Raw genomic sequence first — 115,343 nt, 5'->3', positions numbered from 1 at the left:
GCGACTACGTGGTGTGCACCATTCCGTTCACGGTGCTCCGGAGGATGCAGTTGTCCGGCTTCGACCCGGACAAGCTGGATATCGTCCACCAGACGAAATACTGGGCCGCGACGAAGGTCGCCTTCCACTGCCGCGAAGCCTTCTGGGAGAAGGACGGGATCAGCGGGGGCGCGTCCTTCACCGGCGGGCACGTGCGGCAGACCTACTACCCGCCCACCGAAGGCGATCCGGAACACGGCGCGGTGCTGCTCGCGAGCTACGCCATCGGGCCGGACGCCGACGCGCTCAGCCGGCTGGGCGAGGCGGAGCGCAACGCGGTCGTCACCAGGGAACTGAGCGCGATGCACCCCGAGTTACGCCGGCCGGGCATGGTCCTGGGCGTGGCGGGCCGGGACTGGGGCGCGCGCCGGTGGTCCTGGGGGGCGGCCACGGTCCGCTGGGGCCAGGAGGCCGCCCTGCGCGAGGCGGAGCGGCGGGAGGCGGCCCGGCGGCAGAAGGGGCTGTTCTTCGCCGGTGAGCACTGCTCGTCGAAGCCCGCCTGGATCGAGGGCGCGATCGAGTCGGCGATCGACGCCGCGCACGAGATCGAGTGGTACGAGCCGCGGGCCCACCGCGTCTTCGCCGGCACCCGGCGGAGCCCCTCGCGGGAGTCGGCATGAGCGTCTTCGACCTGCCCCGGCTGCACTTCGGCGGGACGGCGACGACGCACCTGCCGACCGGCGCGCGCAGCGGCCTCGTCGATCTGGCGACCAACACGGCGCTCACCGACGACGGACAGCCCTTTCCCGCGCACCGCCCGCCCGGCGAGTACCACGACCATCTGGACCGGCTGGGGCCGCGGTTCGACAGCTCGGGCCGCCCGGCGGCCGACGGACCCTTCAGCGCGGCCAAGGGCGAGGACTTCGCCGGCAACGGGCACTTCTCCGTCGACGCGCGGATCACCGGCGTCGAGGTCCGTGCGGGCGATGTCGACACCGCCGACCCGGTGGTCGGCCGCGGTGTCGACATGTGGGGGCACTACAACGAGTATCTGGCCACCACGGTCAACCGGGCCCGCGTCTTCGACGTCGACCCGTCGTCCGACTGGACCACGACGCTCATGGTCGGGCAGTTCTGCTTCGGGCGGGACGGCCGCTCCCACGACGTCGGGTACATGGCCACCGGAGGCGTCCGCGGCTTCCATCCCCCACGGTGGCACAACGCCCGCCACGTCCGGGACGTCGGCGATCACTGGCTGGCGGAGCGGCTGCGCCGGTCCGTGGTGCACCAGTTCGCCGTGACCGAGCAGGACGAACTGACCTGGCTCGACGAAGCGGCCGTCTCGCCGGCCGTACGGCATCTGCGGGCCGCGGCCGCCGCCGAGGGGGCCGGCGGCCTGGTGGTGCAGTTCGCGCTGAGCCATCTGTCCGCTCCGCTCGCGCCCGACCGGCCTGGCCGGTGGCGGTTGCGCGGGACGATCGCACCGTGGCGCCCGCACGAGCCGCGTACCTATCCGGCGGGCCGGCTGCTCGTCCCGGAGCGCCACCCGCCCGGCCGGGCCCCCGGTGAGCTGCACAACCTCACCGTCGAGCTGACGGACGAGCACGTCACCCTCAACATGATCACTGCGGTGCCCACCCGTGCCCCAAAGGCAGCCCCCGGGGCCGCGGCCGGCCCGCCCGCCCCGGTCGACATCGGCGATCTCGAACTGCGCACGGCGGACAGCGACCGGCTGGTGGCCCGGGTGCCCCGGCAGGCGTACCTCGGGGAGAAATTCGCCCTGGCCGGCGGTTTGGTGACAGTCCCCATCGAGCTGCCGGCGCACGCCGCGGCCGACGAGGCGCTGCGCCTGGTGGGCGCCGGCCCGGACGGCCCGGTGGTGCACCTGCGCGAAAAGGAGATCAACGTCCAGGCCGACGACGCGAGCCTCTTCCTGGAGCATCCACGGGACCCGGACGACGCGGACCAGGACGTCGACGTACTCGTGCGCTCCTTCGTGCGGGGCCGCCCGGCCGCCGTCGCCGGAATCCACGTACGGCAGTTCTTCAACCCCCGGGCCCTCCCGCGCGACCCGGCCGCCCGCTCCCCCGAGGCACGGTGTTCCGATGTCGGCATCGTCCACCTGCGCGCGGGACGGCAGGACGGCTCCGGCCCGTGGTCCGACACCTGCCTCCTGGACACCGACCAGGCGGGCCTCGGGTGGTTCACTCTACGGGGCGCGGCGGCCGGCACCGCCCGCGTCCTGCTGTCCGCCGGCGCCGACGACCTGCCGTGCGACGTGGACCGGCCCGGCTCGGCGGCCCTCGGCCACGACCACGACGACGCGCTCGGCTACTGGCCCGGCGCCGGCTACCTGTCGGTGCGGGTGCTGCCCGACGACTGGCGGCTGGCCGGCATCCGCCAGGACGAGGTGACCTTCGACCTGGTCTACACGGAGGTCTTCGCGTTCTACGAGCACCTGTACTCCTTCATGAAGGCGGAGGTCTTCAGCCTGGCGGACCGGTGCAAGGTGGAGACATACGCGAAGCTGATCTGGCAGATGTGCGACCCGCGCAACAAGGTGAAGACGTACTACATGCCGCCTACGCGGGACCTGTCCGAGCCGAAGGCACAGCTCCTGCTGACGTTCCTGCGGGCCCAGCAGGCGCCGGACGAGGTCCTGCTGACGGAGCCCGCGACCGGCCGCGCGAGCGGGAAGATCACCACCCGCGGCCGCCTCGTCGAGGTGCTGCGCGACGCCGCCACGATCGAACTGGCCGTCATGCTCCAGTACCTGTACGCGGCCTATTCGGTGCCCACCCACGGTGCCGGCCTGGAGTACGTGCGGCGGGGCACGTGGACACCCGAGCAGCTCCGGCTCGCCTGCGGCGACGGCGGGGAGACCCTAGACGAGGGCATCCGCAGCATGCTGCTGAACATCGCCCGCGAGGAGATGATCCACTTTCTCCTCGTCAACAACATCCTCACCGCGGTGGGCGAGCCGTTCCACGTGCCCCGGCTCGACTTCGGCACCGTCAACCACGAGCTGCCGGTACCGCTGGACTTCTCCCTGGAGAGGCTGGGGCCCGGCAGCGTCGAACGGTTCGTGCAGATCGAACGGCCGGAAGATCTCGTCTACGACGTACGGCGGGGCGACACACCGGCGGCCCCCGCGCCCCACGACGACCGGCACCCCTACGCCTCGCTGAGCGAGCTGTACACGGACATCCGCGAGGGCCTGCACCGCGTCCCGGACCTCTTCCTGGTGGAGAAGGGCAGGGGCGGCGGGGAACACCACCTCTTCCTGCGGAAGTCGGTCAACCGGCACCACCCCGACTACCAGCTCGAAGTCGACGACCTGTCCAGCGCGTTGTTCGCGATCGACGTCATCACCGAGCAGGGAGAGGGCGGGGTGCTGGACGCGCGGACCGCCGAGCACTCGCACTACGCCTCGTTCCTGCGGATCTCCGACCTGCTCTGCGGGGCGCCGGCCACCCGGGCCCGCCCGGGCGGCGAACGGTGGAACCCCGCCTACCCCGTCGTACGGAACCCGACCCTCGGCCAGGGGAACGCGGCCATGGAGACGGTCACCGACCCGGACGCCCGATCGGTCATGGGGCTGTTCAACCGTTCCTACTTCATGGCGCTCCAGCTCATGGTCCAGCACTTCGGTGAGTGCCCGGACGCGAGCCTGCGCCGCTCCGACCTGATGAACGCGGCGATCGACATGATGACGGGGCTGATGCGCCCGCTGGCGGAACTGCTGGTGACCCTGCCGTCGGGACGGCGGGGCCGGACCGCCGGGCCGTCGTTCGAGCTGTCCGAGCAGCCCGCGCCGGTGTCCCGCCCGGACGTGGCCAGACGCGGCATCGCGCTGCGCCTCGACCATCTCGCGGTGGCCTGCGGCAAGCACCCCCTGGTGCCCGCCCGGGTGGGTGAGATGAGCGCGTTCTGGGCCGACCACTTCCGGCCGCCGGGCCGCCAGGCGTCCCCGGCGGGCCCGTACGGAGCGGCGACGCCACACTCATGAGCGAAGGAGACCGCATGCCATCCGCGACGCTGCCGCGGTTCGACCTCAAGGGCTGGGACGGGGCGGACATCGCCCACCCGTACCCGGTGTACCGGCGCTACCGGGAGGCCGCGCCGGTCCACCGCGGGGCACCGGGCGCGGGCGCGCCGGACACCTTCTACGTCTTCTCCTACGACGAGGTCGTCCAGGTGCTGTCGGACCGGTGGTTCGGCCGGGACGCGCGCGTGGCGTCCGGCGACCCCGGCGCGGCGCCCGTCCCGGTCCCCGCCGAGTACCGGGCCCTGCGGACCGTCGTGGAGAACTGGCTGGTGTTCCTGGATCCGCCGCGCCACACCGAACTGCGCTCCCTGCTCGGTACGGAGTTCTCCCCTTCGATCGTCACCGGTCTGCGGCCCCGCATCACGCTGATCGCACACGAGCTGCTGGAACAGCTCGAACGGCACCAGGAGGCCGACCTCGTCGAGGGCTTCGCGGCGCCGTTTCCCATCCTCGTCATCTGCGAACTGCTCGGCATTCCGCAGGACCACCACGGCTGGCTGCGCGCCAACGCGCTGGCCCTCCAGGAGGCCGGCAGTACCCGCTCGCGCAACGGCACCGGCGGCTACGCACGGGCCGAGGCAGCCGCCGGCGCGTTGACCCGTTACTTCCGGCAGGAGGTGACCCGGCGGCACGGGGACGACCACGGCGACCTGCTCACGCTCCTGGTCCGCGCCCGGGACGGCGGTGCGCCGCTGAACGTGGACGGGATCGTGGGGACCTGCGTCCACCTGCTCACCGCCGGACACGAGACCACCACCAACTTCCTGGCGAAGGCAGTGCTGGCGCTGCGGGCTCACCCCGAGGTCCTCGACGCGCTGCGCGCCGCTCCCGAGCTGACGCCGGGGGCGGTCGAGGAGCTGATGCGCTACGACCCTCCGGTGCAGGCGGTGACGCGATGGGCCTACCGGGACACCCGCCTCGGTGAGTACGAGGTGCCGCGCGGCAGCCGAGTCGTCGCCCTGCTCGGCTCGGCGAACCGGGACCCCGCGCGCTTTTCGCGCCCCGACGTCCTGGACGTGCGCCGCCCCGCCGACCGGCACCTGGGCTTCGGACTGGGCATCCACTACTGCCTCGGGGCGACGCTGGCCCGCGCGGAGGCCGAAATCGGTCTCCGGACGCTGCTGGACGGCATGTCCGGGCTGGGCCGCGGCAGTCAACAGGTCGAGTACGCCGACGACATGGTCTTCCACGGGCCGACACGGCTGGTGCTCGGCAGATCCGACCTGCCGTGCCCCGCGGCGCCCCACCGACACCGCGCGAAGGAAAGGCACTCATGACACAACAGCCCGGCACCAGCCCCGACTCCGTCGGCCAGGCGTACGACGTGTTCGCCGACGCCGGGGCCACGACCGCCCTGGGCGGCAACATCCACGTCGGCTACTGGGACGACGACCCCGGCCTCCCGATCACCGAGGCCACCGACCGCCTCACCGACCTCGTCGCCGCCCGCCTCGACCTCCGGCCGGACCAGCGGCTGCTCGACGTGGGCTGCGGCAACGGCCTCCCGGCCCTGCGTATCGCGGGCGCGCACGACGTCCGCGTGACCGGCATCACCGTCAGCCACCAGCAGCTCGCCCAGGCGGACAAGGAGGCGGACGGCTCCGACGCGCGCGACCGGGTCTCCTTCCGGTTCGCGGACGCCGTGGACCTGCCCTTCGACGACGGTTGTTTCGACGGGGCCTGGGCGATCGAATCGCTGCTGCACATCACCGACCAGACCGCCGCCCTGGCGGAGATCCGCCGCGTCGTCCGCTCCGGCGGGCGTCTGGTCGTCACCGACCTGTGTCAGCGGCAGCCGTTCACCGGCGAGGACCGGACCGTGCTGGACGGCATGCTGGACGTGTACGAGATCGCCGGGATCAACACGCCCGACGAGCACCGCGCGCGCCTGGCCGAAGCGGGCTGGCAACTGCTGGAGCTCACGGACATCGGCGAACAGGTCCGCGCCAGTTACGGGCACGCCGCGGCCGCCTTCCGGACCATCGCCGCCTCCCTCGAAGCCCCGGCGGCGAAGCAGATCAGCGCGGCAGCCGACCTGATGGACGCCTTCGGCAAGCACCTGCACGCGGGCTATGTCCTGATCACCGCGCAGCGGACCTGACCCCACGGGCGTGGCCGGCCGGGCGAACACCGTTCCGCTCTCGCCCCCGCAGACAGGGAGTACTTCGATGTCGTCTTGCCTCGGCCCACCGCCTGCCGCCCCCGTCGCCGTACGTCCGCGCAAGGACCGTTCGCTGGCCGGCCGTCTCGCCCTGTCGGCAGCGGCCCGCCGCGGGGTGCGGTCGCGGACCGAGGACGTGCACGCCTGGCTGGCGGAGCGCCGCCGGGCCCATGTCTTCCGCGTGGATCGCATCCCGTTCGCGGAGCTGGGCGAGTGGCGGTTCGAGCCCGGTACCGGGGATCTCGTGCACCGCAGCGGGCGGTTCTTCACCGTCGAGGGCCTGCATGTGGAGGAACACGACGGGCCCTACGGCGACGGCCCCCGCCGGGAGTGGCAGCAGCCCGTCATCAGGCAGCCGGAGGTGGGCATCCTGGGCATTCTGGCCAAGGAGTTCGACGGGGTGCTGCACTTCCTGATGCAGGCCAAGATGGAGCCGGGAAACCCCAACCTGCTCCAGCTCTCGCCGACCGTGCAGGCCACCCGCAGCAACTACACCAGGGCCCACCGGGGCGCGGACGTGCGGCTGATCGACCACTTCGTGCGGCCCGACCGCGACCGGATCATCGTGGACGTGCTCCAGTCGGAACAAGGCTCGTGGTTCTTCCGCAAGTCCAACCGCAACATGATCGTCGAGACGGCCGGCGAGGTCCCCGCGACGGACGACTTCCGCTGGCTCACCCTCGGCCAGATCGCCGAACTCCTGCACGAGGACGACATGGTCAACATGAACGCCAGAACCGTGCTGTCCTGCGTGCCGTACCAGGACACATCGCCCGGCGCGCTGCTCTCCGACGCCCAGCTCCTGTCGTGGTTCACCGGCGAGCGCTCCCGCCGCGACGTGCGGACCCGCCGCGTACCGCTGGCCTCCGTGCGCGGCTGGAAGCACGGTGTCGAGGCGATCGAGCACGAGGACGGCCGCTACTTCAAGGTCGTCGCGGTCTCCGTACGGGCCGGCAGCCGCGAAGTGGTCCGCTGGGACCAGCCGTTGATCGAACCCGTCGGCACGGGGGTGACCGCGTTCCTCGTGCGCGAGATCGACGGGGTGCCGCACGTGCTGGTGCAGGCCCGGGCCGAGGGCGGCTTCCTGGACACGGTCGAGCTGGCGCCCACCGTCCAGTGCACGCCAGGCAACCATGCCCACCTGCCGGAGGCGGACCGCCCGCCCTTCCTCGACGCTGTCCTGAACGCACCCGAGGCGCGGATCCGTTACCAGGCCGTCCACTCCGAGGAGGGCGGGCGCTTCTTGAACGCCCGGAGCCGGTACCTCGTCGTCGACGCCGAGGGGACCGGGGCCGCGCTCGACCCGCCTGCTGGCTTCGTCTGGGCCACCCCCGCCCAGCTCAGGGCCCTCACCCGGCACGGGCACTACCTCAACGTGGAGGCCCGCACGCTCCTGGCCTGCCTCAACGCCATGGCGATACGGACCCGGGGAGAGGTGTGACATGGCACGCACACCTGCAGCCGCCGAACCGCTGATCACCGTGCTCGGCGCCTCGGGCTTCGTGGGATCGGCCGTCCTGCGCGCACTGGCGCAGCGCCCGGTCCGCCTGCGGGCGGTGGCGCGCAGGCCGAGCGCGATTCCCCCGGGCCCGGCCGGGACCACCGCCGTCACCGCCGACCTCACCGACCGGGCTGCGCTCGCCGAGGCCGTCGCGGGCTCGGACGCGGTGGTGCATCTGCTCCTGGCGGACGGCGGATGGCGGGCGGCCGAGACCGAGCCGGAGGCCGAGCGCGTGAACGTGGGCGTGATGCGGGACCTCCTGGACGTCCTGCGGCCGGCCGCGGGCGTCGGGGCGCCCCCGCTGGTGGTGTACGCGGGCGCCGCCTCGCAGGTCGGCGTGCCGCCGCGGGAACCGCTCGACGGCAGTGAACCCGACCATCCCGAAACCGCCTACGACCGGCAGAAACTGACGGCGGAGCACCTCCTGCTCAAGGCCACGGCCGAGGGCCGGGCGCGCGGCATCAGCCTGCGTCTGCCCACGGTGTTCGGTGAGGGAGCGGCGCCCGGTACCGGCGACCGCGGTGTCGTGTCCGCCATGGTGCGGCGGGCGCTCACGGGCCTGCCGCTCACCATGTGGCACGACGGCACGGTGCGGCGCGACCTGGTCCACGTCAGCGATGTCGCGGCGGCGTTCGCGGCGGCCCTCGACCATCCGGACGCCCTGGTGGGCGGCCACTGGCTGATCGGCGCCGGCCGGGGCGACGCGCTCGGCGACGTCTTCCGGCTCATCGCCCGGACCGTGTCCGACCACACGGGGCGGCAGCCGGTCGCCGTGGAGTCCGTCGAACCGCCGGCCCACGCCCCCGTGACGGACTTCCGCAGCGTGACCATCGACTCCTCCCCGTTCCGGGCGGCCACCGGCTGGTGCCCCCGGACCTCGCTTCCCGAGGGGCTGCGGCGCACCGTCACCGCTCTGGCCGGGCAGGAGAGCGAGGCCCGGTGACGACACGCACCTCTGATGGACGACACCCACCGCAGGCGTGCGGCCGCAGCACGGCCGTCCGCCGCAGTCCTGGAAAGGCTGGCACATGACCACGCGTGTTTGGGATTACCTGGCGGAGTACGAGGACGAGCGTCCGGACATCCTCGACGCCGTAGCGACGGTCTTCGGCTCGGGGCAGCTCGTGCTGGGCGCGAGCGTGCGCGGCTTCGAGGCGGAATTCGCCGCCTATCACGGGGCGGCCCACTGCGTCGGTGTCGACAACGGGACGAACGCGATCAAGCTCGGGCTGCAGGCGCTGGGCGTCGGCCCGGGCGACGAGGTGATCACGGTGTCTAACACCGCGGCACCGACCGTGGTCGCCATCGACGGCACGGGCGCCACCCCCGTCTTCGTCGACGTGCGCGAGGACGACTTCCTCATGGACACCGGCCAGGTGGCAGCGGCCATCACCGAACGCACGCGGTGCCTCCTGCCGGTACACCTGTACGGACAGTGCGTGGACATGGCCCCCTTGAAGGAGCTGGCCGCCCGGCACGGGCTGGCCATCCTGGAGGACTGCGCCCAGGCCCACGGCGCCCGGCAGGGCGGCACGCCGGCCGGCACGACCGGTGACGCGGCCGCCTTCTCCTTCTACCCGACCAAGGTCCTCGGCGCGTACGGCGACGGCGGCGCGACCCTCACCTCGGACGCGACCGTGGCGGAACGGCTGCGGCGGCTGCGGTACTACGGCATGGAGGACCGCTACTACACCCTGGAGACGCCCGCCCACAACAGCCGCCTGGACGAGGTGCAGGCCGAGATCCTGCGGCGCAAACTCAAGCGGCTCGACACCTACATCGCCGGCCGCCGGGCCGTCGCGCAGCGCTACGCCGATGCTCTCGCCGACACCGGTCTCGTGCTCCCGCACACCGTCCCCGGAAACGAGCACGTGTACTACGTGTACGTGGTGCGCCACCCCCGGCGTGACGACATCATCGAGCGCCTCAAGGCGTACGACATCCACCTCAACATCAGCTATCCGTGGCCGGTGCACACCATGACCGGGTTCGCGCACCTCGGGTACGCCCCGGGGTCCCTGCCCGTCACCGAGGCGCTGGCCGGCGAGATCTTCTCGCTGCCGATGTACCCCTCGCTGCCGCGCGACCTCCAGGACAAGGTCATCCACGCCGTGCGCGAGGTGCTGGCGACGCTGTGAGACCCGCCGACCGCCAGTCCGCCGAGCCGTTCACCCAGCCACGGGAGCAGACATGAAAGCACGCGAACTCACCGTCGAGGGAGCACTGGAGTTCACCCCCCGCGTCTTTCCCGACGAACGGGGCCTGTTCTTCTCGCCGTTCCAGGAGGAGGCGTTCGCCGAGGCGCACGGCGGTCCGCTCTTCCGCGTCGCGCAGACCAACCACAGCGTCTCCCGGCGCGGCGTGGTGCGCGGCATCCACTACACCGTGACACCGCCCGGCACCGCGAAGTACGTCTACTGCGCGCGCGGCGCGGCCCTGGACATCGTGGTCGACATCCGGGTCGGCTCGCCCACGTACGGCCGGTGGGACTCGGTGCTGATGGACCAGCAGGACCACCGGACCACCTATTTCCCGGTGGGGGTGGGCCACGCGTTCGTGGCGCTGGAGGACGACACCGTCATGTCGTACATGCTCTCCGGGAGCTACGTACCGGAGAACGAACTCGCCCTGTCCGTCCTGGACCCGGCGCTCGGGCTGCCCGTCCCCCAGGACACCGAGCCGATCCTGTCCGAACGGGACGGCGCGGCGATCACGCTCGCCGAGGCCCGGGAACAGGGCCTGCTGCCGGACTACGGCCGGTGCCAGGAGATCGAGAAAGGCTGGTCACCGGAGGCCGCGGACGCCTGACGGCCCGGCCCGACCGGCGCCCCCGAGAGACCCATATCCCCCGGCCTGCCCGGGCGCGCATGGGCTGAACGGTGTTCCGCCCACCCGGCCGGACCGAACCGGCGGCGCGCACCCACGTGAACGAGCGGGTTTTCGTCCGCACCGCTGCTCCGCGGCCCGCGCGGCCCGATGCTCAGGGCTACGGCGGCCGGGCCGGGCCCGCCGCCACCCCGCACCGACCGCGAGGGGTCCACCTCCCACCGGCCCACCGCACACCCTGCCCGTACCAGTCCCCCGCACCACGCTCCGCACCCGTCGAACCGAAAGGCCGTTGCCATGACCGACCCCGCCCAGACGCTGCCCGTGCCGGGAGCCGTCGGCAAGCTCTACGACCGGCTGACGCTGAACGCCATGAACGACGGCACCTTCAACACCAACGTCCACATCGGCTACTGGGACACGCCGGACTCCGAGGCCTCGATCGAGGCGGCGATGGACCGGCTCACCGACGTGTTCATCGAACGGCTGAAGGTGGACGGCTCGTCCCACGTCCTCGACCTGGGCTGCGGCGTGGGAGGCCCCGGCCTGCGGGTCGTGGCGCACACCGGCGCGCGGGTCACCGGCATCAGCATCAGCGAGGAGCAGATCAAGGCCGCCAACCGGCTGGCGGCCGAGGCCGGGGCCGCCGACCGGGCCGTGTTCCGGCACGCCGACGCGATGAAGCTGGACTTCCCCGACGGGACGTTCGACGCCGTGATGGCCCTGGAGTCGCTCTGCCACATGCCGGACCGGCAGCAGGTGCTCACCGAGGTGTGCCGGGTCCTGCGACCCGGCGGCCGGCTCGTCCTGACCGATGTGTTCGAACGCTTCCCGCGCAAGGAGGTGCGGCACCCGGGCATCGACAAGTTCTGCAGCGGCCTGATGTCGACCACGGCGGACATCGACGACTACGTCGCACTGCTCCACCGTTCCGGCCTGCGGCTGCGCGAGATCCTCGACGTCACCGAGCAGACCACGCTGCGCCTCGCCGAAGAGATCGCGAAGCTGTCGGCCGTGGAGGACCGCCCCGCAGCCCTCGACGAGAGCAACTTCTTCACCGACGCCGCCTTCCGGCCGTCCGACCTGGCGGGCGTCGACGACTTCGGCTGTCTGCTGGCCACCGCGGAACGCCCGTAGCCGATGACCGTCCCGGGAGGATGCCCCGCGCGCCCTCCCGGTTCCACCGACGGCCGGACCGGCCCACGAAGAAAGGCAAGGACGACATGATGCATTCCGGTGAGCGGACCGACGTGCTGATCGTGGGCGGCGGCCCGGTCGGGATGGCGCTGGCCCTGGACCTGAGGTACCGCGGGATCGACTGCGTGCTCGCGGACGCCGGTGACGGAGAGGTCCGGCACCCCAAGGTCAGCACGATCGGTCCGCGTTCGATGGAGCTGTTCCGCCGCTGGGGCGTCGCGGACGCCGTCCGCGGCGCCGGGTGGCCGGCCGATCACCCCCTGGACATCGCCTGGGTCACCCGGGTCGGCGGTCACGAGATCTACCGGTACCGTCGGGGCACCGCCGGAAACCGCCCGGCCTTCGCGCACACCCCCGAGCCCGACCAGATCTGCCCGGCGCACTGGCTCAACCCGGTGCTGACGCGGGCCGTGGGCGTCCACCCGGACGGTCCGCTGCGGCTCCGTACCACCGTCGACCGCGTGCTGCGCACCGACGACCACGTCGACGCCACCCTCACCGACCACGCCACCGGCACGACCGGCACCGTACGGGCGCGGTTCCTGGTCGCCTGCGACGGCGCCGCCTCCCCCGTCCGGCAGTCCTGCGGCATCGACGCGCCGGCCCGCCACCGTACACAGATCTTCCGCAACATCCTCTTCCGCGCGCCCGGGCTGAAGGAGCGGCTCGGCGACCGCGCCGCGCTCGTCCACTTCCTCATGCTCTCGTCCACGCTGCGCTTCCCCCTGCGCTCGCTGAACGGCAACGACCTGTACAACCTGGTCGTGGGCGTGGACGACGGCGCCGCCGGTCGGGTCGACGCGCTGTCGCTGATCGGCGACGCCCTCGCCGTCGACACCCCGGTGGAGCTGCTGAGCGACGGTGAGTGGCACCTCACCCACCGCGTCGCCGACCGGTACCGGGCCGGACGCGTCTTCCTCGCCGGCGACGCCGCGCACACCCTCTCGCCCTCCGGCGGCTTCGGGCTCAACACCGGCATCGGCGACGCCGCCGACCTGGGCTGGAAACTCGCCGCCGCGCTGAACGGCTGGGCCGGGCAGCAGTTGCTCGACACGTACGAGACCGAGCGCAGGCCGATCGCCGTGCAGAGCCTGGAGGAGGCCAACCTCAACCTGGAGCGCACCCTGCGCAGGCGGCTGCCGCCCGAGGTCCACCTGGACGGGCCCGAGGGTGAGCGGGCCCGTGCAGAGATGGCGCAGCGGCTGGCGAGCAGCGGCGTGGAGCGGGAGTTCGACGCCCCCGAGATCCACTTCGGGCTGCGTTACCGCTCCCCCGTCATCATCGAGGACCCCGACGTACCGGTGCGTCAGGGCAAGCCGGACGCCGGCTGGCGCCCGGGCAGCGAGCCGGGCTACCGCGCCGCGCACGCGTGGTGGGACGCGGACACTTCCACCCTCGACCTGTTCGGGCGCGGATTCGTCCTGCTGTGCTTCGCCGAGCACCCCGGGGTGGAGGGGACCGAGCGCGCGTTCGCCGAGCGAGGCGTGCCGCTGACCGTACGGACCGCGGGCGACGGGGAGATCGCCAAGCTCTACGAACGGCCCTTCGTGCTGGTCCGCCCGGACGGCTGTGTGGCATGGCGCGGTGACGAGCTGCCCCCAAACCCGGAATCCCTCGTCGATACGGTACGAGGCGCCGGGGCCGCGCACGGACACCGGTGAACGGGCACGACGGCCGAGCAGGAAACGCGGCGGACCACGCCGGAGCGAACAGCCTGCCGTCTTCCGGCCGCCGCAAAGGGAGCCGCTGCGGCAATGACCGGTCACTGGCCCCGCACTCGGCGCATCGCGGCTGGCCCGTTCGGTTCAAGGGCCGGGGTCGGCCCGAGTCAAGGCAAAAGATGGCCTCGTACGGGTATGCGCCCGGCCTCTCCGGGCTCGGATTGGCGCGTGAAACGACCACGAGACACTGCGGGCTGCCTACGCTTCGGGAGGGACGAGCAACGGATGTCCTCACAAGTGTGACTGAGCGTTTCAGTCGGCCCCTGAGTGTTGTACTTGGCCCGGCTGAGCATGATGGTTGGCCCAGGCCGTTTCCTCGTTACTCCACAGCGCGGCCGATGAGTCTGCTGCTCCCGGTCGGTCAAGCTCGCGGCACCCCACGTAAGGACACCGCCATGTCGGAGCTTCTTGTCGACTTCATCACCTCCCTCGACGGCCATGCATCGGGAAAGGGGTGGCCCGGCTTCTGGGGCCTGGAGGGCCCGGAGTACCTCGCATGGCTCGGCGAGCTGCCCGAGGCCACCTACCTGATGGGAGCGAACACCTACCGCCAGATGTCGGGCTTCGCCGCGGGCGAGGTCCCGCACGGCCAAGACGAGTTCAGGCCCGAAGAAGAGGCGTCCGTCGACGAGCTCACGCAAGCGCCCAAGGTGGTGTTCTCCTCCTCCCTCAAGGAGCCACTGACGTGGGCCAACTCCACGCTCGTCCGCGACGATGCCGTCGAGGCGGTCCGCGCCATGAAGTCGAGTGGCTCGGGGCTCCTCATCACGATCGGCAGCCTCAGCCTGTGCCGGTCCCTGCTACGAGCCGGACTCGTCGACCGCTTCCGGGTCGTGATGTTCCCGGTGATCACCGGGGCCACGGGCGAAGAACGCATCTACGACGGCTACCCGGACGTTGCCCTCGAGATGACCGAACACCGCACCTTCGACGGCCGCATCCAACTGGTCGAGTACAAGCCCCGCGTGCTCGAGCACCCGCCGCTCGGCGCCCCTGCGTGACGTCGCCCCGTCCGCCGGTCCGGACGACACCAGGCCGGCGCCGACGCGCGCGGAGCAAGACCTCAGTAGGGGGCGAACGGCCAACGTCAGGGCGCCCGGCCCACCTGGACCGTCGCAGGTGAGCCCACGTACGCCCTCCCAGGCCTCAGTCCCCGCAAAGATCCGTCTTCCGGATATGGATGCGCCGCCGGACGCTTCCTGGGCAGAGCCTCGCGAGCTGAGAATGATCCGGTTGACGTGCCCCTCTACGACGCCCGAGTTCCAGGGCAGGGTGAGACCGGCGATGACAGCGTCGCGGTCGATGCCGGCGGCAGCGGTGCGAGCCGGGGTCAGGCCGTCAGCAGGGCGGAGATGACCAGCCACAGGGGGATGAGCATCAAGAGGACGGAGAGCACGCCGAAGAAGGTCAGCACGATGCCGCGTACGGTGAGTCCCTTGTCGCGCAGGCCCCGGACGCGCGTCGGAGCCAGCGGGTCGTAGGTCACGTCCACCGGTCCGCTGCCGCCCTTGTGTGCGTGGCCGGCGGTCTGGGTGACGACCAGGCGCTGGCCCTCCAGCGTTTGGAACTCGTACACGGGGTGCCACTCTCCCGAGTCCTCCCCGATGCGGCGCCACTTGTAGTCCCGGATCCGGCCGGCAACGGTGATGCCGCGCCGTCGCAGGATCAAGGCGTCGCGCACCACTTCGGTCCAGCCGAAGTACAGCATCAGCCAGCCCGCGGGACCGTAGGCCATGGTGAAGCCCACCAGGCCGCCGACCCCGGCTTTAGCGCCCTCCTCCACGGCTACGGCGGCGAACGCGAGGTACGGCACGACACCCAGGCCGATCTTCGCGCCCGCCGACAGACGCGGCAGACGCCAACGGCGGCGGCCGGCGTCCTCTCTCACCACGCGGCTCGGACTCTGCCCCGAGGCCGGCGGACGCGCCAGAGCGGTCCGCACCTGCCGCACGAAGGCATCGGCGGCGGTGGCGTTGCGGGTGATCAGCGTGAAAGCGCCGTCCTGGACGGCTTCATCGCCGGACAGCTCCAGAAGGACGCGTCCTCCCGCGTACGCGACGCGGTCGATCGCAGCCAGCGGCACCGTCCACGTGGTGCGGCCGCGCACCACCCGCACCGCATACGCCTCCAGCCGGAAGACGACGCCTCGCCCCCGCAGCACCACTTCCGGTATCGACCCCATGCCCAAGATCATAAATGTCGGCAGACAAGGGGTGTACCTCTCCGTGCAGGGCAAACACGCCCAACACGGTGTGCAGCCGGCATCACGCCCGCGCCCGAACCTGGCGGCGGCGTGCTGCTCGCAGCGCCACTGCGGCCCCGGCTTTCACCGACGCTCCGCGCCTGCCCTCACCCGCCGGAAGGGCCGAGCCACCAGTTCTCCGCGCCCTGTTGGTAGGTCGCCGTTGATGCCCCAGGGCTGTTTCGATCAGGTGCTTTGGACGCGGAGGGTGCCTTGGGCGGTGATGGCGGCCGGACCGGCCAAGGCCAGGGTGCCGTCGGCCGCGACAGGCCCCGGACGCGGCGGCGAAAAAGGCATGCCGCCCTCTGGCCGCGATCTTGACCGGAGCTCTGCACCCGCGCCCGGATCGAACACCCTGAACTCCGTGCTCAGCAGCCGCGCGACCTGCAATTTCATGACGCGCGTCGCTCAGTGTCCGGAAACCGCGCTGAGCGTTCGGCATCACATGCTGGCCATTCGCACCCGGATCGGTTACTGAAGCGTGCCCAGTCTGTCACTCTCGTACCGCACGGATGGCCCTACAAGAAGGGATCTGCGATGCAGTCGATCATCCGGTTAGCGTCCCGAGCCACCGTCTTGGCAACCGCCTTCGGAGCCGCCGTCGCCCTCGCCAGCGGGCCGGCCGCAGCCTCGCCCGGCCTCAAGGGCTGGTCGCCTCAGTGCGACTGGGGAAAGGCCTGCATCCGCCTCGCATCGGACGCAGGGCGATGGTGGAACATGAACAACTGCGGCTACAACCCCATCAACGACCGCTACTCCTGGGGCAAGGCCCACGGCAACTCCTTCACCGTCACCTACGTCAACGGCACGTGGGACCGGGTCGAGGCATGGACCGAACGACCGCTGGACGGCAACAACACGGTCATCAAGGTGGACGTGCACTGCTGAAGCCGAAAAGCGAGCAGGACGAAACTCACCACGGCGGCGGGGCCCGCGTTCTCGCCCCGGCACCAGGGTCACCGCCCTGACCCTTCCCGGGCCGCTGCCGGCGGCGGCCCGGCACAGCCGCTTCCTTCCAACCCGGCGGCGACCTGAGCTGCTCGTCAGGTGCCGACGCAGTTTCCGTGCATACCCAGTTGGCAGCGTAGGTGCCCCGCGCCTGTGACGCCGCGGCCTGCTTTTCCTCCCCGCGGCGGCGCGCGCCGGAGCTGGTGGCCGTTCGGCCGCCGGCGCTGAACCTCACGCTGTCGCCAAAGCTCTCCGCCCGCCCGAGATCACCCAGAGGTGCTGTGCCGGTCCAGCCAGAAGGTGATGCTGTAGGGGGACGGATTCGCTCACCGCGACCGTTCCCCGAACGGGAACCGCTGCGGCTGCTGTGGCTCGAGGGAAAGAAGGCGGTTACCGTACTCTGCCCGCGTGGACGGTAGGAAAGAGTTGAAGAGTCTTCCCGACTGGCGGGTGCTCGTCGTCGGGGGCGCGTCGGGGATGGGGAAGACCGGTGTCGGGCGGGCTATGGCACGACGGTACGACGTCCCCGTCGTGGAGGTCGACGACATCGTGGAGGCCCTCCTTGCGGTGACACTGCCCGAGCACCTGCCCGAGGTCCACTTCTGGCGCACCCACCCGCAGGCCGCCCTACAGGCGCCCGAGTCGGTGGCCGAGCGGCAGATCGCGATCGCCGAGGCACTGGCACCGGCGATCGAGGCGGTGGTGGCCAACCATGTGGGCACCGACACCCCGGTGATCCTGGAAGGAGACTACGTCCTGCCCAGACCGGCGACGCCCAAAGGTCCGGTCCGGTCCGTCTTCCTCCACGAGGACGACGAGGAGCAGGTGACGGCCAACTACCTGCGCCGGGAGCCGGAGGCCGGACCACAGCGCCATCGCGCACGCGTCAGCGTGCTGTACGGCCGGTGGCTCGCCGCACAGGCACGGGCGGCCGACGTGCCGGTCCTCGCTCCACGCCCGTGGGAGGACCTGGCCAGCCGTGTCGCCGAGACGGTGGAGGATGCCTGAAACCGTGGCGTCAACACGAACCACCGCTCCCAAGAGCCCTCCAAAGAGCCGGGCCCTGGGCCGCCCAGTCAAGCTGGCCCTGCCGTCCCTTGCGTGAGGGTCAGTGCGGATCAGCGGAGACGTCCCGAGCGAAATCCCCGATGGCGTTGTGCTGATCGGTACGGGTCTTCGACCACGCGGTGAAACTCTTCGGCTTGGGCATGTCCGCATACTTCCGCCGCCGCGTCGGAACAAACCCAATGAGGTGCGGCGCATCCTTTGGCGCTCGCTCCGCTCGCGTGTCGGCCGTCGCCGGGGCTTCCGGCGCGGTCCGGGGCACGGGTGCGGCACCCGGGGGCAGGATGCGCACCGTGCCGGTGCCGGTCGTGCTGTTCGCCGTGGCGATGATCCGCGCGGTGATCAGGCGCGGCTCAGTGGCGTAGCCGGGGCCCGGGCGCAGGTCCAGTTGCCCGGTTCCCGGGTGGAACGCGACGGCTGTGACGTGGTGGGGCAGTTACGGGGCGGCGATGTCCGGCCAGCGGTCCAGGACGCTGCCGTCGGCGGCCGGGAGCTCCCAGGCCCGGTCGGCCATCAGCCCGGCCGGTACGGCGGCGAGCCTGTAGGGTTCCCGCCCGTCGCGCTTCTTCGGGCGGCCGGCGGCGAGCTTGTGCAGCGTCGCCGGCTCGTCGGCGTCGATCCGTGGCCTGTGTGTCTCCCGTGGCCAAGGGGGCGGCGCCGAGGTCGCCACGGGCGACGATGCGGGCGCGCTGTCGTTCGGTTGTCTCGCCGAGGCCGGCCGGCCTCTCGGCCGCGTGTTGTCCAGCAACAACGCATACCTGTCGGCACCAGCACGTAGTAGCGTCGTCAGCTCATTGCGCCCCCGTCTCCAACGAACCCTTCAGGCGGAAATGTCGGAATCCTCGGAAGTCAGTAAAATCCCGCACCCCACCGGATGAAACCGCTGGTCGCGCCCTGTGGTCCCCGCGACGCAGGGGTGGTCCCTGCACGCCATGGCCGCGTCCGACGTCCGGCAGGGTGGTCCCGGGGACCAGGTGCCCGCCCGGCCTTTTCAACCGCCCCGCGGAAAACACTCCACGAAGTACACGGCGTGCTGGCTGGGCATCTCCACCCGGGCCCAGGATTCGTCCGTGAAGCCGATTTCGTAGGTGTCCGCGTCGATGTCCGTACGATGCCGGATCCACGCCACCTGGGAGGCGGGCGTGCTCCAGCCCGCCTCGACCGCGCCGAGTTCGCCGCGGCGGCGGCCGCGCTGCACATAGGTGACGTGCAGGTGGCGATCGGTGAGCTGGAGTACGGGCAGCGCGTCGGTGGTCGGTACGCGGGGCCACAGGGCGGTGGCCAGTTGGCCCGCCAGGCTTCCCCAGCCGCCCTTCAAAGGCTTGCCCTTCTTGCGTCGGGCGCCGAAGAGATCGGGGATCGGCTGGATGATGGCGTCGACCAGCCAGAAGACTCGTTTGGCGCCCTCCCAGCGGTCACCCGGCAGGCGGCGGCCCGCAAGGACGCGGGGGCGATTCCACCGGCGCGGCTTGGGCAGCCGGTGCCCGGGGAAGGCCACTTCGTTCTGTACGAGCCGCTCGTCGCCCGGCAGCGCTTCGCCGGCCCGCTCCCTGGCTTCCTTGTACGGGACCCGGCCCAGCGCGACACGCAGACTCATCCGAACACCTCGCGCACGGGCTTGGCCGCCCGCGGAGCCGCCTCGGCCAGCCGCTCGTCGAAGCTCTTGGGGTCGGGGCGGTCGGCGTACTGCTTCTGCTGCTCCGTGGGCGGTGGCGGTTTGCCCGCGTCCTGGTGCTCCACGTCCCACCGGTGGCCGCCGACGTCGACCCACTTGAGTCCGGTCGCGTCATGGAGCGCGGCCTCCCCCTTGTCGGCCCACTGGCCGACCTTCTCGCCGACGTCCACACCGGTGTGGTGCTCGATGACGCTGTCGGCGAGCGGCGCCGCGTCGATGACGGCCCCGGCGGCCTTGGCTCCCGCGGCCCGCTTGACGACCTGCTTGACCCCCCTGTTGATCTTCTTGCGGGCGTTCTTGTTGCGCCACAGCGCCTTGGCCTTGATCCGTGCCCTCCGCAGCTTCTGGAGGGCACGCATCCGGTCGGCGAGGTCCTTGAGCTTGTCCGCCAGCTTGGCGGTGATCCGTACGGCCTTCAAAGCCCGGTGCGTGGCCCCCGCGGCCCCGATCAGCGGGCCGATGGCCGCGCCGACGCCGGCGGTGAGGATCGCGACGATCGCCGCCGTCGCGGCAGCCACCAGCAGTGCCTCGACGATCTCGGTGATCAGCTCGATCATCGTTTCCTCGGCCTCGGTGCAGGCCTCTGCCGCCATCTCCAGGAGTTCGGCGACCGTGATCATGTCCTCGGCCTCGCCCTTCAGGGCCTGCTCGAACTCGGTCATGGTCGTGCCGAAGGCGGTGGACGCCTCCCCCGTCCAGGACGCCTGCAGCGTCCGGCGCTCGGCCTGGAGGTCGTCCACGACGCCCTGCATCTCGGAGGCGGCGGTCCGCCACTCGCGGGCGGTGGCGATCAGCTTCTCGTTGTCGCCGCTGACCTTCTCCAGGTACTCGTCGAGTCCGAGACTCTTGACGGCGCCGCGGATCGTGGAGTCGAGCGCGCCCGCCAGCGGGTTGCTCCAGTCGACGTCGAACCCGATACGTTCCAGTGCCTGGCTCACGCCTGACCACCGCCCATGAGCCGGACCTGGTCGTCCTCGTTGGTGTCGTAGCCGTCGGCCGCCAGCCGTATGCCGTCGGCGATGGCCCTCAGGGACTCCTTGACGTCATGGAGATCGCTGACGGCTTCCTCGGACTGCTTGTCGTAGTCCGCCTTGAGGCTCTCGGACTCGGAGAGCATCCCGAACACCCCGCTGGACAGTTCCAGACCGCGGGCCCGGTTACGGATCTTCTCGACCCGACCCGCCGCCTCGTCCACCGCGTTGGCATACCGGCGCAGAGCTGCGCTCTCGACGTCGTAGCCGTTACCCATTCGGCCCTCCTGTTACCCCGTTGTCCGCATAGGGACGCATTGTGATCACTTGGCTCCCCATATGCGAATTACTGCCATCTCCATTCCAAGTCTTTGCGGAAATGGGATGGTTGATCGCGCGAGATCACTGTAGCCACAGTCGACGAGCGACGTCGCACGGGTGTGCCTGCACCGGGCATGTCGACTCCGAGTACGCCGATACGGGTTGCCGACTCCCGGGGCGCGACCCTCGCGCCCATCAACCGGCAGACCGTGCGGTCTGGAACCACCGGATCGACTCGGCGCAGAACAGAACCCGTGCCGAAGAACCTTTTCGGGTCGGGGACGGTCGGCGTGAGGTGATGGCCAGGCCGGTCTCGTTCAGGCAGCCGTCGACGAGGCTGGGGCGTCGCTGGATATGAGCGAGTCCGCGGCGGAGGGTGCGTTCGAGGTGTTCGGGGCGTTCGGGGTCGGTGAAGGCGCGGCGGAGGGCATCGGGGAGCCTCCAGCACCCGCGCCGCGTCGGCGGCGATATCGGCCGGCGTCTCGGTTCCGAAGGGCATCTTGTAACCAGGAGCACTCGCCGTGCCGGTCATGGCGGTCATCCATCCTTCGTCCTCCACCCAGTCCTCGTCGGCTCCGCCGGGCCTGCCGTTGGGGAGCCAGCCGAGGTGGAACCGGCCATCACGGGAGGTGATGTGGACACCGGCACGGTCGTCCACGACGTGCGTGAACTCGGCGTGTGCGAACTGGTCCTGCACCCGCATCGGCTGGCCGGGGACCGAGCCTCCAGGGGCGGAGCCGAAGGCTCGGCGGTCGTGGCGAGTCCAGGTTGCAGGCCATCCACTTCCACGGTGTCACCACTCTGACCAGGGGTTTCGAGGAAGGTCGGCTACGTTGACACGCCCTGCGGCTTTCCACCGGTCCTTTGGCGATCTTTCCTGTCTGCTCCCGGCGAACTGTCCGTCACCATCGAACCGGGTCGTGCCGCATCCGGCATGCCCAGAACCACGAAACGAACGAGGGCCGACGGCAAGCCGTCGGCCCTCTGGTCAGCGCTCCCCAGCGCAGCACGCCCTGGAGATCATCAGCCGCCGAGAGTCCCCATGCACGTCATGCACCGGCTCGTCGCCCGCAGCCGCGCGTTCCCCCCAGAGGCGATGACTGGGCTGCTTTCGCTGATACGGCTCCACTCTCCGGGGGGCGGGTCGAGGATCCAACCCCACTTCGGAGGCTGCACCTCGTCTTCTGTCATGTGATCGCAGGCGCCTGGAACGTGCGCCTTACCATTCTGTTTGATCAAGATGGCGTTGCCGGGGAACCGCCGCCACTCCTGTCGAACACGCCTGTCCTCCGAGTGCGCCTGGGGCACGCTGCCATCAGGAGGACAGGCACAACCCATGCCGATGATGTTGTCGCATCGCTCGCAGCGCACCTCTTTCATGTGAACAAGTGTCCCACCTGAGAGCACCCCTGCTCGACCGGGTTGGTTGGCAAAGCGGCTGGCTTCGCTGACAACAGACGACTGTGGCAGCAGAGTTCCCGACTCGTCTCGGGCCGCCCGCTCCGCGAGGCCGAAACACCCGGCAGGGGGTCACCCACCCACTCAGTACGGGCCCGGCGCCGGACGTCTTCCATGCACTGATGAGCAGCCTCCGAGAACTTCGGGGCCACTGCGCGCTGGCGGTCATGACGCCGTTCGGTACGACGGACGTGAATGTGACCTCGCGGGACATGCGACGGACGGTTGCCGCCAACTCGGTCGTCGCGTCCGTCTTCGACACCGTCATGGTCGCCTGCCTGATCACCGCCCCGGACAGCGGCTGACCGCGGCCCGTCGGCGTGTCATGCGCGGTGTTCGCCGGTCTGTAGCCGCCACAGCGAGGCATAGAGTCCGTCGTGGGCGACCAGCTCGTCATGGGTGCCCTCTTCCGCCAGCACGCCGTCCTTTTCGAGTACGTAGATCTGATCCGCGTGGCGGATGGTGGACAGCCGGTGCGCGATGATCAGCACGGTCCGGTCTTCGCTGAATTCCTGGAGATTGCGTTGGACGGCCGCCTCGGTCTCGTTGTCGACGGCGGAGGTCGCCTCGTCGAGAATGACGATCCGCGGATCCTTGAGGAAGGTGCGGGCCAGCGCGATGCGTTGCTTCTGTCCGCCGGAGAGCGCGGCTCCCCGCTCGCCGATCACCGCGTCGTAGCGCGCGGGCAGTTCTGCGACGAAGCTGTCCGCCTCGGCCAGTCCCGCCGCCCGGGTCACGTCGGTGGGGTGAACCCCGGTACGCCCGTAACCGATGTTCTCGCCGATCGACCCGTCGAAGAGGAAGACGTCCTGGGCGACGAATCCGATGGCGCTGCGCAGGTCGTGCAGATGCAGCTCACGCGTGTCCTGGCCGTCGAGCAGGACACGGCCGGCCTGCGGGTCCTCGAAGCGCATGAGGAGTTTGGCGATGGTGGTCTTTCCGGCTCCCGTGGCGCCGACGATGCCGGTGGTCCGGCCGGCCGCGATGCGCAGTGACAGGTCGCGCAGGACCGGCGCACGTCCCGGATAGGCGAAGGTGACCCGGTCGAGGAGCACTTCGCCTTTCAGCTGACGCAGGTCCAGCCGCCGGCCCTCTCGATCCGTCTCGACGGGCAGGTTCCGCAGGTGCTCGACGCGGTCGAGGGCGCTCAGGGCCCGGTGGTAGTGCTCGACGGTGCTGCCCAGCCGGGTCAGTTTCCAGATGGCCAGCTGCGGAAGGCCGATGAGCGGGCTGACCGCCTCGGCCGACAGCGCACCGGCGAGAACCTCACGTCCACCCAGCAACAGGGTCCCCACCATCGAGGTGGCCGTGCACAGGTACACGGCCTGGGCGTGCCGCAGGGATCTCCGTGTCGCGTAGTGGCTGGTACGGCGGTACCGATCGCTCAGTTCCTTGACCCGGTCGGCCTCGAACTCCTCGGTACAGAAGCTCTTGACCGTGGCGCTCGCCTCCAGGTTGTTGATGACCTGGCAGGTGAGCCGGGCCCGGCTCTCCGTGACCGCCACGTAGTCGGCGGCGGAGCGCTTGCGGTGCCGGAAGGACAGCCAGATGACGAACGGGACCGGCAGAAAGGCGATCCAGGCGATCTGCGGGGCGAGCAGCAAATAGGCGGGCACCATGACCAGGAAGCAGATAACCAGTTGCAGGAATTCGTGCGGAGCCGACGTGACGAAGTCGCCGATTCCGTGGAGGTCGTCGGTGAGGACACCCGCCACGCGGGTCGTTCGCTCACCTTCCAGGTGCCGCATCTCCATGCGCTGAACGTGCGGGTACAACACGGCCCGCCAGTCATGCTGCACGTCCTGGCCGAGCTGGTGCCACGTGACCTCCGTGCCGTACGACAGGCCCGTGGTGGCGACGCGGAACAGGACGGCCACCGCGGCCAGAACCCACAGCTGCGCGGTGGCACCGGGCAGCCCGAGGCGGGACAGCGTGGCGCTCTCCCCCAGAGCGAGCATCAAGAGGAACCAGCCGATGAAGAGGACCTGCAGCGTCTCGCCGAGCTGGCTGAGCACGGACAGCAGTGCGGCGCGGAAGAATCGGGGCTGGTGGCGTCCGACGATGCGCAGCACAGGGTGCCGGCTGGGGACGGCCGAGGCGGTGTCCGGCGAGGGGCGCCGAGGTGGTTCACCGGTCCGGTCGGGCCGGCGCCGGGCGCCGCCGAAGACGGTCGCCGTGGTCGTGGCGACCGCGCCGAACCGCACCAGAGCCCTACGCAGCAACCCGATTCCGCCGGAGCCGACGGCCACGGTCGCACCGGCGAACCTCGACGCCGCGACGCCGCAGAGCAGCCCCGCGATCCGGGGGTGGCGCCGAAGGACGGCGGTGCCCCAGCACTCGCGTCCGGCCAGGACCAGCCGCAATCGCCATTCTTCTTTGCATTTCCGCGTTTTCATTGCTTCGGGTACAGAGGACGGCATCACACCATCACCGGAAGGAAGGCAGAACGGGCAACATGTTTTCATCCCTCTCTCGGCGGTGGGCCGACGAGACGAGCCGCGCTGCTTCAGTCCCTCCCCCGACAGCCGCCGCACGAAAGAGCGCAGGGGGGGCACGGGGAGAGGAGCCGGAAAGGGCGGGTGATTCGGGTGGCGGCGTCTCGGATGCGAGTGGAGGCGTCTCGGAGACGCGGCAAGTGACCAAGTCATCACCGACGCCCCGCCTCGCGGGCATTTCGGACGGTCAGTGTCCAGCCTGTCACGAATGACTGATGCCAGACTATCCAGAATCACAGGGGTTGGCCATGAATACGAGGACCAGTCACTCGCAGGGATGAACACTCATTCTGACACCCGCCGACAGTGATCTCGCGTACGGACGCGGCACCCCGACGGCCTGTCACGTCGCCAGGTGTGCGACAAGGCGCCCTCCGGAAGCATTCGCGTCAACGAATACGAGGGCAGTACACGATCAGGCATTACCGTCCGGGTCCGCCCGGTATCCGCGCCTTGCCTTCAGGAGGCTGGATGTTCCCGCGCCGACACAACAGCTCTCGCACGCCCTTCATCTCCGCGACCCAAGAATGAGCGAAAGGAAGACCATGGCACTGAGCACACTCGACGAGCAGACCGCCCTGGTACTCGTCGACCTCCAGAACGGTATGGTCGCCGCCCCCGTCACCCCCCTGCCCGGGCACCAGGTGGTCGCCCGCGCCGTCGAATTGAGTGAAGCCTTCCGTGCCCACCGGGCACCGGTCGTGCTGGTACGCGTGACGACCGCCGCCGACGGCGGTGACGCCGTACCGGGCCGGAAGGAGGTGTCCTACGTCTCCGGGGACTGGCCGCGAGGCTGGGACGTCATCGTGGACGAACTGACGGGCCACCATGGCGACATCGTGGTGACCAAGCGCAATTGGGGTGCCTTTTACGGCACCGACCTCGACCTGCAATTGCGGCGGCGTGGTGTGACACAGATCGTCCTGGCCGGAATCGCCACCAGCATGGGGGTGGAGTCCACCGCGCGATCCGCGCACGAGCACGGATACCACATCACCGTGGCCATCGATGCCGTGTCGGACCTGGACGCCGACGCGCACCGTAACAGCATCGAGCGCATCTTCCCGCACCTCGGAGAAACCGGAACCACCCGAGCAATCATCGAGATGCTGGCCAAGAACCATTCCTGAGCACGCTGCCGGCGGTGATGGGTGGTTTTCCCGATGTACGGAACGCCCGCCACCCCGGCGGTGGATCAGGCCAGTTGCGCGAGGCCCTCCGTGGCGACGCGCTCAAAAAGGTTCTCGTCGGCGTCGAACCAGGATTCCGCGGTGGGCCAGTGCAGGACGATCTCCGTGAAGCCCATTTCCGCATGCACGCCCGCCAGATCGACGAAAGCGTCGAAGGACGCCAGCGGGCGGTCGGCGGTCAAGCCCGTGAGGAGGATCTTGTCGATGCCGGCGGCATCGCGACCGACCCGCTCACAAGCAGCGTGCAGGGCGTCACGCTGTCGCCGGAGGGCACGGCGCGCCACAGCGGGACTGCCGGTCGTCCCGAACAGTTCCGGTGCCCCGGCGGTGACCCATGCCTGCCCGTACCGCGCCGCCACCCTCATCCCACGAGCCCCGAGGGCAGCGACGGCGAAGGGCGGCCGCGGCCGTTGAACGCACCCGGGGAGCATGCTCGTCTCCCGTGCCGTGAAGCACCGGCCCTCGTACGACGACACGGCCTCCGCGTCTCCTCCGGCGCTCAATGCCTGGTCCAGCAGGGCCACGAACTCGGCGAAACGGTCGGCCCGCTCCCGTACGGAGCAGGCTGGGCGGCCGAGCACGACGGCGTCGTGTCCCGTCCAGCCCGCGCCGACCCCCAGGGTGACGCGTCCGCCGGAGATGTCGTCCAGGGTCATGACTTCCCGGGCCAGGGGCAGTGGGTGCCGGAAGTTGGGTGACGTGACAAGGGTGCCGAGCCGCAGCCGCTCGGTGACGCAGGCCGCGCCCGTGAGGGTGGGTACGGCCCCGAGCCACGGTCGGTCCCGCAGCGGCTCCCAGAGCAGGTGGTCGTAGGTGTAGCCGGTGTGGAAGCCGAGCTCCTCGGCACGCCGCCAGAGCCCGCGCAGTTCGTGCCAGCGGCGGGTGGGAAGGATGACGCAGCTCAGGCGGAGGCTCATGGACCGGCCTTTCCTCGGACGGGAGCGGGAGGACGGGCGCCGGGCAGACGGGGAAGCACGGAGGTCACCAGGCGATGGGCAGCCGATGCGCCCCGTAGACCGCCATCTCCTCGCGGAAGCGCAGGTCCTCGGCCGGACCGGCGAGACGCAGACGGGGCAGGCGGTGCAGCAGCGTACGCAGCACCACGTCCAGTTCGACACGGGCCAAGTACCGGCCGAGACAGGCATGGGTGCCGTACCCGAAGGCGATGTGGGCACGTGCGTCGCGGTCGGTGTCCAGCGTGTCGGCAGCGGGGAAGACGGTCTCGTCCCTGTTGGCCGTGTTGAGCATGCAGAGCACACCTTCGCCCGCCGCGATGAGCTCTTCGCCGACGACGATGTCGACCGTCGCCGTCCGGGGGACGCCGCCGTGCAGAACCGTCAGGTAGCGCAGGAGTTCTTCGACAGCTTGCGGGACGGTCGAAGGATCGGCTCGCAGCCGCCCCAACTGCTCGGGGTGGAGCAGCAGGGCGAGGACGGACAGGGTGATCATGTGCGTGCTCGGTTCATGGCCGGTGACCAGCAACAGCCGCCCCATACTGGCGATCTCGGCGGGCGACAGGTCGCCTGCCGCCACCAGTCGGCCCAGGATGCCGCCGTCACCGGCCGCTCTCTTCCCCTCGACCAGGGCGGTGAGGTGCGCCAGCAGCTTCTCTTCCGTCTCGCGGACGGTTTCGGGGGTGGAGCGGGTGTCGAAAAGTGTGCCGCTGTGCTCCGTGATGAGGACATGGTCGTCGTGGGGGACGCCGAGCAGCCGGCAGATGACACGGAGGGAGAGCGGCAGGGCAAGAGCGGTCACCAGGTCGGCGGGCTGCGCCTGCTGGGTCATGCGGTCGAGCAGGGTGTCGGTGAGCTCCTGGATCCAGGGGCGCATCGACTCGGCCCGCCGGTAGGTGAAGTCGGCGGTGACCATGCGGCGCAGCCGGGCATGGCGCGGATCGTCCGTCCACAGAAAGCTGGGGTCGGCCAGGGCGGCTCGGCTCCGGCTGAGGAACGGGAAGCCGGGACGTGTCCGGTCGGCGCTGAACCGCCGGTCCCGCAGGACCTCGCGGACCTCCTTGTGTCCGGTGACGAGCCAGCAGGAGGTGCCGTCCCACAGCCGTACCCGGGTGACGGGAGCGGAACGCAGAGCGTGGACGTAGCGGGGTGGTGGGTCGAAGGGGCAGGCGCCACGGGGAGCGGGCACGGGGAAGGCGGTTGAGGACTGCTCGCCGGTCACGTCGAGGGGCCTCCCTCCAGGTAGCGGTGTGGATTCGTCGGCGTACGGGGGGCGTACGCGCACGGTCGGTGCCTCGCGGACGGGCGGGTTCGGACGGGACCCGGGCCGCGCCCGCCGGGCCGGGCGCCGAACCCCGGTGTACGTGATCGGGGCGAGGCCGCCACGGTCAGGGGCGCAACCGGGAGCGCTGCACCTTTCCCGTGTGGGTGACGGGCAGGGAATCGCGCACAAAGTACCGGCGGGGAACCTTGAACGGGGCCAGACGACGTTCGACGGCCGAGCGGATCTCGGCCAGCAGGAGCCCGGTGTCCGGGCCGTCGATCACCAGGTGGGCGTGCAGCTCCGTGCCGCCGTCGTCGGCCGTGCCGCCCACGACGGCCGCCTGCCGCACCGCGGGATGGCGCAGAAGGGCCACCTCGGTCTCCGTGGGGTTGACGTTCATGCCCTCGATGATGACGAGGTCGTCCTGGCGGCCGTGGTGCCAGAGAACGCCGTCGGGCCCGAGGGAGCAGAGGTCGCCCGTCAGGGTCCACCCGTCTTCCAGGGCAGCGGCCTGACGTGCGGGGTCGTCGAGATAGCGGACGCCGGTGGGGCCGGTCACGGCGAGCCGGCCCGGTTCGCCCGGGGGCACGGCCTGTCCGTCGGGCCCGATGACGCGGAGCCGGTAACCGGGCACGGCGTGGCCGACAGCTCCGGGCCGGTGGCGGCCGCCGGCGCGGGTGGCGGCGAAGGCGCTGAACAGTTCGGTGCTGCCGAAGATGTTGGTGAGGCGGAGGCCGGTGCGGGCGAACCACTCCTCCTCGGTGCCGCGGGGCAGTGGCTCGCCCCCGACGAGGTAGCGGCGGGGGGTGTGGGCCGCGGAGCGGGGTGCTGACCGGAGGGCCCATCGGTAGTACCCGGGGCTGGCCATCACCACAGTGGCGCGGTGGCGTCCGGCGGCGGCGAAGAACTCTTCGGGGCGGCCGGCGGGCTGCATGAGGGCGGCGGCGCCCGTGGCGAGCACCCCTTGCAGGGCGACACTCAGGGCAGCGACGAAGGACAGGGAGGCGGTGGTGGCGACGAGGTCGCCGGTGGCGAGTCCGGTGACGTACGCGCCCATGGCGGTGGCCACCGACACGATGTCGCGGTGGAAGTGGACGACCGCCTTGGGCCGGCCGGTCGTTCCGGACGTGAAGATGATCAGGGCGACATCGTCGGCCGCGGTGTCGGCGACGTGCGCGGCCGGGGGTCGGCGGGCACAGCGCGCGGGGAGGTCCGCCTCCCCGTGTGCAGGGGCGGAGCCGTCGGGGTAAGCGCTGGCGGCGAGGTGAGGCGCGACCGCGGTGAGGGCGTCGAGATGTTCCACAGGGCCGAGTGCGTGCGTGACACCGGCGGCCTCCACCACGTCGGCCAGCTCGTCGCCCGACATCTGTTCATGACCACTCACCACGACTCCACCGGCCAGCAGCGTGCCCAGCCAGCAGGCGGCGTACCAGGGCGCGTTGGGGCCGCGCAGCAGCACCCGGCCGCCGGTCGGCAGGCCGAGGTCGTCGGAGAGCACGGAGGCGATCTGGTGACTGCGGCGGTGGAGTTCCGCGTACGTCCACGTCTCGTGGTCGGTGACGAGGCAACGCCGGTGCCCGAGGCCGCTGTCGACGGCGTGGGCCAGCAGCGAGGCGGCGGCGTTGACGCGCGCCCGCACGGGACCGGGGCCCGGCGGGCGGAGCAGCGTGGGCCACGGACGCAGCCGGTTCATGGCATCACGGGTGAAGGGGTCCTCGTGGCCACTGGGATGCCGGCCGAAGACTTGTTCCTGGCGGGCGATCACTTCGGGTGTCCCCAGAACGGCGGGGTGACACCGACACAGGCGTGCGTGAAACGCTCCGTGATCAGAAAAGCCGGGCTTCCTGACATGACGATCCGATAGGTGCGCTGACACAAATTCCGGCACGGAAAGTCCTCCGGAAGATCGCACCACCGCCAGGAAAGAAGCTCACGGAAGGTTTCCGTACGGAAATCCCGGAGGACGGCGCCGATGGGATCCATCGTGTCCGTGAGCCGTCTCCGGACGGGCGACGGCAATCGGTGCGGCACCCAGAAGGAGTGGGCCTTGATGTAGAGAGTCTTCGTATGTCGGCCCACCAGATCGACGCATCTGCTCAGCAGCGCATCATCGGGATCCACGTCGAGTTCCCGGGCCACGGACCGCTCTGCCGGTTCCGGGACCTGGTGACAGTGCGCCACGGTGATCGGCTCTCCCACCATCGCCTCGACCAGCGGCCCCAAGGTGCCGTCGGTCGTCATCAAGAGTCTGGCCGATTGCGGAAGGGTGGCTGTACCTTCGAGAGTACCGGCGGGGGAAACCGTCATCACCTCAATCTCCTTGCCCTGCGCGACACATGTGCACCGGCAAAGGCTTCGTACCCCCTCCGGGCGGGTATCCAATCTCATGGGTTCGCGCCTCGCGCAGAGAAACCATTCGAAAGAGTGAAAATGACGTCGCACGCCGAGAACCAGCCTTTTCCCTTTGCAGACCGCGGACATGAACTGGCCCCCGAATACGCCGAGTTGCGCCGGACGTGCCCCGTCGCGCCGGTGGCGACACCGACCGGGGAGCCGGCGTGGCTGGTGACACGGCATGCCGATGCCTGCGCGGTCCTCGCCGACAGCCGGTTCGACGTGGGCATGGTCGTCGCCGACGGGGCGCCACGCCTTCAGGAAGTACCCATGACGCCCTCGGTGGTCATGGACCGGTTCCGGGGCTGGGGAGTGCGCCGGGAGGTCATGGACCTGCTGGGGCCGCGGCAGGCCAAACGGCTGCGCTCCCGGGTGCGGGCGTGCGTGACGGACCTGCTCGACGCCATGGAGCGGCGCGGCTGCCCCGGCGATCTCTGCCAGGACCTGGCGAGGCCGCTGCCCTTCACCGTGATCTCGGAGTTGATCGGGTTTCCCTACGCCGACCACGCCGAACTGGAGGAGAAGACGCGCGTGCTGGTCAGCGTCGGCGGGAAAACGGAGCGGGAGATGCGGGAGGCATGGACATGGCTGCGCGGGTACTTCGCGCGGCTGCTGGCGTCGGCCGACAGGCCGCCCTCCCAGGACCTGCTGACCCTGCTGTCGGAGGTACGTGACCGCTCCCCCTCGGTCTCGGAACGCGAACTGGTCGACGCCGCCATCATGGTGCTGATCGCCGGCCACAAGGCGTGCGTCAGTTCCATCGCCAACATGGCCCTCACCGTCATGCTTCACCCCGAGGAGACCGAACGGCTCCGCGAACGGCCCGACCTGGTGCCGGCCGCCCTCGACGAACTGTGGCGCTACACCCCGCTGGGCACCGCGGGCCTGCCGAGGGTCACCGCGCAGGAGGTGTCGGTCGGCGGGACGCGGATCGGCCCCGGGCAGTGCGTCCTGGTCTCGACGGCCGCGGGCAACCGGGACCCTGAAGCCTTCCCGGACCCCGAGCGGCTGGACCTGAACCGCGACGCGACCGGCCACCTGGCCTTCGGGCACGGCCCGCACTACTGCCCGGGCACCGCACTCGGCCGGATGCAGGTGGAGGTGGCGCTGGAGGGCCTGCTGTCCCGCTTCCCGGGGATCGAAACGGCCGTACCGCCTCAGGATCTCGTCTGGCATCAGCACCTCCTCCCACGCACCCTCACGGCGCTCCCTGTCCGGTGGTGACCGTCCCGGCCCGGCGAGCAGGGCGCAGCGGGAGCGCGTGCCGCTCCGGGCGCCCCACGTCCTTGCGAGGCCGCTCCGTCCAGAAAGGGCATTGCCGTGTGTCCGTACGAAGAGGTCCCCCGCTTTCCGTTCAGCTACCGCGGCGACCGCATCGCGCCGGAACTGGCCGGTCGGGCCGAGCACCGCCCGGTGTCCCGGGTCCGCGCCAACTCCGGGGATCTCGCCTGGCTCGTGACCGGCCATCGCGAGGTGCGGCAGGTGCTGGAGGACGACGACCGGTTCAGTCTCGCGCGGACAGCGGACCCGACGGCACCTCAGCAGGACCCGGTTCCGCCGCCCGCCTCGTTCTCCTGTTTCGACCGGCTGATGCGCAAGGCCGGGATGCGGGAGGTGCTGCTGCGCGGGCTGGGCGCAGGGCAGCAACATGTCACACCGGCCCAGGTCGAGCGAGCGACCCGCGACGCCCTGCGCACGATGACGCGCCAGGGCGGGGAAGGTGACCTGGTCGGTCAGGTCTGCCTGCCGGTGGCGGCGACCGTCACCTGTCTGCTGCTCGGCCTGCCTGCCGAGGACGCACCACGGCTGGAACCCTGCTTCGCCGTGCTGTGGTCGGGAACCGACCCGAGCCCACTGCCTCTGGAGGCGACACACCTCGACACCTATATGACGCAGCAACTGGCACGGCTGCGCCGGTCCCCGGAAGGTCTGCTCGGTGACCTGGTGGCCCGGCACGACCAGCGCCGTGTCCTGTCGGACGGTGAGCTGACCGAGATCTGCACCGTGCTGCTGCTGTCCGGGCTGGGCAACCCGGCGAGCCTCCTCGCCTTCTCCGCGTTCTCCTTGCTGCGGGAGCCGCGCCTGCTGGCCACCCTGGGAGCGCGACCCTGGCTGGTACCTCGGGCCGTGGAAGAGCTGCTGCGCGTCTCGGTGATGCTCGGGGACGGACTCGCCCGTATCGCCGTGGAGGACGTCGAGGTCGGTGGCGAGCACATCCGGGCCGGTGACCTGGTGCTCGTGTCCCCGGACGCGGCCAACGCCGACCCCGGCGTGTTCGCCGACCCCGGGCGGCTGGACCTCGGCCGGGACACCCGCCGTCACGTACGATTCGGCCGCGGCCGGCACCGGTGCCCCGGCGCGGCGGTCTCCCGGATGCTGGCGCGGGCGTACCTGCGGGTTCTGGTCGAAGAGTTGCCGGGCATGCGGCTGACCGTTTCGCCCGAGAGCGTCGAGTGGCGTACGCAGACCGCGGTGACCCTGCCGGTCGCACTGCCCGTGACGTGGGCGCCCTCACCGGCCCGGCGTTAGGGCGCTTCCGACGGATCTCCGCGGCATCGCGACTCCCCCAGCTACCGCTGGGAGGCCCCCAGGCACGCTCCCTGAGCACACGGAGCGGGCCCAGGAGGGCTTCGCCCGTCAGACCGGGACCAGGTACATCGGCGAGGGCGCGGACCTCACCTCCTGACGGAACCGGTGTTCTCCAGCACAGCCAGATGGCGTTCGGCGATGATGTCCCAGGAGTAGGTCTCCTGCAGTCGCCGGGCGGCCCGCCGGGCACGGCGCAGCGTGGCCTCGTCCAGGCTGTCGACGCAGCGCGTGAGATCCTCCGCGGTGGAGCCGTAGCAGATGCCGGCGTCACCGAGCGCCTCGCGCAGGAAGGGCCACCGCGACACCAGTGACGGCAGGCCCAGCCCCACCGCGTCACCGACCGTGCCGGTCGTCAGCATCTCGCCGTCCTCGAAGGGCAGGACGAGCACGTCGACCGTGGCCAGCCGCCGGTTGTACTCGGCGCGCGGCACTCTCTCGTACGGCAGTGCCACGATGCGCGGGTCCGCCACGCACGCCCGCTCACCGGGCGCGAGCGACAGGACGTACAGCTCGATGTCCGATCGGCGGGAGGCCGCGACGGCGCGCATCACGAGGTCGACCCGCTTTTCCCGCCGGGGCGCACCGATCACACCGAGCCGCAGCACTCCGTGGCGCAGGCCCAGACGCCGCTCCGCCTCGTGCCGGCCGAGAGCGCCGGTCTCCCGCATCAAGTGGCCGAAGTGGCCGTGGGGGATCACCCAGTGCCCGGTGCCCGGGCCGTACGCGTACCGTCCGACCGCCCGGGCCATCCCCCACTCGCTGTGATGGACGACCGCGTCGGCTGCCGCTGCCCACGCCCGGTAGACGGTTTCGCCCTCGCGGTCCCTGGCGTGGGGAACGAGGTTGTGCTGGGTCCATACGATCCGTACGCCGCCGGCCTTGAGGGCCGCGATCACCGCGCGATGTCTCGCCGGCACGCACGGCAGGAGCCGTTCGGGCCAGTGGAGGTGGAACTGGTCCCAGCCGCCCAACGGGGCCGGGTCCCCGTCGAACACCGGGCCCGGCAGGGGCGCGTGCACCACGCGTCCGGCGAGCGGAGCGTAGAGGGCGACATCGTACGGATGCCCCGGGGCGGAACTCAGTACGCGCAGCGGCTGCGTCACCGGTGAGCTACCCGTCGCCGACCGGGCCATGGTGCCGCTTCACAAGATTCTCCACGTCCCCGACGGCCGTCTCGACCGGAGGCAGAGCCAGACAGGCGAGACGGGCCTGCCTGGCGCGACGGCGCACGCCGGTGTCGTCGAGGAGCCGCCTGCACACGGACGCGACCCCGGCCGGCGTGGGATCGGTGATCTCGGCGCCGAGACCCAGCTCGGCGACACGGGCCGCGTTCACCGGCTGGTCCGCGAGCTGCGGGAGGACCGCCATGGGCGTCCCGGTGCGGATCGCCTCCCGCACGCTGTTGTAGCCGCCGTGGGTGACGAAGAGACAGGCTTCCTCCAGCAGCAACGGCTGCGGCACCGAGTCGACGACGAGCACATGCGGTGCCGGGCGGAGGTCGGGCACCGGAACACCGCTGGTGGACACGACCGCCCTGCAGTCGACCTGCGCCAGTCCGTCGACCATGGCGCGCAGTACGGCGACCGGGTCCGGGCGGCCGGGGGGAGGCGGGGGGCCGCCGGGCGAGGGCAGGAAGAGGGGCAGTGCCCAGCCGATGCCCGCGTACACGAGGGGCCGGTCCAGGGGCAGGTCGGCGATGCTCGTCTGCAGTGCCGCCTTCGGGTCGGCGAAGGCCGGCTGGCGGTACGTCAGCGCCGTGGGCAGGTGCGGGGCAAAGGTGAAGGAGGGCGGCAGGTAGTCGAGGTGCCCGTACGGCATCATCGAGAGCGGGTCGGTCCGCTGGGGCAGTCCGGCCGTGGCCCGCCACCGGTTGAGATGCGGCAGGACCGCCGCGGGGTCCGTGTAGGCCTTGGCGCCCGACGGCAACGCGAGGTGGGGAACGCCCAGCCGCTCGGCCACCAGCACGGCGCTGACGTCCATCCCGTCGCGCAGGATCACGTCCGGCTTGAACCTCTGGGCAACCGTCTCCAGGGCCCGGTACTGGCCCTTGAGGTGCGGCCCCGCGAGCACGAAGGCCACCGACTCCTCGGACGCCGTGCCGTTCTGCATCCGCTCGACAGCCTCCTCGCACTCCCGGCCGGCCGTCATCGCTTCGTCGAACAGATCCGGCAGGCAGGCCGTCGCCGAGAACCCCCGGTCGAGGAAGATGTCGCCCAGGTGCGCCTCGGTGGCGATGTGCACCTCGTGACCGGCTTCGGCGAGCAGGCGCGCGAACCGGAGCGCCTCACGCGTGTGGGACGGGGACAGCACCGCAGTACACAGGACACGCATGAGCAACAATCCCCAATCGTCGCGTGGCATGGTGGACCGGCTGTGGAGTGTCCGGAGACATGGTGTGCGCGGGCGGGTCGGTCGGCGGACGGTACGGTGCCCTCATCAGGGAAGCAGCCTGGCCGGTCTTGGTCTCCATACCACCGAACGACGGCCGCCACACGGCGGATGACGTCCCGCCGACGTGAATCATCCGTGCGGATGGAAGACCGGGGAACAGCCGTCCGGCACCACCAGGCGCGGCTACAGTCCGCCCGTGCTCCTCCTCTCGCACGACGACCTGTCCCGCCTCCGCCGACGCGGCATGGACCCGGCATTCGAGGCGGCGTGGCAGCGCCTGCGGGCACGAGCCGACTCGGCACTGGCCCTCGGCCTCACCCCGCCTGTCCTGGGCGCCGGCTGGTACCACGCCTTCTTCTGCCCCTCCCACGGAACCGAGCTCGTCTTCGACCCGGCGTCGCCGCACAGCCACCGGTGCCCGGCCGACGGCGAGACGTACCGCGGTGAACCGTTCGACAGCGCCTGGCGGCATCATGCCCACACCGCACTGGCGGCCGGGGCCCGGGACGCCGCACTGGCCTGGCTGATGACCGAGGAGGAGACGTACGCGTCGCACGTCGCGACCACACTGGGCGCGTACGCCGACCTCTACGCCCGCTACCCGCCGCACGGCGAGATCGCGGGGCAGGGCCGGGCCATGGGGCAGTCGCTGGACGAGGCGACCTGGGCGGTCGCCGTGGCCCGCGCGTACGACTGTGTCCGCGGCGGCCTCACCGCCACAGCCCGTGCACACATCGAACAGGACCTGTTGCGGCCGGCGGGCGAGCACCTCCTCGGCGAGCTGGCCCCTCGGGTGCACAACGTCGAGTGCTGGCATCTCGCCGCGCTGGCCACGCTGGGAGTTGTCACCGGAGACGACCGGTTCGTCTCCCCCGTCATCGACGGTGCGTTCGGGCTGGACAGGCAACTGCGGGACGGCGTACTGGCGGACGGGTGGTGGTACGAGGGCTCGGCCGGCTACCACTTCTACACGCTGGAAGCGGTGTCCGCGCTGCTGTCGGCGCTGCGCCATCGCGAGCCGGCGATCCTGGGCCGACCGCAGCTCCGTGAGATGTTCGCCGCACCACTGCGTCTGGCCCGTGCCGATCTCACCCTGCCGGCGCTCAACGACGGCTGGACGGACGTCACCCGTCCCCCGGGGGTGGGCCGGTACGCGGCTCTGTACGAACTGGCCTGGGGGCTGTGGCACGACCCGGCACACGCCGGTGTCCTCGCGCAGGTCCACGCCGGTGGCGGGCTTCCCCGTGACAGCGTGGAGGCGCTGCTGTACGGGCCGGAGGCCGCCGGACTCTCCGCGGCCCCGACGGCCGTGCTCCCCTCCGTCAGGCAGACGGGCCTGTGCCCCGCCTCCGGCTACGCGGTGCTCCAGGAACGGACGCCGTGCCCACCGGCCCCGGGCACCGAGCGCTGGCTGCTCCTCAAGTACGGCCCGCACGGCGGTTTCCACGGCCATCCGGACAAACTGTCGCTCGACCTCCATGCCTTCGGGCGCCGGCTCTCCCCCGACCTGGGCACTCCCGGGTACGGTGTGCCCGCCACCCGCACGTGGTATCAGCAGACCCTCGCCCACAACACGGTGGTCTTGGGTGAGCAGTCCCAGCCACCGGGTACGGGACACCTCCTCGCGTTCCGTCCCGTGGGCGAGGACGGCGCCGAAGGGACGGGTCAGGTCGGGGTCGCGGACGCCGTCGTCGGCTGGCCCGACGCCCCGGAGCAGGGGCCCTATGCCGGAGTCAGACTGCGCCGCTGCCTGCTGTGGCGGCCGGGCCCCGACCCGTACGTGCTCGACGTGGTCCTCGTCGACAGCCCAGGCCCGCAGCGCATCGACCTCGCCTGGCACCATCTGGGGACACTCGTCGCGCCACCGGCTGCCGAGCCGGGGCCTGTCGACATCCAGCCCGCGAACGCGACGTACGCGCTGTTGGAACAGGTGCACCGGCTTCCGGTCCAGGGCACGGACGACGCGGGCGGCCGGTCGCCGCGAACGGTCTGGACCGCCGAGTGGCGTCTCGACGACGTGCCCGACATCGGTACCCGCATCTGGGGCATCGACGAGCGGGCAGCCACCGTCTGGTCCGCCAGGGCCCCGGCCGATCCGCCCGCCGACCGGATGGCATTCCTGCTCCGCCGTGTCGAGGGGGCCCAGGCGTGCTTCGTCAGCGTCCTGGAGCCGTTCCGGGGCGCTGCCCGTGTGCGGCGGGTCCGACGGGAGCCGGGCTGCTCATCCGCCTCATTCCTGCGGGTGTCCGTGGACATGGCCGACGGTGCCTGCGAACAGTGGACACTCGACATCGCCGACGCGTATGTCAGTGACACTCCGCTCGTCTGGACGTTGGCCCGCAGGGGAGTGTCTGTTGGACGTCGTCATTGACGGTGTCCTGCCTGAATCGAGAGGACGATGTCGTGGCTGTCCGGCTACCGCCGGCTCAGTCCCCGCTACGAACGCCAGACACGCGACTACCCGGCCTTCCTCGGATTCGCCACCGCCCTCCGCTGCTGCCGGGCGGTCAGCGCTTGTACCGGATACATGAGGAGGCAGCGGTCGGCCGGCTACCGCCCGTCTTCCGCTCGGCCTGCCCCTCGGAATCGTCGCGTCGTCGACACGGTGCCGGCGATCGGATCAGCGGCCCACGTGGTGGCCGCCCTCCGCCGGAAGCACCGCCCCGGTGGTCCAGCGGCTCTCGTCGGAGAGCAGGAACAGGGCGGCACGGGCCATGTCGTCAGCCGGAGCCACATGGTTCATCGGCGACATGGAGGCGAGGTGGTCCTGCATGGCGGCGGGGAGCATGTCCCACATCTCCGTGCGCGTGGAGCCCGGGGCGAGGGCGTTGACGCGCACGTTGTGCGGGGCGAGTTCCAGCGCGGCGCTCTTGGTGAGGCCGTTGACCGCCCACTTCGAGGCGACGTACTCGGAGATGCCCGCCACGCCGACCATGCCGCCGATGGAGGAGACGTTGACGATCGATCCGCCGCCGGTGGCGAGCAGGGCGCGGATCTCGTACTTCATCGACAGGAAGACACCCTTGGCGTTGACCTCCATGATCCGGTCGTAGACGTCGGTGGGTTTGTCGTGCACGGGGGTGCCGTCACTGGTGACGCCGGCGGCGTTCAGGGCGCCGTCGAGGCGGCCGAACCGCTGGACCGCGGTGGCGACCGCCGCTGCCACGGAGGCTTCGTCGGTCACATCGAGGGGGACGGCGACCACCTCGGTGCTCCCTGTCGTCAGTTCGGTGGCCAGCTCCTCCAGGCGGTCGACGCGCCGTGCGCCGGCGATGACGGTCGCGCCCTCGGCGGCGAAGCGCCGCACCGCGGCCTCGCCCATGCCGGCGGACGCGCCGGTGATCAGGATGACCTTGTCTTCCAGTCTCCGGGCCCGGAGCGTGAGCGGCGCGGGATTGCGGTTGGGATGCGTGGTCATGCGGTGGCTCCAAAGGGGAGGGGACGGGTAAGGGGAGACGGTCGTGGACGTGCACAGCGTCCGCGGCGACCGCTCTCCTCAACGATGGAGTTCGCCGGGCCCGGGTACCAGAGACCGCGTTTGGCTAGGACTGGCAGGGCGACGCTGTTCTGTCAGAACTGGGTGACCATGGGTCCATGGAACGCATGGAACTCGCCCGTTGTCTGCGCGGCTGGCGCGACCGCCTCGCGCCGGCGAGCGTCGGACTGCCCACCGGAGGGCGTCGACGCGCGCCCGGCCTCAGACGCGCGGAGGTCGCGCTGCTCGCCGGGCTCTCCGTGGACTACCTCGCCCGTCTCGAACAAGGACGAGCGGGCAATCCGTCGCCGTCGGTGGTGGAATCCCTGGCCCGGGCGCTGCGCCTGTCCGACGACGAGAACGCGTACTTCTTCCGGCTCGCGGGGCACGCCGATCCGCGCGTCAACGGCATCAGCAGGCACATCGCGCCCGGGGTGCAGCGCATGCTGGACCGGGTGACCGACACGCCGGTGCTCGTGCTGGACGCCGCATGGCAGGTGGTCGCCACCAACCCGCTGCTCATCGCTCTGCTGGGGGAACTGTCCGCGGGTACGGCACGCGACCAGAACCTGTTGTGGCGGCACTTCACCGGCGTCCCGTCACGCGTGGCCACCACGCCCGAGCAGGACGCCGTTTTCGAGTCCGCGGCCGCCGCGGACCTGCGGGCCGCCGCGGGGCGCCACCCGGGCGATCCTCTGCTGCGCGGCCTCATCGCCGACCTCCGGCGAGCGAGTCCCCGCTTCGAGTCCCTGTGGCAGGAACGCGCCGTGGCCCGCCACGCCTCCGCCCGCAAGACGATCCTCCACCCCCAGGTGGGTCCCCTGACCCTCGACTGCGACGTCCTCACTGTCGAGGGCAGTGACCTGCGCGCCGTTCTCTACACAGCCGTCCCGGGGTCGTCGGACGATCACGCACTCGAACTGCTGCGGACCATAGGGACCCAGTTCTCGCAGAGCGCGTCGTAGCGGTTGCCTCCCGCCGGTCCGGCGCGGGGTCGGGCGCGTCCGGCCGCAGGGCGAGGCGCGGCAGGAAGAAGGCGACGAGCGGCCCGATCCCGAGGGCGTACACCGCCGTGCCGATGCCGACGGTGCCGCCGAGCAGCCATCCGCCCACCAGGACCGACGCCTCGATGAGGGTACGGGCGACGAGGAGCGGAACACCCAGTCGCGCCAGTCCTGTCATCAGCCCGTCCCGGGGGCCCGGTCCCCAGCCGGCCCCGACGTACAGCCCGGTGGCCACCGCGGTGCCGACGACTCCGCCGAGGAGGAAGAGCAGCCGCCACGGCCAGGGGTGTGGAGCCGGCAGGACCCGCAGCGCCTGGTCGAGGACGGGGCCGACGAGGACGGCGTTCGCGAGGGTGCCGATGCCGGGGCGTTGCCGCAGGGGGACCCAGAGGGCGAACACGGCGGCCGAGACCAGGACGACCACGAGCCCGAGAGTCAGCCCGGTGGTACGCGCGACGCCCTGGGTGAGCACGGTCCACGGGTCCGTTCCCAGGCCCGCCCGGACCAGCAGGGCCGTGCTGACGCCGTACAGGGCGAGACCTGACAGCAGGAGGACGGCGCGCCGCGGTATCCGGTCTCCGGCGCGCCTCATCGCGTACCGGACCCCAGCAGGACGGCGGCGGCGTCCGCGGCGTCGGCCACCGCCCGCGCGGCGGCCTGCGGCCCCTCGACGACCACCCGCCCGGCCACGCCGTCGACGAGCAACAGCAGTTGTGAGGCGATGCGTTCGGGTGCCGGCGTCCCGGCCTGTACGCACAGCGTGGTGAGCAGTTCGCGCAGCCACCGCTTCTCCCTCAGGACGGCCTGGCGTACGGGGTCCTCGGGATCGACCACCTCGGCAGCGGCGTTGAGGAAGGCGCAGCCCCGGCCACCCTTGCTCTCGTACCGGTGAGCCAGCCAGGAGAACACGGCCGCCGGCCGGGCGGCCGGATCCTCCACGCCGGCCAGCCACTCCTCCAGTTCCGCGGCCGCCTCGTCGTGACGGTGCCGCAGCGCCGTCGCGGCGAGGTCGCTCTTGCCGCTGAAGTGGGCGTACAGCGTCGGCTTCGACACACCGGCTTCCTGCGCGACGGTGTCCACCCCGGTGGCCGCGAAGCCCCGGTTGTAGAAGACCTCCTCCGCGCTTCTGACGAGCTGGTTCCTGGCACTCCTTCGAGGACTCATGAAACTTAACTTACCAGTAAGGCAAGATTCCGTCATCGCAAGTCGTCGCTTCCCGCCCTCCCGGCCCGCACGACGTGGACCGGGACCGCGCTCATCTCCAGCCCCGGCCATGAGCGTCACGCAGAACTGGGTGCGGAGCCCCTGGGAAACGCGGAGATGGCCCGGCTGCTCACTTCGGCGCGGAGGAGGCCCCCGATGAGCGATGTTCCACACGGCGACCGCCAAGGCTCGCGGAACGGCACAACGGCTCGCGTCGACCGTTAAGACGCTCCTGCCGGCCCTGGCGGCGTCGCGGGCGTACTGCCTCAGCAGCGCACTCCCCCACCAGTCATCGCGCAGGCAAGGCGGCACCACGCTGAAGCCGTCGACCGGCACCGGAGTGCGCCGACCGGGGCTCCGATTCCCCGTCAGGAGCCGGACACTTCGACGGCAGGTCCCGACCGGCCCACGGGCGTGACCCCGACCCCTTGGCGCTGCTCGTCGCTGCTCACGCCCCTCCCCCGATCTCCTTCGACTTCGGCCGGGTCGGGTGGCCCCGACCGTTCAACTGCCCGCCCGCCTCCGCGGCCAGCCCGCTCCCGGCCGGCTACAGGTGCGCACGTGCACCCAGGCGCGGAGCGACGAGTACGTCATCGAGGGCGGCGGCCGCCTTCAATCCGGCGGCGGTCGAGCCGATGGCGGCCTCCGTGAGGTTGGTGAATGGCAGGTGACGGTCCGGATGACCGCGCCGTCGGCGCCCGGCCGGGGCCGGGGCGCCGCGTCATCACTCACCCGTCCGCGCGGTCGCGCAGGAACAGTGACGCGGCGAGTACGGCCAGGACGGCCGCCGCGGCCAGCAACAGCGATACCTGGAAGCCACGCAGGGACGGCACGGCCGCACCCCCCATGGGCAGCGTCATCTGCGCGAGCACCGTGCCGATCACCGAACTGGACAGGCTGGTCCCCACGAAGCGCATCAGCGTGTTGAGGCCGTTGGCCGCGCCGGTCTCGGACGCGTCCACGGCCCCCATGATCAGAGCCGGCATGGCCGCGTAGGCCAGACCGATCCCGGCCCCCACCGCGGTGACCATCACCAGGATCCCCCCGACGGAACCCAGCAGCAGCGCGCCTGCCGCGCAGCTCACAGCGATGACGGTCAGCCCCGCGAGGAGCGCGGTCCGTGGGCCGCGACGGGCCGTGAGAAGGGCGGATAGCGGGGAGACCGCCATCATGGCGAGCCCGGTCGGCGCCATGACCAGTCCCGCGCCGACCATCGGCAGACCCAGCCCGTGGCCGGTGTTCGTAGAAAGCTGGAGAAGCTGTGGGACCGTCAAGGACACGGCGTAGTAGGCGATTCCGACGCCGAGCGCGGCGGTGTTGGCCAGGAGGACCGGACGGCGCGCGGTGGCCCGCAGGTCCACCAGGGGATCTCCGCGCCTCAGTTCCAGCACTCCGAAACCGGCCAGCAGCAGGGCGGCGGCGAGGAAGAGCGCCAGCGTCGTGCCGCTGAGCCACCCCCAGACGGCCCCCTTGGTGATGGCCAGCAGCAGGCACACCATTGCCAGGGACAGGGCGAGCGCGCCGGCGAAGTCGAAGCGACCGGACGCCCTGTCCGGCGAGACGGGGACCACGGCCGCCACCAGAGCCGCCGCCAGCGCGCCGAGGCCGGCGGTGGTGAGGAAGAGGACGTGCCAGTCGGCGTGTTCGGCCACGAACGCGGCCGCGGGCAGACACAGGGCACCGCCCACGCCCACCGAGGAGCTCATCAACCCCGTGGCGGCACCGAGCCGCTCGGGCGGGAGGACGTCCCGCATGATGCCGATGCCCAGCGGGACGACACCGATGGCCATGCCTTGCAGCGCCCTGCCCACGATCATGAGGCCGTAGTCGGAGGTGGCCGCCGAGACGAGGGAGCCGGCCGTCATCAGAGCCAGCCCGACCAGCACCATGCGCCGTTTGCCGTAGAGGTCGCCCAGGCGGCCGGTGATCGGCGTGGACACCGCCGCGGCCAGCAACGTGGCGGTCATGATCCATGTCGCGTCGCCCGCGGAGGTGTGGAGCAGTCCGGGAAGGCGTGAGACGACCGGGAGCAGCAAGGACTGCATGACAGCCACCGAGACGCCCGCGAAGGCGAGCGTTCCGATCACCGCGCCGTCGCGTCGCCGACGGCTCCGGCCGGCCGGTGCGGTGGGCTCCCGGCGCACCGCGGTCGTCTGGGAAAGGGGCATGGCGAAGCACTCCGGATGATCGGCCGAGCGGGATACCCGGTGTCCGCGAGAGGGGTCACCAGAGGTGACGGCAGGGAGCACCGAGGTCTTGTCCAGTGGACAATACGCCCGTCCTTGTACACTGGACAAGTCGTCCGGCCCCGCCACCGCCCCGAGCGGCGGACCGGCACAGAACAGGGAGGAAGCCGTCGTGCCCATCACCCGTGAAGAGGTCACCGACGCGGCTCTCGCGGTGCTGCGGCGCGAGGGCCTGGACGCGCTCAGCCTGCGCACCGTCGCCGAGCACCTGGGCGTGCGGCACAACACCGTCCGCTGGCACGTCAGCACCAAAGCGCAACTGCTGGAGCTGCTCTCCGACCGGGTCCTCGCCGGCTGGGACGCCCGACGCCTGCCCGACCCCCCCATGGAGCGGGCCCGCGCGCTCTACGAGATCGCCCGTCGCGCGCTGCTCGCCCACCGCGACGGCGCCCGGCTGGTGTCCGGGGTCTTCACCACCGGCCCCCACACCCTGTCCTTCACCGAAGCAGCGCTCAGCGCGCTCGTCGAGGCCGGCCGCAGCCCCCGTGAGGCCATGTGGACCCACTGGTCCGTCTTCTACTTCCTGCTCGGACTGACCACCGAACAGCAGGCCGGGACCGAGGACCGGGCGGCGGCTCTGGAGCAGGCGCTGCGGGACCAGCCCCTCCCCACGCTCGCGCAGGCGGCGCCCTTCCTGCTTGAGCCCGACTTCGACAAGCGGTTCACACACGGGCTGGAGGCCCTGCTGGGCGGAGCCTGACCTCGGGCCCTCCGGCTCCGGCGTCGCCTCTGGTGAGCGCGAGGGCGGGAGGCGGAGGGCACCCGGGCCCGTGCTCCACACACGGGTCACGGTTCTCTCACGACGCTCGGCCGACCGCGCCTCTCCTTCCGGCGAGCGCCGTCGATGCGACGATGACCCATGCGACGACCGTGAGAGCGGCCGCTGTCGTGAAGGCCGCCCGGAGGCCGGGCACGAACGCGCCGGGCACCGCGCCGAGGGAGTGGACCGAGACGATCACGGCGAGCCCGATCGCTCCGCCGAGCTGCTGGGTGGTCTGGAGCAGCCCCGAGGCGGCCCCCGCGTGGTCGGGTCCGACGTCGCCGAGGACCAGGGAGGCGGCGGGGGTGAAGGTGAGACCGGCGAAGACACCGTTGAGCAGCAGCGGGCCGAGCACAGCGGTGGCGTATCCGCTGGAGGCGGCGACGTTGCCGAGCCACAGATAGCCGGCGGTGAGGCCCAGGGTGCCGGCCAGCAGGAGTGGAGTCCGGCCGAACCGGGCGAGCAGGCGCGGGGTGACGCGGGACATGGCGAAGATGCCGAGGGTCATGGGCAGAAAGGCGAGTCCTGCCCGCAGCGGACCGAATCCCAGGACCCGCTGGACGTACTGCACGACCAGAAAGAAGATCGACATCTGTGATCCGAAGACCAGCGCGGTGACGGCGAGACCGCCGAGACGGTCCCGGCTGCGCAGCAGCGCCGGGACGACGAGCGGGTCGGGCACCCGGCGCTCGGTCACGGCGAGCACCGCGGCCAGGGCGGCGCCCACGGCGAGCCCGCCGAGCGTCCGGAGCGATGTCCAGCCGTGGTCCGGGGCGCCGATCAAGGCCCACACGACCGCCACGGCCGCGCCGGTGGCCGAAACGGCGCCGACACCGTCGAACCGCCCGGGGCGTTTCGGCGTCCCGGCGACGAAGCGGGGAGCCAGCACGAGGACGGCCAGGCCGAGGGGAACGTTGATGAGCAGGGTCCAGCGCCATGAGCCGTACTCGGTCACCAGACCGCCGAGGACGAGGCCGAGCGTGCTGCCACCGATGCTGACGGCGGAGAACAGGGCGAGGGCACGATGGCGGGCGCCCTGATCGACGGCACCGGCGGTGAGCAGGGCGAGGACGCCGGGGGCGGCGAGGGCGGCTCCGACGCCCTGGGCCGCCCTCGCGACGATCAGAAGGGCGGGCGTGTGGGCCAGGCCGCCGAGCAACGAGGCCGCCGTGAAGAGGCCGAGACCGGCCTCGAAGACGCGGAGCCTGCCGTAGGCGTCCCCCAGCCGCCCGCCCAGCAGAAGCAGTCCGCCGAAGGCGAGGGTGTAGGCGTTGAGGACCCAGGACAGGCCGGCGGGGGTGAAGTCCAGGCCCGCCCCGATACGGGGAAGGGCCACGTTCACGATGGTCGTGTCCAGGGCGAGCATCAACTGCGCGACCAGGACGACGGCGATGCCGACGGCATGGCCGCGCCGTGGGCCGCTCCGGTCGGCCGGGGGCTCGGCGGGACGGGGTGGAGCGGGCGCGGGCGTGGAGGCGGAGCAAGGAGAAGGCACGGAAGTACGGGTTCCGATCAGGGTGAGGGGCAGACGGGCGGGCGGCGCGGCAGGCGGGTCACACCTGGGCCATGCCGCCGTCGACGAAGAGTTCGACGCCGGTGACGAAGCTGGAGGCGTCGCTGGAGAGGAAGGCCGCGGCCCTGCCGATCTCCTCGGGAGCGGCGATGCGTCCGGTGGGGTTGCCCTCCCCCATGGAGGCGAGGAGTGCGGCCACGCCGTCGGCCCCGCGGGCCTGCTCGGCCGCCTGCCGGAGGGACAGGGTGTCGACCGCCCCCGGACTGAGGACGTTCATGCGGATCCCGGACCCCTTGATGTCCTGGATCCAGGCGCGGACGAAGCACCGGACCGCGGCCTTGGCGCCTCCGTAGACGCTCATGGCGGCGGGCGGCTGCACGGAGGCGGTCGAGCCGATGACGACGACGGTTCCGCCGTCGGACATCAGAGGCAGCGCGGGCTGCACGGTGAACAGCACGCCCTTGACGTTGACGCCGAACGTCCGGTCGAACTGCTCTTCGGTGATCCGGCCCAAGGGGGCGTGGTCGCCGATGCCCGCGTTGGCGACGACGGCGTCGAGCTTCCCGTGCCGCGCTTCGACCTGGCGGTACATCAGCTCCATGTCCGCGAGGCGGGTGACGTCGGCCACGACGCCCTCGCACCGCGGCCCGAGCTGGGCGACCGCATCGTCGAGCCGGTCCTTCCGGAGGTCGGTGACGACCACCTGCGCCCCCTGCGCGACGAATTCGCGGGCGATACCGAGACCGACCCCGGAGGCACCGCCCGTGATGACGGCCACCTTGTTCTGCAATGTCATGGTCATGACCTCTCTGTGATCACACGCGACCTCTCCTGACCGCGCGCCGGAGACGGGAGCGCTCGACGCGGCGGTCCGCGGAGCGCATGCCCTAGAGTTGAAACGGAGGCACCGCCACTTTAAGTGGAGGCGCCGCCGCTTAGTTCAGGTTAAGTGGAGACGCCCCCACTTAGCAAGCCGGGGTGACAGGAGAAGACGGTGCCCGACGAGACAGGACGCCCGCTGCGGGCCGATGCGCAGCGCAACCGCGAGAAGATCCTCTCGGCGGCGGTGCGCGTGTTCGCCGAGGAAGGCCTCCACGCACACCTGGAGCGCATCGCGAAGGAAGCCGGCGTGGGCTCGGGCACCCTGTACCGCAACTTCCCCACCAGGGAGGTACTGATCGAGGCGGCCTACCGCAACGAGCTGGCCAAGCTCTGCGACGCGGCGCCCCGGCTCCTCTCCGACCTGCCGCCCCGGGAAGCCCTGCGCGCGTGGATGGGTCGCTTCATCGACTACGCCACCGCCAAACTGGGCATGGCGGACGCCCTGCGCGCGCTCGTGGACGCGGGGGTCAATCCCTACGCGCAGAGCCACGACATGATGCTGGAGGCCATCGCCTCGCTCCTGGAGGCCAACACCGCGGCCGGCACCGTCCGTACGGACATCGGCCCGGCCGATCTGTTCGCCGCCCTCACCGGTATCGCCCTGGCATCCGGCAGAGCCGAGCAGCGGGAACAGGCGGAGCGCCTGCTCGACCTCACCTTCGACGGTCTGAGCGTCCGTTCCTGACCGGAGGCACGGCGTTCCCTCACGAACGGCGCCCCGGTCGATCACGTAAAGGCAGGGCGTGCGGGCCGGTCACGGCCGGCCCGCACGCCCTGCTTCTTCCGCGCTCCTACTCCTTCATGCCGATCGCGTCCACCGGACGCGTCCGCAGCATCAGGCGTGCGGGCAGCATCGCCCCGGCCACCGCCAGTACGGCCGTGGAGCCCAGGATGGCCAGCCAGCCCAGCGCCGGGGTGGTCGGCACCGCGGTGCCGGTCAGGGCGGTCGCGATCAGCATCAGCGGGGGCAGAGCCAGTACCGCACCCACCATGGCGCCGACGGCGACCACCGTCAGGCTCTCGCGCCGCATCATGGAAAGCACCTGGGAGCGATCCGTGCCGGTCAGCCTCAGCAGCGCGAACTCCCGCCTACGGGCGGCGGTGTTCATGGCCTGGGTGTTCACGACCGTGATGGCCGTATAGGCGATGATCAGGCCGACCACCAGGTAGTTCACCCAGGCGGTCGCCCGCTGCTCCTCGACGTGGGCGTCGGCCGCCAGGGCGCCGCTCAGGGCGGTGCCCGGGTAGTCACGCGCCAGCGCCGAGAGCTGCCGCGCCGCGGCGTCGGCGGAGCCGGGTGCCGACCGGACCAGGACGGACCGGTCGACGGCCTCCGTGGTGTGGGAGAGCAGCAGATCGTGGTCGAAGGTGAGGTCGGCGAAGCCGAAGCCCCGGCCGTACACGGCAATCACCTTGCCGTCGAAGGCCGTGCCGTCCCCCAGGTACAAGTGGGCCCGGTCGCCGACGTCCAGCCCCAGCCAGGAGGCCGCCGTCGCGCTGAGGGCCACCGTGTCCCGCCTGAGGGCGGACAGGTCACCGTCCCGTTCGTCCAGGTCGAGCGTGCCCGCCAGCGCTCTCGGCTCGACGCCCTGGGCACTCAGTGACACGGCCTCCTCCTCCCCGAGCAGCGAGCCCACCCCGACGGCCTTGGAGCGCACCACGCCGGTCGCGGCCACCACCCCGGGCACCTCCGCCGCTCTGCGCGCCAGTTGCGGTGAGACGCCGGACGGAGCGGTCAGCACGTGGTCGGCGACCGTACCGGAGCGGATCTCGTCGGCCGACTGACTCAGTTGCGTGGTCTGGGTGAACACCACCGTCGCGGCGAAGGAGACGGCCAGGACGAGCGGGGTGACGGCGCCTGCCGTCCGGACCGCCGCGCTGCGGGTGTTGGCCGCGGCCAGCCACCCGGTGACGCCCGTCCGGCGCAGCAACGGAGCGAGCAGCCCGATCGCCGCACGGGTGAGCAGCGGCCCGAGCACGGCGGCGGCGACGGCGAGCAGCAGGACAAGGGAGTTGGCCAGCCCCACGAGGGTCAGGAAGTCGGCCCGGTATCCCAGACCGAGGCCGCACACCGCGGCGGCCAGGGCCAGCAGCACACCACCGGTGACCACGCGCCCCCGGCCGAGGCGGGCGGGCTCGGACGCCGCCTCCCCCGGGGCTTCGCCGGGCCGGACACGGGCCGCCCGCCGGGCCGCGACGAAGGCCGCCACCACGGCGGTCAGCACGGTCGCGACGACGGCGACCAGGAACGGGATCGGACCGATCACCGGCCGGAAGTCCGGCGGGACGATGCCCCGGCCCGCGAACTGCGCACTGAGCCAGTACACGACACCGGTCCCCAAGGGGCACCCGAGCACACCCGCCACCAGGCCCGCCGCCGCCGACTCGGCGGCGATCATCGTGTGCAGCTGACGCGGTGTGGTGCCGATCGCCCGCAGCAGCGCCAGCTCGCGACGGCGATGGCGTACGGCGAGCGAGGTCGTGGCACACAGCACGAACACGGCCACCAGCAGCACGTTTCCCCCGATGCCGGTGGCGAGTTCGACCACGCGTGCGGCGCCGACGGCGACGTCGGTGAACTCGGCCCTGCCGCGGTCACCGCCCGTGTACACGGTGACGGACCGCTCCCCCCTCAGGGTCCGCTCGATGTCCGAGGCCACCGCGGACGGCGTGGCCCCGGGCGTGGTCAGCACACCGAAGGCGTACGCGCCGCGTGCGGCGTCGGGGAGCAGTCGGTCGAGAGCGGAGTCGGCGGCGAACAGCACGGACTGCCGGGGAGTTCGGCCGCCGTCGAGCGCGACCAGGCCGGCCACCTCGAACGTGACGGGAGCCGCATGCGTCATGAGCCGTACGGAGGAGCCGGCCCGCAGTCCGCTGCGGGCGGCGAGGTCGGCGTCCAGCACGACCTCGTGGGCGCCGCGCGGCTGGTGGCCCGTGATGAGACGGAAGCCGCCCAGTGTGCGGCTGCCCCAGTTGTGCAACTGCGGTGACGCGCCGTTGTGACCGGTCACCGTCCGGTCACCGGCCAGCAGCCGGACCGCGGTGCCCCGGTCCGGCACCACGGACGCGACGCCGTCGACCGCGGCGAGGTCAGCGGCGAGGCCCGCCGGCAGCACGAGGCGTTCGGGCAGCGGCTGTGAGCTGCGGTAGGTCGAGCCGTCGGCGGATTGCACGTCGAGTTCCGCGTGCTGTCGCCCGGCGACGATCAGCGGTGCCTTTTCGTAGCGTTCGGGAGGCGGAGCGGAGCGCAGCCCGGACTCCAGGAGTACTCCGCAGGCGCTGATCACCGCCGCGCCCAGGAGCAGGGCGACGAAGGTCGCGGTGAACGGCCCCGTACGGGCGCGGAGCGTCGCGAGGGCGAGGCGCAGCATCAGCGGCCCCTTCGCAGCTCGGACATCACGCGCTTGACCTGGTCCGCGGAGGGCCGGTCCGCACGGTGCGCCACGCGTCCGGCCTCCAGGAAGACGACCCGGTCGGTGTGCTGGGCCGCCACAGGGTCGTGGGTGACCATCACCACGGTCTGGTGCAGGTCGGTCACCGCCTGCCGGAGCAGGTGCAGGATGTCCTGGGCGGTGTCGGGATCGAGCGCACCGGTGGGTTCGTCGGCGAAGACGACCTCCGGCCGGGTGATCAGAGCGCGCGCGATGGCCACTCGCTGCTGCTGCCCCCCGGAGAGTTCGGCGGGGCGGCGGCGCAGCAGCCCGGTCAGTCCGACACCGGCCGCGACGCCGTCGAGCGAGGCGCTGCCGGCGGCGGCCCCGGCCAGTCTCAGGGGCAGGGTGATGTTCTGCTCCACGGTGAGGGACGGCAGCAGGTTGAAGGCCTGGAAGACGAAGCCGATACGGGTCCTGCGGTACTCGGTGAGCTCTCTCTCACTCAGTTCGGCGAGGTTCTGGCCGTTGAGCTGCACGATGCCGGAGGTGGGCCGGTCGAGGCCGGCGGCACACTGCAAGAAGGTGCTCTTGCCCGAGCCGGACGGCCCCATGACGGCGGTGAACGTGGCGGCGGGGATGCCGAGGCTCACCTGGTCGAGGGCGACGGCCGCCGACTCGCCGTCGCCGTGGCGCTTGGTCACCTGGGTCATGCGTACGGCGCTTCCGGTGGGGGCGGCGGGGGTGTCGGCCGGTGTCTGCCGACGGCGTGCTCTGAGCATGAAAGGCCTCGTCGAGTGAGGTGGCGGGTGGTGCCTCAAGTCCATCCGCCACGAGGCACCGACTCCTCCGCCCTCGCGTCGAATCCTCTCCTCCGCCCGCCGGAGGAAGCGGGGCGAGGCCTCCGCCGACAGGACGAGCGGGCCCGGCCGCGGCCCGGAGCGGCACTCGTCTCTTCTCCTCCTTGAGGAGGGGCCACCAGGGAGGAGGGGTGACGAACGGGTCCGCCCTCGGGACGGCGGTACGGGCAAATTTTCCCTTTAAAGTTGAACGATGAAAGCGACAGGCTCCCTGGCGGGGCGCGGCGTACCGGCCGCGTTGACGGACACCGTGCTGGCTCTTCTGGCCGCGGGGGGATGTCTCGCGCTGCCCTCGGTGATTCCCGCGGACAGCCAGGGCCTGCGGGCACCGGACACCTGGTGGTTCGTCCTCATCCTGCTGGTCGCGCTGCCCATGACGGTGCACCGCCGCCTGCCGCTGGGCACCTTGCTGGTGACGGCGGCGGCGACGAGCACGATGCAGGCGCTGACGTACGTTCCTCAGCTTTCGGGAGCCGAGGGCACCTCGATCGGGCCGCCGTATCTGGTCGTCGCCACGGCCGTGTTCCTCACGGCCGTACGCCGTGAACCCTGGATCACCACCGTCGTGGCGGGGGTGTTCATCCCGCTCGACTCCCTGGTGGAGGGGCTCATCGCGCCGCCGGGGCACCGGGTCACCACGTTCCTGACCCAGGCCGTCATCCTGCTGGCGGCCTGGGCGCTGGGCCGCCTCGCGAAGGCGCGTGCCGCGATCAGGGACGAGGCCGTGGAACGCGCGGCGGCGCTCGAACGCGAACAGGCTGCCACCGCCCGCGCGGCGGTGATGCACGAGCGGGCCCGCATCGCCCGGGAACTGCACGACATCGTCGCCCACAACGTGAGCCTCATGGTCGTGCAGACCATCGCCGCCGACCGGGTCCAGGACCGTGACCCGGAGAAGGCCCACGAACTGCACGCGACGGTCGAGCAGACCGGTCGGGACACCGTCACGGAGTTGCGCCGGCTCCTGGATGTGCTGCGGACGGACGAGGAGGCCCCGGCCGCCCCTTCCAAGGAACCGCCGCAGCCGACCGTGGACGGCCTCCCCTCACTGATCGACTCCGTGCGGGAGACGGGCCTGGACGTCGAGTACAGCGTGCTCGGCACACCGCTCCCCCTGCCGGCCGGATCCCACCTGACGGCCTATCGCGTCGTCCAGGAAGCGCTGACCAATACGATGAAGCACGCCGGTCCGACGCGGACCCGCGTCCAGCTCATCTGGGAGGACGGACCGGAACGCCTCACCATCCGGATCTGCGACGACGGACCGGACGCGGCCGCCGGGCGGGTCTCCGCGGCACCCGCGAACGGCAGCGGGTACGGCCTGGTCGGCATGCGGGAACGGATCGCCGCCGTGGGCGGCACCCTGCACACCGGTACGCGGCCCGGCGGCGGCTTCTGCGTCCACGCCGTCCTGAAGCCGTCCTGAAGCCTCCCGGCAGCAGCCATGCAGCCGTTCCGACCATCAGCACCATGACGAAGGAATCGAACCGTATGCGGCGTATCAGCGTTCTGCTGGCCGACGACCAGCCAATGATCCGGACGGGTTTCCGGCTCATCCTGGAAGCCGAGGGGGACATCGACGTCGTCGGGGAGGCGTCCGACGGCCGGGAGGCCGTGGCGGAGACCGAGCGGCTGACCCCCGACGTCGTCCTCATGGACATCCGGATGCCGAACATGGACGGCGTGGAGGCCACCCGGCTGATCACCCGCAGCGTGCCGTCCAGCCACGTCATCGTCCTCACCACCTTCGACCTGGACGCCCACGTCGTGGACGCGCTGCGGTCGGGGGCCGGCGGCTTCCTGGTGAAGGACGGCCCCGCCGACTCCCTGGTGGAGGCGATCCGGACGGTGGCCACGGGGGACGCCGTGCTCGCTCCCCGCGTCACGCGCCGGCTGCTGGACCGGTTCGCCGGCATGCCGTCGGAGACCGCGCCCACCGTGCCGCCCCGGCTCGACGCGCTCACGGCCCGCGAGCTGGACGTGCTGCGCGCTCTGGCGCGCGGCCTGTCGAACGCGGAGGTCGGCCGGGAACTGGGCATCGGCGAGACGACCGTGAAGTCCCATGTCGCGCGCATCCTGGAGAAGTTCCAGTTGCGCGACCGGGTGCAGGCGGTGGTCCTGGCGTACGACTGCGGACTGGTGACACCACGCTCGGCCCCCACCCCGGGCCCTCGTTGACGCTCCCGCCCTCGGCGCCCGGGCGCGGGCCCGCCGGGGCCGTATGGGCCACGGCCGGCCGTGGGCGGATCTGAGCAGAGGCGAGCAGTCGTCGCGCCCCCGAATGAGCAGTCATGACCCGCATGATGAGACGACGAGGTCCGGAACAGGCCGCCTGGCCTGCGACGACCGGACTCGTACGGGCACTGTCGCGCCCCTGACCAAGCGGGCGTTCCCCTCAGGCCCCTGTTCTCTCTGCTGAAGGTGTTCCATGCGCATCCTGTTCTCCGGCACGCCGGCCCACGGCCACCTGCTGCCGCTGCTCCCCCTGGAAAGGGCGGCCCGCCAGGCCGGTCACACCACCGCGTTCCTGACCCACGCCTCCCTCGAAGACCTGGTGGCGCCCGCCCCCGTCCACGCGGCGGGCGCGACGCTCGAAGAGACCCTGGGCGAGTTCCAGCGGCGCACCGGGAAGAACGCCGCCACCGACATGAGCCCGGCCACCGCGGGCGAGTTCTTCGGCGGCACCCGTGTCGACCTCGGCGCGGACGGCGCCCTGGCAGCGGCCCGTGACTTCGCCCCGGACCTGGTGATAGCGGAGACCGCGGACTTCCTCGGTCCGCTGGTTGCTTCCCGGCTGGGCGTGGAGTGGGTCTCCCACGGCGTGGGGATCGCCCTGGACGCGCCCTTGGCCGAGGCCATGTGGGCGACGGCCGCCGCCCGCGCGGCGGAGCGGGGCATCGTCCTGGCCCGGCCGTCGGCGACGGTCGATCCATGGCCCGACTGCCTCCAGCGCGACGACTGGGAGCCGGCACCGGACCGCGTCACCATCCGGCCCCAGGCACACGGGACCGAGACCGGAACCGATTGGCAGGCTCCGTCCTTCCCCGGCCGTGAGCACCTGCCCCGGGTCCTCGTGACGCTGGGCACGATCATCGACGACACCGACGTGCTCACCCGGATCGTCGCCTCGCTCACCGAGCACGACGTGAACGTCGTGGCCGTCCTGCCGCCCTCGGCCGCGGACCAGACCCTGCCCGTCGGCGGGAGCGGCGTCCACGTGACCGGATTCGTCCCCATGGCGCTGCTGCTCCAGGGGGTGGACGCGGTCGTCTCCTCCGGTGGTGCCGGAACGGTGCTCTCGGTACTCGGTGCCGGCGTCCCGATGCTGATCCTGCCCATGGGTCTCGACAAGCCCCTGAACGCCGAGCGAACGGCCGCGCTGGGTGCCGCGGAGGTCATCGGTTCCGCGGACGAGGCCGGTGAGGCGGTCGTACGGGTGCTGCGGGAGCCGTCGTTCCGGGTCGCCGCCGCGGCGGCCGCCCGGAACATCGCCGCGATGACCCCGGCCGCCGAAGTCCTGCCGCTCCTGACCGACCTCCGTGGCTGAGCCCCGCCCGGGCGCGGGCAGCACGTCGGCCGCCGCGCGAGCCGACGACGGAAAGCCGGCAGAGGAAAGAGGAAGAACCGTGTACGCGATCCGTCAACACGCCTTCGGCGCACCCGACAAGCTGGTGTACGAAGAGGTGGACACACCGTCGCCGGGCCCGGGCGAGGTCCGTCTCGCCGTGACCGCGGCGGGGGTCCACCTCATGGACACCGTGCTGCGCGCGGGGCGCGAGATGGGGATGGCGCTGCCGCGCCTGCCCATGACCCCGGGCCGGGAGGCCGCGGGCATCGTGGAGGCGGTCGGCACGGAGGTCGACGCAGCCTGGCTCGGGGCGCGGGTGGTCGCCTATCTCGGGCACGAGCGCAACGGCGGTTACGCCACGCACGCCGTGACCTCGGCCGACTCCCTGCACCGCGTTCCCGACGGGCTCGACGACGCCGCCGCCGTCACCATGATCGGAACCGGGCGGACCGCGGTCGGTGTCCTGGAGCAGGCCGCTCTGTCGAGCGAGGACGTCGTCGTGGTCACGGCGGCCGCCGGGGGCCTGGGCACGCTGTTGGTGCAGGCGGCACGACGGGCGGGTGCCGTGGTCGTAGGACTGGCGGGCAGTCGGCGGAAGCTCGACGTGGTGCTGGAGCAGGGCGCGGACGGTGCGGTGGACTACACCCTGCCGGGCTGGGAGGAGCGACTCGACGAGGCGCTGGGCGGCGAACCGTCGACCGTCGTCCTCGACGGGGTGGGCGGCCGGCTCGGCCGGGCCGCCGCTGAGTCGCTCGGCGAGGGGGGACGGCATCTGTACTTCGGCTGGGCCTCCGACGAGGGCCGGTTCACCAGCTTCTCGCCCCAGGAGTTGGAGCAGTACGGCATCACCTCCCGGTTGGCGGTGGGTCCCGCGCTGTTCGGGCTGCCGGGCGGTGTCCGCGGGCTGGAGGAGACGGCGCTCCGGTGGGCGGCGGACGGACGGTTCAGCCCTGTCGTCCAGTCCTTCCCCCTCGCCCGTGCGGCGCAGGCCCACCACGCCCTGGAGACCCGCGCCACCATCGGCAAGGTGGTTCTGCGGCCGGGAACCGACGGGCGTCCGTGACCGAGGGGCGGTCCGCGCAGCGCCCGCCGGGGGGCGGCTGCGCGGACTGTCACGTCGTCATGGAGGAAGCAGCGGCAGGCCGTTCTCCTCGTGACGCCACATGATCTCCTCGATCCGCGAGACCGCGGAGGTCAGGTGCCGCCGGTAGGTGCTGTACGGCATGTCCAGTCGCCGGGCCGCCGCCTCCTGGGTGGGCGCCCCCTCGACAAAGGCGAGCGTGGCGACCCGGAGCGCCTTGTCTCCCCCGCGCTCGGTGACGAGGCCCGCGACGGCGTGAGCGAGCACCTCCCGCAGCGTCATGCCGTGGTCGGTGACCAGGCGGCTGCGACGCAACGGGTTCGCTTCCAGGGCCCGTGGCTGGTTCAGGTCGCGCAGCGCGGAGCGGACCGCGGTGGTGAACTCCGGGCGGCTCAGGGCCGGTGGGGCGAGGGGGGCGCGGGGCCGGGGAAGAGACGTACCGGAACCGGCCGAGCCCATGTCGGTGGCGGACAGCAGGGCCTGCTGCTTGGCCGTCAGCCACGCTCGGGGCGGCAGGTCACGCCAGTCGTGGGCGAAGACGCGGTAGGCCGATTCTCCGACGGTGACAGACTGCTCCAGCGGCGTCATGTCGCAGAACTCCATGTGCGCGTTCCAGAACCCGTCGTCGCGCAGCACGATGAACGACCACGCCGGTCCGCTGTCCCGCAGGAGTTCGCCGAGCATGCGCCAGAGCATCAGGTCCATCACCGGCGAGGGCCGCTGATAGTGGCGCGGGTGGACGTGGAAGCGACCGAGGGCGACGTGCTCCCCGGGGCCGAGCGGCCCGTGGGAAGCGACATGCTCCCAGACCGCGGCGGCGACCGGGTCGTGCTCGCGGCCCTGGGCGGGCTCCGGTCGCAGCCAGGCGGAGAACGCCACGGCAGGTGCTGTGCCGCGCAGCCGCTGCACCCGGAAGTCCTGTGGCCGGCCGCGGAGCCAGAAGCGGACCACCTCGGCCGCGTCGGGGCCCTCCGCCTGTTCGGCGAGGGCCAGCACGTGCTCCTCGTCCGACGGCAGGTACGGGTGGTCCTCGACCAGCCCGGGGAGGTGCCACAGATGGCTCTGGGCCATGTGGCCCTCGCCCCGGTAGAGGAACTGCAGCGAACCGACCTCGTGCAGCAGCCGTTCGGCGGGTACGGAGCCGATCCGCTCCAGCAGGTGCTCGTGCAGACGCCGGTACAGCTCGTCGAATCCCTCCGGGTCCCGCCACCGCAGGTCGGCCGCGAGTGCCTTCCGGACGATGTCGTGGGGGAAGACCCCTTCGGCGCAGTGGTCCACGTACGGCTGCTCGCGCAGCCACGCGAACAGTTCCGGGGCGTCGTCACCGACCAGGGCACGCAGGAGTGTCCCGGTCGTCACATGGGCCTGGGAACAGACCTCGAGAGCGAGGCGGTGCCGGGGGCCCGGGAGATCACCCAGCATCCGCCGCAGCAGCGACGCGACGACATCGGGGGCGGGGCTCCAGCGTCCGGAGCCTGGCAGGTCGCTCCCCTCCGTCCCGGCCACCTGAGCGGCGAGCGCCAGGACGAGGGGATGGCCGGAGGCGAAGGCGAGCAGGGGGCCGCGCCGGGCTGGGGCGACTCCCCGCCGCTCCAGGAAGGTCTCCGCCTCGCTCGCGCTGAGCTGCTCCAGCGCCACCACCTTGAGCAGGTCGCTCCAGCCGGGGTCCGCGGACCAGCCGACGTCGGGCGCGTGCCGGCCCGCGACGACGACCAGCACGTCGTCGGGCAGGCTCGGCAGGAACTCCTCGCGCAGCCAGCCCTCCAGGCTCTGGCAGTACTCGAAGGTGTCGATGAGCAGGAGGGCTCCCGGCGTGTGCACGACAGCGGCGGCCGCCTTCTCGAAGGCCCCCGGCACGGCGGGCAGGGCCCGGCCGTCGACGTGGACCACCGGCCGGCCGACGCCGCGCGCCTCCTCGGCGTAGCGCCGCATGAGTGTCGACTTGCCGATGCCGCCGGGGCCGTGCACGTACAGCACGGAGGCAGCACCGGGCCGCCCGGCGAGGGCGTCGCGCAGCAGGGCCAGTTCGGTCTCCCTGCCGACGAAGGCGCTGGCTCTCGCCGTGCTCACACGCTCGGCGAGAGTGCGACGTGGCGGTGCTTCCATGTGTGGTCCTGCCTTCTTTCACGGCAGGTGCGTGCCGCATCACTTCCCGGGACCGTCACGACGGCCCGTCCTCCCCCGGCAACCCTAGCCAAGGCCCGTCCCCCGGAAGTGAGCGGGCACGGGTGTCCGGACGGGCCGGCGCGTCCGAGGGCGGCGCTCTCGGTCAGGCCGTCCAGGCGGATCCGCTCAGCCGGCCGGCGCCTGGTGCGAGGACCGGGAGGCGGCGAAGTGCCGCTGCAGCGCGGACAGACCGCTGCCGTACAGCTCCTCGACGAGCGCCTGCGCGGCGGCGGCGTCCGCGGCGTCCTCCTCCGACTCGGCCGACCACTCGACGAATGCCTCGCCGGTGTCCGTCACGGGCAGCACCCGGAGCGTGGAGACACTGCGCCGGACGGGGAAAGGGTGCTCGACCAGCTCATAGGTGAAGGTGCGTGCGGTGTCGTCGAGCGCGGTCAGGCGTTCCAGCACCGTGGTGTCCCCACCGGCGAAGCGCAGGCGCCGCAGAGCGCCGACCGCCGTGGCCCCGCCTTCCTCCAACTCGCCGGCGGCGATGGCCGGGTGCCACTGCGGGAGACCGTCGAAGGGGCGGACGACCTGCCATACGGTTTCGGCGGTGGCGGGAACGACTGCGCTGACGTATGTGCGTGCCATGGATGCTCCTGTGAGAGATGGAAAGCAAGATGCGGGCAGGGGGGTGGGACGGGGAGGGAAGGCCGGTCGTGGGGAAGCACGCCGGTCGCGCACGGGCCGCCGGGGTCACGGAGGCCGTCCGGAGCGAGTGATCAGACGCCTGCGGCCGTCAGCAGACGCCGGGTGAGCGCGGCGAGGCGGTGGCGGTACGCGGGGCTGAGGGCGTCCGGCTCCGAAGGGTCGGCCCTCTCCTGGCTGCGGAAGTAGGCGCCGGTCACCCCGGCGACGTCGGAGGCGTCCACCAGTCGGCGCGTGGCGGCCACCCCCTTCTCCAGCGACTCCTGGACGGGCATGCCGGAGGCCTTCGTCATGGTGGTCGCCATGAAGGTCGCGGGATGGACGGCGTTCACGGTGATGCCCGAGTCGGCCAGTTGCTCCGCGAGGTCGGCCGTGTGGCTGATCAGAGCGAGCTTGGAACGGCAGTAGGCGTCGGCCTGAGTGAAGTGCTGTTCGTGCTGCGGGTCGTCGAAGTCGAAGAGCTGCTGGCCGACCGAGGCGACGTTGACGACACGTGCGTGCCCGGCCTCGTGCAGCAGGGGAAGGAGTTCACGGGTGAGCAGCACCGGCGCGAGGTAGTTCACGGCCAGCCGGAGTTCGTAGCCGTCGGCGGAGACCTCCCGCGAGGTGTCCTCCCCCCGGAAGCCCACCCCCGCGTTGTTCACGAGGACGTCGAGACGGCGGTGCCGGGCGCGGATGTCGGCTGCGAGCCGCTTCGTCGCGGCGAGGGACGACAGGTCGGCGGGGAAGACCTCCCCGCCCGTGGTGGCGGCGACCTCGGCCAGCCGCTCCGGGTCGCGGCCGTGCAGCAGCAGGCGGTGACCGTCCGCCGCGAGATCCTCGGCCAGCGCGCGGCCCAGGCCGTCGGACGCTCCGGTGATCAGGATGGTTGCCACGTGGGCCCCTTTCGATGGGATGCGGTGGTGCGTGCGCGCACACCTGCGCACCGTGCGAGCAGCCACCGCTCAACAGGTGTCACTGTAACTCAACACCTGTTGATCCTGGCGCTCCCGACCCTGCTCCCACCGCCCCCGCCATTCCCCCGCCCCGCCGCGACCACCGGACAGGAGGAGGAGCTGGTCTCTTCCGCTGGCTACCCTGAGCAGGGCTCCTCACCGTCTGACGCCGTTCTTCGTGAAGGCAGGAGCCCCAGAAGGAGAGGAACCCGCGTGACAGCCCGACGCACCGACACGAGCACACCCGAAGAGCCGGCTCAGGCTGCCCCGCGTAGCTGGTCGCGTCCCGCCAGCCGGGGAGACCGCCGCCTGGAAGCGCTGCTCTCCGCTGCGGAGACCTTGCTGACGGAGAAGCCGTTCGCGGAGATCTCCGTCGGGGAGGTCGCCGCCAAGGCGGGCATCTCGCGGCCTACGTTCTACTTCTACTTCGACACCAAGCACTCCCTGCTGGCGGCCCTCCTGGAACGGGTCATGCAGGACAAGCTGGAGATCGCGCTGCGCGGCTTCGGCACCACCGAGGCGGATCCGACGCCCCAGCGGACGTTCGAGGCCAACTACACCGAGATCCTGGCGCTGTGGCGGGAACACGCGCCGGTGGTGCTGGCCGCGTCCGATGCCATGGGGACCGACGCGGAACTGCGAAGCGTCTACACCGGGCTGCTCGATCTGTTCATCGAACCGGCCACGGCGTGGATCGAACACGAGCGGGCCACCGGGCGTGCCCCGGCGGGCACACCCGCCGGCACCCTCGCCGCCACACTGGTGTGGATGAGCGAGCGCAACCTGTACGCCGCCCTTCTGGGCATGGAGCCCCGCATCCCCGACGATCAGCGCGTGGCCGCCCTCGCGGAGGTCTGGATCCGCAGCGTCTTCGGCGGCCGGCCGCCTGGCCCAGCGGTGGCCTGACGCGTTCAGCGGGCGGTACGACCGTCGGCGGCGCCCGTGCCGCCGGGGGCGCCGCTCCGTGCCCTCCTCCTTGGGGAGGGGACTGCGAGGAGGAGGCCGGGCACCTTTTTCCACCTGGAGGCGCAGGGTCCTGCGGGTTGCCCGGTTCTAGCGTGTGACGAGTCGACACGATCGGATACATCCGCAGGATCCCCCCACGAAGACGCCTGGTAAAAGGAGAGAGAAAGCATGCCCGACATGGCCGACGAGGCGGCGAAAGAACTGCCCGCCTCGTTTTCCCACACCGCCTTGGTCGTGGACAGCATCGAGAAAGCGGCAGACAGGTTCCATGAAGTATTCGGTGTCTCTTTCGGGAGTGCCGAAGAATATGTTTTCTCTCGCGCCGACGCCTCGGGCCGTACCGCGCCTTCCACTCTGCGCGTGACGGTGTCCCTCACACAGGAGCCCTACTTCGTCCTGGTCGAAGCGGTGGACGAGCCGGACTGCGTGTTCGGTCGGGAGCGGCTGGGCTCCCTCGCCTACTGGGGCTGGTGGGAAGAAGACCCCGAGGAGCGGTTGCGAGAGCTGCGCCGGGAAGGCGTCGGGGTTGCCGCGACCTATGCGGCGGCGCCGGGCTCAGCGCCTGAAATGATCATCACGGAGCCCGATCTGTACGGAACCCGGATCTGTTACGTGGCCTCGGCCCTGAAGAACCGGATGACCGAGAAGGTCGACCTCGCGGGCGGCGAGGGTTCGCTGCCCGCCTCCTACTACCACGTGGGAATGGTGGTGCCGGACATCGATACGGCGGTCCAGCGGTGCGCGACGGTGTTCGGCGTGCCCTTCACCGCTGTGGCTCTGACCGAATCCCCGCATCAGGAAGAAGGGGATGTCACCCACACACCGTTCCGGCAGCGCCAGGCGATATCCCGCACCCGCGAGCCGTACATCGAACTGATCGAAGCCACCGGTGACGGCGTCTTCGGCCCTTCCCGGGCCGGCACCCTGATGTACTACGCCTGTTGGGAAAGCGATATGCATTCCCGGCTCGCCCGGCTCAGGGCTCAGGGCTTCGGCATGGACGCCGTCATACGCATGGATGCCGCGTCGGATCCGATCGCCGCCATCACGTCGTACGACGGCCTGGGCATCAGGCTGGAGCTGGCCGACCCAGCCGCAAAGCCGGTGATGGAGCACTGGGCAAGGACGGGCCACCTTCCCGAGTTCTGACATCGGAGTCCTGCGCCGGGACCCGGTGCCGGGCGGCGTTCGGCGCCGTCCGGGATCAGGGCCGGCGCAGAGGGCTCAGCCCTGACGCGGCCGCCCCGCTCTCTCCCCGCTCCGCCAGAGCGCCCCGCCAGGCCACCGGGTGCGACTCGATCCTGTCCCCGGCCGTCCACACGCCGGTCAGCTTGTTCCCTGACCACGGATCTGGCCGTTCGGCCACTCTTCGGAGTGATTGCCGGGTAGGTGGCCGGTCCGCCTCGTAACCTGAACTCCACGCCAGGGTACGGGAGTTCTCAATGGAGGCCGTGGGGAGGGGATGAGTAGACTGGTGCGGGCTGGCGGACAGGAGACGCTGGCGGAACTGTCGCGCTGCCGGACGGCTTTTCACCCACGACGGCCCCTGTTGCCAGCGGGATCGCCTGTGCGGGGGGGGGGCTCCTCGGGTCGGCGAGACGTCCGAGGGTGACGGCCTGTCCGGCGAGTTCGAAGGCGTCTCCGTAAGAGGCGGGGCCTTCGGTACGGGCGGGGCCTGTGGCTCCGCAACTCGCGACGGCCCGATGTACCAACAGCGTGCGGCCAGACCGTGTGCGTCCGGCGGTGCCGCCTGATGTGACGAGTCGGGGCGGCGCGCGCGGCGGGGATCGCCGTATGCGCCGCCCAGTCGGTTCGGCGGTGGCCGGCGACCGCATGCGGCCGCCCGAGGAGTACGGGCAGCCGACCGCCTACAGCTCCGGCGCCTCCGCCCTTCAGCCGTCCTTGCCCATGGCCTTGCGTACGGCGTCGCGGGTCCGGTCGACCACGGCGGCCAGCGGGCCGAGGGCGACGTTCTTCGCGCCGGATTCCACGCCCGGGTGCGGGTGGGTCGGTGCGGTCGCCTCGGCCGTCTGGACGGCCTTGGCCATCGAGGCGAGGCGGGCCGGATCGTTCAGCCGCCGTAGCTGGGAGAACTCATAGCGCTCCTCCGCGCGGGCGTGCTGCATCACGTCCATCCGCAGGGACAGCAGCCTCGGCAGGAACGCCTCGCCCTCGGGATCGACGTCCTCCAGGGCGGACAGGGCCTGCTTGGCCAGCTTCTCCTCCCCCAGCCGGTCGGCGACGATGTCGTCCCCGCCGTCCGCCGCGCGCTTCACGTACGGGTGGACGACCTCCTCCTCGGCCGTCTCGTGCACCGCCAGCATCCGCACCAGCCGCCGGAACGCGTCCCGACGGGCATCGCCGCTGCTCTGCTCGACCTCGTCGAAGAGGTTACGGATCTGCCCGTGCTGCGCCATCAGCAGCGCCACCACGTCCTGCTCCGGGCCCGGATCGACATCCTCCGCCGGATCGGTCGTCGCCGGGTCCGGGCTCCGGTCGGCTCCGTGAGCCGTGGCCATCACCGGCCTCCCCGCAGTTCGGCGACCGGGTGCTCGCCCTCGGTCTGGAGCCGGTAGTCGCCGCCGATCAGCTTGTCGTGCTCGGCCAGCACCTGGTCGCTGGGCGGCGTGGAGCCGCCGTTCAGTGCCTCCTGCATCGCCTCGAACCGCTCGTGCGCCTCGCGCACGTAGCCCGCGCCCAGCGTGGTCAGGTCCAGCTGGTTGGCGATCAGTTCGCGCAGGTAGCCCTTGTTCGGCTCGAAGGTGAGCACGTTGGGCAGCACGGGCGCCAGCACCTCGGCCGGTTCCCGCCCGTCGTGGCGCCGCATCAGGTCGCAGGCGATGTGCAGGTGCTCCAGCTCCATGTTCAGGTGCAGCTCCCAGATCGCCTTGACCTTGGGGTCGCTCTCCTGCTCCATGAAGGAGTGGTAGAGGTAGCACTCGTTGTACTCGTGGTTGACCAGTTGCTCCCACCACGTCTCACCCGGGTCGACCAGCGACTCGTAGTGGGTGACGTGCTCCTCCTCGACGAGCCCGATCTCCTGGTAGAGCTGGCGGGCGATCGGCTCCATGTAGGTGGGGCCGGTGTTCATGTAGAAGTTCATCGTCTGCTGTTCGGCCGACATGATCGTCAGCGCGTGCAGCTTCGACAGCGGGTCGGTCTTGGTCTTGTCGTACGGCTCGCGCACGTTGTCCACCGGGTTGCGGTGGTGCAGCGGCGTGGGCCGGCCCGGCATCACCTCGGTCAGCCCGTCCACGATCGACTCCGCCTTGCGGTGCTCGATCATCTCGTACAGGTTCGCGTACCGGTACAGGTGGTCGAAGTCCTCCAACACCCCGAACCGGTACGCCTGCTTCAGGTACGGATCCGGCTCCATCCGCGCCACCCAGGCGGTCAGGTCGACGGCCACCTGCTCGTACGCGATGGTCGTCTCCAGCACCGACGAGACCCCCGGCAGCAGCCAGTTGACCGCCTTCTGCTGCTGCGCCTCGATGTAGCGGGTCCGGGCGAGCTGCTGCTTGACCTCCATGTCCGGACAGTGCCGGGCCAGTTGATGGCTGAAGAGGATCGCCTCCACCTCGATCCCGTTCATCGTGATGATCCTGCACCGGGTGTACGGATCACCGTGGTCCGGATCGATCGGCGTCACATTCAGCTCACGCCAGTTGCGTACCTGCCGGTCCAGCGGGATCCCCCGCTGCTCCAAGGGGTTGAACGACATCAGGCCCTCCAGTACGAATGCACGGATGACGGCGCGCTTCCGGGTAACCGTCGTTCCGCGGGGAAAACAGCCTTTTCATGTCAGGACCCGATCCCGAGGCCGGAAAGTTTTCGGTACGGCACGGCTGACCGGCACAGTGGTGACAGCGTCGCAGCCGACGGGGTGCGGGCTGGTGTGCGGTCCCGTGACCGGTGCGCCTTTCACCCGGAGAGCAGAAGGGTGGCGGGTGGGTGGCGTTCGCGCGCGGGTATTACAGCGATGCCCGGCATCCGCTGCGTGACGCTTGATATGCGGCTTTCCGCAGGGGGCTCCAGGGTCCTGTCAGGAGAATGCGCGGCAAGTGGTTGGCGTACGCACGGCAAGTGGTTGACGTACGTACGGGTCGTACGCGGAAACCGCGCCCGCGGACATGGCATCCGTCGAACGGGTCGTGAGCGTGGCGAACCGCTGCCGGGGTCCGCCGGAGTGCGCCGTACACAGGACGAACGAACCGGATGACGCCGCAGCGCACCGCCATGCGTCGAGGTCGCTGCGTATGGCCGGCCCGCCGGGTGCGGGACGGTCGGCACCACGCAGCACAGTCACCGACCTGAGGGCGACGGCGGAAGCGCGGCGGTCACTGGGGACGGTGGGGCGGGACACCAACCCGGCGTTGATCACCTGGGTGATGAGACCGCTGACGGTGCTGAAGGCCAGGCGCCGGCGGGCGGCGAGGTCGCCGACCCTGGCGGGTGAGCTCTCGGCCAGGGCCTGGAGAAGTTCGACCGGGCCGTATTCGCCCCTGGCCCGGCCCACTGGCCACCTCGGTGCCGCCTTGAGCGGTCGGCCGGTCGTGCCGCAGCAAGCCGGAGCCGCGTCCCACCGGGCCCGGCTCCGCTTGACGACTGACGTTATCCGGAGACCGAGGAATGCGGCAGGAGACGAAAAACAGGCGCGCGAAGCACGTGCCGCCCTGCCCGCGCACTCCGGCGCGCCCGGGCGGTGTACGCGAAATCCAGCCCGGCGCGGGAAGTAATCAGGATGTGTGATGCCCATCTTTTGCATGCACCGTACGGGCAGCACCTCGAACGGTATTTCCTCTTGCGAAGGCCGCGGCAAGGCTGGCAGCTTTCGTCAGAGACCCGGCTGCGGAATTCCCGGATGCCCCAGGGCCGTACTGTACGGCCACCGGCCTGCGTTCCTCACTTCAAGCCCGGATTCTCTGCGCCACGCCTATTCGTTCACCGACTCGTCTCCGCACGAGCCCCACGCATCGCCCCCATCTGTTCGAGGACCAGGAGCCGTATGTCCGGGGAAGGACCCAGCCGATCTCCGTCGCCTTCCCGCGCGCTTCGGCGGGTCAGGAAACTTCTGCCCGTCCGGAACGAGATCGCCCGGATGCGGCACGCGCCGACCGCGAACCTCATGGCCGGCGTCACGGTGGCCGTGGCCGCCCTGCCCATGGCGCTGGGCTACGGCGTCGCCGCCGGTCTGGGAGCCGAAGCCGGACTGGTCAGTGCTGTGATCGCCGGTGCCACCGCGGCCCTGCTGGGCGGCTCGACGTGGCAGATCACCGGGCCCACGGGCGTCATGGCCGTCGTACTGCTGCCAGTGGCCCGCACACACGGTGCCGACGGAGTGCTGACCTGCGGCCTGCTCGCCGGACTGGTGCTGCTCGTCCTGGCTCTGCTGGGCGCCGCCCGCTTCGCGCACCTGGTTCCGCTACCGGTCCTGACCGGGTTCATCACCGGCAGCGCCGTGGTGATCACCTGCCAGCAGCTTCCGCCTGCCCTGGGCGGCGCGACCTCCGGCGAGCACGGCGTCGTTCCCGGCGCCGCGCGGGCCTTGGCCCAGGCCGGTGCCGACGCCGTGGCACCGGCAGCGGTGACGGCGGCCGTACTGGCCGTGTGCCTGGGCGGCCACCGGTTGCGTCCGGGATGGCCGTGGCCGCTCCTGACCATTGCGGCCGCCACCGCGGTGGCCCCGCTCCTGCCCTGGCCGCTGGCCGACATCGGTCCCCTGCCGACCGGGGTACCGCCCCCGTCGCTGGACTTCGTGCACTGGGAGACCGTGCCCGGCCTGCTGCCGTCGGTGTTCACCGTGGCGGCCCTGGGGGCGCTGGAGGCGCAGATGACAGCCTTCGCCGCGGACACCTTGACGGGAGCCTCCCACCGGCACGACGGCGACCGGGTCCTGTTCGGACAGGCAGCGGCGAATCTCCTCACGCCGCTGTTCGGCGGGATGGCCGCCACCGGCACCGTCTGCCGCACCGGCATCAACGTACGCTCGGGAGCCACCACCCGCCTGGCCGCCCTGTGCAACTCCACCGTCATCGCCCTGGCCGTCCTGGCCGCGGCCCCACTGGTCTCGGCCATCCCGCTCGCCGCGCTCGCCGGCGTCCTCATGGCCACCGCCTGGCGCATGATCGACATCAGGACCCTGCGCTGCATGGCCCGATCCGGCTACGGATCGCTGGCCGTCACCGTCCTCACCGTCGGCATCACCGCAGCGGTCGACCTGGTCACGGCCGTCGCGGCCGGCGTGCTGCTGACCGCCCTGCTCGCCCTGCGCGCCGTCACCCGGACCGCCACCCTCGACCACCGCCCGGTCCCCTTCCCCAGGCAAGGACCGGCTCACAACGGCACCTCACCGAACCGGCCCACGGCAGCAGCCGTCTACCGCCTTCGAGGACCTCTGCTGTTCACCACCGCCCAGCGCCTGCTGGAACCCGTCAGGCGTTCACAGGCCGCCGTGGTCATCGCGGACTTCGCCGACGTCACCGCTTGGGACACCACCGGCATCCTGGCCCTGGACCACACCGTCGACACCCACCACGCGGGCAACGCGCAACTACTGCTCTACGGCCTTCCGCCTGCCCTGCAACGGCAACTCGGCGCCCTGGGCACTCTCGACAAGGTGCGTGCGGAGGAAGGCCCCTTCACCACGGACAGCACCGTCGACTCCGTCTGCGACGGACAACCGGGTACACCTCTCGACAAGTCCTCCGGAAGCTAGCCTTCTGCCCCACTCGACGCGCACGCTGCCGACGTTGAGAATTCCGCTGGTGCCGTGACCGCATGGGTTCGCCGGGTTGGGCTGGTGCTGGTACCAGTGCTGGTCCTGGTGCGTCCGCAGGCTTGCAGGCATCATCATCTGATGGCATATCTTGGACTGGTGACCGTCGTCGTGCGTGACTACGACGAAGCCATCGCATTCTATCGGGACGTCGTCGGGTTCGAGCTCCTGGAAGACACCCGGACCGATGGCGGGACGCGGTGGGTTGTTGTCGCTCCGCCGGGAGCACGGGAAACAGCCGTGCTTTTGGCCAGGGCCACGACCGGCGAGCAAGAAGCTCGCATCGGAGATCAGACCGGTGGCCGGGTCGGCTGGTTCTTGAACACCGACGCGTTCGAGCGCGACTACGAGCGGATGCAGGCGGCGGGGGTCGTGTTCGAAGAAGCGCCCCGACGGGAGGCGTACGGGATCGTTGCCGTCTTCCGGGACCTGTACGGCAATCGCTGGGACCTGATCCAGATGAACCGCCCCGATGACTCGGGGCGGTAACGGGGCTCAAGCCCGCGGCTGTGCCGCTGGCAGAGCGCGCCCGCCCCAGCGGAGGCCCTTCTCTGTGCGGACGCGGAGCCCCTCACGGCGCTGGGCGGCCAGGATGTCGGGGTAGGTGCGGGGGTGCAGGGGCGTCGGGATGCCGGGCGTTCTGGTTGCGCCAGTGCAGGTAGCGGTGCGTCTCTCGTGTCCGGCCGGTGTCCCCGGAGGGTGTCGGCGCCGACGGGACGAGTACGGCCGGGTCCGCACCCGCACCCGCACTCCCCCTGCCGGAGTCATCGCCTTTTTGGAGCAGAAGCGTCCGGAGCGGCTTGAGAACCGTCATCTTCAGCGGAGTTGCCGACGGCCCCAAGCCCCGTTCGGATGGTTCCCCCCGAGCCCCATCAGCCGAGGCCCCGCTGTCGTTTCCTTCGTTCCTCCGCCACCGGGTTTTGCCGTGTGCAAGGATGCGCGATGTGAAGGTGCCCCTCCGGGCGGCTTCTGGTGTGCCGGGAAGCCTGGTCGGCGAGCAGTGCCGACATGCCACAGACGGCTGAGAGGGACACGTCATGCCAGACTGCGAATCGGTCGTCTTGTCAGGTAGCGGCTCAGGAGCCCGACCGGACTCCGCTGTAGTGGCGTGAGCGCCCCGAACACCCATGGGCAGAACGCGCAGTTCGAAAATCCCTCGTCGCCCCACTGCCGTGCGGTACGGCACCGCCCAAGGGCATCGTCGGTGCGGGACGGAGGCGGTCAGGTGACGGACAAGCGCCGTCGGTACGGGCAACTGGTGCAGCGGCGTCCCACGCCGACTCCCCGGAGTACCGCACGTGCCTGGCCCCCGGGCGACGAAGTCTCTGGCGTCCTGACCGGTTGCACCGTCTCGTCCCGGCACGCAAGCGAAAGAACGGCAACATGAGGCAGGTACCTGCTTTCCTGTTCGTCCTCCATGTCATGTGCGTGGTCTGTGGCGCACAAGTGGCGCACCTCGAGCTGGTACCACCCGGCCGGCTGCCGGTGTCCTGGCCGCGCTGGAGTGCGTACGCACGCAAGCTCTACGAGCAGTGCCGCGACCCTGGACGGTGGTGGTTGACGGTCGAGAGCGAGCTCCACGACAACGGCGCGGGGGAGAACATCACCACCGAGCGTGCCGGCTTGCTGCGGGAGGCCTTCGCCTACCCACGCACCTACGCGCGGGTGTCTCTCGCCACGCTGCCCGGTGACGCAGGCTTTTGCGCACGCTGCGATGTGCCGTACTGCCCCCGGCATTGGCACAGCGCGCACGGCCCGGCAAGCGTGTGTCCGCGTGGACACCCGCGCTGAGCCGACCGCCTTCCGCACGGAAAGATCAGCCGGAGACGTCGCTCCACCCCAACGGGCAGCGGCCGCCCCCGGCCCAGGAGGCCGCCGGTTCCTTGGCCGCCTCCGCGAAAGCGGTCAGCGCCTCGACCAACGCCGCCCCCTGTTCGGGGGTCATCCGCTCGACGATGGCCGTGATCTCTTGCCGCCGCCGGGCGGTGGCCTCGTCGACGAGGCGCCGGCCGCCGTCCGTCAATTGAATCCTCGTCTCACGGCGGTTGGCGGGGTTGAGCTTACGGTCGACGAAGCCGGCGGCGATCAGCCGGTCGATCATGCGCATCGCCGTCGACGGGTTGACGCCCAGCAGTTCCGCGACGGCCGTGAGGCTGGCGGCTCCGTGCACGGACAGCACGACCAGCAGCCGGAACTGCGGCAGGGTCACCGTGCCCTCGACCGCAGCCAGCGAGCGGGCGGAGACGGCGACCAGCGCCCGCGACGCCGTCAGGACCGCTCCGGTCACGGCGTCCACTTCGCTCGGGCTCCAGGGCCCCCGTGTGCATTCGGCCACGGTTCTTTCTACCGCGCGTGCACGCAGCCGCTGCCCTATTTGCACTAGGCAAAAATCGGCGGGCTTCGACGGCTCCGGCGCGATCCCGGACATGGGCATCGCACGAGCGCCGGCTGCCGGTGTCAGTTGTCGCCAGTCCGGGGCGCCGGGGGCGTCGGCGCCGTGGTCTGCGCACGTGCTCGCTCGCGGTGCGCGGGTTGCTGCCGAGGCTCAGCCGCACGGTGTCGGCAGCAGTCTTGTCGCACTCGCTGCCACTCCGTGGAAAGCCGCTGGCGGGCTTTCGGGGGCCATTCTCTCCGTATCCAGCCCGCCTGCCGTCCTCAACAGCCGTCGCGGTAGCGCATCAGGAGCATCGCGGCGTCGTCGTGCAGCGGCCCCTGTGCGTGTGCCACCAAATCCTGCCGCAGCGCCTCCACCGCCGTCTGCGGGTCGGCTTCCTTCAGCAGTCCCGCCCGCTGTTTCAGCGGATAGAAATGCCCGTACGCGTCGCGGGCCTCGCTGACGCCGTCGGTGTAGAGCAGCACCTGATCGCCGGGGGCGAAGGGCACGGTGTGCGGCCGGGGGGCGCTGGTGTTGTGCAGGGCGAGCCCCAGCGGCAGGGCACGCTCGGGAGGAACGAGGAATCCGATGTCTCCGTTGCCTTTGACGGTCAGGGGGGCAGGGTGGCCGTAGTTGAGCAGGGTCAGAACTCCGGTGCCCTGCGACTCGGTCAGGGCGGCGGTGACGAACTTCTCGTCCGTCAGGTGGCGCGCCAAAGCCCGTTCCAGCCGGTCGCCGACGGCCGTCAGAGCGGCTTCGTCGTAGGCGGCCTCGCGAAAGGCGCCCACCACGACGGCCGCGGTCTCCACGGCGTCCAGGCCCTTGCCCTGCACGTCCCCGATGAGGGTTCGTACTCCGTGCGGCGTGGCCACCACCTCGTACAGATCGCCGCCGATGCGTGCTTCGGCGACTGCCGAGGTGTAGGAGACGGCCAGACGCAACCGGCCCGCGATCTGGGGCACGGGCCGCAACAGCACGCGCTGGGCCGCCTCGGCGACCGAGCGCACGTCGGCCGGCTCCCTCTCGCGTCGCTGCCGTATCACCGCGGCGACCAGGCCCGCTGCCGTGACGCCCACGACGGACAGCAGGGCCGTCCAGCCGCGGCGGTGCGGAAAAAGCTCGTCGTACAGACCCAGCCCGGCGCACAGCAGCAGCGCCAGCGCACCGATCAAGGCGGTGCGCCGCCATCCGCCGGTCAGGCTGGCGAAGGCGGGCCCCAGCGACACCAACGGCAGAAATCCCACGTCCGGTCCCGCCGACATGTCGACTGCCGCGACCATGGCCATCACGGCGTACGGCAGTACCGGCAGAACACGTGAGGACCGGTTCGACCGGACCACCGACACCAACACCTCTCACCGAACCGGGCCGTGCCCTATTCGATCGTCCGTCGCAGCGGGCGGCCCGTACGGCCGCTTCCTGATCGGTTTCGTACCACGCCACCGCCGCCGGCGTCCGTACCTCGGCGGACAGATCATCTCCACCGCCAGTCGGCATCCGGCCCACGACCGAGCGGGTGGTTCGTCCGGCCGCTGCTGGCCGAACGAAGGGTACGCGGCCTGTCGGCGGTTTTCCGCGTCCTTCCCGGTGTTACGCGTACAAGGCGGCAACCGTCGCAGAAGACGCAGAACGGACCCTGGAGGGACCATGACCACCGCCGTCAAGGACATGCTGGCTGCCTACCCCGGCGATCTGGGAAGCGTGGACCGCGAGAAACTCAGCCGCTGCATCGAGGAATGCCTCGCCTGCGCCCAGGCGTGTACGGCGTGCGCCGACGCCTGTATGTCGGAACGCGAAGTGGGTGAGCTGACCAAGTGCATCCGCACCGACATGGACTGTGCCGACATCTGCGGCACCACCGCCGCGGTGCTCTCCCGCCACACCGGCTACGACGCCGACATCACCCGCGTACTCCTCCAGGCCTGCGCCACGGTCTGCAAGGCGTGCGGCGACGAGTGCGGACAGCACGCCGGCCGGCACGAGCACTGCCGCGTGTGCGCCGAGGTCTGCCGCCGATGTGAACAGGCATGCAACGACCTGATCGCCTCCCTCGGCTGACACCCCTGTCCCGCCTCCTTGTGCCGTTACCGGGCCCCGGGGAGTTCGCTCACCGGGCCCGAGCACCAAGCCCTCGTCCCGCTGGTGCGGCCTGCTGGGCAGTTGGCAACGGACGGCAGGCTGGCCGCGCCGGGCGGGCGCGCGGACAGGCCGGAGGAGACCGTCCTGGCGCCCCGGTCGCCGGTGGCAGCAGCCACTTGCTCGCAGGAGCAGGTGCGCCTCGCAACCTGCCATGGGCGGCCGGAAACCCTCGACGGGCGGCCTGCCCCGGTACGGTGCGGCATCGATGCCCGGCAGGACGGGTGGTTCAGGCGAGGGTGATGTTCTCCGCCTGGGGCCCTCGGCGCCCTGGGGGATGAAGCCGAAAGCCTTTCCCGAGTTGCCCCACCTGACGGTACCGCCGACCATACGTCCTCCGGCATGTCTCACAGGTCCCGCGCCCCGCGGCAGCCCGACCAAGCCGTCGGGCCACGACAGCCGAGCACCTACCACCTGCGCCCACAGCCGCTGAACCGCCACCGCGACAGCGAGCCCGGGGCGTACTTGTGCGCCTCGATGGCGTAACAGCGAGCCAACACCCCCTGGCCCCTGGCCCCTGGCCCCTGCACCAACGACAGCCGCACGCCTCACGAGTGCCGATGTCGGCAGGTATGGGCTTCGACGGGCGCACAGATCCGTGGCGCGCTGCCCTGGCCCCGGTCCGTCAGAGGCCGGCCTCCTCGTCGTCCGGTCCGGTCTCGGCGCGCAGTCCGTCTTCCGTACGGCGCGTCTGCTCGGCGCGGCGCCGGTACCAGTCCGCCTGCTGCGGTCGGGCGTCCTGGTCGTGGTCGCGGACCAGGGCTTCTTGGACGTCGGCCAGCGCGCCGAGCGCGGCGGCCGCCTGCTCGCGCAGCAGGCGCTCCCGCATCTCCAGGTCCCGCCGGGGCGAGCGTCCTTCGGCAGCCTGCCGGACGGCGGAGGCGGCCGTCTCGCGCGTGATGGCGTCCTGTTCCCGTGCGTCGCGTGCGTCCCTGCGGCGCAGGGACGCTTCGCTTCGTGCCAGGCTGGCGTGGGCGGAATCCAGTTGGACGCGGGAGCGGCCGATCTGCTCGTACGCTCGCTCGCGCACGCCGGCAGCGATGCGTCCCGCCGCGCGGTCGCGTTCATCCACCTCACGTTCCCAGTCGGTCAGGCGGCTCTCGCGCGCCTGCGCGGACTCCTCCCGCGCGTCCGCGGACGCTTCCCGCGCGTCGGCCGTGCGCTCGCGTCGGTCAGCGGTCGTCTCCCGCTCATCCGCCAGCCGTTCCCTCTCGTCGACAGCGCGCTCCCGCTCGTCCTGGCGCCCCGCGGCGCCTGCGGAGGCCGGCCCGTCATTCTGCGAAGAAGTGCCCATCTCGGCAGTATCCCCTGCCCCTGGCCGGCGCGGCGCACATGTGACAGCCGTCTGCGGCCCCGGCGCCAGGAGCCGCAAAGCATCCGCATCGGGTTTGCGGGGATGGTGGAACGGGAGCTGCGATTCGGGTGACGGTCGGCGAGCCGGTCTGTCGGGGCCGAGCATCGCCGGAGCTGCTCAGCCGGGTCAGGGCCGCCAGTGTTCCTGCCACAGCCCGTGCAGTTCGTAGGGCAAAACGAGTGCCTTCAGGTGGAGCAGGACGACGATCTCGCGGTGTGGCGAGTTGAGGGCATCGTGGTCGGGTCGCGTTCACGGACGCGGTCGGCCGTATCGGCTCCCGGGCAGGAGTAGCTGGGTGACGTTGTTGCGGTTGTCGCCGGTCGGCGTCAGCGGGGTGCCGGTGGCGACACGGATCACGTGGTGCTTGGAGACCGGCCGGCCCCGGTCGCCCGGGGCTCCGCCCGGTTCGGGGCCGCCCTTGAGCGCTCGGACGTGGGAACTGTCGATCACCACCCGCGACAGGCCAGGCGGCCGACGGCCCGCAACTCGTCCAGCAGCACCTCGTGCGGCCGCTGCCACACTCCGGCCGAGTCCCAGTCCCGCAACCGCCGCCCACACATCATGGCCGAGCCGAACCCCGGCTCCTGCGGCAGCCGCCCCCGCTGAATGCCCGTGTAGATACTGACGTTGCATTAGGTGTTCTTGCGTCCCGAATGCCCAAGGTATCGAGATCGCCGTGAGTATTCCTTCGCGCTTTGCCGCGATGCTGTGCTGCGCCCCGGAGTTTCGCGAGGGATTTCGAGGTGCGTGGGTGGCAGGCGAGGTAATGGTGATTTTCCGGTGGTTGCGGTATGACTCGAATTGAATGGCGGTGCGGTGAGGATTGAGCCGATGAGCGGGGGTGGCGTGACACGGCTGTAGTGGGCTGGCAGGGTGACAGACACGAGCTCGAACAGCCGCCGGCCGGCAGGCGTCAACCAGACCCGACGACTGCAAGAGGGTGTGGAACGTGGCAGAGCAGACCGCTGCACCGGGTTCCTTCTACCGGCGCATCGACGCCGTGGTGAGGGCCAAGGGCAACGACCCCGTCACGTGGGTCCTCAAGGACAACTCCTACGTGCGCTACGACATGAAGGAGAACCACGGTTTCGACGGGTACCCCAAGCTCATCGAGGGCAACTGGCCCGGTCTGGTGGACAGCTTCGGGCGCCGCATCGACGCCGCGCTCAACCGCCGGGACCAGCCGAACGTCGTGTACCTCTTCAAGGACAGCCAGTACGTCCGCTACGACCTGGACTCCGACAAGGTCGAACCGGGCTACCCGCTCAGCATCGCGGAGGGGTGGAAGGGGCTGCCGCCGGACTTCCAGCTCGGCATCGACGCGGCCGTCAACCACCAGAGCAACCCGAACGTCAGCTGGTTCTTCAAGGACGACCTGTACGTCCGCTACGACGTCGTGAACGACAAGCTGCTCGGCGGCCCGACTCCCATCCTGCGCGGCTGGCGCGGGCTGCCGGAGAACTTCCAGCGGGGCATCGACGCGGCCGTCAACTCCGTACTCGACACGGACAAGGTGTACCTGTTCAAGGACGACCAGTACGTCCGCTTCGACCTGGTCAGCGACAAGACCGACAACGGCTATCCGCTGCCGATCGAGGGCAACTGGAACTTCTTCGCGTGAACCACGCGGCCTGAGGTCCACGGCGGCTCGGCGTCCCGCCCGGCTGGTTCGGTCCGGGCGGGGCGCTGCTGCGGGCACCGATGTTGCCGCCGGTGCCCGGCCGACATCCGACCGGGCCCGCCCTACGAAGCCACGTGCCCGTAGCGGTGGCGCGCCGCGGTCCGGAGGCGGACGGGCCGCAGCCCGGTGGTGGCCGGGCCGCGGCGAGGACAGGACCGACGGGATCAGGTGCCGGTGAGAGAGATCGCCAGGTCCGTGATGTTCAGCGGGAACTGGCCGGTGGAGGTTGCCTGGCCGGTGAGGATGTTGACGCTGTAGAGCGACGAGGTCCCGGCGCCGTTCGGGACGAGGGTGGCGAAGGCGGCGTTGTCGACCGTTCTCCCGCCGGACAGGGTGCTGTAGATGTCCAGGCCGGCGTTGAGCCCGGCGTTGATGCCGAGACCGCCGGTCGGGACGAGCGTGCCGGTGTTGGCCGGGCTCTGCAGGACGACTTGGTCGCTGGTCGTATTGATGTCGGCCAGGGTGGTCTCGGTGGCCGCGTTGCGGTCGTTGTTCGTGTACGCGGCGGCGGTGACGCCCTTGGTCGTGCCCTCCTCCGTCGGAGTGTTGAGATTCAGGTCCTGGACGGTCGTGTGATTGTTGAGGTTGTGCCGCAGGTTCTGGCCGTTGTCGCTGATCACGCGGAGCCGGTCGGCCGCCGGGTTGAAGTCGACGCCGAACGCCGTGCCGCGCAGCTCGTACGCAAGCTGGGACACCTTGGTGACCACGACCTCCTCGGTGCCCGTCGGGATCTTGATCGTGTAGATGCCGCCCTTGTTGCCGACCCCGTACAGCAGGCCGTCCTGCACCCGGAAGTCGATGCCGATCAGGCTCGTGTCGCCGCTGAGGCCGTCGACGGCCCTGACCCAGTCGAGGACCTGCGGCCGGTCGGTCTTGAACCCGGCCATCAAGGTGCCGTCGCCGGTGATTCCGTACGCACGCAGACTGGGGGCGGCGGGTGCGGCCGTACCGGTGCCCGATGTGCCGAGCAGGAGCGTTGCCGACATGCCCATGGCAACCGCGGCCGCCATTATTGTCTTTCGGGTGACTGCTTTCATCGGAGCATCCCTCCAGATTGAACGGACGTCATGGTGCGGCGCCGACTGAGAATCCTCGTACACCCGCCCGTACTCCCGCACTGATGACCGGAATCGTTCTTACCTAGCGCTCAGAATGACTTTCGCGGCGTTCCCCCACGGGCGTACACGCGGTTCTCATTAAGGCCGCTGCACGGCACCTCCACAAGCGGAAGAGGTGATGAGAAAAACCCGATCCGGGAATTTTGCGCGCTGTGACAAAACCCTCGTCGGGTACACCCCGCCGATGTGTGCGCAGTGCTGAAAGCCGTCCGGATTTCGCCTGCCGGCCGGTTCGTCCGGAAGGGCATGCTCGTGTCCGTGGGGAGCCTCTTCGTCGAACTCGCCCGGCAGGCGTCGGCCAACGCCCGCCGGGAGGTCGAGGCGTACGCGCGCGAGATCCCGGAGTTGGGGTGCCTGGAGAAGGACCCCCGGGCCCGGGCCGAGGCGTTGGACCATTCGCTGTGGCTTCGGCGTCGAACCGTCGAACTCTCACCGGACAACAGCGAGTTGACCGAAGACGACCTTGGCTGTATCGCGTCGATGGGAGAGTTGCGGGCCGGGGCAGGGATGTCGCTCGACGCACGGCAGCGGGTGCTGGGGTTGCACACCGCGCTCATGCTGCGCGAGATCAACGAGGTGACCGAGGCCCAGCGCGGCGGCGGCGTCGAGGAAATCATGCGCATGATGAACTGGTTCGCCCCGCAGGGTGAACGCGGCATCGGCGCCTACTGCCAGGGATTCGTACGGGTACTGCGCCGCCGGATGCGGTACGTCGAGCAGGTCGCCCTGTTGACCCGGTCACTGCTGAACGGAGATCCCATATCGGCGGAACTCGCCTCCGCCGTCGACATGGAGCTGCCGGATCACTGGGCGGTGACGGTGTTCCGAATGCCGGTCCGCCCGGCCGCTGATCGCTTCCTGGAAAACGAGATCGAGACTTTGGTGAAGAGCCATCAGGCGCCTGTCATGTGGGGTCCGGGAAACGGCGACGGAAGCGGTGAGCTGATCGCTCTGGTTCCCCTGATTTCCGGCACGGCGGACGGCGAATCCGTACCGCCGCACGCCACTTCCGACCTCCTGCCCGATCTCGCCCCCGACCACCTGTCCGAGCTCGTACAGGACTTCGCCCTGGCCCTCGGCCGGCCCTGCGCCGTCGGCACCGCCACCGCACCGCTGCCCGAGCTGGCCGACGCCCTCGACCGGGCCCGCCGGATCAGCCGGGCGGCCCCGCTGCGCCGGGCCTCCGCCCGGCTCCGGCCGCACACCCTGGCCGATGTGTTCGTCGAACTCGCCGTGGTGGACGTGCCGTTCGTCGACGCATGGCTGCGCGACGTGGCCCGACAACTGGACTTCGGCCCGGACCTGCTCGTCACCCTCGACGCGTACTACCGCCACGACATGCACCGCGGCGCCACGGCGACCGCCCTCAACGTCCACGCCCGCACCCTGGACTACCGCCTCCGCCGGGTACGGGAGCTCACCGGCATCGATCCCGGCTCGACGCGGGGCGTGCGCACGCTCAGCGCGGTCGTCACCAGGCGCCTGTCGGGAGCGTGGCGCTGAACCCCAGCGGGGCCCGCGCCGACGAACCGGTCGCCGGCCTCGCGCTGCTCCGAGCAGCGGGTCCGCGTTCCGCTCGCTCACCCGCAAGGGAGCCCACACTGTGGCGTGTTCACCTTCGGGCCCGGACATGCCGTACGCCTGCCACCGCCGCCACCACTGTAGCCACCGCGGATGAACCACTTCGCGGGGACAGCAGCGGCTGACGCGTGCCAAAAGAACAAGACTGCCATCGGGATGCCGGCTGCGGGACCCTGGCTGCACCACCCCACGGCAGGAGCACCCCACGGCAGGAGACCGCAGATGACGACGCCATCGGGTTCCCCCACCCCCACACCCACCCCCCTGCACCTCTCGGGCAACAACGCGCCGGTCGCGGCCGAGGTCACCCACCGGCCGAGCAAGGTGACCGGCATCGTCCCCAAGGAGCTGTGCGGCCAGTACTTCCGCAACGGACCCAACCCACGCAGCGGCTGGTCGCCCCACTTCTTCGCCGGCGACGGCATGCTCCACACCGTCGCGCTGGCCGACGGGCACGCCACCTGGTACCGCAACCGCTACGTACGCACCCCACTGCACGCACAACCGGGCGCTTCCCGCCTCGCCCTCGCCTTCGACCCGGCCACCTCACGGATCGACTACCGTGTCACCACGGCCAACACCCACCTGATAGCCCATGCCGGCCGGCTCTTCGCCCTCGAAGAAGGCGGTTTCCCCTACGAGGTCACCCCCGACCTGGCGACCCTCGGGGTCTTCACCTTCGACGGGGCGCTCACCACCCCCATGACCGCTCACCCCAAGACCTGCCCCCTCACCGGGGAGCTGCACTTCTTCGGCTACCGCCTCCGGCCGCCGTACCTGACCTACTACCGGGCCTCCGCAGCGGGCGAAGTGCTCCAGAAACAGACCGTGGACCTGCCACGGGCAGTCATGATGCACGACTTCGCCCTCACCGCCCACCACGTCGTCTTCATGGACCTGCCCGTCGTCTTCGACGCCGGCCGAGCCACCACCGGCGGCCCGCCCTGGCGGTGGGACGACGGACACCGCGCTCGCTTCGGCATCCTGCCCCGGACCGGGGAGGCCGCTTGCGTACGGTGGTTCGACATCGCTCCCTGCTACATATGGCACACGATGAACGCCTTCGAGACCAACGGGACGATCACCCTCACCGGCACCCGCGTCCCAGCCTTGTGGCGCCAGGGACCGCAGGATCTCAGCGGTGGCCTGCCCACCCTGCACCAATGGGTACTCCACCTGGCCACCGGCAAGGTCACGGAAACCCCGCTGGACGACACGCCCAGCGAATACCCTCGCATCGCTGACACCGGTATCGGTCTGCCCCACCGCTACGGTTACACCGCCGGCTTCACCCTCGACGCCGAGCCCCGGCACACCGAGATCCACAAGTACGACCTGGCCCATGGCGCCCGGCGCAGCACCCACCGCTTCCCCGCCGGCCACATCTGCGGAGAGCCCGTCTTCGTCCCCCGCTCCCCCGCCACCCCCGGTCAGGAAGACGACGGATACCTCCTGACCTTCGCCCACGACCGCTCCCTCGGCACCAGCTACCTGGCCGTCCTGGACGCCGCCGACCTCGACGCGGCCCCGGTCGCCGAGGTCCACGTGCCGGTCCGCATACCGGCAGGCTTCCACGGCAACTGGGTCCCCGGCACCCGGATGTCGCGCGCCTGAGCATCCGACAGCAGCCAGCCCCGTGAACAGGCATTGATCCCCCTGCCCAGGCCCCTCACCCCCCCGGGCTGCGGTACGGGTGCTTCATCAGTGTCTGCGAGAGGTGTTGCCAGCAGTGGCAGCCTTGCGTCGCGACCACGCCGCTCTGGTTGCCGAAAGACGGCAGCGAGGTCAACCTCGCCTCCCTACCAGTGATTTGCGGACCGCGTATTGTCCGCCGCTATTACGGGTACCGCGAGCACACGGTGGTGAAGGGTGGCACCTCGTCGCCCATTTACAAGGCGCTCTACGGAGACCCGTCCCTGTACCAACGCATCGTCCGGGCGAATCCGGATCAGGTGACGGACCTGCCGTGATCGTGCCGGGACAGGTGCTCCGCATTACGATCGGCGCCTGACAACGGCACGCTGCACGGCGGACCTTCACGGAGCAGGCATTCACCTTGTACGGGTCCGCCGCCCTGCCGCCCCCGGCCCACGCACAAGGGGCGGGGGCGGCTTCGGGCAGCCTGGTCCCCTACCGAGTCGGCAGGGGACCGGGCCGGAGGGAGCCGAGATCTGTCCTCGCTCCACGAGCAGCCCTCTCACCGGCGCCGTTCATCGTCTGCTGCCGTTGTGACGGCCCGGCCTCACTTCAAGTGCCGGCCGAAGAAACACATCCCGTCCTCCGCCTCGAACCACGGGGTGCCGGTGTGCCCGCCCAGATTGGCGTGCAGCGTCTTCTCCTTGCTGCCGAAGGCGTCGAACAGGTCCAGGGCCCGCTGCCGGGGGTTCCCTTCGTCGTCCCACTGGAGCAGGAGCAGCAGCGGAATGGTGACCTGCCGGGCCTCCTCACCCTGGGCCCGCGGCACGTAACCCCCGGCGAATAGACCGGCGGCCGCGATGCGCGGTTCGACCGCCGCCAGCCGAACGCCGACGGCGGCCCACCCCGAATACCCGACCGGACCGCCGATCCCGGGCAGCTCAAGGAGGGCGTCCAGGGTGGTCCGCCATTCCGGGGCCGCCTTTTCGACCAGCGGGCCGATGAAGGACTCGAAGATGTCGTCGACCGGCTCGCCGGCCCGCATCGCCCGGCGGAGGTCGGCGCGGACCCGCTCGTCGGCGGCGGAACGGGGCCGGTCACCGCACCCGGGGGCGTCGATGGCGGCCACCGCGTAGCCGTACGCCGCGGTGTGCCGGGCCCGGGCCACCAGCCGGGCTGCCGACTTGGGCAGACCGTTGTTGTGAGCCATCAGGATCAGCGGAACCGGTGCGGCGGATTCAGGCGCCCACAGGGTGCCGGGGATCTCGCCGAGGGTGAATTCGCGCGCGAGGACGCCGTCGTCGAGGCGCTGTGCGGAAGTGAAATGCATGGTCGTGCCTTTCGGGAGAGCTCTTGGACGGCGCTCCCGGACGACCTATCGCCCGACCGTGTCCCCGGAGGGGAGCACCCATGTCGATACTGCGTTCACGGGTACCACCTCCTCTTCTCTCGCACGGCCGACGGAAACGTAGCAGCGGTCGCGAGGGGCCGTCCAACGGTTTTGGGGAGGCTCCGTGGGCGGGTGCCACCGAGTCGGAATACTGCGCGGTGTTACTGGAGTCGCTTGGGGCGTCATCGCGGCTTTCTGAGGTGAGCCCTTTGCATCGACCACACGCTCCTCCCCGGGGGAACGTGGCCGCCCAGGCGCCGGCGGTGGCGGCGCGGGCCCGGCCGGAGGGGTGGGTTCCGTGCCCTCGGGCAGCAAGCCGTCGGCTCGCGGCATGCGTACGTCGACCAGGGCGACATCGATGCGATGCGTGATGACCGGCTTGATGGCGCACGCGCCATTGGACGCCTGGCCAGCACCTCAATGGCTTCGCCCCGACGTGGCGGCGGTCAGGGTCTGTTGTGCAAGTGCTGGTCACAGCCACTCGTTGAGGGCTGCGACCAGCACGGTCGCCTCGTAGCGGCCCGCGAGCTTGTCATACCTCGTGGCTACAGCCCGGTGGCGCTTGAGGCGGTTGGTCCCGCTCTCGACCGCGCGCCGCTGCTTGTAGTCGTCCTTGTCGAGCTTGGGCGGCCGTACGCCTCGCCATCCGCGCTTGAGGCAGTTGCGGACGCGGTCCGTCGGGCCCCTGATCCGCTTGCTTGGAGTGCACTCCAAGGACATAGCGTCGTGACGGCTGAACCGCACACCCGACGCGTCGACGCATCATTCCGTACGACCAACTGGAAAGGCAGCAAGTGGTAGACAACCAATTCACCACACAGGCAGAACTTTTCGATCTGTGTGGAAAGCGCGCGCTCGTCACCGGTGGCACCCGCGGCATCGGAATGATGATCGCGCGTGGCCTTCTCCGGGCGGGCGCCCGCGTGGTCATCAGCTCACGCAACGCAGAAGCGTGCGCTCAGGCGCAGGAAAGGCTGTCCCAATTCGGTGAGGTGCGGGCCATCCCCGCCGACCTGTCCCGCCACGACGAGTGCCGGCGACTGTCCGGCCTCGTCACCACCGACTCGGAGCGACTCGACATCCTCGTCAACAACGCGGGCGCCATGTGGGACGAGCCGCTGGCGACGTTCCCGGACGCAGCCTGGGACGCGGTCGTCGACCTCAACCTGAAGTCGCCGTTCTGGCTGGTCCAGGCGCTGCTGCCCGCACTTCGCAGGGCGGGCACCGCCGACGATCCCGCACGGATCATCAACATCGGCAGCATCGCCGCCATCCACATTCCCCAGCGGCCCAACTACTCGTACTCCAGCAGCAAGGCCGCACTGCATCAACTCACCAGGGTGCTCGCCAAGGAACTAGGACCGCAGCACGTCACCGTGAATGCCGTGGCGCCGGGACCGTTCCCGTCGACGATGATGGCTGCAACCCTCGACGAGTTCGGCGAGGCGATCGCGGCGTCGGCCCCACTACGCCGGATCGGCCGCGACGACGACATGGCGGGTGTCGCCGTGTTCCTCGCCAGCCGGGCAGGCGCATACCTGACAGGCACCGTGATCCCCGTCGACGGCGGCATCGCCACAACCGCGTAGGCCGGCCAGGGTAGTCGGCGGAGTTGAGTTTCACCGCGGCCGCGAAGCTCGGCGAGACGGCGGCGCGGACGGCACGGACGACGTCCAGCAGTGTCTCGGCCCGGTTTTCGAGCGATCCGCCCCACGCGTCGGTGCGCTGGTTGACCAGGAGGACAGGAACTGCGACAGCAGGTAGCCGTGCGCGGCGTGGATCTTCACGCCGTCGAACCCCGCCGCTTCGGCCCGCGCGGCCGTGACCGCGGACCGGGCCACGGTGGGCTCGATCTGCTCAGGAGCCGTGGCGACGGGACGCCGCCCGAATCGACTGCTGTGCTTTCCCAGGTCGACGCCGACGGCGGACGGGCCCCTCACCACACCGGGCATGTTTGCCTGGATCTGGCGGCCGGGGTGGTTGATCCGCATCCGTACGGCGCCGCCGCCGGACTTGGTCGCAGCGGCCCACTCGGTGAACGGCTCCACTGCGCGGCGTCGTCGAGTACGGCACCTGCCGGGCCGGTCAGCGCCTCGGCGTGGACCATGACATTTCCGGTGATCAGCAGCCCGGCGCCACCGGCCGCCCAGTTCCGGTACAGCGCCAGGAGCCGCGGGTCGGGCACTTGCCCGTCGCCGGCCATGTTCTCCTCCATCGCCGCCTTCGCGATCCGGTTGCCCAGCACCGTTCCGGAGCGCAGGGCAGTGGTGAGAACAGCTCGTTGGTCATCGGCGGGCCCACGGCGAGAGTGCGTACCACCACGACGGTCTGCGCGCCGCCTGCTTGCGTGCTGCGCGGGAGCTGCTGGAGGAGGACGGCAATGCCGGGCTGTCCCTGCGGGTGGTGGCGCGGCGGGCCGGCGTGTCGGCGTGTCGGCGTGTCGGCGTGTCGGCGTGTCGGCGTGTCGGCGACGGTCCCCTACCGCCATACGCGGACCGCGACGCGCTGGTTTCCGCGGTCGCGGCGGAGGGCTACCGGGAACCCGCCGAATGCCTGGCCACCGCTCCCCAGTCCCCGCGACGGCCGACGGCCGACGACCTCGCGACGGTCGCCGTCGCCTATGTACGCTTCGCACTCGACCACCCGGCGATGTTCCGGGTGATGTTCGCGGAGCCCTGCGACCCGGGCAATGAGGAACGGGCCGCCGCGACCGTCGCCGTCCGGGAATACGTGCGCGGCGCCTTCCCGCCGCCGACCCGGCCGCCTTGTCGACCGTGGTGTGGGCCCTCGTTCACGGCCTGGCATTCCTGCACCTCGACGGCACACTCGACGCCTCCGCCCCCGAAGCGGTCGCCGGGCAGGCCCGCGGCGCCGTCCACGCACTGAGCGGGGTCGAGTGCGCCGGCCCTCTTGCGCGGCAGTACGTCCTGGGGCGCCCCTCAGGGACTCGCCACGAGCACGGGTACCAGCGTAGCGCCGGGCCGAGCGATCCAGTACGCCTCGCGACGCGCGGCGTGCACCGCGCGACGGAGCAAGCACCGCTCGCCCGCCGGGACTTGGCAGGTCGGGCACTGCACGGAGTAGACGCCGTGGCAGAACCGGCGATGTGTCTCGTGCGCCGCCTCGTAGGCGGCGTCCGAGGCCGGGGAGGGGATGGTGGAGGGCGGCGTGGACGGCACTCTGCGGTTTCCGCTCGCGGTCGCGGGGGTGCCGGTCGTGGGGAGGAACGGTGCAGCGGCCCGCGCGGTGGCTGCGGGTACGGTGAAAGTGGCGCTCATGGAGGGGCGTCTCCTGGGTCCGTGGGCGAAGGCCGAAGCCCTCACCGTCTCTTACGTCTGCTCGCCGAATCCGTTACACCTCACCGTTTGCCCAGGTCAGGCGGGAAGATGTGCGGTGAACTCCGCCCTGGCCGGGGACCGGCGGGAGGAAACATTCGGGCGGGCAGGAAGAAGAGGAGAAAGGGTAGGGCACGCCCTGTCCGAATCGGGTCGGATTCAGGCCGGTTTCCTGTCGGGGCGGTAGCCGACGACTCTGGCGTATATCCAGCGATCACCGTATAACGGTTCAAGAGCTCCTACGAAGCGTCACGCCTCTCATGAGGTGCGGTCGGTGGAGTGTGCGCACAGCGCGCGGATGACGGATTGCCGGGCATCGTGAGCGTTCAGGTCGCACCTCGCACCCTCGTCCGTCCACGGCTGCCGATGTTCCCTTTTCTGGTGTCGGAGTGTCGGAGTACCGGACCGACCGCGCCCCGCACGGCCCTTTCGCGCTCTGCGCAAGCACCCGTCACGGACCTGGAGTCGCTTATATGAGCGGAACCACCCTCTCGCAGTTCTTCCTGGCCCTGGCACTCGTTCTCGGCTGCGCGAAGCTCTTCGGCCGGCTGGCGCGTCTGGTCGGGCAGCCGCGTGTGGTCGGGGAGATCTGCGCTGGTCTTCTGGCCAGTCCCATGGTCCTCTCCCCCGACCTGGTCGCGGTCCTGCTGCCCGGCGAAGTGAAGCCACTGCTCAGTGCGGTGGCCGACATCGGTCTGGCGGCTTTCATGTTCGCCGCCGGTTACGAACTGGACCTGTCGGTGCTGTACCGCCGGGCGACCGGGTCACTGGGGCTGCTCGTCGGGTCGATTCTGTGTCCACTCGCCCTGGGCGCGGCGGTGGCACTCTTTCTCGCCGATCAGTACGCCCCGGCGAACCGTACGGCATTCGTCCTCTTCGTAGCCCTCGCCATGTCCGTGACGGCGCTCCCCGTACTCGTCAGAATCCTTGCGGACCGCGGGCTGAACGGCCGGCCCGTCGGGAATCTCGCCCTGGGCGCGGCCGCCGTCGGCGATCTGACCGCCTGGGTCTGCCTCGCGGGAGTGGTGGCTTATGCAGGGGGAACAGGTCAGGTAAAGGTATTACTGCTGCCGCTCTACCTCGTTCTGCTGGTCATAGCACGGCCGCTGCTGAGGTCTGCGGTACGTGCGAGCCTGCGGCGGAACCGGACGGGTGCCGGACTCGTCTCCGCCGTGTTTCTGGGGCTCATGCTGTCGTGCGCGGTCACGGAGTGGCTCGGCATCCATTTCATCTTCGGCGCCCTGGCGTTCGGTGCCATCATGCCGCGCAAAGAACTGGCGGAGCTCCGGGGGTCGGTCCCGCGCAGCATGAATCAGATCGGCCAGCTCATGCTGCCGCCGTACTTCGTCCTGGCCGGCATGAACGTCGACCTCTCGGCGGTCGGTGTGTCGGCCGTGGCCGTCATCGCACTGATTGTCTGCACGGCGATGGTGTCCAAGATCGGCGGGGCGTATGTGGGCGCCCGGCTCTCCGGTATCGGCCATGCGGAGGCACTGCCCACGGCGCTGCTGATGAATACACGGGGACTGACCGAGATCGTGATCGTGGCTGTCGCTCTGGACGCCGGCATCATCGACCGGACCTTCTATTCCGTGATGGTCATCATGGCGATCGCGACAACGGCCATGACCGGGCCGCTGCTGACCTTGTTCACCAAGGCTCCGGAGGACAGTGCACCGGCCCCGGTGCTCGGCGAGCGCGCGAAAAGCATTGAATGAGGCGGACTTCTCGGCCGAACCGGCTGTCCCGGTCAACGGCGGTGTCATGCACCGTCGTTGACCGGGACGAGAGTACTGGTGGCCGCTCGCCGACGGCGGCCGCACGTCGAGTGGTGGCCCGTGCGCGCAAATGTCAGAGCGGATAACCGAGGCTGCGCAGTCCCTGGCGTACCGACTCCGGCGGGGCATTGTTCCGGGCCGGGCCCAGGGAGCGGTTGTAGTCGTCCAGCACGGCGAGCAGTTTGGGGTCGGGAGCACCTGTCCGGACGTGGGGAATCGTCCGGTCGTCGAAGTGTTCCGTCCGTACCCGCTCGTCCGGCGTCAGACGGCTCATCTGGTCGGTGTAGCGGTAGTGCAGTCGGACCAGCCTCGTACGGTCCAGGTAGGCGCTCTCGCCCAGAAGCACGTGCGGCAGCGCCCCGGGGTCCTCGCCGGCGCGCTGGCGTTTCTGGTAATGCACGAACTGCCGTGCGTCGGAAGTGTACGCCTGGGCCAGTGCCGGCGCGTCCCCCGTGAGCGTGGTCGTTCCCCGTACCACGTCGGCGCGGGATTCTCCGTCGAAGAGCCCCCGCCAGGGAACGTCGATTCCGGCCAGTTCCATGACCGTGGGCGCGATGTCCGCGGAGCGAATGCGCCGGAGGTGCCGGCCCTGGGCGACACCGTTTCCCGCGATGATCAGCGGTATCCGGAGAACGCCTTCCTCCAGCGAGTTGAAGTTCCCGTACGAGTCGTCCTCGAACTGCTGGCCGTGGTCTCCGAACAGGACCAGCAGCAGCGTCTTGCCCGCTTGGCGTACCCGGTCGACGAGCTGGGTGAGGAACGGCTCGAAGCGGCTCTGGAGGAAGAACTCGATCCCGTCCAGGTACATCTGGAAGAGAGTGTCGTACTTACCCGCGGCGTAGAGGTAGTTGATGGCCCGCTTGTAGCGCAGGAACAGCGCCATGTCCGCCGGCGTGCGATAGGTCTCGTTCAGTTCGTCGACCTGGTGGGGAACCTCCTCGGGCAGCAGGCTCTCCATCCAGGCGATCTTCTCCTGGTAGGCCGAGCCGCCGAAGCGGAGGTTGTGGAAGCCGTACGGCATGTGCATTCCGGCGAAGTGGGCCAGTGACAGGGACGTGTCCGTGGCGAGCACGGCGTCGATGAACTTCTGGTCCTCCTCGACGAGATAGGTGTCGATGTCCGCGGTGAATCCCAGTTGGTCACCGAGGATGACGGGAAAGTCGACCTTCATGAGGGTCTGCCGGCCGGCCCGGCGGGCGTGGGTGAACACCGACGGGCTGCGCAGAAACCCTTCATAGAAGGCATGCAGGCCGTGGCGTGCCGGATACTGCCCGGTGAACACCGTGGCGTGGGCGGCGGAGGTGTACGGCGCGGAGGCGATGACGTTGGTGAAGAAAGCGCCGGAATTCGCCAGGTCGTCCAGCACGGGTGTGGCGGGGGCCCGCAGGTCGGGGTACCGGAGCGGCCAGAGTTTGTGCGGGTTGGCTCCTACGCCGTCGCTTCGCAGGCAGTCCAGGGATATGAACACGACATGGTCGTACGGCTGGGGAGCGCTCATGGGCGTGATTCCTCTCGCTCAGGCGTGGTCGGACCACTCGTCACGACGCTGTCGGTGATACGGGCGTCCCGCCCCCTGGGCAGGAGGCGGGACGGGTTGCGGACGGCGCGCCGCGGCCACGGCCGCGGTGCTGCCGTCAGGCACCGGTCACGGGCCGCGTGCGATATCAGCGGCCTGCGGGCAACCATGCGCTGTCAACGGTCCGCAGGCCGTGTCCCGCAGACCGTGCCCTGTCATTCGGCCGCAGGCCGGATGCTGTCGGCCGCGACCGTCATACGGGGCCGGGGCGGGCCGAGATCGCCCGCAGTCCCAGTTCGGCCGCGGCGCTGAGGCTGGCGGCGACGGGTACGGCGACGGCCGCCGCCTTCTCCGGGTCGTACGAGCCGTCGGCCAGCAGGACGCAGGAGGCACCGACCGCGACGGCCGCTTCGTTGTCGTCCAGGGTGTCACCGATGAGCAGCACCCGGTCCATGCTGAGCTCGGCCGGATGCCGCTCCCGTACGGCGTCCAGATGCCGTGCCAGTACGGCCTGTTTGCTCTCGGTGCGCTGCTGCCGGGCCATCCCCTCGGCGACCAGGAAGCGGGACGTCAGGCCCTCTCGTTCGAGCAGGGCGACCACCTCGTCGTGCTCCCCCATCGACAGCAGGGAATGGGTGACGCCGGCGCCCGCCAGGCTGTCCAGGATTTCGGCGACGCCTTCCCGCAGGCGGGCCCGGTCCAGCAGATTCCGGTACGTCCGGTGATAGCACTCGGCGATGGCTTTCCACTGGAGGTCGGTGAAGGTCCGGTCCAGCAGGCTCGTGTAGAAACTGCGTACCGGGCGGGTGAATGCCCTGCGGTACGCCTCGTGCGTGATGTCCCCGCCGCCGACGGTCCGGCAGGCGGCGCTGGCCGCGGCGACGCTGATGTCGATGTCGTCGAAGAGCGTGCCGTTCCAGTCCCAGACGATGTGGGCCGTCACACCCGCACTTTGCCGGAGGTCAGCAGGTGAATGCGCTTCTCCGGCGGTACCGGCGGAACCGGGCGGTGGCTCAGCCACATCGTTTCCTGCCGGTCCAGGATGTCGAGATACTCGGTCCGGACCTCCTGGTACCGCTGAGCCGTCTCCGGGAACACCGACTCGTAGATCATGTCGCACAGGTGGAGATTCCTTTTCCAGTGATCTTCGTCTTGGGCCGTCACCGGCATCACGCCCCAGAAGCGGAACGGTATGTCCAGCAGCCGGTCGCGCGCGTCCGGTATGTACGGCGTGTAGATGTTCGACTGAATGTGGTAATTGGGGACGAGCCCTCGGCTGATGATGCTGCGGATGTAGTCGATCTGGCCGAGGTCGGCCTCGTAGTCGATGTCGAGCAACCCGGAGATGAAGCTGGGCTTGATGGAGATGCCGCGGGCGGCGGCGAACTGGAGGCGGTCCTCGAAGCTCTCCACCTCCACCGGCTTGTTGATCTCCTTGCTGGTGAAGTTCTCGATACCGACGAGGACCGAGTGGCATCCCGTCTCGGCCATACGGTCCAGGTTCTCGTCGGTGAGCGTCACCAGACACGTCTGCTGCGACCAGGCGACACCGGCCTCCGCCAGCACGTCCATCATTTCGTCGGCGTGCTGCTGCCGCATGAAGAAGAACGGGTCGGCCACGGACACCGCTTCGGCGCCGTATTCCGTCTGGAGGTACCGGACCTCGTCCCGCAGGATTTCGGGGTCCTTGTAATTGATCTTGTAGACCATGGGGTTCAGACAGAAGGTGCACTTGTACGTGCAGCCGATGCTGGTGACGACCGTGTAGCGGATCTTGTCCCGCACTTCGGGTGCGTACGTCTCGCCGATCCAGGAGTTGTCCGGCCGGAAGGTACGGAACTTCAAGTCGTCCGCCCGGCCGAACACCTGCTTCGCCCACGCGAAGATGTCGCGGTTGGTCACCACGAACTCGCAGTCGGCTTCGAGCTTGAGCAGGTCGGGCCGGAGGAAGTGGTTGGAGCTGACCGCCGGCCCGCCGACGAGGAGTTTCGCGGGCGAGCGTCGGGACACGTCGAGGGCGATCTGGCGCGTGCTGTCGTACGAGTTGACCGTCGAGGAAATCAGGACCGCGTCCGGACGGTGGTCCAGGACCCGCTGCATGTTCTCCTCGTACGTACCGAAGTTGAAGTCGACGACCCAGGCGTCCGGTGTGTAGTGCCGCGCGATGCTGTAGAGGTACGTCAGCGCCTGCGCGATGTGGTAGGTCGAACCGTTCTTGACTTCCGTCGCCAAGTGCGGGCGCCATCCCGTGCAGTACCCAACGTGCGGAAAAATGATGACAACCCGCATGGTTACCCTCTCTGTCGTCACCGCACCGATCACGTCCGGCCGGGACGCCTGCCCGGCCGGAATCGGCAGCAGCGGTGCTGAAGAACAGAATTCGCCGGATCGACGGGCGAGCAGACGGGCAGGTCCTCCGACCGTCGTGCGACGAGAATTGCCGCGCACTTCCCGCACGTGCACCGAAGGTGGTCCCCTGCTCGATTTCCCAGCAGGCTAACGACGCGCCTCTCGGAGCGTCAAGCGTCATACACACCGGCTGTCAGCACCTATTCCGCCGAGGGGCCGCACGGGAAATCATGAGCCCCTCGGCGGTGACGGTCGTTCGTTCAGGACGGTGCGGGCAGCCCCAGAGCCCTGGCCGCCCAGGGCAAGGCCACTCCGAGCTGACGTCGCTGAATGTCACGCACCATGGGCGCTTGCGGAATCACCGGCAGGCCGGCCCGCGCGGCGAAGAAGCCGGCCACCAGCGCCGCCAGTTCCGGCGGGACGTCAGCCACCTCTTCCGGTTCCGGTCCGCCCTCCAGGCGGAGGCTCGGCAGCCAGAAGGCGACGTCGAACCGCGCATTGCCGACCGCGGCGTGATTCCAGTCGAACAGGAACGCCCGCCCCTCCCGGAAGCACAGGTTGTCACTGCGGACGTCCAGGTGCAGCAGGCTGTCACCGTCCAACTGCTCCGGGCGCGCCGCTTCGAGCAGAACGGGGAGCGCGCGGTCGAGCCAGGCGGCGGAACACAGTCCCAGGGAGAGGAACGGCTTCGGATCGGCCGCCACCTCGGGCCAGTTGTCCTCGCCCATGTGCGTGGAACGAGCCGTCGGCAGCCCGGGGGGCGCTTCGTGTCCGGCGACCGCCCGCAAGGTCGCGAGCACCGCGTCGACCTTCTCCCTCGACCAGGGAGGACTCCAGTCGCCGTCGGAGAGGTCTTCCAGGACGAGTACCGGAAGCTCACCGTCGTCGTGCCAACCGAGCACGCGCGGCACCACGTCGAGACGGAGCGCGGCGTAGACTTCGTACTCCCTGCGCAGCCACTCGGCGGTGATGGCGTCGTCGGCGTGTTTGACGAACGCGGTCCGGTCGTGGGCCAGGCGGACGATCCAGCGGCGATTGTTCGTGTAGCCACGCCCTTGGATTCGCTCCGCCGACTTTACTGCCTGCCCCAGCGCCCGTTCGATGCGCAGGGTCTCATCTTCGTGCAAATACATCGGCACACATTAGCATTTTCGCTTCTGCCGCATTCCCTGCTTCGCCGGGTGCGGTGCATTCTCGCCACCTTTCTGTCCGACGATCGCCGACGCGTCACCGAAGCTCCTTTTATCGGACACTCCGGCGATACCACTCAGCACCTCCGATTCCGTCGGCGGACGGCAGCCGGCGGCGTGACATCACGTCAGAAGTAACCCTCGCGCTTGCGGTCCTCCATCGCGGCCTCGGACATCCGGTCGTCCGCCCGGGTGGCCCCTCGCTCGGTCAGCCGTGACGCCGCGATCTCGGCGATGACCTGCTCGACCGTCCGGGCGTCGGAGTCCACCGCCCCGGTGCACGACATGTCGCCGACCGTCCGGAACCGCACCGTCCGCCGTTCCACCGCCTCTGCGTCCTTCGGCCCGCCCCACTCCCCCGGTGACAGCCACATGCCGTCGCGGCGGAACACCGTGCGTTCGTGGGCGAAATAGATGTCCGGAAGCTCGATCTTCTCCCGGGCGATGTAGTGCCACACGTCCAGCTCGGTCCAGTTGGACAGCGGGAAGACGCGCACGTGTTCGCCGGGGGCGTGCCGCCCGTTGTACAGCTGCCAGAGTTCCGGCCGCTGCCGGCGGGGATCCCATGCGCCGAAGTCGTCCCGCAGCGAGAACACCCGTTCCTTGGCGCGCGCCTTCTCCTCGTCCCGCCGTGCGCCGCCGAGCACCGCGTCGTGCCGGCCGGCCGCGATGGCGTCCAGCAGCGGAACCGTCTGCAGCGGATTGCGGGTACCGTCCGGGCGCTCGCGAAGCTGCCCTTCGTCGAGGTAACGCTGTACCGAGGCGACCTGCAGCCGGAGTCTGTGCACGGCCACGGTACGGTCCCGGTGGTCGATGACTTCCGGGAAATTGTGGCCGGTGTCCACGTGCAACAGCACGAAGGGCAGAGGAGCCGGCGCAAAAGCCTTCAGCGCCAGGTGCAGCACGACGATCGAGTCCTTGCCCCCGGAAAAGAGGATGACCGGCCGCTCGAATTCTCCGGCCACTTCGCGAAGAATGTGCACCGACTCGGATTCCAGCACGTCGAGGTATGCCAGAGAACGAACCGGAAAGCTGTCACTGCCGCCGTGACCGGCTGCCCCGGTGGCCGTGGAGGCCCGTTCTTCGCCCGCTGCCCGCATCGGCTCCGCCTCCTACGCGTTGATCACGGCGTCCACGGGCACCCCGTCGAGGTCGCATGCCAACCGGCGGCGCCCCGCCAGCGCCACCAGTTCCAGCATGAAGGCCACGCCGACGACGTCCGCCCCCGCCTCCGAGACCAGTGAAGCGGCCGCCAGGGCGGTGCCCCCCGTCGCCAGCACGTCGTCGACCACGACCACCCGGTCCTTCGGCCCCAAGGCGTCACACTGGAGCTCGAACTCGTCCGTCCCGTATTCCAGTTCGTAAACACGGCGGAACGTCCTGCCCGGCAGTTTGCCGCTCTTGCGTATGACCGCTAGTCCCAGCCCGGACCGTACGGCCACGGGCGCGCCCAAGAGGAAACCACGGGCCTCCAGGCCGACAACCATGGTGGCTGCGCGGCGGCGGCACACCTCGGCCAGCGCGTCCACGAGTGCGGTGAACGCTCTCGGGTCGGCCAGGAGTGAGGCGTAGTCCTTGAACAGCACACCGGGATACGGATGGTCCGGCACATCGCGGATATAGCCGGCCAGCCACGTGGCCAGAGGCGTCGCCCCCCTCTGGCCGTCTCCGTGACCGCCCTCCCGGGCGCTGCCGCCCGCAGAAGCAAAGGGCCCGTTCCCGGGGTGACCGGCGTGCAGCGGCGGCATCATCTCCATTCCGACCGGTCCCCGTAGCCGAGGCGCTCGGCCATGCCGGCGGTATTCCGGTCGATGGCCGGCTCGATCACCCCCGCACGCTCCTTCCAGCGCCATTCTCGCGGTCGTGCGGTCGCCACGACCGGCCGGATGCCGTGGTGCACCGCCCGCCGGAAGCCACCGGTCAGGGAGATACCGAGCCATTCGCTCAGCTTCTCGAAGGCGGCGATCCGACTGGCCGGGCCCGCGGACAGGTCCTCGAACCGGACGGTCATACGGTCGATCGACGTGTCGGTGAGATGACCGAGTACCGCCTCGTGGGCGCTGCGCCATTGGAACGCGCAGACGTCGGCCAGTGGCGCGCCGGTGTACTCCTCCCAGCCGGGCGGGAGGTCGAACTTCCACCACCACTGGTTGTCCTCGTTCTGCTCGACGTACCCGTGAATGCCCAGGGGTTTCTCCATCCGGTGTGCGTGAAATCCGTGATGGCGCCATCCGTCGTAGAGGCCGTTGACGGCCGCGGCCGGATTGCGTGTCAGGTGCAGCACCCGGAAGCGCGCCTGCGGGAAAAGCGACCGCAGGAAGTGCAGGCGGTACGCATTGCTCGGTGTCTTGACGACCAGAGGCTTGTCGCGCAGGTCGGCGAGGTCCGCCCGGCGCCAGGGACGCGCCACGACGAACGGCGGCTCCTCCACCAGAAAGTCCCCCGGCGCCCGCAGTCCGGTGTCCGTGGACGGATACCTGCGCTCGGCTTCTTTCGGCAGATCGTAGTAGCGCGGATCGACCGGCAGGCCCCGCCCGGACAATTCCTCCAGTACGGTCAGCAGGCACCCTGCCTCGTCGGACTCCCCCGGCGCGTCCGTGGGCCGTCGGTACGGACGTGCGCGCCACGCGCGGCGGACCGTTTCGACGAGTTCCAGCGGCTCCAGCGGCAATTCCGGCCATTGCACGATCAGCCGCCAGGCCATGTCGGCGCAGAGCTGGTTCTCGTCGCGCTCCTGGGCCGCGCTTCCCGCGTCCCGCGCCATTTCCTCGGCCAGTACCGAGCGGGCCCAGGGCTCCAACGCGGCCGCGTGCTCGGCACCCAACGCGTCGGAGCCGGTACGGCTTTCGGGGTGGCCGAGCCCGGCCAGGCGGAGAAAGGGATTGGTCTCCGCCTGGAAATGCAGCAGTTCACGGGAGTACCGCAGCAGCTCGGCCACCATACTGGAGCCGCCGCGGGAACTGCACGCGAGCACCACGACCTCGCCGACCCTGCCGAGGAAATCGGTCACGGCGGGGCCGCGCAGGGGCCGCAGCGCGTCCAAGCGCCGGTGCAGCGTGCCGAGCCCCTGCGGTGCACGGACAGAATGCGTGGTCATCCGGCCATCACCGCGGTTTCCGCAGCGAATAGACACACCAGCGCCACTGGTCGTTGATGGAGCCGTCGGCCAGCACCTCGAACGGATGGGCTTCGCGCACCTCACGCGGTGCTTCGTAGAACAGCCGCTGGATCTCCCGGCGATGCGCCGGGGTGGTCTCGTGCGTGTCGATCCACTGGTCGATGGACTCCCACAGCAGGTACTCGGTCATCCGGACGTCCTGGAATCCGGCGCCGAGGAGCAGGGAACGGAAGTCCTGCTCGCGGAACATCTGGTGCAGCAGCGGCTGTTTCTTCTTGAAGACGCGGTACATCCAGAAGGCGTCCTCGTCCGCGTACGGGACGATCTGCCCCACGATGAACTGCCCGCCGGGCCGCAGGACCCGGAAGATCTCCGACACCGGACGCTCGGGCTGCGGGAGCAGGTGCAGCACCTCCCGCGTGACGACCAGGTCGAAGGAGTCGTCCGGATAGGGCAGGTCGTAGACCGTGCCCTGATCCACGCGGTCGAGCCGGGTGGAGGCCAGGGCGACCATCTCGGGGGTGATGTCCAGCCCGACCGTCTCCCCGACCCGGTCCTTGAAGGAGGCGCCCACCACACCGCTGCCACAGCACACGTCCAGCATCCGGGCGTCGGCGGGCACCTCGCACAGCGCGGCGTGCCGGGCGAGCAGGTCGCCGTCGGTCAGCCAGGCGCAGGAGTCGTGCCAGTTGCGGGAGCGGATACCGAACTGCCGTTGGTACACGGTGTAGTCGATGGCGAGGTCGCGCCGCTGTACGCGGGCGGTGCGGCCGGCCAGCCGGGCGGCGAGCCGGGCGCGGGTGGCGTCCAGCACCCGGGCCACGATCCGCCGTCCCAGCTCCTCGTCCTTCTCCATCCGGCGGCTGAACTCGCTGTCGACGGCCTCCTGGACGACCTGGCCCACTTCGGGGTTCTGCAGCCGCTTCTTGGTCTGCCCGTCGAAGCGCGGGTCGTCCATGCGCAAGGAGACGACGGCGGTGAGCCCTTCGAGGACGTCGACGGAGGTGATGCGCTCGCCGAGGTGTGCGTCCAGCATGCCGCGCGCGGTGGCGTAGCGGTTGATGGCCTGGGCCAGCGCCGAGCGGACCGCGTCGACGTGGGCGCCGCCCTGATCGGTGCGGACTCCGTTGACGAAGCTGCGGATCTCCTCCGTGTAGCCTTCCGTCCACTGGAAGGCCAGTTCCAGGGCGCTGTGGTCGCCGGTGGCGTCGACCACGATCGGCTCGGGGTGGACCACGGAGGCCGCCCGGTTGAGGTGGGCGAGGAAGCCGCGTACCCCCTCCGCGAACGAGAAACGGGCCCGGGTGCCGGTCAGCCGGTCCGTCAGCCCGACCGTGAGTCCGGGGTGCAGGAAGGCGATCTCCTGCAACCGCTCGGTCAGGGTCCGTACGGAGAACGCGCAGGTGTCGAAGATCGTCGCGTCCGGCCGGAACGTGACCCGGGTGCCGCTGCCGTCCGCCGCTCCCGCCTTCGTCAGCTCCGTCAGCGGTTCGCCGCAGGAGTACTCCTGGTAGTGGTGCACCCCGTCCCGCCGGATGTCCACCCGGAGCCATTCGGCCAGGGCGTTGACGCAGGAGACGCCGACGCCGTGCAGTCCGGCGGACCGGCTGTAGGCCGAGCCGCCGAATTTGCCGCCCGCGTGCAGGGTGGTGAGGACGACCTCGCAGGCCGGACGGCCGGTGTCCTGGTGGACGTCGACCGGGATGCCCCGCCCGTCGTCCTCCACCGTGCAGGAGCCGTCCGTGTGCAGGGTGACCGACAGCTCGCGGGCATGGCCCGCCTCGTGTTCGTCGACGGCGTTGTCGAGCAGTTCGAAGACCAGGTGGTGCAGGCCGTCGGGGCCGGTGGAGCCGATGTACATCGACGGGTTGCGGCGTACCGCCTCCAGCCCGGAGAAGACCATGATCGCCGATGCGTCGTAGGTGACGGCCACGGCCGTCCGCGAGTCATCCGTCATTGCGGACTCCCGTGAGTGCGGGGTCACCGGCGGGTTCGTCCGAGTGACGGGCCATCTCCTGCAGTGCGGCGTCGAGCCGGGCCGTGTGCTTCTTCTTCAGCGCCACGAGCGTGGTGAGCCAGCTCGCCATGTCCGCGCCGCCCTCGTCGAGCGCGGCGGCGGTCAGCCGCGGGTAGGTCTCGCCCGACTGTTCCAGGGCGGCCGTCACGGACGAGGCCAGGTTCAGCGGTGTGTCCCCCACGTCCCGGAAGCCCGTGGACGGGGTGGCGTCGCGCAGTACGTCGAGGTGGCCGTGCGCGGCACAGGTGATGCTGTCGGCCAGGTCGGTGAACAGCTCCGCGACCTGGGTGTGGCCTTCTGTCTCGGCTATCTGTGCGAAGTACGCGTAGCGCAGCGCGGTGGTGGCCTCCGCGGCGAACACCGCGCGCAGTTCGGCCGCCAGGCTCTCACTTGGCTGTGGCATGGGACTCCTCACCGGCTCCGCCGTCCGACGCGGCCGGCTTGGTCCCCGCCGCCACGACGAACAGCATGTGGTCGACGATCCGTCCGGCCGCTTCCCGGACCGCGTGCAGGGACCTGAACTCCTCGGTGGCGCCCCGGTAGGCGGCCCGGATCGCCTCGCGCCGCTCCTGGCCGATGGCGCCGTTGTCGGACCAGACGTCCACGTCCTCGGCGGAGATGTGGCGGCGGGTGCACACCGGATCGCAGCCCGCCGCGCCGAGCAGTTCGGCCGGCTCCTCCGGAAGGAAGAAGTGGCGGCGTACGGGGTTGCGCAGCCGGAGGATCTCGAAGTACGTGTCCCGGTCGTGCGGCCCGTACGCGCACAGGTTCACCAGGACGACCCGGCCGCCGGGCCGCACGACCCGCACCATCTCCTCGACGGCGTCGGGCAGGTCCATGAACTGCATGCCCTGCCGGCACACCACGAGGTCGAACTCGCCGTCGTCGAAGGGCAGCTTCTCGGCCGGCGCCACCACCAGTCTGTCCAGGAACGGCGCGGCCTGCTCCGCCATCTCCTCGGTGAGGTCCAGGCCGACCACCTCGGCCACCCGCCCGGAGAAGAGGCGGGAGACCAGGCCGGTACCGCAGGCGACGTCCAGGACCCGGGCGTCGGGTGCCGGGGCGCCGAGGTCGAGAACGATCTCGCCGAGTCCCTGGTCGGTGCACCAGGAACTGGACCGGTCGTAGGTGGCGGCACGCATTCTGAAGTGCTCGGTCACGTCATCTCGCGTGATCGGCAAGGAAGGACCTCCCTTTCGTCTTCTCCGGTTCCGTCACCACCCGCGGGCGCCGCCCGCACTCGGGGCCGGCCGGGTGGGTGTCAGGCGGCACTGCGCCGGGCGGCGACCGGTGCGGTCGTGGTGTGCCGGCGTCGGAGGTGGACCCGGGCATGCGCCCTGACCCGCAGCCACCTCACGTAGACGTCCCTGCCGAGCCGCAGGGAGTAGTTCCGGTCCTGCGTGAGCGACCGGAACTCCACCCGCAGCCGCAGCGCCGCGGACCGCACGGCCAGCTCCACCGGGGAGGGGGTGCGGCAGGCGTGCGCATCGGGATGGACCGGGTAGCCGAGGCCGCTTTTCAGCGGCCCCGTCACCTTGTCCACCAGCAGGCGCTCGCCCGGGGTCAGGCCGGCCTGGTGGGCGCCGATCCGGTCGGTGGTGACCGGGGTCCCGGCGTTCCGCCATGCTTCGGCCCACCCGGCCGTGCGGCGGGCGGCCGGCGACCGGTGGTGTTCGAGCATGGCCGGGTGGGGTTCCTCGGCCAGGAAGGAGCAGAGCCGTTCGATCTCCTCCCGCGGGCGTGAGACCAGGTCCTCGTAGCGCAGCAGGTGGACCGACTCCGGCCCCCACCTGGTCAGCGCGGCCCGCGCCTGTTCCTGCTGCCGGCGCCACAGGTGGGCCATGCGGTAGGGGTGGCTGTAGCCGAAGATGGACCGCTTGGCCGAGGATCCGACGTCGCAGGGGTCCCTGACCAGCCATATGAAGCGAGCCTCGGGGAAGTGAGCCAGCGCCTCGTCCACGTGGTCGACCATGAAGGTGCTCTTGCAGCCCCAGCGCGCGGCGCCCTCGGCTTCCCGGTACTGGTCGTACACGGCGGCCACCACTCCGAAGAGGGTGGGGGCCGCCTCCTCCACCACGCGCTGGGGGTCGACCGGGTGCTGCCAGGGGTGGATGTGCCGTCGCAGCAGCCCTACGGCGTCCTCGGCGGCCTTCCGGCGATTGGCCTCGACGGTCAGGTCGCCGTAGGAGCCGGCGGGCGTGGCGAGGTAGCGCATGAAGTGCGGCGGATGCGGGACGCAGATCCGCGGATGCGCGTCCAGGATCAGGCGCAGCAGGTTCGACCCGGACCGTTCGGTGCCGATGATGAAGATCGGGCTCTCCGGTCCCGGCGTCGCCTTCACGCGCCACCGAGGGCCGCGGCGCGGCGCATCATCTCGGCCCCGCTGGGGACGAGGCGGCTGCCGAGAGCGGCGACCTCGGGGGAGGCGCACTGGTCGAGGGTGAAGCGCCCGGAGCCGGGCACGAGCCCGCCGGCCGCCGAACTCCACTTCTCGCGCCAGCCGGTCCCGGCGTAGGAGGTCGAGCGCTCCAGGCCGTCGTGCGGCTGCGGGTGGAAGTACCAGAAGTTCTCCGGGTAGTGCTTGAAGTTCATGACGGGCCCGGGCTGGTAGGCGTCGTAGATGCGCTGGTAGGCGTCGCGGCAGGCACCTTCGGACAGGCCGCTGATGTTGAGGAACTCGTCCTCGTGCAGGGCCTGTTCGATCGACAGCCAGTTGAGGTGGTCGATCTCGGAGCGGATCAGTCCGGAGGCGATGGCCTGTTTGTAGACCGTGGTGCCCGGCATGGCCGACAGGTACTTGACGCGGGTCACGTGGTTGTACGTCTCGGCGAACTGGACCATGTGGTTGAGCGACTCGTTGCTCTCGTTCGGCAGGCCGACGATGAGCAGGGAGCCGAACCGCACATCGTTCTCGAAGGTGGTCCGCATCGCCCGTACGGTGAGGTTCTCGCTGCTGCCCTTGCGGGCCTCCCGGAGGACTTCCGTGCCCAGCGACTCCACTCCGTAGAGGATGATGTCGCAGCCGGAGTCCCGCATGGCGGTGATGCGCGGGGTGTCCATGTCGGCGCACCGGGTCAGGCACGTCCAGCGGATGTCGTGGTCCTTGATGGCGTCGCAGATCTCTATCGTCTGCCGGCGGTGGGAGCTGAAGGTCAGGTCGACGAAGAAGCAGAAGTCGACGCCGTACTGCTCCTTCAGCCAGGCCATGTCCCGGTCCATCTTCTCCTGGGACTTGGCCCTGACCTGGGGCGTCGTGCGGTAGCAGAAGGAGCAGTCCATCTTGCAGCCACGGCTGTACGAGGAGATGATCTGCGGCTGCATCCCCATGGGGCTGTGGTATTGGGGCCACAGGTCGAGCCGCATCCTGGGCAGTGAGTCCAGGTCCATCATCTGGCCGCGGGCCCGGGTGCGCTTGGGCTCCCCTTCGGGGGTGCGGTAGCAGATGCCGCGGACGTTGGGCAGGTCCTGCTCCCACTTGCCGGCGGCGAAGCTCTCCATGAGTTCGAGGATCGTGATCTCGCCCTCGCTGATCACGGCGACGTCGCACGCCGTGCTCTCCATGAACACATGGGGCACCGAGGTCACCAGTGAGCCGCCGCAGATGATGGGGACGTCCGGTTCCGCGTCGCGGACCATCTGCATCAGTTCGCGGCAGAACGGGAAGTTGTCCTCGAAGGTGCACACGCCCAGGACGTCGGTCTGGCCGACGATCTGGTCGTAGGCGGTCTTGAGCGGGTTCAGCGCGTAGCGTACGTCGACGATGCGGACCGGGAAACCGGCGTTGTGGAGCACGGTCGAGATGTAGGAGGCACCCTCGTACGGAGAGGTCAGGAAGAATTCCCAGCCCCGGGGCATGCTGAACGGTGACGGGCCGACGACCAGGGTGAAGCTCGGGAGGGAGGGATCCGTGGGCACCGGCTCGTCGTCCTGCTCACGCATCTGCCGCATGTAGCGCTGGTCGACGGCCTCGTCGGCATTCGAGTACAACTCCAGCGCCAAAGATTTCTGTGCCATGAGTACTCCCTACTTGCCAGGTGATGTGTCCTTATCCGCTGGCCTGCCGGTCGTCCGGCACCACGATCCGGCGCACCTGGTCGGCGAATTCACGCCATGAATCCGCACAGCCGTCGGCGAGTTCGGCCACCATTTCCGCCCAGTGCGGCGGAACACCGTCCACGAGGTGGCCACCCGCCTCCATGAGCAGCTCTTGCGCGTCGAACAGCCGTAAGAGCGTCCGACCCATTTCGGTGAAACGGATCGAAGGGTCTTTCTTGAGGGTGCGGTGCAGCTCGGAAATATCCGGTACGGGCTGCCCGCCGGTGGTCCTCCCCGCCGGCTTCCGGTCTCCCAACTGCGGCGTGGGACGCCCGGCCGCGTTCTTGCGCTTGCTCGCCGGAGCGGAGACTTCACGATAGCGCACCGGCACCGGATCCCGGCCCGAACGCAGACGTTCACGTACATCGTGTGCCGTACCCAGGGAAATCCCGACCGTTGTGGCCACTTCTCGCAGCGGCATGCCAGGGTGTTCCGTCATCACCCGGGCGGCCGCCTTCCGCAGCTCCGACATGTCCAGCGGCCGGGTCCTGCCGTCATTGCCGACGCGCGTGTTCGAATGAGGAATTTCCTCACTCGAACGCCGCCGGACGGCCGCGACGGTCTTGGGGGACAGGCCGCTCACCCGGGCCACGGACCGGTCGGAGAGATGGGGATGGGACCGTACTATTCGTGTCGCCGCGGCGGTGCGCTCCTCCAGGGAAAGCGGCAGCCCGTGCCGCACATTGCTCTCCACCGCCAGTACGAAGGCATCCGCCTCCGAACCGTCGAAGAAAATACAGCGGATGGTCCGGTCGCCGCGCTGGACCGCTACTTGGAGCCGGTGCATTCCGTCCAGCACCCGCATGGTGGGACGGTGCACGAGAATGGGAGGAAGGCTCGCTCCGGAGGCGAGCAGCAGTTCCACGTGCTCACGGTTGAGCCCTCCGGAACGGGGAGAATCAGTCGAGCTGCGCAGTTCCGTCAAGGAGACCAGGTGCAGGGAGTCTTCAGCCGGTCCGGGTTCACACACTTTGCCGAGGTCTTGCAACAGCGACCTCCTCAGAAGTACTCCTCCAAGGTCACCCACCAGTCTATGCACGTTCAGTCAATAGCCGATCAACAGCGGATCTACGCGTAAGCGGAAGGATGCCGACCGTGACGAGTCTCGTGCTCATCTCCCTCGACACCGTGCGGGCGGACGTGGCCTACTCCGGGAAGATGCCCGGGATCGAAGCACTGCGCCGGCGGGGTACGACCTTCCGGCAGGCCGTCTCGTCCGCTCCCCTGACCCCGATCAGCCATGCCAGCGTGTTCACCGGCCTCCAGCCGGCCCGGCACGGCATCCGCCATCTGCTGCGTGAGCAACTGCGCCCGGACATCACGACGTTGGCGGAACGCCTGCAAGCGGCGGGCTACGCCACCGGCGCGGTGGTGTCCTGCCCGGGGCTCAACCGGTGGTACGGCATGGACCGCGGTTTCGACCACTACGACGACGAGATCCCCCGGCTGCCCGACGGCAGTGACCCCCTGACCGTCAACGACGTCAAGCTGCGCGGCCTGGCGCTCAAACGCGCCCCATTGGTGGCGGACCGCGCCGCGGCCTGGGCGGCACGCCAGGAGGGCCCCTTCTTCCTGTTCGCGCACTTCTTCGACGCCCACTGGCCGTACGAGCCCCCGGAGGACTTCTGCCCGGATGCCGCCAACCCCTACGAGGGCGAGGTGGCGTACAGCGACCATTACCTCCAACTGCTGTTCCGCAGGCTGGAGGAGGCCGGGCACCCGCTCGACGACCTGCTGGTCGTGTGCTTCTCCGACCACGGGGAGGACCTGGCCGGCTGGTATCCCAACGACCACTCCGGCGACCTCGGCCACCCCTACGAGGAGGGGCACGGGTGCCTGCTGTTCGACACGACGCAGCACGTTCCGCTCATCGTCGGCGGGCCGGGCGTACCCCGGGGACGCGAGGTCGCCGAGCAGGTCCGGCTGGTGGACATCGCTCCCACCGTCCTGGAGCTGCTGGGTCTGGACCCGTACAAGGACGGTCCCGACGGCCGCTCGCTCACCGAGTTCTTCGGTGCGCAGGCGCCTGCGTCCCGGCCCGCCTACTCCGAGACGTACCACCCGGAGGAGCGGCGGTCGGACGGGCGCTACCCCGACCTGCTGCCCCTCGCGTCGATCCGGCTGTGCGAGGGCGACAGCCGCCAGAAGGTCATCTGGCAGATCGGCGGCGACCGGGTCGAACAGTACGATCTGGCCGCCGACCCCGACGAGCTGCGCGGCCGGACCCTGTCCTCCCGTCAGAACGACGAGACCGGTCCTCCTTGGTGAAGGAGCTCCGCCGGCCCGGCGGCCGGTGAGCCGAGGATGTCGTCCGCGAGCTGAGCGGCCTGCGCGCGGATCTCCGCGATGGCGGTGGTCTCCCACTGCGAGCCCCGCCGCAGCGGGCCGATGGCCAGCAGGGCCGGGTCGGGCCGACCCGCGCGGTCGAGCAGCCGTCCGCGGCGGTCCGTGGCCATGCCCAGCCGCAGGGAGTCGGGCACGGCCAGTCCGTCCCGCAGCAGCCAGGTCAGCAGCGGGTCGGTCGAGCCGGTGATGTCCCGTCCGAAGCCGGTGCAGTTGATCACCCAGTCGTAGCGCACGGGCACCGGCCCGGCACCGACGTCGAGCCCGGCGACGACGCCGCGCGGGCACTCGCGCAGATAGGCCGCCCGCCCCTTGCGGGCCTTCAGCCGGCCCGAGCCCAGCGCGCGGCCGAGCCGGTGGGCGGTGGTGGGCGGCAGCCGGTGGCGGTGCACGTCCCAGTACGTACCGAAGCGTCCCAGGAAGTCCCGCTGATCGTCGGCGTCGAGCCGGCCCCACAACTCGCCGGCGCACGGTCGCAGCGCGTCGATGATCTCCCGCCAGCATTCCGGGCTCCGCCGCATCTCGGAGCGGACCGTGCTCACGAGCCGCGCCAAGGTGAGCCGGTCGTCCGCCAGCAGGGCGCCCACGACGTGCGGATGCCCGCCGTGCGAGCAGCCGGCGCCGTGCGGCCGGGGCAGCAGCCCGTGCCGGGACACCGCGTCGACGCGTACGCCCACCGAGCCACCGAGCAGGCTGAGCCCGATGTCCACCGCGGTCAGCCCGTTGCCCAGCAGCAGCACCGAGGAATGGTCGGCCACCGCCGGGAGGCCGCTGTGCCAGGGAGAGCGTACGTACCGCGGTCCCGCCTGCGCCGAAGCGAACGGATCGCGCCAGGTCGCCGCGTTGCCCATGGCGAACACGACACGGTCCGCCGCCACACACCGGCCGTCGGACAGCGCCACCACCGGCCGCGGGAGGCCGGGAAGCACCCGGCGCGCGCGGCGGCGCACATGCCACAACTCGCCGGTCTCCGCCGTGCGCTCCCGGGTCTCGCGCAGCGTGTCGGCCAGGTAGGCACCGTACGTACCGCGGGGCAGGTAGTGGCCGGAGGGCGTGTCCGGGTCCCGGCGCCTCAGCCAGGCGACGAGGTGTCCGGGATCGTGGGCCCTGGCGCCGGAGCGCTCCATCGGCGTGTTCATCAGGTGCCGGGGGTCCCGCGAGGCGTAGGCCGTGCCACGGCCCAGCTCGTCGGAGGGCTCGATCAGCGAGATCCGTACCGGGCGGCGTGACGCCGCGCTCGCCTCCAGCAGGTGGACGCAGGCCAGGGTTCCGCTGGCTCCGCCGCCGATGACGGCCACCGAGACCGCGTTCCGGTTCACGGCTTCCTCCCGGCCGGCGCGCCGGCGTCGTCCCGCAGCAGGATGCCGGTGAGACAGCCGAGCGCCCCCGCGGCCTTCACGTACTCCCCGACCTCCACGGTGTCCACGTACAGTCCCGCTGCCTCCAGGCGCCGCCGGGTGTCCGGACAGCCCGCGGGCATCAGCACGACCCCCGGCGCGAGCGTGACCAGGTTCATCGCCCGCCTGCGCACCACCTCGTCCTCCGGCGGCAGTTCGATCACCTCGTATCCGTGCTCGTGCAGAAGGGCGCGCAACTCCGCGGTGGCCGCCGCGGCGTGCAGCAGTACGCGCCTGCGGTCGACGAAGACCAGGGAACCGAGGAGGTGCTGCACGCCGGGGCCGAGCGGTACGACGACGGTCTCCACCCCCTGGCGTCCCAGTTCGTCGCCGACGACCGCCGCGCCCTCCGGGTTGGTGCGGAAGCCGCAGCCCACCACGACCGTGCTCTCCCCCAGCCACAGGGCGTCCGCGCCCTCGAAGGTGGCCGTGCCGGCCGGGGTTCTCAGCAGGGGGACGCCGAGGGCGGCCAGGGCGACGGCCGCGAACCGCTCCTCGCCCGCCCGCTGGGCGGAGGCGGGACGGCCGAGCACCACGCCCTGCGGGGTCGCGAGAAAGAGGTCCCGCATGAAGATCAGGTTGGGCCCCGCGTGCGCAGGGGGCCGGACGAGGTGAACGGTCACGCCGTGCCGGAGGTACGCCTCGGCCACCGCGTCCGCCTGCTCCCGTATCCGCCCCAGGTCCACCTTCGCGGACATCAGGTGGCCGCCGGGCGCGTCACCGGCCCGCTCCAGGCTGTCCGGCGGACGGGCGAGCACCACCTCCCGCAGCGGGGCCACCTCCGACCGGTAACCGCAGCGGTGCCACAGCGTTCCCGCCGCCACTTCCTCGTGATGCGCCGCGGTGCGTGGCACCCAGCCGTCACCACCCAAATCGCTCGGCGTGGTGTGGTGCGTGGCATGGCGCAGCTCGGCCGTGCCACCGTATCGACCGGTCCGTTCCACTCAGCCCTCCAACCTTCGTCGGCCCTGAAAGCGCGGGTGGTACGGCGCTCGGGCCCTCCGGACCCACGGCTCGCGATGCCGAGCTGTCGGGCGGTGCGTCATCGTGGACGTCCACGGGGCCGCCGCCGTCCGTCGCGTGCCGTCAGTCGCGCTGCGGCGGATACACCGTGGGGTCGTCCAGCGGTACCTTCAACCACGAGATCATCTGGCGCAGTTGGTGGTACGCCTGGAGCCGTGCCGCGTCGTCGTCCTTCTCCTCCGCCGCGGCGATCGGCTCCCACAGCCGGGGCACCATCACCGGCCCGATCTCCAACAGGCCGCCGCTTCCTCCGGTGGCCCATTTGGCGAGCACGTACCGCACGATGGCGCCGACGGGGATGTCCAGATTGCGGGACATGCCGCGCACCGTCTCCAGCGGGTCGAGCAGTCCGTAGGCGAGAACGTCCGACTTGAAGTTCGCATGCCGGTCGGCCGGGTCCCAGGTGCCTTTCCAACGACGCAGACATATTACTTCCGAACCGTCGTCCACGGTCCAGACGTCAGGCGTTTCCGGATCAGCGTTCACGTAACTCTCCCTGGTCCGTGGACATTTCCTGGATTAAGCCACGGCCGGCCGGCCGTCGGCAAGGGCGTCCAGGGCTCTCTGGACAGTCGGCCGGAAACCGGAGTAAAACCGGTAGCACGCGCCGCAGCAGCTCCGTCATCCGAATGCACAGGCAACCTCGAAAGCTGGTCCCGGATTTTCCCCGGGCTCCGGCTTTCCGGCCGGCGACCGCGCCCGCACGCCGTATTGTTCCCGGAAGGAGTTCCCTTGAATGCTTCGCCGGCCACCACGGAGCCGAAGTCCGTAGTCGCCCGAAGAAGCGGCTCCACGACCCGGCAGGTCCTCCTGGCGAGCACCATCGGAAGCGCCATCGAATGGTACGACTTCTATCTGTACTCGACGGCGTCCGTGCTGATCATCGGGCCGTTGTTCTTCCCGGGGAGTTCCACGACGGCGACCATGCTGGCCACGTTCGCGACCTATGCCGCCGGGTTCGTGGCCCGGCCGCTGGGCGGCGTGGTCATCGGGCACTTCGGAGACCGTGTCGGCCGCAAGAACATGCTGGCACTCACCCTTCTCGTGATGGGCCTTGCCACCTTTCTGGTCGGCGTCCTGCCGACCTACGAGCAGGCCGGAATCCTGGCGCCCGCGTTGCTGGTCACCCTACGGATTCTGCAAGGCATCGGCATCGGCGGGGAGTGGGGCGGAGCCGTACTCATGAGCGCGGAGTACGCCCCGCCGGGACGCAAAGGTCTGTGGACCGCCTTTCCCGCGGCCGGTTTTCCGCTGGGGCTGCTGGGCAGCACCGCCGTGATCGAGCTGATGCTCCGGATGCCGGAGCGGCAGCTCCATGCCTGGGGCTGGCGTCTGCCGTTCCTCGCCTCGATCGCCCTGGTGGTACTGGGCGTGGTCGTACGGCGGAAGGTGGCGGAGTCCCCGGAGTACGTGCGGGCGAAAAGGACGACGGCCGTGTCGGCCCTGCCGGTCCGGGAAGTGCTGCGGCACACCCCCGGCAAAGTGGTGCGCGGCGCCTTGGCCGCGCTCGGTCTCGCCGTGATCGTCAGCACCTTCACGGTCCAGCTCTTCACCGCGGCCTCCGCCGGACAGCAGCACACCGCCCGCTCGGTATTGCTGCTGGGGCTCGCGGCCGGCGCGTTGGCCGAAGCGCTGATGCTGCCGGTGTGCGGGGCACTGTCCGACCGGTGGGGCCGCCGTCCGGTCATTCTGTCCGGATACGCCGTCTGCGCCCTCGTGGCGGTCCCCGCGCCCTACTGGCTCGCTTCGGGAGAACCGTGGCTGGTCGTCATGACGTTCGTCCTGGCCATGGGGGCCGGCCACGCCGCGGTGTACGGTGCCTTCGCCTCCTTCCTGGTCGAGATGTTCCCCGTCCAGCAGCGCTATTCGGCACTGGCCGTGACCTATCAGGTCGGCGCGACGATCGCCAGCTTCAGCCCGCTCGTGGCCACGGCCGTCGCCGGATCGGAAAAGGCCACCTTTCCCGGCATACTCATCATGATCGGCTGTTTGGCTCTCGCGTCCGCCGCGGTGGCGGGTTCCCGGCCGGGGGCCGGGGCCGGAACAGCGGCCCAAGAGCCTTCGCCGTGAGCCGGCTTCCGGAACGGTCCCGTCGGCTGCCACCGCAGGGCCGGGACGGGGACCGCCCCAGGAGTACGACATCGGCACCTTCCGTTCCCGCGGCTCAGCACAAGCCGCAGGCGTGCCCGGGAACATTCTCCACGACGTGCCAGCGCTCCGGCGCCTCGTCCTGGCCGGACGGCGCATCGTCCGCCCATCCGGCCAAGGCGCGGCACAGTGCCGCATTGATGGCGGACGTCGCTTCCCCGGACAGGTGTCCCCAGCGCTTGGCCATCGCCGCGGCTTTCTCGTAGTGCGTCACGGCCTCGTCGAAACGCCGCTGGGCGCGTGCCAGCATGCCGAGTCCGTGCAGCGCCTGCCGCGCGATGAACGGGTCCTGCCCCTGGCGGGCGGAGCTGATCGCCAGGCCCGCGTACTTCCGCGCCTCGGCCGGCCACCCCGTCTGGTACGCGGTGACCGCGTACAGGAACTGGGCCCGCCCCAGCGTTCGCGGCTCATTGCGTTTCGCGGCCGCGCGCACCAACGGAGGTACCGCGGCCCGCAGTCGCTCGTCACCCACGGCCCCGGCGAACGGCGACACCGCGATCAGCAGATCCACGGCACGCGGCAGCAGATCCTCCTCCGCCCCCGCCGGGCGGCGAGCCGCCTGCAGCGCCGCGCCGGATATCGTCGGCACCTCGCTCCGGACCCACTCCCGCGCCTGCCGGAAGTCGGGAAAGGACATCCCCACCGTGGCCCGCAGCCGAAAGGCGTCCTGCACCGGGTCGCCGGGCGCCGCCAGGGCGAACGCGTTGCACGCCGTGGCCAGCAGGTGCTCCAGCAGCCCCCGGAGGGCCCGGTCCGACGCGGCCTGGTCGTGCCGGCCGAGCCGCGCGGTGGCCACGGAGCGGGCCACGTAGCGCACCCGGTACCGGCCGGGCCCGGACGAACCCAGCAGCGAGTCCGCTCTGAGGGCCTCCAGGACGCGTTCCGCCGTGGGTTCGTCCACCATCAGCACCGCCGCGGCGCTGCGCACCGTGAAGTCCGGGACGCCCGTGGCCGTCAGACGGGCCAGCGGTGCGAGCTGATCGGGCATCAGGTGCCGGTGTCCATGGCCGGCCGGCCCGTCCGGTGCGGCGGTGCCGGTGCCGTCGATACCGCTGTGTCCCTGTGTCAGCGAAGTCAGCAGTACCTTGATGCTCCACTCGGGGTGGGCGGCGAGCCGCCCGGCCGCGACGCGCAGGGGAAAGGGGAGCCGGTCGCACGCCTCGGCCAGGCGCCGCGCGTCCTCCGGTTCCGCGGCTGTCCGGACAGGCCCCAGCACCTGGTCCATCAGCGCGACGGCCTCGTCGAGGGTGAGTCTTCCCAGACACGCCCGGGCCGACCAGGGGAGGCCGGGCAGGCTCGACCGCGCGCTGACGATGACGCCGCACCGGGCGCTCCCCGGCATCAGGTCCCGTAGCTGCTCCGCGTCCCGCGCGTCGTCCAGCACCAACAGGACCCGTCGCTCGTCCAGCATCGAGCGGAAGAGGTCGCGGCGTTCGTCCCGGCCGTCGGGAACAACCTGCTGCGGTACTCCCATGGACAGCAGGAAACCGGCCAGGACGGCGGACGGGTCGGCGGACACCTTGGCGGCACCGCGGAGATCGGCGAACAACTGGCCGTCCGGAAAGGCGTACTTCACCTGATGGGCGGCGTGCAGGGCCAGCGCGGTCTTGCCGATGCCCGCCACCCCCGAGATCCCCACCGCGGCGGGTGCGGTCCGCGCCGGGTCCGTCAGCGCCGCACAGAGGTGGGACACCTCGGCCTCCCTGCCGACGAACCCCGGGTCGTCCGCCGGGAGCTGGGCGGGAGGCGGCAGACGGAATCTCCTGGACCCGACCGGGACCGAGAGCTCTGCCCCGCGGCCCTCCTTCCCATTTGATGCGCCGCGCAGCAACTCCGTGGGAGGGGCACCGCTGAGGATGTGCTGCTGCAATGTGGTGAGCTCGGAACCGGGATCGATTCCCTGCTCTTCCAACAGAAGCTTCCGCACATCCTGGTAGACATCCAGGGCCTCGGTCTGCCGCCCGACTCCGTACAACGCTCGCATGAGCAAACATCGGAACCGTTCGTTGAGCGGGTAGGCTCCCACCAGATCGGTCAGCTCCGGTACGACGAGCCGGTCCCGCCCGGACTCCAGAGCCAGATCGTAGTGCTCCTCCAACGTAGCGATCCGCAGCTCTTCCAGCCGGGCCCGCTGCCGCGCGGCGAACGGGCCCGGCACACCGCTCAGCGGCTCGCCCCGCCACAGGTCCAGGGACGCCGACAGCAGACGTCCGGCCTCCTGCGTCCGGCCCGCCCTGCGTTGCTCGACGGCCCGCTTCATCAGGGACTGGGCGCTACCGGCGTCCACCGCGGAAGAGGCGGTGGCCAGCCGGTAGCCGTCACCGACCGATTGCAGTACGGACGAGTCCGCGGCCCCCTGCGGATCCAGGAGCTTGCGGAGCCGCCAGACATAGGTACGGATCGTCGTCACGGCCCGCTTCGGTGGCTGAAAACCCCACACGGCTTCGATCAGCCCGCTCATCGGCACGGCCTTCCCACCGTTCAGCAACAGCCCCACGAGTACCGCCTGTTGCTGGGGTGGCCCCACCGGCACGCCGACACCGTCCCGGTAGGCACAGAGAGGCCCGAGAACGTTGAACCGTAACTCATCCGCCATGGCTCGTCCTGTGGTGTCGGTACCGGAGGGGGAGCACATCGTCACCGCAACAAGAAGAGTTAAAGGTAATGCGAAAGTGTATGCCCGACCAGAACGAAAGCTTCAAACCAGCCGGATCCAGCCGTGTCCGCGCCCCTCGGCCCCCGCCTCGCAGGACGCGCACAGCCAGCACCGGAACGCGCCCGCCCCGCCCGCTCCCGCGTCCCACCGGGCGGTTCACCGACGCTCCTCAGCCACCCCGGGCGGCCACCGTCTCCCCGGCACGCCGGACCTTCCGGCCCCCGACGTCTGGTTGTGATCCTCAGGTGTGTCGGCAAGCGGGCGTGCGGGCACGCTTTCACGTTAAGGCCTTCGGTCGGCCGGGCACTGACGCTGCCGCACGCTCCCTTCCGGACGATGACGGCACGGACACGTACGCGCTCCTCTCAGTCCGCGCCCGCCGACGTCGGAGCGGGCGGCACCCAGCGCTGGTTACGTGCCTGCTGCGACCGCAGACCGTAGTCGGGCTTGAGCTCCTCGGGAATGGCGTACTGCATCACCCGGCCGCGGGTCAGGGAGGCGAGTTCGAAGCCGGAGACCAGGCTGCCCGCCTTGTCCAGGGCCCACTCCCCCAGCGGGCTGCTGTCCTCGATGGCCTCCAGCATGCCGAGGATCACGGGCACGGCCTTGGCCGCCGTGTCCCACGGGCTGCGGGGAATCTGCAGCCAGCCGGCGATGGTGTCGCCCACGAGGAAGCGGATCGTGGCAGGGACGATCGGGTCGAACAGGGTGCCGGGGACCACGTCCTCGTACATCCGCATCAACTGGTTGTTCAGCCGTACGCCCTCCTCCGAGGGCCCCAGGTTGCGCAGGAGGTAGAGGTCGGCGTACGCCCGTGCTTCGGTGAGGTTCTCCGGTGCCGCCGCCATGTCGCAGCCCAGGATGGAGCCGACGACGCGCCAGGCGTAGTAGTACGCCTCCGCGCCCTCCTCGCTCATGTGGATGCCGAGGCGGTGCATCGCGTCCAGGACGAGGATCGAGAAGCAGATCTGCCCGCCGATCATGTCTTCCTGGCAGAGCGGCATCCCGTCCCGCTCCCTGTCCCAACGTCCGGACCTGGTCAGGTGATGGCGCACCGCGGCGTGCAGCAGGCGCACTTTCTGGGCGGCCGGGATGAACTTGCTGCCCTCCTCGAAGGCGTTGGTCTGCATCAGGTACGTGACGAACTGCCCGGTGTTCGCCATCCGGCGCGACGGGTAGTCCATGGAGTGCGTGGAGGCCAGCAGCTTGGCCACGCGCGGGACGGCGTACGTGGTCGGCATGGCGGCGAAGGACAGGCCGGTGTTGATGTGCGCGGCGTTGTCCATGAAGAACAGCCGTGCCCGCTCCATGATGTCCCAGTCGACCCATGCCGGGGGCATGCCGGTCGCTTCCAGGTAGGACGCCGCCGATGGCGGCAGCCCTTCCGGCAGTTTGTGTCCGGCGGTGGTGAAGAAGCGCATGAGGGTGTTGAAGTCCGACACCTCGCCCCGTTCGAACATGGCCGCCACGGTCTCGTCGGCGAGCGGGTCGCCTTGGGTACGCAGCTCGTCCAGCGTCGCCTCGGTGCATCGCGCGGTGGCCCCAGCGCCCCCAGCAGGCCCAGTCGTCCCAGCAGCCCCGGCGATCCCATCGATCTCTGAAGTCACGAATTCCTCATCTCTCTCGTTGTCCTCACAGGGACCGGTCGGCCGCCGAAGCCGCCAGGGCGCCGAGCACCGAGCGCGCGTCCGCCGGCAGCGCCACGGAGTCCAGCGCCGCGCGGGACCGCGCGATCCGTTCCTCGATCATGTCCTCGACGCGCTGCCGCGCACCGCAGTGCTCCATCAGCTCCCGTACGAGCGCCGCACCGGCCTCGTCCAGGCTCGGGCCGGCCGCCAAGGTCTTGGCGAGCAGTTGCCCGTCGGCCGGGGAGAGGAGCGAGGTGGTCAGCGCGAGCAGGGCGGTGGGTTTCCTGTCCCGCAGGTCGTCCAGACGGGATTTCCCCGTCCGGTCCGGGTCACCGAAGGTGCCCAGCAGGTCGTCGCGGAGCTGGAACGCTTCGCCCAGCGGCAGCCCGTATCCGGTGAAAGCGGCGAGTACGCCCCGGGAGGCACCGCCGAGCGTGGCGCCCAGGTGCAACGGCCGCTCCACGGTGTACTTGGCCGTCTTGTACCGGGCGACCTCCAGTGATTCGGCGACCCCGGAGGTGCCGTCGCCGGTACGCAGGACTTCCAGGCACTCCCCCGCGACGGTCTCGCGCAACAGCGAGGACCACAGCGGAACCGTCCGTGCCACATAGGCGCCGGGCAGCCCGCAGGTCGCGAAGACCTTGCCCGCGTACCCCATCAGCAGGTCGCCCAGCATCATCGCGAGCGCGGCGGAACGGTCCTGACGGCGCCCACCGGGCTGGTCGTGCGCGTCATCCCAGGGACGGACGCCGCCGGCGGCGAAGGCGACATGCGCCGTCGGCAGTCCGTGCCGCAGCCGGCTGTCGTCGATGATGTCGTCGTGGGTGCACGCGGCCGCGTGCACCAGCTCCATGGCGGCCGCGGCCTTGATCACGCCGTCGCAGTCCGGCTGCCCGGAAGCCCGCCAGCCCCAGTAGAGGAAGGCCGCGCGCAGTCGCTTCCCGCGCGTCAGCGCGCTGCGCAACTGGGCGCAGAAAGGAGCGAGTTCGCCGGACAGGCGCAGCAGCTCGGCTTCCTCCTCGTCGGCCAGCCGGCACAGGTACGCGTCGATGCGCTGCTTGAATTCCGCCGCGTCATGCATGGGCCGGCCCGGACGCCTCGGCCGCCCCGGCCCGCTTCGCCGCGCGGCGCGCCATCACCTCAAGGTAGTTCTCGGTGTCCGGCGCGACACGACGGGACGCCAGCTCGCCGCGGGCCCGCAGGTCGTCGACCCCGTCGGCGAGGAGCTCCCGCAGATCGGAGCGGCGCAGCAGTTGCTGCCCCCGGTCCGCGGCGCGACGCAGCCGTTCGAGCGCGACATCGGCGATGCCCACGGCGAGGAGGGCCACGCTCTCCAGTCCGGCGGCGGGGAGCCGGCCGAACGGGCCGGCACCCGCGGGGTCGTCGGCACCGACGGAATCGGTCCTCACGAAATCGGCACCCGCGGGCCCCGTACCTGCGGAATCGGTTCCCTTTTCCTGCTCCGGCATCTCCGGCACTCCCTCACTCCCGTTCCGATGCGATCTTCCGATCGCCCAGGAGCTTCCAGTGAACCGATCCGCACGGCAGGAGACCGCTGTTCCGGCTCCCCACCCCTCGCCAGGGGACCGCAATTCCTACGATGGAGTGACGATCACCCCATCAGGCGGACGGCGGCGGTCCTGATCCCGTACAACACGACCGGTCCGCCGACGTCAGGTACGCCGGCAGGCACCTCCGTGCTCCGGCCGGACGGTCCACCGCCCACCATCACCCACCCGTGACCGCCTCCGCCGCGGCGCGTCCCAGCAAGGTGTGGAGGAGTCTGGTGGCCGGCAGGGAGGAGTGGAGGTAGACGTGTTCGTTGCGGTGTTCCACCGCGGTCAGGAGGGCGCGGAAGGTGGCTTCTGCTTCCTCCGTGCGGCCTGCGTGTTGCTGGGCCTGGCCCAGTAGGCCCAGGTGGAGCGGGTGGCGCAAGTAGGTTCTGCTGGTGCGCAGTTCGGTGAGGGAGGCGTGCATGAGGTCGAGGCCGTCGTCCTCCTGGCCCGAGTGGGTCAGGCCCCAGCCCTTCAGTACGCCCAGCAGTGCCTTCCAGTAGAGGAGACCGTGTTCGCCTGCCAGCCGTACGCCTTCCGCGCCCGAGGAGCGGGCCGTTGCCGCGTCGCCCTCCCAGGCGGCCACCACCGCGTCCACGTACAGGGCGAAGCACCGGTCCGAAGGGCGGCTTTCGAACTTGGTCAGGCGCAGGAGCTCCCGTCGGCGCGTTCCGGCGGTGCGGCGGTTGCCCAGCAGCCAGTGGGTGAAGGCGTTGTAGGAGCGGCAGGAGACGCGCGGGTCGTGCTGGAAGGTGCGGGCCAGGGCGCGCCCCTCCCTGGCGAAACGGTCTGCCATGGCGACCGCGTACTCCAGTTCGCTGAGGGCCTCGGACAGTCGGCCCCGTACGTGCAGCACGATGCCCTCACCGTACGCCGCGCCCAGGCATCCCACCGGCGCACCGGTCGTCTCGCGCATCTCCCGTAGCAGGCCGGAGAACTGTCGCGAGTCCTCGTAGCGGCCGGTGACCAGGTACGCCGCGCAGAGCGCCCACAGGACCGAGGGGTCTTCCGGTGCGTGGGTGACCGCGCTCAGCGCCCGGCCGTGGGACAGCTCCGACTCGGCCTCCGGGTGGCCGTAGCCGCGCGTGGTCGCCAGTACTTGGCCCAATTGGATGCGCAGTTGCTGCTCCAGGCGCACTGCCGACGGGTCGTCGGGGCGGAGCAGCCCCACCAGGTGCAGTGCCCGGCGCAGCCACATCTCCACCTGCTCGTAGGCCCATTGCTGTTCGGCCTGTTCGGCGGCGCGCAGCAGCCTGGGGAGGGCGCGTTCGACGGGGACGGCGTCCTTGGCCTGCCACGAGTGGTCGGCGACCCGTTCGATCTCTTCCTGCCCGGCCCGCCCTCGCGCGCACAGCGCCTCGGCGACCCGGGCGTGCAGCCGCTGCCGGTCCTCGGAGGCGAGCTCCTCGACGAGCGTCTCCCGTACCAGGGCGTGGGCGAAGTGCAGCCGGCCCGGGTGGTGCGGGTCCTCGGCGAGCAGGCCCGCGCGGATCGCCGTCTCCAGCGCGGCGGGAACCGGTTCGTCGGCCGGTACGGAGCGCCTGAGCAGGTCGGTGTCGACCTCGCTGCCGATGACCGCGCACACCCGCAGGACGCGGAGCACCGGCTCGGGAAGGGCGTCGAACCGCTGGTGCAGCGCGTCCCGCACTCCGGCCGGTACGCGGGCCAGGAGTACGGCGACCGCGTCGGACCGGTGCAGGCTGCGCGCGTCCCCGAGGAGCGAGAGGAGCTGCATGACGAAGTACGGGTTGCCCTCGCTCCGCCGGTGCAGCACCTCCACGACCTCCGGGTCCACGCCGGGGCCGGCCTGGGCGTCCACGAGCGCGGCGACGGCCCGCCGGGACAGTCCTCCCAGGCGCAGGGTCTCCGTCCGCGGCCCGCGCAGGACTTCGGACAGGGTGCGGCGGAGCGAGTCGTCCGACTCGGCCTCGAATTCGCGGGCGGTCAGCACGATGCCGAGCGGCTGGCCCTGGCGGCGGGTGCTCAGCAGCCTGAGCAGTTCCAGCGAGGCGGTGTCGGCCCACTGGAGGTCTTCCAGGAACAGCACGAACGGGCGCTGCCGGGCCAGTGTGAGCAGGACCTCGCACACCGCGTCATGGGTGAGGAAACGTGCCTGGCCCCAGTCGGATTCCGAGCCGGACCGGCCGGGGTCGGAGCCCGTCGGGCGTTCGGGCAGGAGCGGGGTGAGCAGGGCGCCGAAGGGCTCGGCGACCCGGAGGAACGCGTCGGCGCGGGTGAGGGCGAGCCGCCGCAGAACCTGGGTCCACAGCCAGTAGGGCGGGACCCCCTCACCGGGGAAGCAGTGGCCCCACACCACTTCGGGGCCGCCGTCCGATTCGAGGCGCGCGGCGAGTTCGAGGAGCAGCCGGGTCTTGCCGACGCCGGCGGGGCCGAGGACGGCGGCCACGGGGCCGTGGCCGACCAGTGCGCTCGCCGCGGCGGTCGCGAGGCGGTGCAGTTCCTGGCTGCGCCCGGTGAAGGGGGACGGGGCCGCGGTGCCGCCGGCGGGTTCCGCGCGCAGTACGGCCGCCTGGGGTGTACCGGTGGGGCCGTCGGCCGTCGCGCCGTGCCCGCGTCCTTCGGTCTCCGTGTGCCCGGCCTGGCACGCCGGCCGCTCCGCCGTCGCGGGCTCCGCTTCGGGGCCGTGGAGCGTGTCCGCCGCTTCGGGGCTGCGGAGCGTACGCGCCGCCTCGTGCGGTGGCGGTGCCTTTCCCACCCAGTCGGGGCGGTGGGCGGGCGGGCTCTCCGGGCCGGTGCCGTTGGCCTCCGGGTCCTGGCGGAGGATCGCCGTCCGCACCCGGCGGAGTTCGGACGTGGTGCCGACCCCGAAGTCCTCGGCGAGGTGGTGGCGGGTCCGCTCGTACACCTCCAGCGCCTCCGCCTGGCGTCCCAGCCGCGACAGCGCCGCCATCAGGTGGCCGACCAGGCGCTCCCTGGCGGGGTGGGGGGGGGGGGGGGGGGGGGGGGGGGCCCCCCCCCCCCCCCCCCCCCCCGCCGCCGGTCAATAGCTGCCGGTCAATAGCTGCCGGTGACCGGGACGCGGGCGGCGAAGGTGCCGTTGCCGCGGCCGGCCCAGCGCAGGACGG

At 70.7% G+C, this 115,343-nt stretch carries 94 protein-coding genes and 6 pseudogenes (1 of these 100 running past the window's edge); 40 read left to right on the top strand and 60 right to left on the bottom strand.

The window, feature by feature from the left end; translation table 11 throughout:
* The 11 genes from ACZ4QV_RS34410 to ACZ4QV_RS34360 form a co-directional block, all read left to right on the top strand.
* Positions 1-659 carry the 3' end of a flavin monoamine oxidase family protein gene (locus ACZ4QV_RS34410; RefSeq protein WP_361635959.1) on the top strand. 856 nt of this gene lie to the left of the window's left edge, so only the last 659 of its 1,515 coding nucleotides appear in the window; the start codon falls outside the window, past its left edge; it ends in the stop codon at positions 657-659.
* A complete protein-coding gene (locus ACZ4QV_RS34405) occupies positions 656-3,988 on the top strand; it encodes a ferritin-like domain-containing protein (protein ID WP_467763859.1) in 3,333 nt (1,110 codons plus the stop codon). Before ACZ4QV_RS34410 ends, ACZ4QV_RS34405 begins: the two co-directional genes overlap by 4 nt.
* Before the next feature lie 14 nt (positions 3,989-4,002).
* A complete protein-coding gene (locus ACZ4QV_RS34400) occupies positions 4,003-5,304 on the top strand; it encodes a cytochrome P450 (RefSeq protein ID WP_467763858.1) in 1,302 nt (433 codons plus the stop codon).
* A complete protein-coding gene (locus tag ACZ4QV_RS34395; RefSeq protein ID WP_361635968.1) occupies positions 5,301-6,128 on the top strand; it encodes a class I SAM-dependent methyltransferase in 828 nt (275 codons plus the stop codon). The genes ACZ4QV_RS34400 and ACZ4QV_RS34395 overlap by 4 nt, the downstream gene beginning before the upstream one ends.
* 67 nt (positions 6,129-6,195) lie before the next feature.
* Positions 6,196-7,629: an NDP-hexose 2,3-dehydratase family protein gene (locus tag ACZ4QV_RS34390; RefSeq protein WP_361635971.1), complete on the top strand. Its 1,434-nt coding sequence runs from the start codon at positions 6,196-6,198 to the stop codon at positions 7,627-7,629.
* 1 nt (position 7,630) lies between these two features.
* Positions 7,631-8,632: an NAD-dependent epimerase/dehydratase family protein gene (locus tag ACZ4QV_RS34385; RefSeq protein WP_361587590.1), complete on the top strand. Its 1,002-nt coding sequence runs from the start codon at positions 7,631-7,633 to the stop codon at positions 8,630-8,632.
* A gap of 85 nt (positions 8,633-8,717) precedes the next feature.
* Entirely contained in the window at positions 8,718-9,827 is a 1,110-nt protein-coding gene (locus ACZ4QV_RS34380) for a DegT/DnrJ/EryC1/StrS family aminotransferase (RefSeq protein WP_361153926.1), read from the top strand.
* Between the two features lie 52 nt (positions 9,828-9,879).
* On the top strand, positions 9,880-10,497 hold the full coding sequence (locus ACZ4QV_RS34375; protein ID WP_361615758.1) for a dTDP-4-dehydrorhamnose 3,5-epimerase family protein: 618 nt from the start codon (positions 9,880-9,882) through the stop codon (positions 10,495-10,497).
* A gap of 315 nt (positions 10,498-10,812) precedes the next feature.
* Positions 10,813-11,652 (top strand): SAM-dependent methyltransferase, encoded by an 840-nt coding sequence (locus ACZ4QV_RS34370; protein ID WP_361615757.1) that lies wholly within the window; start codon positions 10,813-10,815, stop codon positions 11,650-11,652.
* A gap of 86 nt (positions 11,653-11,738) precedes the next feature.
* Positions 11,739-13,373, top strand: coding sequence for an FAD-dependent monooxygenase (locus tag ACZ4QV_RS34365; protein WP_467763857.1), 1,635 nt, complete (start codon positions 11,739-11,741; stop codon positions 13,371-13,373).
* 455 nt (positions 13,374-13,828) lie between these two features.
* On the top strand, positions 13,829-14,434 hold the full coding sequence (locus tag ACZ4QV_RS34360) for a dihydrofolate reductase family protein (RefSeq protein ID WP_361587596.1): 606 nt from the start codon (positions 13,829-13,831) through the stop codon (positions 14,432-14,434).
* Positions 14,435-14,763: 329 nt separating this feature from the next.
* Here the strand turns inward: ACZ4QV_RS34360 and ACZ4QV_RS34355 are convergent, their stop codons facing one another.
* On the bottom strand, positions 14,764-15,615 hold the full coding sequence (locus ACZ4QV_RS34355) for a DUF3592 domain-containing protein (RefSeq protein WP_361587598.1): 852 nt from the start codon (positions 15,613-15,615) through the stop codon (positions 14,764-14,766).
* A 597-nt stretch (positions 15,616-16,212) separates the two neighbouring features.
* Between ACZ4QV_RS34355 and ACZ4QV_RS34350 the strand changes: the two genes are divergently transcribed.
* Together ACZ4QV_RS34350 and ACZ4QV_RS34345 are read left to right on the top strand one after the other, a co-directional pair.
* Complete coding sequence (locus ACZ4QV_RS34350) at positions 16,213-16,563, top strand: hypothetical protein (protein WP_467763856.1); 351 nt, start codon at positions 16,213-16,215, stop codon at positions 16,561-16,563.
* Between the two features lie 468 nt (positions 16,564-17,031).
* Positions 17,032-17,631: a hypothetical protein gene (locus ACZ4QV_RS34345; protein WP_361635990.1), complete on the top strand. Its 600-nt coding sequence runs from the start codon at positions 17,032-17,034 to the stop codon at positions 17,629-17,631.
* 493 nt (positions 17,632-18,124) lie between these two features.
* Here the strand turns inward: ACZ4QV_RS34345 and ACZ4QV_RS34340 are convergent, their stop codons facing one another.
* The 5 genes from ACZ4QV_RS34340 to ACZ4QV_RS34320 form a co-directional block, all read right to left on the bottom strand.
* The gene (locus ACZ4QV_RS34340) at positions 18,125-18,358 is read right to left on the bottom strand and encodes a hypothetical protein (protein WP_361635993.1); all 234 of its coding nucleotides are present in this window, start codon (positions 18,356-18,358) and stop codon (positions 18,125-18,127) included.
* A gap of 321 nt (positions 18,359-18,679) precedes the next feature.
* A complete protein-coding gene (locus ACZ4QV_RS34335) occupies positions 18,680-19,285 on the bottom strand; it encodes a hypothetical protein (protein WP_361153950.1) in 606 nt (201 codons plus the stop codon).
* Positions 19,282-20,301: a WXG100 family type VII secretion target gene (locus ACZ4QV_RS34330; RefSeq protein ID WP_361635996.1), complete on the bottom strand. Its 1,020-nt coding sequence runs from the start codon at positions 20,299-20,301 to the stop codon at positions 19,282-19,284. Before ACZ4QV_RS34330 ends, ACZ4QV_RS34335 begins: the two co-directional genes overlap by 4 nt.
* Entirely contained in the window at positions 20,298-20,612 is a 315-nt protein-coding gene (locus tag ACZ4QV_RS34325) for a hypothetical protein (protein WP_361635999.1), read from the bottom strand. Before ACZ4QV_RS34325 ends, ACZ4QV_RS34330 begins: the two co-directional genes overlap by 4 nt.
* A gap of 68 nt (positions 20,613-20,680) precedes the next feature.
* Positions 20,681-21,358, bottom strand: coding sequence for a DUF317 domain-containing protein (locus ACZ4QV_RS34320; protein WP_467763855.1), 678 nt, complete (start codon positions 21,356-21,358; stop codon positions 20,681-20,683).
* 877 nt (positions 21,359-22,235) lie between these two features.
* Between ACZ4QV_RS34320 and ACZ4QV_RS34315 the strand changes: the two genes are divergently transcribed.
* Positions 22,236-22,418, top strand: coding sequence for a DUF1345 domain-containing protein (locus tag ACZ4QV_RS34315; protein ID WP_467763854.1), 183 nt, complete (start codon positions 22,236-22,238; stop codon positions 22,416-22,418).
* A gap of 18 nt (positions 22,419-22,436) precedes the next feature.
* On the opposite strand, the gene ACZ4QV_RS34310 is transcribed toward ACZ4QV_RS34315, so the two are convergent.
* Entirely contained in the window at positions 22,437-24,476 is a 2,040-nt protein-coding gene (locus ACZ4QV_RS34310) for an ABC transporter ATP-binding protein (RefSeq protein ID WP_361636002.1), read from the bottom strand.
* Positions 24,477-25,153: 677 nt separating this feature from the next.
* On the opposite strand from ACZ4QV_RS34310, the gene ACZ4QV_RS34305 reads away from it, so the two are divergent.
* On the top strand, positions 25,154-25,738 hold the full coding sequence (locus tag ACZ4QV_RS34305; RefSeq protein ID WP_467763853.1) for an isochorismatase family protein: 585 nt from the start codon (positions 25,154-25,156) through the stop codon (positions 25,736-25,738).
* A 65-nt stretch (positions 25,739-25,803) separates the two neighbouring features.
* Here ACZ4QV_RS34305 and ACZ4QV_RS34300 read toward each other — a convergent pair whose 3' ends face one another.
* The 4 genes from ACZ4QV_RS34300 to ACZ4QV_RS34285 all read right to left on the bottom strand — a co-directional run bounded on the left by ACZ4QV_RS34300 (position 25,804) and on the right by ACZ4QV_RS34285 (position 30,322).
* On the bottom strand, positions 25,804-26,715 hold the full coding sequence (locus tag ACZ4QV_RS34300) for an LLM class flavin-dependent oxidoreductase (protein WP_361636005.1): 912 nt from the start codon (positions 26,713-26,715) through the stop codon (positions 25,804-25,806).
* Positions 26,716-26,779: 64 nt separating this feature from the next.
* Complete coding sequence (locus tag ACZ4QV_RS34295; RefSeq protein WP_361636008.1) at positions 26,780-27,973, bottom strand: cytochrome P450; 1,194 nt, start codon at positions 27,971-27,973, stop codon at positions 26,780-26,782.
* A gap of 166 nt (positions 27,974-28,139) precedes the next feature.
* Entirely contained in the window at positions 28,140-29,780 is a 1,641-nt protein-coding gene (locus tag ACZ4QV_RS34290; protein WP_467763852.1) for a class I adenylate-forming enzyme family protein, read from the bottom strand.
* The gene (locus tag ACZ4QV_RS34285; RefSeq protein WP_361153969.1) at positions 29,777-30,322 is read right to left on the bottom strand and encodes a chorismate--pyruvate lyase family protein; all 546 of its coding nucleotides are present in this window, start codon (positions 30,320-30,322) and stop codon (positions 29,777-29,779) included. The genes ACZ4QV_RS34290 and ACZ4QV_RS34285 overlap by 4 nt, the downstream gene beginning before the upstream one ends.
* Before the next feature lie 123 nt (positions 30,323-30,445).
* Between ACZ4QV_RS34285 and ACZ4QV_RS34280 the strand changes: the two genes are divergently transcribed.
* Both ACZ4QV_RS34280 and ACZ4QV_RS34275 read left to right on the top strand, forming a co-directional pair.
* Positions 30,446-31,633, top strand: a complete 1,188-nt coding sequence (locus ACZ4QV_RS34280; protein WP_361153971.1) for a cytochrome P450 — start codon at positions 30,446-30,448, stop codon at positions 31,631-31,633.
* Between the two features lie 96 nt (positions 31,634-31,729).
* The gene (locus ACZ4QV_RS34275; protein ID WP_467763851.1) at positions 31,730-32,938 is read left to right on the top strand and encodes a cytochrome P450; all 1,209 of its coding nucleotides are present in this window, start codon (positions 31,730-31,732) and stop codon (positions 32,936-32,938) included.
* 146 nt (positions 32,939-33,084) lie between these two features.
* Here ACZ4QV_RS34275 and ACZ4QV_RS34270 read toward each other — a convergent pair whose 3' ends face one another.
* Both ACZ4QV_RS34270 and ACZ4QV_RS34265 read right to left on the bottom strand, forming a co-directional pair.
* On the bottom strand, positions 33,085-34,101 hold the full coding sequence (locus tag ACZ4QV_RS34270; protein WP_467763850.1) for a glycosyltransferase family protein: 1,017 nt from the start codon (positions 34,099-34,101) through the stop codon (positions 33,085-33,087).
* 7 nt (positions 34,102-34,108) lie between these two features.
* Positions 34,109-35,329 carry a glycosyltransferase gene (locus tag ACZ4QV_RS34265; protein WP_361615745.1) on the bottom strand — a complete coding sequence of 407 codons (1,221 nt, stop codon included), beginning with the start codon at positions 35,327-35,329 and terminating at the stop codon, positions 34,109-34,111.
* Between the two features lie 256 nt (positions 35,330-35,585).
* Between ACZ4QV_RS34265 and ACZ4QV_RS34260 the strand changes: the two genes are divergently transcribed.
* Positions 35,586-37,760, top strand: a complete 2,175-nt coding sequence (locus ACZ4QV_RS34260; protein ID WP_361615742.1) for a heparinase II/III domain-containing protein — start codon at positions 35,586-35,588, stop codon at positions 37,758-37,760.
* A 15-nt stretch (positions 37,761-37,775) separates the two neighbouring features.
* A pseudogene (locus ACZ4QV_RS34255) lies at positions 37,776-37,910 on the top strand (IS5/IS1182 family transposase); the annotation flags it as partial.
* A 99-nt stretch (positions 37,911-38,009) separates the two neighbouring features.
* On the opposite strand, the gene ACZ4QV_RS34250 reads toward ACZ4QV_RS34255, so the two are convergent.
* Positions 38,010-38,807 (bottom strand): SDR family NAD(P)-dependent oxidoreductase, encoded by a 798-nt coding sequence (locus tag ACZ4QV_RS34250; protein WP_361615740.1) that lies wholly within the window; start codon positions 38,805-38,807, stop codon positions 38,010-38,012.
* A 176-nt stretch (positions 38,808-38,983) separates the two neighbouring features.
* Between ACZ4QV_RS34250 and ACZ4QV_RS34245 the strand changes: the two are divergent.
* Positions 38,984-39,730, top strand: a pseudogene (locus tag ACZ4QV_RS34245) (helix-turn-helix transcriptional regulator); the annotation flags it as partial.
* Here ACZ4QV_RS34245 and yczE read toward each other — a convergent pair.
* The 3 genes from yczE to ACZ4QV_RS34230 all read right to left on the bottom strand — a co-directional run bounded on the left by yczE (position 39,708) and on the right by ACZ4QV_RS34230 (position 43,239).
* On the bottom strand, positions 39,708-40,460 hold the full coding sequence (gene yczE / locus ACZ4QV_RS34240; RefSeq protein ID WP_467763849.1) for a membrane protein YczE: 753 nt from the start codon (positions 40,458-40,460) through the stop codon (positions 39,708-39,710). The pseudogene ACZ4QV_RS34245 and the gene yczE overlap by 23 nt on opposite strands.
* Positions 40,457-41,032 (bottom strand): TetR/AcrR family transcriptional regulator, encoded by a 576-nt coding sequence (locus tag ACZ4QV_RS34235; protein ID WP_361151045.1) that lies wholly within the window; start codon positions 41,030-41,032, stop codon positions 40,457-40,459. Before ACZ4QV_RS34235 ends, yczE begins: the two co-directional genes overlap by 4 nt.
* Positions 41,033-41,799: 767 nt before the next feature.
* On the bottom strand, positions 41,800-43,239 hold the full coding sequence (locus tag ACZ4QV_RS34230) for an MFS transporter (protein WP_361615736.1): 1,440 nt from the start codon (positions 43,237-43,239) through the stop codon (positions 41,800-41,802).
* A gap of 190 nt (positions 43,240-43,429) precedes the next feature.
* Between ACZ4QV_RS34230 and ACZ4QV_RS34225 the strand changes: the two genes are divergently transcribed.
* Positions 43,430-44,017: a TetR/AcrR family transcriptional regulator C-terminal domain-containing protein gene (locus tag ACZ4QV_RS34225; RefSeq protein WP_361615733.1), complete on the top strand. Its 588-nt coding sequence runs from the start codon at positions 43,430-43,432 to the stop codon at positions 44,015-44,017.
* Positions 44,018-44,114: 97 nt separating this feature from the next.
* Here the strand turns inward: ACZ4QV_RS34225 and ACZ4QV_RS34220 are convergent, their stop codons facing one another.
* Both ACZ4QV_RS34220 and ACZ4QV_RS34215 read right to left on the bottom strand, forming a co-directional pair.
* Positions 44,115-45,572 carry an MFS transporter gene (locus ACZ4QV_RS34220; protein WP_361615730.1) on the bottom strand — a complete coding sequence of 486 codons (1,458 nt, stop codon included), beginning with the start codon at positions 45,570-45,572 and terminating at the stop codon, positions 44,115-44,117.
* A 58-nt stretch (positions 45,573-45,630) separates the two neighbouring features.
* On the bottom strand, positions 45,631-46,392 hold the full coding sequence (locus ACZ4QV_RS34215; protein ID WP_361151036.1) for an SDR family NAD(P)-dependent oxidoreductase: 762 nt from the start codon (positions 46,390-46,392) through the stop codon (positions 45,631-45,633).
* A gap of 192 nt (positions 46,393-46,584) precedes the next feature.
* Between ACZ4QV_RS34215 and ACZ4QV_RS34210 the strand changes: the two genes are divergently transcribed.
* The gene (locus ACZ4QV_RS34210; RefSeq protein ID WP_361151033.1) at positions 46,585-47,157 is read left to right on the top strand and encodes a TetR/AcrR family transcriptional regulator; all 573 of its coding nucleotides are present in this window, start codon (positions 46,585-46,587) and stop codon (positions 47,155-47,157) included.
* A 106-nt stretch (positions 47,158-47,263) separates the two neighbouring features.
* Here the strand turns inward: ACZ4QV_RS34210 and ACZ4QV_RS34205 are convergent, their stop codons facing one another.
* Positions 47,264-49,843, bottom strand: coding sequence for an FtsX-like permease family protein (locus ACZ4QV_RS34205; RefSeq protein ID WP_467763848.1), 2,580 nt, complete (start codon positions 49,841-49,843; stop codon positions 47,264-47,266).
* The gene (locus ACZ4QV_RS34200) at positions 49,843-50,625 is read right to left on the bottom strand and encodes an ABC transporter ATP-binding protein (RefSeq protein WP_467763847.1); all 783 of its coding nucleotides are present in this window, start codon (positions 50,623-50,625) and stop codon (positions 49,843-49,845) included. The genes ACZ4QV_RS34205 and ACZ4QV_RS34200 overlap by 1 nt, the downstream gene beginning before the upstream one ends.
* Positions 50,626-50,896: 271 nt before the next feature.
* On the opposite strand from ACZ4QV_RS34200, the gene ACZ4QV_RS34195 reads away from it, so the two are divergent.
* The 4 genes from ACZ4QV_RS34195 (at position 50,897) to ACZ4QV_RS34180 (ending at position 55,334) form a co-directional block, all read left to right on the top strand.
* On the top strand, positions 50,897-52,129 hold the full coding sequence (locus tag ACZ4QV_RS34195) for a sensor histidine kinase (protein ID WP_361151026.1): 1,233 nt from the start codon (positions 50,897-50,899) through the stop codon (positions 52,127-52,129).
* Positions 52,130-52,173: 44 nt separating this feature from the next.
* Entirely contained in the window at positions 52,174-52,881 is a 708-nt protein-coding gene (locus ACZ4QV_RS34190) for a response regulator transcription factor (protein ID WP_361151023.1), read from the top strand.
* 250 nt (positions 52,882-53,131) lie between these two features.
* Complete coding sequence (locus ACZ4QV_RS34185) at positions 53,132-54,250, top strand: glycosyltransferase (protein WP_467763846.1); 1,119 nt, start codon at positions 53,132-53,134, stop codon at positions 54,248-54,250.
* A gap of 79 nt (positions 54,251-54,329) precedes the next feature.
* Positions 54,330-55,334, top strand: a complete 1,005-nt coding sequence (locus ACZ4QV_RS34180; protein WP_361587642.1) for a zinc-binding dehydrogenase — start codon at positions 54,330-54,332, stop codon at positions 55,332-55,334.
* 57 nt (positions 55,335-55,391) lie between these two features.
* Here ACZ4QV_RS34180 and ACZ4QV_RS34175 read toward each other — a convergent pair whose 3' ends face one another.
* The 3 genes from ACZ4QV_RS34175 to ACZ4QV_RS34165 form a co-directional block, all read right to left on the bottom strand.
* Entirely contained in the window at positions 55,392-57,422 is a 2,031-nt protein-coding gene (locus ACZ4QV_RS34175) for an ATP-binding protein (protein ID WP_361636041.1), read from the bottom strand.
* 222 nt (positions 57,423-57,644) lie between these two features.
* Positions 57,645-58,109, bottom strand: a complete 465-nt coding sequence (locus tag ACZ4QV_RS34170; RefSeq protein WP_361636044.1) for an SRPBCC family protein — start codon at positions 58,107-58,109, stop codon at positions 57,645-57,647.
* 131 nt (positions 58,110-58,240) lie between these two features.
* Positions 58,241-59,041: an SDR family NAD(P)-dependent oxidoreductase gene (locus tag ACZ4QV_RS34165; protein ID WP_361636047.1), complete on the bottom strand. Its 801-nt coding sequence runs from the start codon at positions 59,039-59,041 to the stop codon at positions 58,241-58,243.
* Positions 59,042-59,314: 273 nt separating this feature from the next.
* Between ACZ4QV_RS34165 and ACZ4QV_RS34160 the strand changes: the two genes are divergently transcribed.
* Both ACZ4QV_RS34160 and ACZ4QV_RS34155 read left to right on the top strand, forming a co-directional pair.
* On the top strand, positions 59,315-60,007 hold the full coding sequence (locus ACZ4QV_RS34160; RefSeq protein ID WP_361151009.1) for a TetR/AcrR family transcriptional regulator: 693 nt from the start codon (positions 59,315-59,317) through the stop codon (positions 60,005-60,007).
* A gap of 228 nt (positions 60,008-60,235) precedes the next feature.
* A complete protein-coding gene (locus ACZ4QV_RS34155; RefSeq protein ID WP_467763845.1) occupies positions 60,236-61,216 on the top strand; it encodes a VOC family protein in 981 nt (326 codons plus the stop codon).
* Positions 61,217-61,959: 743 nt separating this feature from the next.
* Here the strand turns inward: ACZ4QV_RS34155 and ACZ4QV_RS34150 are convergent.
* The 3 genes from ACZ4QV_RS34150 to ACZ4QV_RS34140 all read right to left on the bottom strand — a co-directional run bounded on the left by ACZ4QV_RS34150 (position 61,960) and on the right by ACZ4QV_RS34140 (position 64,823).
* The gene (locus ACZ4QV_RS34150) at positions 61,960-62,586 is read right to left on the bottom strand and encodes a hemerythrin domain-containing protein (RefSeq protein ID WP_361151005.1); all 627 of its coding nucleotides are present in this window, start codon (positions 62,584-62,586) and stop codon (positions 61,960-61,962) included.
* On the bottom strand, positions 62,586-63,788 hold the full coding sequence (locus ACZ4QV_RS34145) for a hypothetical protein (RefSeq protein WP_361151002.1): 1,203 nt from the start codon (positions 63,786-63,788) through the stop codon (positions 62,586-62,588). Before ACZ4QV_RS34145 ends, ACZ4QV_RS34150 begins: the two co-directional genes overlap by 1 nt.
* Positions 63,789-64,109: 321 nt before the next feature.
* The gene (locus ACZ4QV_RS34140; protein ID WP_361615726.1) at positions 64,110-64,823 is read right to left on the bottom strand and encodes a MarR family winged helix-turn-helix transcriptional regulator; all 714 of its coding nucleotides are present in this window, start codon (positions 64,821-64,823) and stop codon (positions 64,110-64,112) included.
* A gap of 342 nt (positions 64,824-65,165) precedes the next feature.
* Here ACZ4QV_RS34140 and ACZ4QV_RS34135 point away from each other — a divergent pair, with 342 nt between their 5' ends.
* The gene (locus tag ACZ4QV_RS34135; protein WP_361150998.1) at positions 65,166-66,782 is read left to right on the top strand and encodes a SulP family inorganic anion transporter; all 1,617 of its coding nucleotides are present in this window, start codon (positions 65,166-65,168) and stop codon (positions 66,780-66,782) included.
* A 141-nt stretch (positions 66,783-66,923) separates the two neighbouring features.
* Positions 66,924-67,331: a VOC family protein gene (locus tag ACZ4QV_RS34130; protein ID WP_361151119.1), complete on the top strand. Its 408-nt coding sequence runs from the start codon at positions 66,924-66,926 to the stop codon at positions 67,329-67,331.
* A gap of 6 nt (positions 67,332-67,337) precedes the next feature.
* On the opposite strand, the pseudogene ACZ4QV_RS34125 reads toward ACZ4QV_RS34130, so the two are convergent.
* A pseudogene (locus ACZ4QV_RS34125) lies at positions 67,338-67,530 on the bottom strand (hypothetical protein); the annotation flags it as partial.
* Positions 67,531-68,225: 695 nt separating this feature from the next.
* Here ACZ4QV_RS34125 and ACZ4QV_RS34120 point away from each other — a divergent pair.
* Positions 68,226-68,633, top strand: a complete 408-nt coding sequence (locus ACZ4QV_RS34120; RefSeq protein ID WP_361636053.1) for a hypothetical protein — start codon at positions 68,226-68,228, stop codon at positions 68,631-68,633.
* Positions 68,634-68,658: 25 nt separating this feature from the next.
* On the opposite strand, the gene ACZ4QV_RS34115 is transcribed toward ACZ4QV_RS34120, so the two are convergent.
* The gene (locus tag ACZ4QV_RS34115) at positions 68,659-69,129 is read right to left on the bottom strand and encodes a MarR family winged helix-turn-helix transcriptional regulator (protein ID WP_361150995.1); all 471 of its coding nucleotides are present in this window, start codon (positions 69,127-69,129) and stop codon (positions 68,659-68,661) included.
* Positions 69,130-69,497: 368 nt separating this feature from the next.
* Complete coding sequence (locus ACZ4QV_RS34110; protein ID WP_467763864.1) at positions 69,498-70,502, bottom strand: PP2C family protein-serine/threonine phosphatase; 1,005 nt, start codon at positions 70,500-70,502, stop codon at positions 69,498-69,500.
* Positions 70,503-70,863: 361 nt separating this feature from the next.
* Here ACZ4QV_RS34110 and ACZ4QV_RS34105 point away from each other — a divergent pair, with 361 nt between their 5' ends.
* Positions 70,864-71,274 carry a four-helix bundle copper-binding protein gene (locus ACZ4QV_RS34105; RefSeq protein ID WP_361150990.1) on the top strand — a complete coding sequence of 137 codons (411 nt, stop codon included), beginning with the start codon at positions 70,864-70,866 and terminating at the stop codon, positions 71,272-71,274.
* A gap of 703 nt (positions 71,275-71,977) precedes the next feature.
* On the opposite strand, the gene ACZ4QV_RS34100 is transcribed toward ACZ4QV_RS34105, so the two are convergent.
* Together ACZ4QV_RS34100 and ACZ4QV_RS34095 are read right to left on the bottom strand one after the other, a co-directional pair.
* On the bottom strand, positions 71,978-72,646 hold the full coding sequence (locus ACZ4QV_RS34100) for a hypothetical protein (protein WP_467763844.1): 669 nt from the start codon (positions 72,644-72,646) through the stop codon (positions 71,978-71,980).
* Positions 72,647-72,955: 309 nt separating this feature from the next.
* Positions 72,956-73,159: a hypothetical protein gene (locus tag ACZ4QV_RS34095; protein ID WP_467763843.1), complete on the bottom strand. Its 204-nt coding sequence runs from the start codon at positions 73,157-73,159 to the stop codon at positions 72,956-72,958.
* A 496-nt stretch (positions 73,160-73,655) separates the two neighbouring features.
* Between ACZ4QV_RS34095 and ACZ4QV_RS34090 the strand changes: the two genes are divergently transcribed.
* Entirely contained in the window at positions 73,656-74,327 is a 672-nt protein-coding gene (locus ACZ4QV_RS34090; protein ID WP_361150986.1) for a hemopexin repeat-containing protein, read from the top strand.
* Positions 74,328-74,551: 224 nt separating this feature from the next.
* Here the strand turns inward: ACZ4QV_RS34090 and ACZ4QV_RS34085 are convergent, their stop codons facing one another.
* Positions 74,552-75,397: a DUF4394 domain-containing protein gene (locus ACZ4QV_RS34085; protein WP_361587700.1), complete on the bottom strand. Its 846-nt coding sequence runs from the start codon at positions 75,395-75,397 to the stop codon at positions 74,552-74,554.
* A gap of 366 nt (positions 75,398-75,763) precedes the next feature.
* Here ACZ4QV_RS34085 and ACZ4QV_RS34080 point away from each other — a divergent pair, with 366 nt between their 5' ends.
* Positions 75,764-77,008: a PucR family transcriptional regulator gene (locus tag ACZ4QV_RS34080; RefSeq protein WP_361587665.1), complete on the top strand. Its 1,245-nt coding sequence runs from the start codon at positions 75,764-75,766 to the stop codon at positions 77,006-77,008.
* A gap of 300 nt (positions 77,009-77,308) precedes the next feature.
* The gene (locus ACZ4QV_RS34075; RefSeq protein ID WP_361587667.1) at positions 77,309-78,700 is read left to right on the top strand and encodes a carotenoid oxygenase family protein; all 1,392 of its coding nucleotides are present in this window, start codon (positions 77,309-77,311) and stop codon (positions 78,698-78,700) included.
* 628 nt (positions 78,701-79,328) lie between these two features.
* On the opposite strand, the gene ACZ4QV_RS34070 is transcribed toward ACZ4QV_RS34075, so the two are convergent.
* Both ACZ4QV_RS34070 and ACZ4QV_RS34065 read right to left on the bottom strand, forming a co-directional pair.
* On the bottom strand, positions 79,329-80,051 hold the full coding sequence (locus tag ACZ4QV_RS34070) for a dienelactone hydrolase family protein (protein WP_467763842.1): 723 nt from the start codon (positions 80,049-80,051) through the stop codon (positions 79,329-79,331).
* Positions 80,052-80,582: 531 nt separating this feature from the next.
* Entirely contained in the window at positions 80,583-80,825 is a 243-nt protein-coding gene (locus ACZ4QV_RS34065; protein WP_467763841.1) for a hypothetical protein, read from the bottom strand.
* Positions 80,826-80,905: 80 nt separating this feature from the next.
* Here ACZ4QV_RS34065 and ACZ4QV_RS34060 point away from each other — a divergent pair, with 80 nt between their 5' ends.
* Complete coding sequence (locus ACZ4QV_RS34060) at positions 80,906-81,700, top strand: SDR family oxidoreductase (RefSeq protein WP_361587671.1); 795 nt, start codon at positions 80,906-80,908, stop codon at positions 81,698-81,700.
* 91 nt (positions 81,701-81,791) lie between these two features.
* Here ACZ4QV_RS34060 and ACZ4QV_RS34055 read toward each other — a convergent pair.
* Together ACZ4QV_RS34055 and ACZ4QV_RS34050 are read right to left on the bottom strand one after the other, a co-directional pair.
* Positions 81,792-82,102: pseudogene (locus ACZ4QV_RS34055) on the bottom strand (oxidoreductase); the annotation flags it as partial.
* Positions 82,048-82,356, bottom strand: a complete 309-nt coding sequence (locus ACZ4QV_RS34050) for a hypothetical protein (RefSeq protein WP_361151122.1) — start codon at positions 82,354-82,356, stop codon at positions 82,048-82,050. The gene ACZ4QV_RS34050 and the pseudogene ACZ4QV_RS34055, both read right to left, overlap by 55 nt.
* Positions 82,357-82,439: 83 nt before the next feature.
* Between ACZ4QV_RS34050 and ACZ4QV_RS34045 the strand changes: the two are divergent.
* Positions 82,440-82,996: pseudogene (locus ACZ4QV_RS34045) on the top strand (TetR/AcrR family transcriptional regulator); the annotation flags it as partial.
* Between the two features lie 54 nt (positions 82,997-83,050).
* On the opposite strand, the gene ACZ4QV_RS34040 reads toward ACZ4QV_RS34045, so the two are convergent.
* Positions 83,051-83,389 carry a hypothetical protein gene (locus ACZ4QV_RS34040; RefSeq protein WP_361150969.1) on the bottom strand — a complete coding sequence of 113 codons (339 nt, stop codon included), beginning with the start codon at positions 83,387-83,389 and terminating at the stop codon, positions 83,051-83,053.
* Positions 83,390-83,919: 530 nt separating this feature from the next.
* On the opposite strand from ACZ4QV_RS34040, the gene ACZ4QV_RS34035 reads away from it, so the two are divergent.
* Positions 83,920-85,164 carry a cation:proton antiporter gene (locus ACZ4QV_RS34035; RefSeq protein WP_361587673.1) on the top strand — a complete coding sequence of 415 codons (1,245 nt, stop codon included), beginning with the start codon at positions 83,920-83,922 and terminating at the stop codon, positions 85,162-85,164.
* Positions 85,165-85,297: 133 nt separating this feature from the next.
* Here the strand turns inward: ACZ4QV_RS34035 and ACZ4QV_RS34030 are convergent, their stop codons facing one another.
* From ACZ4QV_RS34030 to ACZ4QV_RS33970, 13 genes are all read right to left on the bottom strand, one after another.
* Complete coding sequence (locus tag ACZ4QV_RS34030) at positions 85,298-86,722, bottom strand: sulfatase-like hydrolase/transferase (protein ID WP_361150963.1); 1,425 nt, start codon at positions 86,720-86,722, stop codon at positions 85,298-85,300.
* Positions 86,723-86,993: 271 nt separating this feature from the next.
* Positions 86,994-87,683: an HAD family hydrolase gene (locus tag ACZ4QV_RS34025; protein WP_361587676.1), complete on the bottom strand. Its 690-nt coding sequence runs from the start codon at positions 87,681-87,683 to the stop codon at positions 86,994-86,996.
* Positions 87,680-88,972 carry a B12-binding domain-containing radical SAM protein gene (locus tag ACZ4QV_RS34020; protein WP_467763840.1) on the bottom strand — a complete coding sequence of 431 codons (1,293 nt, stop codon included), beginning with the start codon at positions 88,970-88,972 and terminating at the stop codon, positions 87,680-87,682. Before ACZ4QV_RS34020 ends, ACZ4QV_RS34025 begins: the two co-directional genes overlap by 4 nt.
* Before the next feature lie 377 nt (positions 88,973-89,349).
* Positions 89,350-90,222 (bottom strand): aminoglycoside phosphotransferase family protein, encoded by an 873-nt coding sequence (locus ACZ4QV_RS34015; protein ID WP_361587680.1) that lies wholly within the window; start codon positions 90,220-90,222, stop codon positions 89,350-89,352.
* Between the two features lie 185 nt (positions 90,223-90,407).
* Positions 90,408-91,379 (bottom strand): sulfate adenylyltransferase subunit CysD, encoded by a 972-nt coding sequence (gene cysD / locus ACZ4QV_RS34010; RefSeq protein ID WP_361150953.1) that lies wholly within the window; start codon positions 91,377-91,379, stop codon positions 90,408-90,410.
* A gap of 12 nt (positions 91,380-91,391) precedes the next feature.
* Positions 91,392-91,910 carry an adenine phosphoribosyltransferase gene (locus ACZ4QV_RS34005; protein ID WP_467763863.1) on the bottom strand — a complete coding sequence of 173 codons (519 nt, stop codon included), beginning with the start codon at positions 91,908-91,910 and terminating at the stop codon, positions 91,392-91,394.
* Between the two features lie 116 nt (positions 91,911-92,026).
* Positions 92,027-93,376, bottom strand: coding sequence for a sulfotransferase (locus tag ACZ4QV_RS34000; protein ID WP_467763839.1), 1,350 nt, complete (start codon positions 93,374-93,376; stop codon positions 92,027-92,029).
* 7 nt (positions 93,377-93,383) lie between these two features.
* Positions 93,384-95,354 (bottom strand): methyltransferase domain-containing protein, encoded by a 1,971-nt coding sequence (locus ACZ4QV_RS33995; RefSeq protein ID WP_361615715.1) that lies wholly within the window; start codon positions 95,352-95,354, stop codon positions 93,384-93,386.
* Positions 95,344-95,817, bottom strand: a complete 474-nt coding sequence (locus ACZ4QV_RS33990; RefSeq protein WP_361150947.1) for a ferritin family protein — start codon at positions 95,815-95,817, stop codon at positions 95,344-95,346. The genes ACZ4QV_RS33995 and ACZ4QV_RS33990 overlap by 11 nt, the downstream gene beginning before the upstream one ends.
* Positions 95,801-96,595: a class I SAM-dependent methyltransferase gene (locus tag ACZ4QV_RS33985; protein WP_361150945.1), complete on the bottom strand. Its 795-nt coding sequence runs from the start codon at positions 96,593-96,595 to the stop codon at positions 95,801-95,803. Before ACZ4QV_RS33985 ends, ACZ4QV_RS33990 begins: the two co-directional genes overlap by 17 nt.
* Positions 96,596-96,675: 80 nt before the next feature.
* Positions 96,676-97,755 carry a sulfotransferase family protein gene (locus ACZ4QV_RS33980; RefSeq protein ID WP_361150943.1) on the bottom strand — a complete coding sequence of 360 codons (1,080 nt, stop codon included), beginning with the start codon at positions 97,753-97,755 and terminating at the stop codon, positions 96,676-96,678.
* The gene (locus ACZ4QV_RS33975; protein WP_361150941.1) at positions 97,752-99,428 is read right to left on the bottom strand and encodes a B12-binding domain-containing radical SAM protein; all 1,677 of its coding nucleotides are present in this window, start codon (positions 99,426-99,428) and stop codon (positions 97,752-97,754) included. The genes ACZ4QV_RS33980 and ACZ4QV_RS33975 overlap by 4 nt, the downstream gene beginning before the upstream one ends.
* Positions 99,429-99,459: 31 nt before the next feature.
* On the bottom strand, positions 99,460-100,374 hold the full coding sequence (locus ACZ4QV_RS33970; protein WP_361150939.1) for a ParB/RepB/Spo0J family partition protein: 915 nt from the start codon (positions 100,372-100,374) through the stop codon (positions 99,460-99,462).
* 221 nt (positions 100,375-100,595) lie between these two features.
* On the opposite strand from ACZ4QV_RS33970, the gene ACZ4QV_RS33965 reads away from it, so the two are divergent.
* The gene (locus ACZ4QV_RS33965) at positions 100,596-101,777 is read left to right on the top strand and encodes a sulfatase (protein WP_361636084.1); all 1,182 of its coding nucleotides are present in this window, start codon (positions 100,596-100,598) and stop codon (positions 101,775-101,777) included.
* Here ACZ4QV_RS33965 and ACZ4QV_RS33960 read toward each other — a convergent pair.
* From ACZ4QV_RS33960 to ACZ4QV_RS33950, 3 genes are all read right to left on the bottom strand, one after another.
* The gene (locus tag ACZ4QV_RS33960; protein ID WP_361150934.1) at positions 101,747-103,171 is read right to left on the bottom strand and encodes an FAD/NAD(P)-binding protein; all 1,425 of its coding nucleotides are present in this window, start codon (positions 103,169-103,171) and stop codon (positions 101,747-101,749) included. The genes ACZ4QV_RS33965 and ACZ4QV_RS33960 overlap by 31 nt on opposite strands.
* Positions 103,168-104,103, bottom strand: coding sequence for a dimethylarginine dimethylaminohydrolase family protein (locus ACZ4QV_RS33955; RefSeq protein WP_361150932.1), 936 nt, complete (start codon positions 104,101-104,103; stop codon positions 103,168-103,170). The genes ACZ4QV_RS33960 and ACZ4QV_RS33955 overlap by 4 nt, the downstream gene beginning before the upstream one ends.
* A 232-nt stretch (positions 104,104-104,335) precedes the next feature.
* A complete protein-coding gene (locus ACZ4QV_RS33950; RefSeq protein ID WP_361150930.1) occupies positions 104,336-104,758 on the bottom strand; it encodes a DUF6027 family protein in 423 nt (140 codons plus the stop codon).
* A 246-nt stretch (positions 104,759-105,004) separates the two neighbouring features.
* Between ACZ4QV_RS33950 and ACZ4QV_RS33945 the strand changes: the two genes are divergently transcribed.
* Positions 105,005-106,342 (top strand): MFS transporter, encoded by a 1,338-nt coding sequence (locus ACZ4QV_RS33945; RefSeq protein WP_467763838.1) that lies wholly within the window; start codon positions 105,005-105,007, stop codon positions 106,340-106,342.
* Between the two features lie 94 nt (positions 106,343-106,436).
* On the opposite strand, the gene ACZ4QV_RS33940 is transcribed toward ACZ4QV_RS33945, so the two are convergent.
* From ACZ4QV_RS33940 to ACZ4QV_RS33915, 6 genes and pseudogenes are all read right to left on the bottom strand, one after another.
* Entirely contained in the window at positions 106,437-109,016 is a 2,580-nt protein-coding gene (locus ACZ4QV_RS33940) for an AfsR/SARP family transcriptional regulator (protein WP_467763837.1), read from the bottom strand.
* Between the two features lie 425 nt (positions 109,017-109,441).
* Positions 109,442-110,662 carry an oxygenase MpaB family protein gene (locus ACZ4QV_RS33935; RefSeq protein ID WP_361151113.1) on the bottom strand — a complete coding sequence of 407 codons (1,221 nt, stop codon included), beginning with the start codon at positions 110,660-110,662 and terminating at the stop codon, positions 109,442-109,444.
* 46 nt (positions 110,663-110,708) lie between these two features.
* Positions 110,709-111,785, bottom strand: coding sequence for a polyprenyl synthetase family protein (locus tag ACZ4QV_RS33930; protein WP_467763836.1), 1,077 nt, complete (start codon positions 111,783-111,785; stop codon positions 110,709-110,711).
* Positions 111,778-112,113, bottom strand: a complete 336-nt coding sequence (locus tag ACZ4QV_RS33925; protein ID WP_361150918.1) for a hypothetical protein — start codon at positions 112,111-112,113, stop codon at positions 111,778-111,780. The genes ACZ4QV_RS33930 and ACZ4QV_RS33925 overlap by 8 nt, the downstream gene beginning before the upstream one ends.
* Positions 112,114-112,432: 319 nt before the next feature.
* Positions 112,433-114,973 (bottom strand): ATP-binding protein, encoded by a 2,541-nt coding sequence (locus tag ACZ4QV_RS33920; RefSeq protein WP_467763862.1) that lies wholly within the window; start codon positions 114,971-114,973, stop codon positions 112,433-112,435.
* A gap of 75 nt (positions 114,974-115,048) precedes the next feature.
* A pseudogene (locus tag ACZ4QV_RS33915) lies at positions 115,049-115,189 on the bottom strand (BTAD domain-containing putative transcriptional regulator); the annotation flags it as partial.
* Between the last annotated feature and the right edge of the window lie 154 nt (positions 115,190-115,343).

The organism is Streptomyces sp. NPDC026394, from assembly GCF_055567735.1.
The sequence above is the reverse complement of the archived record's forward strand: the minus strand, read 5'-3'. Positions and strand labels throughout refer to the sequence as shown.

Coding starts and splice junctions, on each gene's coding strand:
- ACZ4QV_RS34405 (WP_467763859.1), top strand. CDS start 656: ATGAGCGTCTTCGACCTGCCCCGGCTGCACTTCGGCGGGACGGCGACG.
- ACZ4QV_RS34400 (WP_467763858.1), top strand. CDS start 4,003: ATGCCATCCGCGACGCTGCCGCGGTTCGACCTCAAGGGCTGGGACGGG.
- ACZ4QV_RS34395 (WP_361635968.1), top strand. CDS start 5,301: ATGACACAACAGCCCGGCACCAGCCCCGACTCCGTCGGCCAGGCGTAC.
- ACZ4QV_RS34390 (WP_361635971.1), top strand. CDS start 6,196: ATGTCGTCTTGCCTCGGCCCACCGCCTGCCGCCCCCGTCGCCGTACGT.
- ACZ4QV_RS34385 (WP_361587590.1), top strand. CDS start 7,631: ATGGCACGCACACCTGCAGCCGCCGAACCGCTGATCACCGTGCTCGGC.
- ACZ4QV_RS34380 (WP_361153926.1), top strand. CDS start 8,718: ATGACCACGCGTGTTTGGGATTACCTGGCGGAGTACGAGGACGAGCGT.
- ACZ4QV_RS34375 (WP_361615758.1), top strand. CDS start 9,880: ATGAAAGCACGCGAACTCACCGTCGAGGGAGCACTGGAGTTCACCCCC.
- ACZ4QV_RS34370 (WP_361615757.1), top strand. CDS start 10,813: ATGACCGACCCCGCCCAGACGCTGCCCGTGCCGGGAGCCGTCGGCAAG.
- ACZ4QV_RS34365 (WP_467763857.1), top strand. CDS start 11,739: ATGATGCATTCCGGTGAGCGGACCGACGTGCTGATCGTGGGCGGCGGC.
- ACZ4QV_RS34360 (WP_361587596.1), top strand. CDS start 13,829: ATGTCGGAGCTTCTTGTCGACTTCATCACCTCCCTCGACGGCCATGCA.
- ACZ4QV_RS34355 (WP_361587598.1), bottom strand. CDS start 15,615: ATGGGGTCGATACCGGAAGTGGTGCTGCGGGGGCGAGGCGTCGTCTTC.
- ACZ4QV_RS34350 (WP_467763856.1), top strand. CDS start 16,213: ATGCAGTCGATCATCCGGTTAGCGTCCCGAGCCACCGTCTTGGCAACC.
- ACZ4QV_RS34335 (WP_361153950.1), bottom strand. CDS start 19,285: ATGAGTCTGCGTGTCGCGCTGGGCCGGGTCCCGTACAAGGAAGCCAGG.
- ACZ4QV_RS34325 (WP_361635999.1), bottom strand. CDS start 20,612: ATGGGTAACGGCTACGACGTCGAGAGCGCAGCTCTGCGCCGGTATGCC.
- ACZ4QV_RS34320 (WP_467763855.1), bottom strand. CDS start 21,358: ATGCGGGTGCAGGACCAGTTCGCACACGCCGAGTTCACGCACGTCGTG.
- ACZ4QV_RS34315 (WP_467763854.1), top strand. CDS start 22,236: ATGAGCAGCCTCCGAGAACTTCGGGGCCACTGCGCGCTGGCGGTCATG.
- ACZ4QV_RS34305 (WP_467763853.1), top strand. CDS start 25,154: ATGGCACTGAGCACACTCGACGAGCAGACCGCCCTGGTACTCGTCGAC.
- ACZ4QV_RS34300 (WP_361636005.1), bottom strand. CDS start 26,715: ATGAGCCTCCGCCTGAGCTGCGTCATCCTTCCCACCCGCCGCTGGCAC.
- ACZ4QV_RS34285 (WP_361153969.1), bottom strand. CDS start 30,322: ATGACGGTTTCCCCCGCCGGTACTCTCGAAGGTACAGCCACCCTTCCG.
- ACZ4QV_RS34280 (WP_361153971.1), top strand. CDS start 30,446: ATGACGTCGCACGCCGAGAACCAGCCTTTTCCCTTTGCAGACCGCGGA.
- ACZ4QV_RS34265 (WP_361615745.1), bottom strand. CDS start 35,329: ATGCGTGTCCTGTGTACTGCGGTGCTGTCCCCGTCCCACACGCGTGAG.
- ACZ4QV_RS34250 (WP_361615740.1), bottom strand. CDS start 38,807: ATGACCACGCATCCCAACCGCAATCCCGCGCCGCTCACGCTCCGGGCC.
- yczE (WP_467763849.1), bottom strand. CDS start 40,460: ATGAGGCGCGCCGGAGACCGGATACCGCGGCGCGCCGTCCTCCTGCTG.
- ACZ4QV_RS34235 (WP_361151045.1), bottom strand. CDS start 41,032: ATGAGTCCTCGAAGGAGTGCCAGGAACCAGCTCGTCAGAAGCGCGGAG.
- ACZ4QV_RS34230 (WP_361615736.1), bottom strand. CDS start 43,239: ATGCCCCTTTCCCAGACGACCGCGGTGCGCCGGGAGCCCACCGCACCG.
- ACZ4QV_RS34215 (WP_361151036.1), bottom strand. CDS start 46,392: ATGACCATGACATTGCAGAACAAGGTGGCCGTCATCACGGGCGGTGCC.
- ACZ4QV_RS34205 (WP_467763848.1), bottom strand. CDS start 49,843: ATGCTGCGCCTCGCCCTCGCGACGCTCCGCGCCCGTACGGGGCCGTTC.
- ACZ4QV_RS34200 (WP_467763847.1), bottom strand. CDS start 50,625: ATGCTCAGAGCACGCCGTCGGCAGACACCGGCCGACACCCCCGCCGCC.
- ACZ4QV_RS34195 (WP_361151026.1), top strand. CDS start 50,897: ATGAAAGCGACAGGCTCCCTGGCGGGGCGCGGCGTACCGGCCGCGTTG.
- ACZ4QV_RS34190 (WP_361151023.1), top strand. CDS start 52,174: ATGACGAAGGAATCGAACCGTATGCGGCGTATCAGCGTTCTGCTGGCC.
- ACZ4QV_RS34185 (WP_467763846.1), top strand. CDS start 53,132: ATGCGCATCCTGTTCTCCGGCACGCCGGCCCACGGCCACCTGCTGCCG.
- ACZ4QV_RS34170 (WP_361636044.1), bottom strand. CDS start 58,109: ATGGCACGCACATACGTCAGCGCAGTCGTTCCCGCCACCGCCGAAACC.
- ACZ4QV_RS34155 (WP_467763845.1), top strand. CDS start 60,236: ATGCCCGACATGGCCGACGAGGCGGCGAAAGAACTGCCCGCCTCGTTT.
- ACZ4QV_RS34150 (WP_361151005.1), bottom strand. CDS start 62,586: ATGGCCACGGCTCACGGAGCCGACCGGAGCCCGGACCCGGCGACGACC.
- ACZ4QV_RS34145 (WP_361151002.1), bottom strand. CDS start 63,788: ATGTCGTTCAACCCCTTGGAGCAGCGGGGGATCCCGCTGGACCGGCAG.
- ACZ4QV_RS34140 (WP_361615726.1), bottom strand. CDS start 64,823: ATGGGCATCACACATCCTGATTACTTCCCGCGCCGGGCTGGATTTCGC.
- ACZ4QV_RS34135 (WP_361150998.1), top strand. CDS start 65,166: ATGCGGCACGCGCCGACCGCGAACCTCATGGCCGGCGTCACGGTGGCC.
- ACZ4QV_RS34130 (WP_361151119.1), top strand. CDS start 66,924: ATGGCATATCTTGGACTGGTGACCGTCGTCGTGCGTGACTACGACGAA.
- ACZ4QV_RS34120 (WP_361636053.1), top strand. CDS start 68,226: ATGAGGCAGGTACCTGCTTTCCTGTTCGTCCTCCATGTCATGTGCGTG.
- ACZ4QV_RS34110 (WP_467763864.1), bottom strand. CDS start 70,502: ATGGCCATGGTCGCGGCAGTCGACATGTCGGCGGGACCGGACGTGGGA.
- ACZ4QV_RS34105 (WP_361150990.1), top strand. CDS start 70,864: ATGACCACCGCCGTCAAGGACATGCTGGCTGCCTACCCCGGCGATCTG.
- ACZ4QV_RS34100 (WP_467763844.1), bottom strand. CDS start 72,646: ATGGGCACTTCTTCGCAGAATGACGGGCCGGCCTCCGCAGGCGCCGCG.
- ACZ4QV_RS34085 (WP_361587700.1), bottom strand. CDS start 75,397: ATGGCGGCCGCGGTTGCCATGGGCATGTCGGCAACGCTCCTGCTCGGC.
- ACZ4QV_RS34075 (WP_361587667.1), top strand. CDS start 77,309: ATGACGACGCCATCGGGTTCCCCCACCCCCACACCCACCCCCCTGCAC.
- ACZ4QV_RS34070 (WP_467763842.1), bottom strand. CDS start 80,051: ATGCATTTCACTTCCGCACAGCGCCTCGACGACGGCGTCCTCGCGCGC.
- ACZ4QV_RS34040 (WP_361150969.1), bottom strand. CDS start 83,389: ATGAGCGCCACTTTCACCGTACCCGCAGCCACCGCGCGGGCCGCTGCA.
- ACZ4QV_RS34035 (WP_361587673.1), top strand. CDS start 83,920: ATGAGCGGAACCACCCTCTCGCAGTTCTTCCTGGCCCTGGCACTCGTT.
- ACZ4QV_RS34030 (WP_361150963.1), bottom strand. CDS start 86,722: ATGAGCGCTCCCCAGCCGTACGACCATGTCGTGTTCATATCCCTGGAC.
- ACZ4QV_RS34015 (WP_361587680.1), bottom strand. CDS start 90,222: ATGTATTTGCACGAAGATGAGACCCTGCGCATCGAACGGGCGCTGGGG.
- cysD (WP_361150953.1), bottom strand. CDS start 91,379: ATGCGGGCAGCGGGCGAAGAACGGGCCTCCACGGCCACCGGGGCAGCC.
- ACZ4QV_RS34000 (WP_467763839.1), bottom strand. CDS start 93,376: ATGACCACGCATTCTGTCCGTGCACCGCAGGGGCTCGGCACGCTGCAC.
- ACZ4QV_RS33995 (WP_361615715.1), bottom strand. CDS start 95,354: ATGACGGATGACTCGCGGACGGCCGTGGCCGTCACCTACGACGCATCG.
- ACZ4QV_RS33990 (WP_361150947.1), bottom strand. CDS start 95,817: ATGCCACAGCCAAGTGAGAGCCTGGCGGCCGAACTGCGCGCGGTGTTC.
- ACZ4QV_RS33975 (WP_361150941.1), bottom strand. CDS start 99,428: ATGGCACAGAAATCTTTGGCGCTGGAGTTGTACTCGAATGCCGACGAG.
- ACZ4QV_RS33965 (WP_361636084.1), top strand. CDS start 100,596: ATGCCGACCGTGACGAGTCTCGTGCTCATCTCCCTCGACACCGTGCGG.
- ACZ4QV_RS33940 (WP_467763837.1), bottom strand. CDS start 109,016: ATGGCGGATGAGTTACGGTTCAACGTTCTCGGGCCTCTCTGTGCCTAC.
- ACZ4QV_RS33930 (WP_467763836.1), bottom strand. CDS start 111,785: ATGCATGACGCGGCGGAATTCAAGCAGCGCATCGACGCGTACCTGTGC.